Consider the following 114122-nt stretch of genomic DNA (forward strand, 5'->3'; position numbering starts at 1 on the left):
GCGTTGCGGCTTCTTGCCGTGCCGGGCGTTGCGGTCTCTCGCCGTGCCGGGCGTTGCGGTCTCTCGCTATGTCGGGCGTTGCGGTCTCTCGCCGTGTCAGGCGTTGCGGCTTCTTGCCGTGCCGGGCGTTGCGGTCTCTCGCCGTGCCGGGCGTTGCGGTCTCTCGCTATGTCGGGCGTTGCGGTCTCTCGCCGTGCGCGGCCCAGGCCTTCGGCCCGACGCCCTGCGGTCCACCGGGGCCGCAGGGCCGGCGCCGATCAGTCGGTGAGCGTGCTGGGATCGACGGGCGGCTTCGGCAGCCCCAGTGCCGCGAGCGCGGCGACACCAGCGGAGTCGATCGGGAGCGCCCACTTGTGGACGAAGAAGTCGGTGAGGTCGTATCCGGCGGTTCGGCCGGCGTAGCTCGCCAGGGCCAGGTACTGGCGGGCGTTGATGACGGGGTCGTGCGTGTAGTCGTCGACCGGGGCGTCGTGCCGGTGCTCGGCGCGTACGAGCCGGTGCAGTCTCGGCCAGAAGTCCTCACCGAAGGCCAGCTCCAGCTGCCGGAGCGGGACGAGCTTTTCGTACGCGCCGAAGCTCTGCTCGTAGCTGATTCCATCGGCGCCGAGCTTGGGCAGCGCGGTCTGGAAGTGATTCAGTCCGGTCTTCGGGTCGACGGTCAGCAGGTTGGAGGTCTGACCGAGGGTGCGTTGCGCGGCCAGTGAGTAGATGTTGACGGTGACCTCGGTCAACTGGTCTGCCTGGTAGGCGCCTTGCTGGTGGAGGTGGCCGAGCTCGTGGTACAGCCCCCAGCCTCGCGTACCGAGGCCCGCCACCGTGCACAGCCGGTCCATGTAGGCGCGCGGGAAGCCGTTGTACCCGTGCCAGGCGTAGGCCCCCACCCCGCTGGGCACGACGCCGACCTCGTTGAAGTGGTAGCGGCCCGCCTTGGGACGGTTGAGCCGCCCCCTGCCGTCCAGGCCACTGATGCGCGCATGACTGTCGATGACAGTGTCGAACAGCCCCATCAGCTTCGCGTGGTCCTCGTCCCGGTAGAGCAGTGCGCCTTCGCGAGTGAGGGTGAGGATCGCCCGACCGGTGATCAGCTCGACCCAGGGGATGTCGGTCTTCTCGTCGAGCTGCTGCTGGAAGGCGGCTTCATCGGTGCGGCCGAGTTCGAAGACCGCCATGCGCGGGGTGCCGGGGCCGAAGGTGACGGCGGCACGCTCGCCCTCCCCCGCGAAGCTCAGGTGGATCGGGCCGCCGTGGGCGTCCCCGACCGTGTTGCGGCCCGGGCGCAGCGGGACGGCACGCGGCTCCTGGAGCGCGGCGTTCGCGTTGTAGTAGTCGAAGGTGCCGATGTGCAACACCGGTACGCGGCCGCCCGCCGGACGGACCGTCACCGAGATGGACCCGCCCGCCGGGGCGTACCGGCCGGTGGGAATGAAGTCGCTGGACCGGAGGGCCCTGGCCAGCCGCATGCGTTCCTTCTCGGCGTCCGGAAACGCCTCGATCAGGAGCGTGTCCCCCGAGCCGCGCCCGGCCCGCTGTCCGCCCCACTGCTCGGCCTGCCGGGCGGCGGCCGGGCCCGCGCCCAGCAGGGTCGCCGCACCGGCGCCGGCGAGGGAGCCGAGAACGGTCCGGCGGCTCATGGCACGCGGGGCGGAGCCCTCCGGCACACCGGGGGCCGGGGTGGTGAACGGTGATCGGGCAGGACGCATCCGGGAACTCCCTTGAAGATCAATGGAATCGGAGGGTCGTGGGGGCTGCGCGTCAGCATGTAAGCGATTGCCATGAGGCGCAAGGGGCTCTCAAATGTTTCTGTCTTTTACTATGGCCAGAGCATGTGGTGGCGGCAGTAACCGCTCACACTGGTCAGCACTGCGGAAGAGTCGGCGAGTCGGGCGGTTCCGGGTCCGACAGTCATGTTCCGGACACGGGAAGGCAGCCCCGCCGTAGTGGCGATGTCGACTTCCGTTGATCGCGGAGCAACCTCGGACGCGCGACCGCCGTCTTGACCCATAGCAAGCTTGATCCACAGCAACGCGGTCGCCACGAGCGGCCGTCACGAGCACAGCCGCCCAGTCACGCCCGAAAGCCCCGACCGACCCCCACGAGCACCCGGGTTCGCCGACCAGGCAACTATGCACCATATGTATACATTGAGTGCATAGTCGTACCTCGTTCCGATCCGGTCATGCACGAAAGGCTCCCATGCACAGCAAGGCACTGGCGCCCGAGTACCAAGGCGCCCTCACCAAGATGTCGGTGAACTCCTCCCTCACAGACGTACTGGCGGAAGGGGTACGCCACTTGAGGGAGGCCGAACTCTCCGGTTCACAACAGGAGGTGGCCCGGTGCGGGCTCGCCGTCGCCGAGGCGCACCGCCGGCTCGGCAACGTGACGGAAGCCGATCGGGCCTGGAAGGCCAGCTACCGGTCCGCCCGCTCGGCCGGCGACCTCGGGGCGATGGCCTGGGCACTCTGGAGCGGCGGGACTCTGGCCCGGCAGCGTGGTCAACTCAGGCTGGCCTTCCGGCTGTTGGGGCTCGCCGCCGACATGGGCAAGCGCGGTGGGGACATAGTCGCCCGCGGCTACTCCCTCGCCGGCCTCGCGGAGACCGGCCGGATCCAGGGCGACTACCGCACCGTCGCGGCACTGCATGAGCAGCTGCTCGCCGAGGCACGTGCGCGCGGCGAGGCGCGTCACACCGTGTGGGCGCTGGAAGGGATCGCGCAGATCCACCGCAACACGGGCTCCCTCGACACGGCCCTGGCCATGTTCGAGGAGGCTGCCGAGCTGGCCGGCAACGCGGACGACCGGCGCGGCCGGGCGTGGGCCCTGCGTGGCATGGCCGACATCATCTCCCTGCGGAACGATCCGGAGCGTGCCCTGGCGCTGCTCGCGGAGGCCGAACTCACCTGCCGGGACATGAAGTTGTCCAGCGCCCTCGCCTACAACCACAAGATGCGCGCCAACGTCCTCTTCCGAGCCGGGCGGTACGAGGAGGCGCGCGGGATGTACGAGGAGGCGCTCGCGGAGTTCCGTGCCATGACCGAGCCCCGGGGTGAGGCGCTGGCCAGGCTCGGGCTCGTCAAGTCGCTGGCCCGGCTCGGCCGCGACCGCGACGACACCGCGGCGGACCTGCACGAACTGCGCCGCACACTCAGCCGGATCGGTCTGCTCAACGCCCGGGACATGGTGGACAAGGCGTACGCCGAACTGGGTGTGACGCCGGTCGACGGCGGCACGGACGGGGAGAGCGGACGCCGATGACGCCACCGCCCGCAACCCGGCAGGCCGCGCCGCCGGAGGTGCTCGCCCGCTGCCGCGACCAGGTGCGCCCGGCGCTCGCGCAGGCCGTGCGGCAGCTGCATCCGTGGCACGCGGAGATGGCCGCCTTCTCGCTCGGGTGGGCCACGACGGACGGCAGTCCCGCCCCGGGCTCGCAGGGCAAGGGGATCCGCCAGGCGCTCACACTGCTCAGCGCCGAGGCTGCCGGCGCGCCGGCGCGGGAGGCGGTCGTCGGTGCGGTCGCCGTGGAGCTGATCCACGTCTTCTCACTCCTCCACGACGACATCATGGACGGCGACGAGACCCGCCGGCAGCGCGCCACCGTGTGGAAGGCGTACGGGACCGGCCCGGCGATCCTCGCGGGCGACGCGCTCTTCGCGCTGGCCGTGCGGACCCTGGCCGAAGCGCCCGGAAGGCACAGTGCGGCGGCGGTCCGGCAGCTCGCCGGGACGCTGACCGACCTGGTGCGCGGTCAGGCCGACGACCTGCTCTTCGAGTCCAGGCCGTGGAGCGGGCCCGAAGCGGTACAGCCGCACGAGTACCGGTGGATGGCCGAGAACAAGACGGGTGCGCTGCTGGGCTGCGCGGCCGGCCTGGGCGCCGTGCTCGCGGGTGCCCCGGCCGCGACCGTCGAGGCGCTCGCCCGGGCCGGCCGGCACCTCGGGGTGGCGTTCCAGGCGGTGGACGATCTCCTGGGTACGTGGGGAGACCCCGAGGTCACGGGCAAGCCCGTGCACAGCGATCTTCGCCGGCTGAAGAAGACGTACCCCGTCCTCTCGGCGCTGGCCACGGACGGTCCCGCCGCCCGCCGGCTCGCCCTGCTGCTCGGCACCGGAGACCCGCTCGACGACGCGGATGCCCGGCGGGCGGCCGAACTCGTCGAGGAGGCGGGCGGACGCGCGGCCACCCTGGCCGAGGCCCACCGGCAGGCGGACATCGCACGACGCGGCCTGGAGGCCGTACCGCTCGCACCGGCCGCGCTGGGGGAGATCCTGGCACTCTTCCCGTACCTCATCGACCGCACCGGCTGACCCGGCCCGGCCGCCTCCCGCCCCACCTCTCCCCCGCGCAGGTCAGCCGGTGAGCGCGGCGACGAGCGCCCGAGCGACGGCCGACGGGGCCACGGGCCGGAGCACTCCCGGTGCGGTGGACCGGGCGAGGGGCGGAGAGCCGGATCCAGACGGTGCCCGGCAGGGCTGGGGAGGCGGTGCCCGGCAGGGCTGGGGCGAGGGAGGGGGCGGGGCCGCCGCGCCGTCGATCAGGCCCGGGTCCGCGGCGGCGGTGAGCACCGCCTGCGCCACCGTCGCCCGTCCGAGCACCTGGACGCCCACCGCGAGCCCCGCCGTGTCGATGCGCAGGCAGGCCGGGGTCATCGGTCGACGCGGGAGGTGAGGGCGGCGGGGCCGCAGGGCGCGCCACGACCGTGGCAGCCCTCTGACTGCGGGCCTGTACGGTCCCTGGCGCCTGCGCCACCGGCCTCCCTCGCGCGCCGGTGGCGGACACCCGCCCGGCCTCCGGCCGCCCCGCCCCGCCCCGTTCCGGCATCACGGCCTCCGGTCCGGGGACGCGTGGCCGTTCGCTGCGAGGCCGAGTCGCGGGACGCCGCTCACTGCGCGTCGTGGAAGACGAGGCCGAGGGTGCGGCGCCGGCCCGATCGGACGGTACTGACCCCGTGGCGCATGGGCGCCGTCGACCAGCCACGCTTGGAGGCGACCGGCCGGTCACGGGTGGTGAAGACCAGTCCGTGACCCTGGAGAAGGGTGGCGGCCGATCCGCGGGACTGCGCGCGGGGCCGCTGTTCGGTCATGAGGAACTCGCCACCGGTGTAGTCGGCGCCGGGCACGTCGAGGCCGATGACGACCTGGAGCGGGAAGAGCATGTCGCCGAATACGTCGCGGTGCAGGGCGTTCCAGTCTCCGGCACCGTAACGCAGCAGGATCTGGGCGGACTTGGACTGCCCCGCCGCGTGGCACATGCCGATCCATTCGGCCAGCTCGTCGGGCCACGGCGCGGATGTGCCCAGCTTCGCGGACCAGTCACGGGCGATGGGCAGCAGGCGTGGATAGAACGCCTCCCGCAACTCCCTCACCACCGCGGGCAGATCGTGGGTGAAGTAGCGGTACTGGCCGGAGCCGAACCGGTGGCGGGCCATGTCGACGGTGGTGCGGAAGCGTTCGGTCTCGTCGTACAGAGCGGCGATTTCGCGGCACTGGGCGGGGCTGAGCAGCGGCCCGGTCGGTGCGCTGCCATGTGCGGCGATCTCGTCGGTGAGTGCGGACCAGTCGGTGGCATCGACCTGGTCGCGCACGGATCCGGCCGGATGTGTCTTATCGATCATGGGCCTGATTCCTGATTCGGGGCTCTTGATTCCTGGCTGCGGGTTCCCGACCCCGGGTTCTCGATTCCGGGTTCATGCGTCCGGGTTCATGAGTACGCAGGGCCCGGTGCCGTGCCGAACGGGTGACCGGTGGCCCCCGAAGTCGATACTGGCTCGCCCGGGGCATCGGATCCGGCGCTATTCGGACATCACGCTGCGCGATCGGACCCCTCGCGCCGGGCCCGCCGGACGTGGGACGGTGGAAGGACACCGTGCGCTGCGCCGCGGGAGGTGCCGGATGCCTGGACAGCCGCTCGACGACACGATGCTGAAGGATCTCGTTGCCGATGCCACCGCCGCCCCGTCCATGCACAACGCCCAGCCCTGGCGGTTCCGGTACGGGCGGGCCGGCCGGACGTTCACGCTCCGGGCGGAGTTCGACCGTGAGATGCCGGAGGCGGACCCCTCCACACGTGGCCTGCACGTGGGGTGCGGTGCGGCGCTGCTGAACCTGCGGGTGTCGGCGTCGTACCGGGGCCTGGACACACTGACAACGCTGCTTCCGGTTCCCATCGATCCGGCCGTCATGGCGACCGTCCAGCTGGCGGAGCGCCGCGGCGTTCCCGCGCAGCCGCCGGACGCGGCCCTCGTCGCTCTGCATCCCGCGATCCGGGGCCGCCACACGAGCCGCTTTCCGTTCGGCGACCGGGTGATCCCCGACGACGTCCGCGCGCGCCTCGTCGACGCGGCCCTCGCCGAGGACGCCGACCTGTCGTTTCTGCCGCCGGAGCACCTGGAGCGGGTGCTCGTACTGATCCGGGACGCCGAGGGGTTCGACCTGAGCGATCCGGCGAGGGACGCGGAGCAGCGCTACTGGACCCGGGACACCAAGGTGGAGGCGGCGGTCGACGGTGTCCCGGACTACGCCTTCGGCCCCACCGACGCATCGGGCAGGGCGATCAACCGGGATTTCGCCGGTACGGATGTCATTCCGGGCCGGGCGCACGCCCTTTTCGAGGACCGGCCGCAGCTCGCGCTGCTCCGTACCGTGCGCGACCGCCCGGTGAACTGGCTGTGTGCCGGACAGGCCCTGGAGCGCGTCCTGCTCACCGCCGTACGGCACGGGCTCGTCACCTCGTTCGCGACGCAGCCCCTGGAATGGCCGGAGCTGAGGCACCTGCTGCGCGACCCGGTTCTCGGCACGGGGCATCCGCAGATGATCGTGCGTCTCGGATACGGACCCGGGGGGCCGTGCACGCCTCGTCGGCCCGTGTCCGAGGTGCTGAAGATCGATCCCTGAGCCCGGACACCCGGCTCCGATCGATGCGGCGATATCTCTGAACTCGGCTTCTGTCAGCCGAAGTTGTTTGCCCTTCCGGTCTCCGGCGGTCCGGAACCGGCCGCGGCCGACGTCTGCCACCGCGGCCCGGCGTGACGTCCGCCACCACACCGGTCTCCCCCGTGTTCGCATCACCGCCGCACGTCCTCCCGCGAGGCCGAGAGCCATGCCCCGAGACCGGTAGCCGCCTGTGACCACCGACCCCTTCCGGGCAGAGCCCACACCCCCGACGCCACCCAACTGCCTGTACTAATTCGTATTAGCACCTTGACTTCCTCCATCGGCGGGTTCGAAGCTGAGCGCCACCCACAGTGAGCACGCATGAGTGAGGACGCCATGAGTGAGATCACCCGCAGAGGGTTCGGCCGCATGGCCGGGCTGGCAGTACTGGCCGCAGGAATCACCACCGGGACGGCAGGCGTGGGCACGGCCGTCGCCACCACCGCCCCGGAACCGTTCGAGTTGCGCCACCTCAGTACGTTCGACCAGCGGCGCTACTTCACATACCCCACGCACAACGGATTCGTGGATGGCGACCGCATCGTGCTCGGGCAGCGGGAGACCGGGGCCACGAGTCTGTGGGAGGTGAATGTGCGGTCCGGCGAGGAGCGGTTCCTGGCACGGTTCGCCACCCCGGCGGGCGACCGGAATCCGTTCGTCTGGTGGAACATCCACTCCGGGCGCCTCGTCACCTGCGCCGAGAACGCGGTCTGGCTGATCGATCTGGCCGCCCCCTCGCCCGTGAAGCTCTACTCACCGCCGCCTGGCCGGGATCTCAGTGTCGTGGTCAATCTGCATCCGGCGGGCGACCGCGTGCTGTGCAGCCACTACCCGGCACCGATCACCGCCGGCCCCACCACGGCGGTCGAGATCGAGCTCACGAGCGGCCGGGCGCGAGAGGTCTTCACCGGGAGCGTGTTCGCCACCCACTTCCAGTACAGCGCCCACGATCCCGAATGGATCGGCTATTCGCTCGGTGGCAACATCCTCGCCTGGGCGCTGCATCCGGTGCACGCGCCGCACGGCAAGATGATCTGGGACCAGGCCGCCTCGGGCGTACCGGTCGGGACCCACAACGTATGGAATTCCCGTGCCGACACCGGCTGCCTCGCCGTGGCCATCGGCGGCAGCGCCGCAGGACTGTGGATGGTCCACCCGGACGACCGGCCGGACCGGCTGCTGGCGCCGGGTCCCTCGAATGCGAACGGCGCGTACAACCACTGCGCCATCTCCGCCGACGGCCGCTGGGCGGTCACCGACACCAACGGTCGCAACGGTTCGGCACGCGGGCAGGTGGGCGCGGTGGCCCTGGTGGACCTGACCGGGGTACACCCGCCGCGCACACTGGGCCTGGTGGGCTGGGGTTCCGCCCATCCCGGCCACCCCCATCCGGCCTTCTCGCCCGACGGCCGCCTGGTCGCCTACACCGACTCGGAGGCCGCCACCGACCGTACCCGCGTGGTGCTCTGCGACTCGCGCGGCAGTTGGACGCCGCGCCCGCTGGACCAGGTGGCGGAGGCGGAAGAACTCGCGTTCTCCGCATCGGGCGGGCGCGCGGAGGTCTTCACCGACCCCCAGTGCGGCGCCGGCCACGGCGTGTTGTTCACACCTGCCGCAGCCGGTTCCGCGCTGACCTTCACGTTCCAGTCGCCGGAAGCCGGGCTGCGAACCCTGCGGCTGCGGGTGAAACGGCACGACTCCCGGGGCATCTACCGGCTGTCGGTGAACGGCGCCACGGTCGGAGCACCGATCGACCTCTACAGCCCGGTGATGACCTACGCCGAGCCGGAGTTCAGCCAGGTGTCCGTACGGGCGGGGACCAACACGCTCCGGCTGACCCACGTCGGGCAGCACACCGACAGCACCGGAAACCCCGGGACATGCGCCATCGACCGCATCGGTCTGCGGCGCGCCGGCTAAGGGCTGTCCCGGGAAGCACCGCGCCGTTCGGCCTTTGTCGGGGCCGCGCCGGGCGGCGGGGCGGAGTGGGGCGAGGCATCTCCGGATGCTTCGCCCCACATTCCGTCACAGGCCGGCGTCGCGGTGGGTGGTGCGGCCGTCGACCGCGGTGAGCACGACGGGAAGGCCGGCCAGGTCGGTGGCGGGTGTGGCGAGCGGGTTCTCCGCGAACACGGTGAGGTCCGCGCGGTGGCCGATGGCCAGCCGCCCCGACTCGTGTTCCGCTCCTGCCGCGCAGGCCGGGTTGAGGGTCATGCCCTGGAGCGCTTCGAGGGCGGTGAGGGCCTGACCGGGGTTGTGCGGGGGCTGGGTGAGGTCGCGGCTGGGGCGGCGGTGGCGGGCGCCCGCCATCACCGCGAGCGGTGGGTAGGGGGCGACGGGCCAGTCGGAGCCGAGTACGACGGTGGCTCCCGAGTCCCACAGGTCGCGGCAGCGCCAGGCCTGCGCGGCGCGCTCCTCGCCGAGCCGCCGGGACCAGTTGTCGGTGTGGTCGGCGCGGGTGAAGTCGCAGCAGTGGGTGGGCTGCATGGACGCGATGACGCCGAGCTCCGCGAACCGGCGCAGGGTGTCGTCCGGGACGGTCTCGATGTGTTCGATCCGGTGCCGTACGCCCCGGTACTCCTCACTCGTGGCCGCCTCCACCGCGTCGAGGACGTGGCGCACCGCGGCATCGCCGATGGCGTGGGTCGCGGTGGGCACGCCGGCCCGGTGGAGTTGGCCGATGATCCCGGTGAAGGCCGCGGGGTCGGGCCAGAAGGCGTGCGTGGACTCGCCGTGGCAGTCGGGCCGCTCCAGCCAGGCGGTGCCGTTGTCAATGGTGCCGTCCATGAACAGCTTGACGCCCGCGACCTCCCACAGCCGGCCGCCCGTGCCCTGCTGGGCGATGAGGTCGGCCACGGTCCGGCCGTCGGCTCCGGGCTGGAGCCAGGGCGCGACCCGCAGGCGCAGCGGGAGTTCACCCGCCTCGTCGAGCTCGGCGTAGAGCGACAGGCTCTCCCCGTTGGCGTCCATGGCGTGCCCGCCGGTGAGCCCGGAGGCGGCCACTTCACGCAGCGCCGAGGCGAGGCGGGCACGGCGCTCGGCGGGGGCGACCGGCGGAGCGGCCCGCTCGACCAGCTCGCAGGCGGCGTCCTCCAGCAGCAGACCGGTGGGGTGGCCCGCCTCGTCGCACACGATCTCGGCGTACTGCTCGAATCGGCGGGGCCCGTCGACACCGGCGAGTTCCAGCGCGCGGGGGCTGGCGATCATGGAGTGGGCGTCGAAGAGCAGCAGAACGGCCGGGATGCCGTCCAGGACCGGTCCGATGGTGGCGGACGCGACGGGCCGGTCGCCGAAGACGTTCGGGTCCAGACCCCAGCCGCGCAGCCACGCTCCGGGGGCCAGCGTTCCGGACTCCCGCGCCAGGGCCTGACGTACCTCGTCGAGGGTGGCGCATCCGGACAGGTCCAGGCCGTGGGTGAGCTCGGCGCCCATGAGGGGGTGGATGTGGCCGTCGACGAGGCCGGGCGTCACGACTGCGCCCTTGAGGTCGATCACCGTGGTCGCCGGTCCTGCGAGGGCACGGATCCGCCGGTCGTCGTCGAGTGCGGAGATCCGTCCGCCGGAGACGGCCAGGGCGGTCTGCGGCAGCGGTTCGCCGGTGACGACATCGAGGAGACGGGCGGAGAGAAGGACGAGGCCGGGATGCACTGGCGGACTCCTTGAGGGTGGTCAGTGGGTGGCGAGCAGAGCTGCGGTCCGGGGTGCCGGATGGGGCTGATCGGCCTGGTTGGCCTGGTCGGTCTGACCGGCCTCATCGGCCTGGCCGGCGTGACCGGCCTGACCGGCCTGACCGGCCTGACCGGTCTGACCGGTCTGACCGGGTGGCACGAGGGTGTCCAGCTCGGCACCGACGACCTGGCCGAACTCCTCCGCCACCAGTTCGTCCACCACGGGGAAGCAGTGACTCACAAGCCCCGGACGTACGCCGAGGCGCTCGCCGATCCGGCGCAGTGTGATGCCCTCCAGTCCCTCGGTCGGGGCGACCGAGGCGGCCTCGTCGACCATTTCCGCACGTCGATCGGCCGGCCACCTCCGAATTCGTCGCCGATGAACTCCTGCCGTCATGAATCCAATGCTATTGAGTGCTCGACCAATAGACAAGCGCGTGGGTACGCCCATCGTGCAGGGGCACGGGAGACTTCCACGGCCCCCGGCCTCGCGGCGGACACCCTGGTCGGGACGGTGGCAGCCATCGCCGTCCACACCTTCGGAATGCGCCGCCGGAGCGGCCCGGTTCCTCCGGCGGCCGCGCCGACCGGCCGGATCCGGCCCGGCGGCCGGCCGGCCGGACGCGATACGCTCGATCTGTAGGCAGGCGTTCCGACCACGGAGGCTGCCATGAAGGAGAACATCGAGTACCCGACTCCGTCGCAGGCCGAGGGCGAGCGGCTGGACGAGGACAGGGATCCGGCCGAAGAGCGGCACCCCGCCACCATGCGCACCCAGCCGTCCCAGGCGGAGGGCGAGCGCCGCGGGGAGGACGAGGAGACCTGACACGGGCGACGGCCTCCCTGAATCGGCCGCACCGGCGCACAGCGCCCGGCACCGGCTCGCGCCGGACGCCGGTCAGCCGGCCGGGCGGCCGCCGGTCCGGCCTTCGGCGGGCAGGCGCGGCACCTGTCCCGCCAGGGCGAGATCCACCAGCTGCCGCACCGTGTCGTCATGCACGGGAGCGGGCCGGAAGGACCGCCGGTAGACGAAGAACCCGTTCCACAGGTCGAGCAGCGCGTCGGCGTCGATGTCCGCGGGGAGGTCGCCGCGGGCGATCCCGCGCTGCATGACGGCCCGGACCTGGTCCCGGCGCCGCAGCACGACATCGAGGAAGGACCGCAGGACGCCCGATTCGTCGACTGCCGCCTCGGTCAGACACAACCGCGTGAAGGTGTCGCGGGCGCGGGTGAATTCGTCGATGTGGCCGAAGACCACGAGCAGTTCGGCGCGGGTGTCACCGAGGTCGGGAACGACGCGCACGTCGGCACGGGCGACGAGCACCTCGGCGGTCACCGCCGCCTTGTGCGGCCACCACCGGTAGAGGGTCTTCTTCGACACCTTCGCGCGTACCGCGATCTCGTCCATGGTCATGCCGAGATAGCCGGTCTCGGCGAGCAGCTCGTCGGCCGCGCCGATGACCCGGTCCCGGACGTCCTCGCTGCGGGGCCGGCCGACCGGTCGTTGAGTGCTCTTAGCCATGACATCCCATTTCGGGGCATGCGGCGCCGCACGTCAATGGGAAACGGATGGTTTCCCTCAGAAGATGCCAACACGGTCGGCCCCTGGCTATTTTCCAGGCGGACGAGTAGACATGAGATCGATAAGGAAACGGATAGTTTCCATTTTCGCACGCCTACTTCAGTGGAGGGGATCCCCATGCCCGCAGCCGACTCATCGCTCCGCGACCGCGTCGCCGCACGCCTCGACACGTACAAGGGCCGGCTTCTGGAGCTCAGCCACGCCCTGCACGACGATCCCGAGATCTCGTTCACCGAGACCCGGGCCGCCGAACGGCTCGCGGTACTGCTTGAGAACGCCGGCTTCGCCGTCAATCGCGCGGTGTGCGACCTGCCGACCGCGCTGACCGCCGAGTACGGCAGTGGGGACCTCACGATCGGGGTGTGCGCGGAGTACGACGCACTGCCCGGGATCGGCCATGCCTGCGGGCACAACATCATCTGCGCCGCCGGAGCGGGCGCGGCGATCGCGCTCGCCTCGGTCGCCGACGAACTCGGCTTCCGGGTGAAGCTGCTCGGCACCCCGGCCGAGGAGGAGGGAGGCGGCAAGGTGCTGATGCTCGAACGCGGCGCCTTCGACGACGTGACGGTGGCGATGATGGTGCACCCCGTCCCCGTGGACATCACCGACCCACGCGGCTCCAGCAACGCGGTCGGTCGCTTCGAGGTCACCTTCACCGGCCGGGCCTCACACGCCGCGGCGGCCCCCGAGGGCGGGCTCAACGCCGCCGACGCGGCAGTCGTCGCCCAGGTCGCGGTGGGCCAGCTCCGCCAGCAGCTGCGGGACGGGTACCGGGTGTCCGGGATCGTCCGTCTCGGCGGGGAACGTACGAACATCATCCCCGAGCGGTCGGTGCTCGAATACGAGGTGCGCACCCCCACCGGCGAGGAACTCACCGATCTGCGGGAGCGGGTGCTGAACTGCTTCCGCGGCGCCGCGCTGGCCACCGGAACGACCGTGGCCGTACGACAGATCCAGCCCGACTACCTCGATTTGCGCCATGACCCCGCGCTGATGGCCTCCTACGCCGGCAATCTGCGCGCGACCGGGCGGGAGGTGCCCGAGCCCGGTCCGGTACCGCAGGGCACGGGCGGCTCCACGGACATGGGCAACGTCACCCACGCCCTGCCCGCCATCCACCCCGGCCTCGGGGTGCTGGGAGCCGGTGGCATGCCGCACACCCGGCAGTTCGCCGAGGAGACCGCGAGCCCGGCCGCGGACGACGCGGTGCTCGACGGAGCACTCGCGATGGCATGGACCGGCCTGGACCTGGCCTCCGATGCCGAGTGGCGGGCCCGCTGCGTGACCGCTCGGCACGGCTGACGCACGCAGGGCCCGGGGCGGGACCCGGGTCGTGTCGGGGCGTGCGATGCCGGCGTCATGACCGGCCGGCACGGGCAACCCCGGCGGCACGGGCGGCCCGAGTGATCGAGGATCTCCGTCGTCCGCCGATCCGGTCGGGACCCGTCCGACCGGGCCGGGGCAGCCGGCGTTGCCGGGACAGGCTCCAGCTCTGCCGGCCGATGCGCCCCGCCACGCGCATGGCGGAGGCCGCCTGCTCCGCCGCCCCGCCTCACCCCCGCCCCGCCGCCGCCCCGCCGCAGCAATCGCAGCAATCGCAGCACGGGCTTCCAGGTCGCGAAGTCGTGCGGCGACGACGGACTGGAACCCTGATCGACCATGCGCAGGCCCTATGCGCCGCCACTGACACCGGAGTTCGCCACGCCTCGTACCCCGCTGCCGGACGGGACGATGTCCCGGCGCCGGGAAACACACTCACCCTGACCGATGTCGACGCCTTCCGCACGAGGTGACCCGGCCGGGACCGCGCCCCGGACGGCCGGACGGTCCCCGAAGAGCACTGCGCCGCGTCCCGGCAGAACCCCACCGCCGGAATCAGCCAGTACGAACAGTTCAGGCCACAGTCATCCTTGATACCCCACCGGGCCATCCTGAGCAGCGACACTCCCCCTGTCCCATTCGCACGGGGGCGCACAGACGAAGGAAGTTCCGATGGATCGCAGATCGTTCATGGCCACCACAGGCACCGCATCCCTGGTGGGCGGTGCTCTTGCCGCCGGGGCCGGGATCGCGGCACCGGCCGCCGAGGCCGCTCCGCACCGGCCCGGCAAGGGCCGGACGGTCCGGTTCAACATCATCAGTGACATCCAGGGCGACCTGACCGACTTCGGCAAGGCCCTCGACGACCTGCACCGCATCAACCCCGACAGCGCGGGCCTCGGCATAGCCGGCGACATCACCCCGCGCGGCTACGACTTCGAGTACGCGGCGGTCCGCCAGACCCTTCAGCGGCACCCGCACCCCCGGAACGTCGCCTGGGCCATCGGCAACCACGAGTTCTACGTACCGAAGTACAGCGACCCCAACACGCTCGCGCAGGACACCTGGCCCAACGGCACCACGGAGGACTCGCTCTTCCGCAGCTTCTACAACTTCGCGGGCCGCAACAAGGTCTACTCGGAGACCTCGTTCGGCGGGGTGCCGGTGCTCAGTCTCGGGACCGAACGCTACTCGCACTACCACGACGCGAAGCTGTGGGACGAGGTGTGGATCAGCGACGAGCAGTTCGCCTGGCTCGATGACCGTCTCGCGTACTGGGCCCGCCGTCGCAGGCCCGTCATGGTGATGACCCACCACCCGCTGCCCAACACCGTGTCGGGCACCCACAACAAGCTCTACCTCAACGACTACCTCCAGCCCGACCGGCTGCTGTCGATCCTCGGTCGCCACAAGGACGTGTTCCTCTTCTCGGGGCACACCCACTGGGACCTGAACCTGTCCGACTGGGTGGTGCGCCGGGTCGTCCCCGGCACCGGCAACCTCGAAGGTTTCACCGTCGTCAACACCTCGGCCGTCCAGGTGGGTTGGATGGACGACGGCAAGGGCGGCGAGGTCTCCCTCGGCGACGCCTTCAACCAGGGGCTCCAGATCGAGGTCGGGCCCCACTCCGTCGTCATCAAGGCCCGTGACTTCACGACGGGGACCTGGCTCAAGCAGCTGACCGTCCCGCTGCACACCAGCGCCTGATCCCTCGTGGCACGGATGCCGTGCCGTTCTGTACCGAAGCCCGGCACGGTACGGCACGACATCCGCCGGCGGCTCACTTCGGCAGCCACGCACGCCAGGTGGACTCGTTCTTCCTCACCCAGCGCTCCGCGGCCTGCTCGGGCGACAGCTTCCGGTCCGCGATCAGCAGGGCCACTTCGTTCTGGTCCCCGGTCGTCCAGTGGAAGTTCTTCAGGAACTCGGCGGCCGGGCCGCCCGCGTCGGCGAACCGGGCGTTGAGGAACTTGCGCAGCGGAGTGTGCGGATACGCGCACGCCACCTTCTCCGGATCGGCGTCACAGCCCTCCTCGTACGCGGGCAGCTCCACCTCCGTCATGGGAACCTGCGCGAACAGCCACTGCGGCTTGTACCAGTAGGTCAGGAACGGCTTCTTCTCCTTGGCGAACTGCTTGATCTGGGTGATCTGTGCCGCCTCGGAGCCGGAGAAGACCACCTGGTAGTCCAGGTCCAGGTTCTTCACCAGTGCCTTGTCGTTGGTGACGTAGGACGGCGAGCCGTCCAGGAGCTGGCCCTTACCGCCGCTCTCGGCCGTGCGCAGCCGGTCGGCGTACTTGTCGAGGTTCTTCCAGTCCGTCACGTCCGGGTCGGTGTCGGCGAAGTACTTCGGTACGAACCAGCCGATGTGACCGGTCACACCGAGTTCCCCGCCCGGCGCGATGGTCTTCTTGTCCGCGACGTACCGCCGCTCCTGCTCGGGATGGCCCCAGTCCTCCAGGATCGCGTCCACCCGGCCCTGGCTGAGGGCGTCCCAGGCGGGGACCTCGTCGATCTGGACGGTGTCGACCCGGTACCCCAGCTCGTGCTTGAGCAGGTACTGCGCGACGGCGGCGTTGGCCTGCGCGCCCACCCACGACTGGACGGACAGTGTGACGGTCTTCGCGCCGTGTGCGTCGGCGTACGGGGACGACTGCCTCGTCATGTCGGCCGCGCCGCAGCCCGTCAGGGCCAGCAGCCCGAACGCCGCGGCGGCGGCGATGGTACGGCTACGCATCCCGGGTCTCCTTTCCGGCGGGCTGGGTCACCCGGTCCAGCATCAGCCCGAGGCACACGATGGCCGCGCCGGCGACCAGCCCGGTCGCCAGGTCGCCCTGGGCCAGCCCGAACACCACGTCGTAGCCGAGCGCGCCGCCGCCGACCAGGCCGCCGATGACGACGACGGCGAGGACGAGTACCACGCCCTGGTTGACCGCCAGCAGCAACGCGGGCCGGGCGAGGGGGAGCTGGACCTGGCGCAACTGCTGCCGGCCGGTCGCGCCGAGCGAGCGGGCGGACTCCATCACGGCCGGGTCCACGGCCCGCATGCCCTGCGTGGTGATACGCACGACGGCGGGCAGCGCGTACACCACGGCGGCGGCGACCGCGGGTGCCCGGCCGACGCCGAACAGCGCGACCACCGGGATGAGGTAGACGAACTGCGGCATCGTCTGGAAGACGTCGAGCACCGGCCGCAGCAGACGCTCCAGGCGTGGGCTGCGCGCCGCGGCGACGCCGGTGGCGACCCCGGCGAGGAGGGTGACGGCGACCGCGGCCAGCACTTGCGAGAGGGTGTCCAGGGCCGGGGCCCACTTTCCGAGCACGCCGATCGCGGCCATGGCCAGCACGGCGGTCAGCGCGGTGCGCCAGGTGCCGATGAGCTGGGCGAGGACCGCCACCAGGAGCAGTACGGTCCACCAGGGCAGCCACTGCAGACCGTCGCGCACCGGGTCGAGGATCCAGGTGGTGAAGCGGGCCGCCCAGTCGGCGGTGCCGCCGACGACGGGCACCCCGGAATACAGGTGCGCGGTCATCCAGCCGACGACGTGGTTGACGGAGGCGGCGATGTCGATGCTCCAGGCGTCGGGCCACGCCGACCGGCCGGCGTAACGGCCCACCAGAGCGACGGCGACCGTGCCGGCCACGGCGGCGGCCCGGCCGGGGCCCGGCCGCCGGGCGGGCCCGGCGCCGATCCGCTCCCCCGCCGCGGCGGTGACCCGGTCGAGGACGACGGCGAGAAGTACGACCGGTACACCGGCGGCGAGCGCCGCGCCGACATCCACGGAGGCCAGCGCCTGGTACACGCGGTCGCCGAGGCCGCCGGCGCCGATCACGGACGCGATCACCGCCATCGAGAGCGCCATCATGATCGACTGGTTGACGCCGAGCAGCAGTTCCTTGCGGGCCAGCGGGAGCCGGGCGGTCAGCAGTCGTTGCCGGCCGGTCGCGCCGAGCGAGGCCGCGGCCTCCATCACCGCGGCGTCCGCGCCGCGCAGCCCGAGCGCGGTCAGCCGGGCCATCGGCGGGGCCGCGTAGACGACGGTGGCGAGCACGGCCGCCGGGACGCCGATACCGAAGACGAGCACGACCGGGAGCAGATACGCGAACGCGGGCAGCACCTGCATGGTGCCGAGCACGGGGCGCAGGGCCCGGTGCACCCGGCCGGACAGTCCGGCGGCGAGCCCGAGCAACGCGCCGAGCAGTACGGACGCGGTGACGGCGACGACCATCAGCGCGAGGGTCTGCATGGTGGGAACCCACATGCCGAGCAGTCCGCACACGGCGAACGCGGCGACGGCGGTGAGGGCCGGACGGATGCCCGCGACTCGCCAGGCGACAAACCCTGCGGCGGCCGTGACCCCGGCCCAGCCGGCGGCCAGGAGCAGGAGGTAGACGGCGCGCACGGACAGTACGACGGCGTTGCTGATGTGGCCGAAGAAGTACAGGAAGAGCGGGTGGCTGTCCCGGTTGTCGATGATCCAGTCGCTGGCGTGGCCGAGTGGGCCGGACAGGTCGACGGCGAGGCGCGCGGGCCAGGTTCCGCCGCCCAGGAGCAGGGTGCCCAGGAGGAGCGCGAGGAGTGCGGCGCCCGCGATGAGGGCGGTGCGGTGCCGGGCGAGGGTATCGCGCGGCCGGGTGCGTAGCGGGGGTGTGCCGGCCTCGGTGCCTGCGGTGGACCCGGCACCCGTGGTGGCGGTGAGGGTCATCGCGGCCGCCTCCCCGTCGGGTGTGTGCCGCGGGCGGGCCCGGTGTGCGGTGCGGTGCGGGGGCCCGGCGGGCCCCAGGTGGTGTGTGCGGGCATCAGACAGCCTCCTTCCGCGGGGCGGGCCCCGCCACCACGCCCAGCAGGTCCGCGTGGCCGACCACGCCCACGCAGCGGCCGTTCTCGACGACGCGGGCGGTCCCGCCGCTGCGGACCACGGCCTCGATGGCCTCGTGGACCGTCGCGTCGGGGCCCAGCGCCGGACCGGTGTCCGCCTCCGCGGCCTCGGGCGGGCGCATCGCTGTGCGCACCGTCATGACCCGTTGGCGCGGCACATCGCGGACGAAGTCGCGTACATAGTCGTCCGCGGGGGCGCCCACGATCTCCTCGGGCGTGCCGAGCTGCACGATCCGGCCGTCCCGCATCAGCGCGATCCGGTCGCCGAGCTTCAGCGCCTCGGCGAGGTCGTGCGTGATGAAGACCATCGTGCGGCCCTCCTCGCCGTGCAGCCGTACGACCTCTTCCTGCATGTCACGTCTGATCAGTGGGTCCAGTGCGCTGAACGGTTCGTCGAACAGCAGCACTTCGGGGTCGACGGCCAGTGCGCGGGCCAGTCCCACCCGCTGCTGCTGGCCGCCGGAGAGCTGCTCGGGGCGGCGGTGCTCCATGCCTTCGAGGCCGACCTTGGTGACGAACTCCGCCGCCCGCTGCCGCCGTTCGGCGCGCGGGACGCCCTGGATCTCCAGCCCGTACGCGACGTTGTCGACGACCGAGCGGTGCGGCAGCAGTCCGAAGTGCTGGAAGACCATGGCTGCGCGGTGGCGGCGCAGTGCGCGCAGCCGTGCGGAGTCCATCGACAGGACGTCCTCGCCGTCCATGGTGATCGAGCCGGAGGTGGGCTCGATCAGTCTGGTCAGACAGCGCACGAGCGTCGACTTGCCGGAGCCGGAGAGGCCCATGACGACGAAGACCTCACCCTTGCGGACGTCGAAGGACACATCGCGCACGGCGGCGGTGCAGCCGGTGCGCCGACGCAGTTCGGCGGGCCCGAGCGCGGCGAGGGCCGGGTCCTTCGGCACCCGTTCTGCCTTCGGGCCGAACACCTTCCACAGATCGCGTACGGAGAAGACCGGCGGCTCGGTGTCCATCAGGCGTTGCCTCCCAGCAGGTCCGCGCACTTCTCCCCGATCATCAGCACGCCGATCATCGGGTTGACGGTCGTCATCGTCGGGAAGACGGACGCGTCGGCGATCCGGATGCCGTCCAGGCCACGGATCCTCAGATCGGGTGACACCACGGCGAGTTCGTCGCCCGCGGCACCCATCCGGCAGGTCCCCGCCGGGTGGTAGACGGTGTGCGCGACCTTGCGCGCGTACTCTCCGAGCTCCTCGTCCGAGGTGATCCCGGGCCCCGGGCAGACCTCGCGCCTGAGCCAGCCGGCGAGCGGTTCCTGCTCCGCGATGCGGCGTGCGATGCGGATCCCGTCGACGAGGGTGCGGCCGTCGTAGTCGTCCTCGTCCGTGAAGTACCGGAAGTCCAGGGCGGGTTTGACCTCGGGGTCGGCGCTGGTCAGGTAGAGCCGGCCGCGGCTGCGGGGCTTGGGGATGTTGGGCGTCATCGAGACACCGTGCGGGGGCCGTTCGTAGCCCAGCCGCTCGGGGTTGTCGGTGAACGGGATCTGGTAGAAGTGGAACATCAGGTCCGGTCCGTCGGCGTCCTGGTCCCTGCGTACGAACAGGCCCGCGTCGCTGTCCATCGCGGAGTTCTCCGGGATCGGCCCGTCGGTCTCCCAGACGACGACCGACTCGGGGTGGTCGAGGAGGTTCTCGCCGACGCCCGGCAGATCGTGCACGACGGGGATGCCGAGCTTCTCCAGGTCGGCGCGGGGTCCGATGCCCGAGAGCAGCAGCAGCCTGGGGGTGTCCACCGCGCCCGCGCAGACGAGCACCTCGCGCCGGGCCCGTACGACGCGCTCCTCGCCGTCCGCGGTGCGCACGTGCACTCCGGTGGCCCGGGTGCCTTCGAGCTCCAGCCGGAACGCCCGGGTCTCCAGGGCGATATGGAGGTTGGGCCGGTCCAGGAACGGGTGCAGATAGGCCACGGAGGCCGAGGAGCGCTTGTTGTTCTCCGGGTGGTACGCGAGGTCGAAGAAGCCGACGCCCTCCTGGAAAGGCCGCTTGTTGAAGCCCTCGACGCGCGGCACGTCGAGGGCGGTGCGCGCGGCTTCGACGAAGTCCCTGGCGATGGCGTTGCGGTCGGCCTCGTCGACGGGGACGATGTTGTTGCGCAGGCGGGCGAAGTACGGATCCATCGACGCCGCGTCCCAGCCCTCGGCACCCGCGTCGGCCCACTCGTCCCAGTCGGACGGCAGGGGCTTGAACGCGATGAGGGTGTTGTGGGACGAGCAGCCGCCGAGCACACGGGCACGGCTGTGACGGATGTGGGAGTTGCCGCGGGGCTGCTCGGTCGTCGGGTAGTCGTAGTCCAGCTCACCGCCGAGGAGGCCCATCCAGCGGCGCAGGGTGAGGACGTCGTCCCGTCCGACGTCGCTGGGGCCGCCCTCGATGACGGCAACGGTGGTGTCGGGGTTCTCGGTGAGCCGGGAGGCGATCACCGACCCGGCTGTGCCGCCGCCGATGACGACGTAGTCGTAGACCTGGTTGTCGGTCATGTGCTTCTTCCCTCTGCTCCGTTGGGTACCGGCGTGCATCGGTCGCGTGCGTCGGGCGGTCGCGTGCGTGGTGGGCCGTGCGGCGTGCCGCGCCGAGGTCGGGTGCGGCGCGGCGGATGTCTCAGCCGGCGAACCAGCGCACGGGGCGCGGAGCGAGGTTCTGGTAGATGTGTTTGGCCTCGCGGTACTCGGCGAGTCCGGTCGGGCCCAGCTCGCGGCCGATGCCCGACTTTCCGAATCCGCCCCATTCGGCCTGCGGCAGGTAGGGGTGGAAGTCGTTGATCCAGACCGTGCCGTGGCGCAGCCGTCCGGCGACGCGCCGGGCGCGGCCCGCGTCGGCGGTCCACACCGCGCCGGCGAGCCCGTACTCGGTGTCGTTGGCGAGGGTGACGGCCTCCTCCTCCGTGCGGAAGGTCTCGACGGTCAGCACAGGGCCGAAGACCTCCTCGCGGACGACGCGCATCCACCTCTCACACCGGTCCAGGACGGTGGGACGGTAGAAGTAGCCGGGGCCTTCCGGCCGTTCGCCACCGGCCCGGAGCACAGCGCCCTCCTCGATGGCGGACGCGACGAAGTCCTCGGTCCTCGCGAGCTGCTGCCCGGAGACGAGCGGCCCGCATTCGGCGCCCGGGTCGGTGCCCCGGCCGAGGCGGATCCGCTCGGCGCGGCGGGCGAGTTCGGTGACGAACCGGTCGCGCAGCGACTCCTCGACGATGAGGCGGGATCCGGCGGAGCAGACCTGGCCGCTGTGGATGAAGGCGGCGTTGAGCGCCTGGTCGACGGCGGTGTCGAAGCCGTCGTCGGTGGCGCAGGCGTCGGCGAAGACGACGTTGGGGTTCTTGCCGCCGAGTTCGAGGGCGACCCTCTTCACCGTGTCGGCGGCGGCCCGGGCCACCTTCGTACCGCTGGACAGGCCGCCGGTGAACGACACCAGGTCGACGTCCGGGTGCTCGGCGAGACGGGCGCCCACGGTGGCACCGGCACCGGTGACGATGTTGGCGACGCCCTGCGGCAGCCCGGCCTCCATCAGCAGCCCGATCAGGGCGACGCTGGTGAGCGGGGTGATCTCGCTGGGCTTGATCACGAAGGTGTTGCCGGCCGCGAGGGCCGGTGCGATCTTCCAGCTCGCCTGGAGCAGCGGGTAGTTCCAGGGAGTGATCAGTGCGCACACCCCGACGGGCTCGTGCACGACGACGCTGTGTACCTCGTCGGTCCCGGCGTCGACGACGCGTCCGCCGCTCTCGTTCATGACGAGGTCGGCGAAGTAGCGGAAGGCGTCGCGTACGCAGTCGACGTCGACGCGCCCCTCTTCGAGGGTCTTGCCCGCGTCCTGGCTCTCCAGGGCGCCGATCCTCTCCCGGTCCCGCTCCAGCAGGGTCGCGACGCGGCGCAGTACGCCGGCCCGTTCGGCGACGGGCGTGCGGGGCCAGGACCCGTCGTCGAAGGCGGCGCGCGCCGCGGCGACGGCGTCATCGGTGTCGGCGATGCCGCCCTCCGACACGACGGTGAAGACGCTCGCGTCGGCGGGGTCGATGATGTCGCGCGTGGCGCCGGAGACGGCCGGGCGCCATTCTCCGCCCACGTGGATGGTCTGTTGTGCTGCCGACACGTCGTATGTGGCCTTTCGGTTCCGGGTGGCTTGCCGCGCCGGTCACACCCCGGCGATCTGGCCGCCTGCCCCCGGTCCGAAGAACCATGCCCCGCCGTGTACGGGAAGTGACCCTCCTCACGCGGCTGTGCCGGCCGCCGGGCCGTGCAGCCGGGCACGCCGCGCCGGAGAGGGCCTGCTGCCATGATGGAAACCGGTCACCACGCCACACCGACCGCCACTGGGGGTTTCACCGTGGACAGATTCGTCCTGGGCGATACGGACTTCGCCGTCGACCGATCGGAGTCGTCGGTCCGGACGGCACCGGACGGCACGGTGTCGATCGAGGTGTGGGGCACCACCGAGGCCCTCGACGCTCAGCCCGGCACCGGCCGGTACGCGTGGGCGGTCCATCCGCCGCGCCTCTACCTCACGGAGGTTCCCGTCGTCCGGTCCGGCGCTGTGGCGACCGTGCGGCTCGACGACAGCATGGCCGACCGCTACGACATCGGTCTCTACCTCCACGAGCACGGTGACGTCATCGGCGAGCTGATCCTCGACCCGGTGCGCTTTCTGCGCGTCAGCGGATCGGCACAGGTCAACGGGCGGACCGAACCGATCGATGTCGAGGTGCGGCTCCCCCTGCCTCCCGGGTAGGGGGAGCCTTCCGCGGCCCGCCGCCCTACCCTCGCGGCACCGGGGTGGCTCCGGAGCCGACAGCGGCGAGCCAGGCATCGGCGATGATCCGGTGGCCGACGGGACTCGGGTGGACCCCGTCCCGGGCCAGCTCCGCTGCCTCGTACCGCTCCCGGGCACGCCGCATCGCGAGGTCCGCGCGGACCAACCGGGCCCCGTTGGCCTTCGCCGCACGGAGCACGGCGTCCGTACGGGGCGTCAGGTCCTCGAACCAGCCCTCCTGTTCGGTGGTGACCGGGAGCAGGAACGGGGTGATGACGACCAGCCGGGGCGACAGCTCCCGCGCGGTGCCGGCGAGCAGGCCGTCGAGGCAGGCCTCGAACTCGTCGATGGGGCTGGCGAGCCCGCTGTCGTAGCGCCGCCAGGTGTCGTTGATGCCGATCTTCACCGTGACCACGGTGGGCCGGTGAGCGATGACGTCGGTGTTCCAGCGGGCTTCCAGGTCGTACACACGGTTGCCGTTGACGCCCCTGTTGACGACGGCAGGACCGGGTCCGCCGTTCGTCCGCTCGTGCAGGGTCCGTGCGATCTCGTTCACGTACCCGCTGCCGAGCGACGCGGAGTCCGTGCGGTCGCGGCCCGCGTCGGTGATGGAGTCACCGATGAACAGGAGTGTGTCCGTCTCCTTGAAGTACGTGTCTTCTCCGTGCGTGCCTTGCGTGCCTTGTCCGTGGGTGCCTTGCGTGTCTTCTCCGTGCGTGCCTTGTCCGTGCGTGCCTTCGGTGTGCATGTCTGCCGTCCTGACGGTGGGGTGGTCGGTGCTGGGTCAGAAGCTGCTGGTCGAGTGTGCCCCGTACGCCGGGGTGTCCGGCCGAAGCGCGCCCCGGGACAGCGGTTCTTCGCGGTGGGCCGCCACCCGCCGCAGTGTCGCGGCCTCGCGCGCCAGTACGGCGGGGTCGTCGCCGGGCACGAACTCCAGCAGCGCCTCCATCGGGACGTGCCGTGCGTTCAGCAACTCGAATGCCCCGGCCCACAGTTCGTCGCGATCGGCCAGCGGCAGTCGACGGTTGCCCGGCCACCACGAAAAGACATGCACCGCGCTGACCCGGTCGACGAGCTGGGAGAGCCCCGTCAGCGCCTCCTCGTCGGAAGCGTCCAGCGGTGGCTGCCAATAGGTGCGGAGATTGTCCGCGCCGACCTCGTCCAGCAGCCGGAGCGTCGAGGCGACGGTGTCGGTGAGGGTCTTCGAGTGGAACTCCAGCGCGAGTTCCAGCCCGTGGTCCGCGGCGATCCGGGCCGCCTCCCGCAGGCCTGCCACCGTTTCCCCGCGTTCCTGCGGTGTGGCGGCCGCCGATCCGGTTCCACCCGCCCAGACCCGTATCCGGGGCGCCCCCAGCAGGACCGCGGCGCGGGCGATCCAGGGGAACCCGGCCCGCTCGTCCTGCGTGGCGCGGAAGTAGGAACCGTACGAGCAGCAGGTCAGCCCGTACCTGTCGCAGGCCTCGCGGGCCTCGCGGAGCGCGTCGGGGTCCGTCGCAGGGGCGTGTACGTCCGCTCCCCATTCGATCGCCTCCAGGCCCGCGTCCGCGGTCCGGCGTGCCACCTCGGCCGCCGGCAGCTGCCGGAAGGTGACCGAGCACAGCCCCGGGGTGGTCACGGTGGTGCCCGGGGTAAGGTCCCGGCTTTCCCTGCCTGTCACGGCGTTCCTCTCCTTCGGCCGCCTCGCGGCGACTCCTTCCTGCCGGGCGGCGTCCCGCCCTGCCCGGGGAGCCCGGCGGCCTTCGGCCGGCGGGCTCCCCGGACCCTCTCACCGGCGGCGCGTCACCTCACCACCGGTGTCGCCTCACGACGCGTTCGGGCCGACGTCCGCGGCCGTGAGGGGGTGACGGAGCGCGGGCGCGGTCGCGTACTCGTCGGCGCCGATGTCCCGCGCGCTGCCTCGCGCGTCACCGTCGATGTCGTCGGCCACGGTCGTGCCGGTGAACGTGGCCGCGCCGATCGCCGGACTCCCCGCCGAGAGCCGGGCGACGCCGTCGGTGCCGGTCACCAGCTTCGGGTCGACGCGGGTGTAACCGCCGGAAGGGATGTTGCCGTTGGCGGCCGCCCCCCACAACATGTTGCTCTTCCAGGTGAAGCCGGTGGTCGCACCCATCGACACGAGGCTGCCGTTGTCGCCGACGATCAGGTTGTCCGCGACGACCACGTCCTTGGGCTCGTACGTCCGGGTCTCGCCCGAGAGCGAACCGGAGTTGCCGAGCAGGGTGTTGTGCACGATCACCGCGCGGTCGCAGGCGTCGTTGCCGCGCCGCTCCTCCTCGGTCTCCCCCGAGTTGTGGTCGCGGGTGGTTCCGCTGCCGACCACCAGGGCCCGGGCGGACAGTCCGCTGAGGTAGTTGTTGACGATCAGGTGGTCGTTGCCGTAGAGGCGTACGCCCTCGCTGCCGCCGATCAGGTAGTTGCCCTCCACCCTGGAGCGGTTGCCGTGGCGCAGCACGATCCCGCCGCGGCTGTCACGGATGGTGTTGTACCGGATGACGTTGTCGGAAGACTTCACCGAGATCGCCTCGGGGTCTCCGTCCGCGTGCTCGAACAGGTTGTACTCCACCACCGCGTGGGCGCTGGACAGTGCGCGCCCGCTGACGCCGAGCCGGATCGACTCGCCGCCGTTGGCCCCGGCGAAGCTGTGGTCGGAGAAGTGGTTCCGCAGGATCTGGAGGTTCTGGGCCATGCCGGTCGAGCCGGGGCCGTCGACGACCAGGAAGATTCCGGCAGTGGTCTTGTCGTGGAAGTGGTTCCGGTCGACCTTCGAGTCGTCGGACCGCACCAGGAGCCAGTACGGGTCGCCGGTGTCCGCGAACTGGAAGTCGTTGCGGGTCATGCGGATCGACGAGCAGTTCGCCGGGAGCTCCAGCGTGGTGCTCTGGCGGAAGGCGAAACCGCTGATGGTGATGTTGCTCGAATTGGAGAGGACGAAGCTGCGTTCGCCGCGCAGCACCGCGCCGCCGCGGGTCTTGGAGACGATGGTGATCTGCGCGGCGCTGGTGCCGTTCTTGCCGGACACGTTGATCGCGCCCCCGGACGGAACGGTGTACGTGCCGTCGGCCACGATGATCCGGTCGCCGGGGACGGCGGCGTTGATCGCGCTCTGGAGTTCGGCCAGGGAACCGACCGGCTTGTCGGCCGCCGAAGCGTCGATCGACATCGAGGTGCTGAGCGGCACGGCGGCGAGTGCTGCCACCGCGGTACCCCTGAGGAACGTGCGTCGTTGCATGGTGCCTCCTGTGGCGACGAGATCATGACGGGCCCGGTCCGTGCAGCCCCCGCGGCTGGACGTGCCGGCGGCGGGGACAGCCGGCGCGGACCGGGCCGGCTGTCCCGCTCGGGCGGACGTGGTCAGCGGGCGTCGGGGCCGACGTCTGCCGTGGTCAGTGGCCCGCGCCGGGGCGGCCGGTGCGAGTACTCGTCCGCGCCCACGTCGGCGTGCCGGCCGCGCCGCTCTCCGTCGATGTCGTGGCTGACCGGCGGCCGCCGGAGCGTGCCCGCGTCGACCACCGGGCTGTCGGCGGCCGGCCGGGCGATGCCGTCGGCGCCGGTCACCAGCTTCGGGTCGACGCGGGTGTAACCGCCGGCGGGGATGTTGCCGTCGGTCCCGGCGCCCCACAGGATGTTTCCGGACCAGGTGAAGCGGACGGTGCCGGCCATCGCGACCAGCTCGCCCGTGTCCCCGACGAGCAGATTGTCCGCGACGGTCACGTCACGCGGCTCGTGGGGGCGCTGGCTCTCGCCGGAGAGAGTGCCCTTGTTGTTCACCAGGGTGTTGTAGGCGATGAGGACCCGGTCGGGCGCGTCGTTGCCTCGGCGATCGTCGGGCGACTCGCCGGGCAGGTGGTCGCGCTCCGAGCCACTGCCGATGACCATGGCCCGCCCGGACAGACCGGCCAGGTGGTTGTTGACGATCACATGGTCGTTGCCGTAGATCCGGACGCCTTCCGTGCCCGCGACGAGGTAGTTGCCCTCCACCCGGTTGCGGTTGCCGTGCCGCAGGACGATTCCGCCGAAGCTGTTGCGGATCGTGTTGTGCCGGATGATGTTGTCCGAGCTCTTCACGGAGATGGCCTCCGGGTCGCCGTTGGCGCGCTCGAACAGGTTGTACTCCACGACCGCGTGGGCGCTGGACAGTGCCCGGGGGCTGACGCCGAGCCGGATCGGCTCGCCGCCGTTGGACCCGGCGAAGGTGTGGTCGGAGAAGTAGTTGCGGAACACATGGACGCGCTGGGCCATCTCCTCGGTGCCCGCGCCCTCGATCCCGAGGTAGATGCCCAGTGTGGATTTGCCGTGGAAGTGGTTGTGGTCGACCTTGCTGTCGTCGGCTCGCACCATCACCCAGTGCAGGCCCTCGATGTCGGCGAGCTGGAAGTCGTTGCGGGTCAGCCTGATGTGCGAACAGTTCGGGGGGATGTCCAGGGTGCTGCTCTGGCGGAAGGCGAAGCCACTGAGTGTGATGTGGCTGGACGCGTCGAGGACGAAGCCCTGTTCGCCTTCGAGGACGACGCCGCCGCGGGAGGCGGCGACGACGGTGATGGGCGCGCGCCCGGTGCCCTGCTTGTTCCGGATCGTGATGGGCCGGTCCGACGGCACGGTGTACGTACCGTCGGCCACGACGATGCGGGCGCCCGGCCGTGCCCGGTCGATCGCGGACTGGAGCTCTTCGAGCGAACGGACGGCGGCCGGGGCCGTCGTGGCGCTCGCGGTCACGAGACCGCCGGTGGCGGCGACGGCGAGTGTCGCCCCTGCCGCGGAAGCCATGAGGAACGTGCGGCGTTGCATGGTGCCTCCGTGAGTGTGGTGGTGGATCGGTGGGGCGGGGCCCAGGTCCTTTCGTCCGGATCGGGCCGGATCAGGCCCGATCCGGCCCGGTCAGGGAGCGGGGCACGCGGGCCCGGCACGATCCGGACGAGGGGCCCCGGGTCAGTCGTCGGCCCCGTCGGCCGGGGTGTCCAGGAACAGCTCGATGACGGGCACCGGAGTGTCGGGGCGCTGGACGGGGATCTCCAGGGTGAGCGTTCCGGCCGGCTGCCCGCCCATCTCCGTGTTCATCGCGGGCCGGTCCGGGTCGATGTGGACCTGGATGATCTCGGAGGCGTCGTTCAGCAACTGGGCGTAGCGCACCCGTCCTGCGAGTCCCGGCAGGTGCAGATGGCGCAGCGGCCAGGCGAGGAGGTGGACGTAGAGCCGGTCGCCGCGCCGGGTGTACCGGCACTCGGGCGGGGCGGTGTACGGGGCCGGGCCGCAGCCGCGGACCGAGCGCTCGTGCAGGTCCATCCACCGGCCGATCTCACCCAGGACGGCGGCGGCGCGCGGTTCGAGGTCGCCACGTCCGTTCGGGCCGACGTTGAGCAGCAGGTTGCCTCCCTTGGACACTCCGTCGACGAGCATGCGGATCAGCAGGTCGGCGCTCTTGTGGTCCAGGTTGTCGCGGTCGTAGCCCCAGCTGCCGTTGAGCGTCTGGCACGCCTCCCACAGCACGGGCCGGCCGTCCTTGGTCATGGGACCGGAGGGCTGGTACTGCTCGGGGGTGATGAAGTCGCCGGGCAGGCCGGTCCGGTCGTTGACGAGGATGTGCGGCTGGAGTTCGCGGACCGTCTCCAGCAGCTTCGGGGAGTCCCAGTCGTCCGGCCCCTTGCCGCCCCACCAGATGCGGCCCGCGTAGGAGAAGTCGAAGAACAGGTAGTCGATGCGGCCGAAGGAGGTCAGCAGTTCACGGACCTGGCCGTGCAGATAGCTCCGGTACTCACGGATGTCGCGGTCGGCGGCCGCGGCCTTGAACTCCTCGTCGTCGCGCTGCGGATGGGTGCCGTCCACGGGGAAGGAGGGGTGGTGCCAGTCGATCAGGGAGTAGTAGAGCCCGACCTTGAGCCCCTCGGCCCGGCACGCCTCGACGAACGGTCCGACGAGGTCCCGGCCGTACGGGGTGTTGGTGACCTTGTACTCGGTGAGGGCGCTGTCCCAGAGGCAGAAGCCGTCGTGGTGCTTGGTGGTGAGAACGACGTACCGCATGCCCGCCGCTCTGGCGGCCCTGGCCCACTGGACCGGGTCGTAGCGATCGGGGTCGAAGTGGTCGAAGTAGACCTGGTACTGCTCGTCGGTCAGCTTCTCCCGGTTCTTGACCCATTCGTGCCGGGCGGCGAGGGAGTACAGGCCCCAGTGGACGAACATGCCGAACCGGTCGTCGGTGAACCAGGTGGTCTCCGGGGCCGGCGCGGGGGCCGGGTTCGCGGCGGGTGCGGAGGGGGACGCCGACGGGGTCTCAGCGCTCGGGGTCATGGGGCATCGTTCCTTGTCGTCGGCGTCCGGGCTTGCCGGTGCGCTTCCGGAGGCTGGGCTGGTCGTGCGGGAGCTTCGGGTGCGGACGGTGTGCCGGGTCAGCCCTTCAGGGCGCCGGAGGACAGTCCGTGCACGAAGGAGCGCTGGAAGAACAGGAAGACGATTACGGAGGGAAGCAGGGCCAGCAGGGAGGCGGCCATCACTACTCCGGGGGTGACGGCGGGGTCGATCCGCAGGGTACGCAGCGCCAGCGGGAGGGTGTACGAGGAGGAGTCCGTGGAGACCAGGAGGGGCAGCAGGTACTGGTCCCAGATCATGGTGAAGCCGAAGACCCCGATGACCCCGAGCGCGGGCTTGCACATCGGCAGGATGATCTGGGCGAAGATGCGCAGGTCACCGGCGCCGTCGATACGGGCGGCCTCTTCGAGCTCCCGGGGCACGTCCTTCATGAACTCGGTCATCACGAGGATGGAGAAGCCCCAGGCGCCCAGCGGGACGATCATTCCGGCCAGGGTGCCGATGAGGTTGAAGTGGACGACCGGCAGGTCGGAGAGGATTACGGACAGCGGGAGGGCCAGGATCTCCTCGGGCAGCATCAGCGTCGCGAGGATGGCGACGAGCACCAGGGTCATCCCGGGGAAGCGCTTCCTGGCCAGTGCGTACCCGGCCAGGACGGAGACCGCCACCTGGAGCAGCAGCCCGAAGCCGACCACGAAGAACGAGTTCAGCAGGTACGCGAGCACGCCCTGGTCGAAGGCGATCTTGAAGTTGTCCAGGGTGGCGCCCGAGGGGATGACGCTGAGCTGGGTCGGGTCCTTGACGTGGCTGAAGGCGCTGACCAGCAGGGCCAGCAGGGGCCCGGCGAAGACGATGAGGACCAGCAGGTAGGTGACGGCCTTCAGGATCCGCCCGCCGGGACTGCGGCTCTCCGTCAGACCCAGCGCGGTCTCGGTCGGCGCGTTCATTTGCTCTCTCTCCGTCGCAGCAGGTGGACGACGACTGTCAGGATCAGCGTCGCGATGAACAGCAGGACGGCTCCCGCCGCGCCGACGCCGAGCCGGTTCTGCTCAAGACCGAGCTTGTAGATCAGGGTCATCACGACCTCGGTGGAGCCGTCGGGCCCACCGTTGGTGAGCAGGAACACCTCGGTGAAGACACGCAGTCCCCGGATCGCGGCGAGGATGAACAGGATCGAGAACACCGACCGCAGTCCGGGCACCGTCACGTGCCAGACCCGTTGCAGCCGGGAGGCGCCGTCGACCTTCGCGGCCTCGTACAGGCCGCGGTCCACGCTGGTGAGGCCGGCGAGGAAGATCATCATGTCGTAGGGGGCACCGCGCCAGATGCCGGTGACCATGATGGAGGCCATCGACGAGTCCGGGTCGTTGATGAATCCCGAGGGGCCGAATCCCACCAGGCCGAGGATCGAGTTGAGCATGCCGTCGGAGGTGGGGTGGTACATGATCCGCCACAGCTCGGCGACGACCGCGATCGGCACCACCACCGGCAGGAACGCGGCGGAGCGCACGAACCCGAGCCGGCGGCCCTGTCCCTCCATCAGCAGTGCGAGGGCGAGACCGAGGACCATCGAACCGGCCGTCTGCCCGGCGGCGAGGACCACGGTGTGCCAGGCGGCCTCGCGGAAACCGTCGGACTGGAGCACCGTGGCGTAGTTCTCGGTGCCGACCCACCTGTTGCCGAGATAGGGCTGGACGTCCTGGAAGGACATGGTCAGCGCGCTGACCATGGGGATGAACTTGAAGTACAGGAAGAGGAGCAGTGCCGGTGCCAGGAACAGCCAGGGCGTCCACCACCGGCCCGCCCGGCGGTCGTGCCCGCGGCGGCCGGCGGCCCCGCCGGCCGCGCGGCCCGTTTTCCGGGTGGCGGGCCCGGCCGCCGGGAGGGCGGCCGGATCCGCCTGGTCAAGACTCATGACGCGGCGATTCCCTGTTCCTTGAGGATGTCGGCGAGCTGCTTGTCGAGCTCCTTGAGCTTGGTGCCGGTGTCCAGGTCGCAGTCGGCCAGCAGGGCGTTGACCGTCTCCGCGGTCGTCTGCCGGACGGGGGTCCAGTTCGGGATGGACGGCGCGTACCGGCCGGTGCTCCGGTAGATGTCGGCGTAGGTCTTCCACCGGGGGTCGGGGCGGACCTGGGAGATGTCCACCGTCTTGTTGACGGGCAGCTGCACGGTGAAGCCGGTTTCGCCGGCCATCCCGGTCTTCTGGCCCTCGGCGGAGATGGCGAAGTCGGCGAAGGCGTCCTGGCCGGCCATGTTCTCGGAGCCGGCCATCAGGTAGATGGATCCGCCCTCGGCGAGCACGGTGGCGTCCTTCGGGCCCTTGGGCATCGGGACGACCTCGTACTTGTCCTTGCCGAGGGTCTCGTCGAAGCGCGGCAGCAGATACGGGCCGACGACGAACATGCCGGTCCGGCCGGCCTCGAACGTCTCGTTGGTGGGCGGGGTCTCCATGGTCACGGCGCCGGGCTGGATGACCTTGCTCTTGCAGCCGAGGTCGCGGAACCACTCCACGGCCTGAACCGATTCCTTCGTGGTCATCGAGGGCTTGTACTTGCCGTCCCCGGCCCCGGTGATGAAGTCACCGCCCGCGGCCCAGAGGAAGTTGGAGAAGTACCAGGAGGCGTATCCGCGCTTGGTGGACAGCGGCGCGGCGAGGCCGTACGTGTTCTTCTTGCCGTCGCCGTCGGGGTCCTTGGTGGTGAAGGCGTCGGCCATCGCCGCGAACTCGTCCCAGCTCCGCGGGACTTCGAGCTTCAGCTTCTCGCGCCAGTCCTTGCGGATGAGCAGCGCGGACGCCTGCGCCGAGTACGGCAGGCCGAACTGCTTGCCGTCCACGCTCTTTCCGGAGTCCAGCCCCTGGCCGACGATCTGCTCGCTGTTCTTGAGCTTGGCCAGGTCGATCTCCCGGAGCAGGCCCTGGCTGTGCATGGCGCCGAGCTGCGTCACATCGTTCATGACGATGTCGGGCAGCTTCTTCTGCGCGGCCCGCTGCTGGAGCTTGGTCTCGAAGTCGTCGAAGATCGCCGTGACCTTGACCTTGAAGCCCGTGGACTTCTCGAAGGCGGCAGCGAGCTTGAGGGCCCCCTGCTCTCCCGGGCCGCCCGGTGTCGTCCGGGTCCACAGTTCGAGCGGTGCCTTCGAGTTCTGCTTGGCGTCCACTCCCGCAGGCCCTGATGTACAGCTGGTGAGGACAAGTGCGGACGCGAGAACACCCGCACCGATCCACCGCGTTCTCTGCATGACAACTCCTGTTTCGCCGCATCACAGCTGGCCTGGAAGCGCTTGGTCACAACTGGGCTGGAAAGCGCTCGATCACAGCTGGCCTGGAAAGCGCTTGCTGGGACGCTAACGGGGTCCGAATCCTTGGTCAATAGTCCGATGAATACAAAAGCTTCGCGTTGGCTCGCGAGAGCCTTGCCGGACCCGCCCCCACACCCCTCCCCCACCGCCCGCCACCCCGATACGGCGACCGAGCACCTCGCGAAAACACCTGATGAGCCGGTAGTTCCGTCGCCCTGAACGCCGGTCGGCCGATCGCGCACCTGCCACGCATGGGCATGACAGCGATCGGGGCAGCCTGCTTCGGGTGGCCAATCTTCATCCGAGGTCTCCCCAATCATCCGATGTATCGTGCCTGCAAGCACATCAACCAAGGCAACGAACAAGCCACGCCAATCTTCAACATCGGGTCAGACTTTTCCCCACACGCCCGACCAGGGCTCAGGAGTCGACCCGCTGACCGTCCGTCAGTAAAGAGCCGAGGAGCGCAACGCCATGAACGAGCCGGCCCGCAGACCGACAGCCCTGTTGGTCATGGAGGAAGAACGCAGGGCGGACGTCTACCCCCAGGAGGTCCTGGCCGAAGTCGAACGTCTCGTGGACCTGCAGGGTCCACCGCTCACACGTCAGCGGCTCGACGAGGATCCCGGTGTGCTGCGAGAGGTCGATGTCCTGCTCACGGGCTGGGGCGCGCCCGTGCTCGATGCCGCCTTCCTCTCGTACGCCCCCCGGTTGCGGGCGGTCCTCGTCGCCGCGGGCTCCGTGCGTCACCTGACCACACCCGAGTTCTGGGCACGCGGCGTCCCGATCGTCTCCGCCGCCGCGGCCAATGCCGTCCCGGTCGCGGAGTTCACTCTCGCCCAGGTCCTCCTCGGGCTCAAGCAGGTACATCGCATCGCCCGGGAGGTGGCGAGCACTCGCCGCTTCCCCCACAACCCGCAGGTGCCGGGCGCCTACCGGTCACGCGTCGGCCTGCTGGGGCTCGGGCACATCGGCCGTCTCGTCGCGGCCCACCTCGGCCGATTCGACATCGAGGTCCTCGCCACGGATCCCGTCACGTCCCCCGAGGCCGCCCGGCAGGCCGGCGTGCGGCTGGTCGGCGTCGAGGAACTGTTCGCCACCTGCCATGTCGTCAGTCTCCACGCGCCCCTCCTGCCCGAGACCCGCGGCACGATCGGGGCGCGGCTGCTGAACTCCCTGGGACCGGGCGCGACCCTGATCAACACCGCGCGCGGCGCGCTCATCGACGAGGCCGCCGCGGCCCGGGTCCTGCACGCCAGACCCGACCTCACCGCCGTACTCGATGTCACGCACCCGGAGCCTCCCGCCCATGACTCGCCACTCTTCACCCTTCCCAACGTCGTCCTGACACCCCACCTCGGCGGTGCCCTCGGGGCCGAACGTCATCGTCTCGGAGAGCTTGTGCTCGACGAACTCCGACGCTTTATACATGACCAACCTCTCCAGCACGTGATCGACCCCGCTCGCGCCGCGTCACTGGCCTGAGAGCGCGGGGCCGGGCCCGCGACGTCAGCGAAACGTCAGCGAAACGTGCGTGGAACGTCAGCGCGCAGCAGGAGAGTTCGGGGTCCGGCCGGGACGCCGGCCCCCGAATTCTCGGCCCGTTGGGTCTTCGCGCGTCGGGACGTCTCCGTGTCGAGTTTTCGCGTGCCGGGTCTTCGCGTGTTGGGCTTGCGCGTGCTGGTCTCACACGTACGTCCGCGGGTCGGTCGGGAGCGGCCGCCGGCACATCGCGCGGGGAAGTCCGGTCGTCGAGCCGCCGAGGATCAGGGCCGCCGCACGGGCGAGGGTGTACCGGAACGGGTCGGGGCGGCGGGGAGCCGTACCGGGGTCGCGCCGTGGTCGCGGACCCGGGGTCCGGGCACGCACCGCACCGAGCGGCCGGCAACGGCCGGCGGAGTGGGCGACGGGCTCGCGCCGGCCACCCCGCACGGCCACAGCGGAGCGAGCCTCAGTGCGGACGCCAATGGAACTTGCCGCCACCCACCCACCGCACGACACCGGGGTCGTCGAGGTCATGGACCCTGATTCCCGCGGCCGAGGCGGCGGCGAGCACATCCACCATCGACGTTGCCGCGCTGACCACCTCCCCGTCGATCTCCACCAGGCGGAACGGCGGGTCACCGGGCTGGACTCCCAGCACGGTGACCCGGGCCGACGAGATGTAAGGACTGCCACTTTCGGTCATGCGTAGATCGCTTCCACGCCACGGGCGACACTATGCCCGGCGGCAGTACGGGTGACGCCCCATCGCGAAACAGTGCGTCTACCTGGGGCAATGGCTTGCCGCACCGGGCCCCGGCCCGTACCCGGGCCGGGGCTCGCTCACCTGTCGCCGTCCGGTGGCCCGGTGCCGGGCCCCGGGGTCAGTCCTCGCCCTCCAGGTTGCCCTCCGTCTCCAGGTACGCCTGACGCAGGGCGTCGAGGATCTCCGGATCGGGCTTGGCCCACATGCCGCGGGACTCGGCCTCCAGGAGGCGTTCCGCGATGCCGTGCAGGGCCCAGGGATTGGCCTGCTGGAGGAACTCGCGGTTGGTCGGGTCCAGGACGTACGTCTCGGTGAGCTTGTCGTACATCCAGTCGGCGACCACGCCCGTCGTCGCGTCGTAGCCGAAGAGGTAGTCCACGGTGGCGGCCAGCTCGAAGGCGCCCTTGTAACCGTGCCGCCGCATCGCCTCGATCCACTTGGGGTTCACCACCCGGGCGCGGAAGACCCGTGAGGTCTCCTCGACCAGGGTGCGGGTGCGGACCGTCTCGGGGCGGGTGGAGTCGCCGATGTACGCCTCGGGGGCGGTGCCGCGCAGGGCGCGGACGGTGGCCACCATGCCGCCGTGGTACTGGAAGTAGTCGTCCGAGTCGGCGATGTCGTGTTCGCGGGTGTCGGTGTTCTTGGCCGCGACCGCGATCCGCTTGTACGCCGTCTCCATCTCCTCGCGGGCCGGGCGGCCGTCGAGTTCACGTCCGTAGGCGTAGCCGCCCCACACCGTGTAGACCTCGGCGAGGTCCGCGTCGGTGCGCCAGTCGCGGGAGTCGATGAGCTGGAGCAGGCCGGCGCCGTACGTACCGGGGCGGGAGCCGAAGATACGGGTGGTGGCGCGGCGTTCGTCGCCGTGGGCGGCCAGGTCGGCCTGGGTGTGGGCGCGTACGTGGTTCTGCTCGGCCGGTTCGTCCAGGGAGGCGGCGAGGCGGACCGCGTCGTCGAGCAGGCCGATGGTGTGCGGGAAGGCGTCACGGAAGAAGCCGCTGATGCGTAGGGTGACGTCGATGCGCGGGCGGCCGAGCTCGGCCGGCGGGATCGCCTCCAGGCCGGTGACGCGGCGCGAGGCGTCGTCCCAGACGGGGCGGACGCCGAGCAGCGCGAAGGCTTCGGCGACGTCGTCACCGGCGGTGCGCATCGCGCTGGTGCCCCACAGGGACAGGCCGACCGAGGTGGGCCAGTCGCCGTTGTCGGTGCGGTAGCGCTCCAGGAGCGAGTCGGCCAGGGCCTGGCCGGTCTCCCAGGCCAGGCGCGAGGGTACGGCCTTGGGGTCGACGGAGTAGAAGTTACGGCCGGTCGGCAGGACGTTGACCAGGCCGCGCAGCGGGGAGCCGGAGGGTCCGGCGGGGACGAATCCGCCGTCCAGCGCGTGCAGGGCGTGGTCGAGTTCGTCGGTCGTGGCGGCCAGTCGCGGTACGACCTCGCGGGCGGCGAAGTCGAGGATGTCGGCGACCGCCCGCGGGTGCCCGGCCGCCACTTCGGCGACGGCGTCCGGGGACCAGCCGGCGTCCTCCATCGCCTGGACCAGGGTGCGGGCCCGCTCCTCCGCCTCGTCGGCGGTGACGCGGGTCGCGGCGGACTCGTCGAGCCCGAGCGCCTCGCGCAGGCCCGGCAGGGAGGCGGTACCGCCCCAGATCTGGCGGGCCCGCAGGATCGCGAGGACGAGGTTGACCCGGTCGGCACCGGCCGGGGCGCCGCCCAGCACATGCAGGCCGTCACGGATCTGGGCGTCCTTGATCTCGCAGAGCCAGCCGTCGAGATGCATGATGAACTCGTCGAAGCCCTCGTCCTCGGGGCGGTCCTCCAGCCCCAGGTCGTGGTCGAGCCTGGCGGCCTGGATGAGGGTCCAGATCTGTGCGCGGATCGCCGGAAGTTTCGCCGGGTCCATCGCCGCGATCTGGGCGTGCTCGTCCAGGAGTTGTTCGAGGCGGGCGATGTCCCCGTAGCTGTCGGCGCGCGCCATCGGCGGTACGAGGTGGTCCACCAGGGTGGCGTGGACGCGCCGCTTGGCCTGCGTTCCCTCGCCCGGGTCGTTGACCAGGAACGGGTAGATCAGCGGGAGGTCGCCCAGGGCGGCGTCGGGGCCGCAGGCGGCGGACAGGCCGGCGTTCTTGCCGGGCAGCCACTCCAGGTTGCCGTGCTTGCCGAGGTGGATCATCGCGTCGGCGCCGAAGCCGTTGTCGTCGGCGGCAGCGGCGATCCAGCGGTAGGCGGCCAGGTAGTGGTGCGAGGGCGGCAGATCGGGGTCGTGGTAGATCGCGATCGGGTTCTCGCCGAAGCCGCGCGGCGGCTGGATGAGGATGAGGAGATTGCCCCGGCGCAGGGCGGCGAGCACGATGTCGCCGTCCGGGTTGCTCGACCGGTCCACGAACATCTCGCCCGGGGCGGGGCCCCAGTGCTGCTCGACGGCCTCGCGGAGTTCGGCCGGAAGGGTCGCGTACCAGCGCCGGTAGTCGGCGGCGGGGATCCGGACGGGATTGCGGGCCAACTGCTCCTCGGTGAGCCACTCCTGGTCGTGGCCGCCGGCCTCGATCAGTGCGCGGATCAGCTCGTCGCCGTCGCCCGAGACCAGGCCGGGGACCTCCTCCGTACCGAAGTCGTATCCCTGGTCGCGGAGTCGGCGCAGCAGGGCGACGGCGCTGGCCGGGGTGTCGAGGCCGACGGCGTTGCCGATGCGGGAGTGCTTGGTCGGGTACGCGGACAGCACCAGCGCGATCCGCTTCCCGGCGGCCGGGATGTGGCGCAGCCGGGCGTGGCGCACCGCGATGCCGGCGACGCGGGCGGCGCGCTCGGTGTCGGCGACGTACGCGGGCAGGCCGTCCTCGTCGATCTCCTTGAAGGAGAACGGCACGGTGATCAGACGGCCGTCGAACTCGGGGACGGCGATCTGGCTGGCGGCGTCGAGCGGGGAGACGCCCTCGTCGTTGTCCTCCCAGTCGGTGCGCGATCCGGTGAGGCAGAGCGCCTGGAGGATGGGGACGTCGAGGTTGCTGAGGACGCCCGCGTCCCAGGACTCGTCGTCGCCGCCCGCCGATGCCTCGGCCGGCCGGGTGCCGCCCGCGGCGAGGACGGTGGTGACGATCGCGTCGGCGGCGCGCAGCGCGTCGATCAGCTCGGGCTCGGGGGTGCGCAGCGAGGCGACGTACAGCGGCAGCGCGCGGGCACCGGCGTCCTCGACGGCACTGCACAGGGCGTCCACGAACGCGGTGTTGCCGCTCATGTGGTGGGCGCGGTAGTAGAGCACGGCGACGACCGGGCCGTCGGTGCGGCGGGCGGTGCGCTCCAGCGGGCCCCAGGAGGGTGCCGGGGCGGGCGGTGCGAAGCCGTGGCCGGTGAGCAGGACGGTGTCGGAGAGGAAGCGGGCGAGCTGGTCCAGGTTGGCGGGACCACCGTGGGCCAGGTAGGCGTGGGCCTCGGCGGCGATGCCGATGGGGACCGTGGAGGCGGCCATCAGCTGGGCGTCGGGGGCCTGTTCGCCGGTGAGGACGACCACGGGGCGTCCGGTGGCGAGGACTTGGTCGAGGCCGTCCTGCCAGGCGCGTACGCCACCGAGGAGGCGTACGACGACCAGGTCGACGCCGTCGAGGAGCTGCGGGAGGTCCTGGAGCGGGAGCCGGGAGGGGTTGGCGTAGCGGTAGGAGACCGGGCCGTCCGAGGCGCGGGCACTGAGCAGGTCGGTGTCGGACGTCGACAGGAGCAGGATCATGCGGCGTCGGGCCTTCCTCGGGGTGTCCACGCCCCGGGCGGTGTCGGAATGGAGTCTCCCCTGCTCGACGGAGTCGAGGGGCGGGGAAGGGAGTTCCTGACTCGCCCGGCCGGGGCCGGGCTCACAGTGGCGGGACCGTGCCGGAATCGCACCGGACTTCCTCCCCTGTCGCCGTCTGTGGCGACGACGTGCCGGATGGCCCGTCACAGGCATAGTAAGCGCCGGTCAACCGATGGAGGCATACGGATCCGGTCGGATGGTCGGTATGCTCGCCGCCATGCCCCCACCTGCCACTTCGCCTTCGCTGCCCGCAGACGCGTCTGCCCGGGACCGCGGTGACGCCTGCCCCGGCACGCTGCGGCTGCACCGGGCGGACGACGGCGCGCTGGCCCGGGTCCGGGTGCCCGGTGGTCTGCTGACGGCGGTGCAGGCGGACGCCCTGGGTGCGGCGGCGGAGTCACTGGGCGATGGTGAGTTGCATCTCACTTCGCGCGGCAATGTGCAGTTGCGCGGGCTGAGCCCCGACTGCGGTGGCGAACTGGCCGACCGGCTGGGCGGGGCGGGGCTGCTGCCCTCCGCCCGCCACGAGCGGATACGCAACATCGTGGCGTCGCCGCTCTCGGGGCTCGACGGCCGGGGAGCGGGGGACGTCGGACCGTGGCTCCGGGCGCTGGACGCGCTGCTGTGCGCGGGCGGGCGGACGGCCGGGCTTTCGGGCAGGTTCTTGTTCGTGCTCGACGACGGCCGGGGCGATGTGGACGCGCTGGGCGGCGATGTGACGCTGCTGGCGCAGGACGGCGCAGCGGCACTGCTGAGGATCGGCACGGCCCGGACCGTGGTGCGGATACCCGGTGCGCGGGCGGCGGAGGCCGCCCTCGTGGCGGCGGAGATCTTTCTGGAGCGGGCGTCCGGCACGGGTGCCTGGCGGGTGTCGGACCTGCCCGGCGGTGCCGGCCCTCTTCTCGACGAGGTCGTACGGCGGTTGCGGGAGAAGGATCCCGGCACCGCCGTCACCGAGGACCGTGGCTGTCCGCGCGGCTCGGACGGCCCGGCACCCGGGGTGGTGACCGGCCCGCACGACCGGGCCGCGCTGTCCGCCGGCATCCCCCTGGGCCGGATCACCCCGGCGCAGTGGCGGTCGCTGACGGACACGGCCCGGCACCGGGGACGTGGTGAACTGCGGCTGACCCCGTGGCGCGGGGTCGTCGTACCGGGGGTGGAGTGGCGGCGGGCGGCCGGGCTGCTGGACGGGCTGGGGACCACCGGCCTCGTCGTCGGAGCCGGCTCCCCCTGGACCGGGGTGGGTGCCTGCATCGGGCGGCCCGGCTGCGCGAAGTCGCTGGCCGACGTGCGGGCCCGGGCGGCGGCCGTGGTGGGGCCCGCGGGTCTGCTGCCGGTGTACTGGTCCGGGTGCGAACGCCGGTGCGGCCATCCCCGCGGCGAGTGGGTCGATGTGGTCGCCGTCCCCGGCGGACACCGGATCTCCGTCGTACGGGGCGAGGAGAGGGGCACACCGGTGAGCGTCCCCGACAGCCCCGGCGGGCTCGCCGAGGCGGTGGCCTCGGCCCGCGGTACGCGCGGCTGACTCCGTACGCCCGCCCCCCTGTACTCGCAGTACTTGCTGTACCCGACCGTTGCACGCCCGAGGAAGAAAGCGAAAGCACTGTGCACCAGTACGAGAAGGACGGACCGGCGATCTATCGCCAGTCCTTCGCCACGATCCGCGCGGAGGCGGATCTCGCGGGCCTGCCCGCCGATGTGAGCCGGGTCGCGGTCCGCATGATCCACGCCTGCGGGATGGTCGACCTCGTCCGCGATCTCGCTTTCACCCCGGACGCGGTCGCCCGTGCCCGTGCCGCGCTGCGGGGCGGCGCGCCCATCCTGTGCGATGTGGCGATGGTCGCCAGCGGTGTGACGCGCAAGCGGCTGCCCGCGGACAACGAGGTGGTGTGCACCCTGTCCGACCCGTCGGTGCCCGGGCTGGCGAAGGAGCTGGGCACCACGCGCAGCGCCGCGGCCCTGGAGCTGTGGCGCGACCGGCTGGACGGTGCGGTGGTGGCCGTCGGGAACGCGCCGACCGCCCTGTTCCGGCTGCTGGAGATGATCGAGGAGGGCGCGCCGCGCCCCGCCGCCGTCATCGGCGTGCCGGTGGGCTTCATCGGGGCCGCCGAGTCCAAGGACGCCCTGGCCGCGCACCCGTCCGGACTGGAGCATCTGATCGTCCGGGGCCGTCGCGGCGGCAGCGCCATCGCGGCGGCCGCCCTCAACGCGATCGCCAGCGAGGAAGAGTAGACGTGAGCGAGCAGAAGACGGGCCGGCTGTACGGGGTCGGGCTCGGCCCCGGCGATCCGGCCCTGATGACCGTACGCGCGGTGGAGATCATCGCCGAGGCCGATGTCGTCGCCTATCACAGCGCCCGGCACGGGCGGTCCATCGCCCGGTCCATCGCGGCGAAGCACATCCGTGCCGATCATGTCGAGGAGCCGCTGGTCTATCCCGTGACGACGGAGACCACGGATCACCCGGGCGGTTACCGGGGAGCGATGGAGGAGTTCTACGCCGGGGCGGCGGCCCGTCTGGCGGCGCATCTCGACGCCGGGCGGACGGTCGCCGTGCTGGCCGAGGGCGACCCGCTCTTCTACGGCTCGTACATGCACATGCACAAGCGGCTCGCCGACCGGTATCCGACCGAGGTGATCCCGGGTGTGACCTCGGTCAGCGCGGCCGCCGCACGCCTGGGCACCCCGCTCGTCGAGGGCGAGGAGGTGCTGACGATCCTGCCCGGCACGCTGCCCCAGGAGGAGCTGACCGCCCGTCTCGCGGCCACCGACGCCGCCGTGGTGATGAAGCTGGGACGTACGTTCCCCGCCGTGCGCGGCGCCTTCGATGCGTCCGGTCGGCTGCCCGAGGCGCGTTACGTCGAGCGCGCCACGATGGCCGGCGAGCGGGTCGGCGACCTGGCCGACGTCGACCCGGAGTCGGTGCCGTACTTCGCGGTCGCGGTCCTGCCGAGCAGGATCGGGGCGTCGCGGCCCGGAGGCGCCCCGGAGGGTGGCGAGGTGGCCGTGGTCGGCACCGGTCCGGCCGGTCCGCTGTGGCTGACTCCCGAGACGCGCGGGGCACTGGCCGCCGCCGACGACCTGGTCGGCTACACCACGTATCTGGACCGGGTGCCGGTCCGGCCGGGGCAGGTGCGCCACGGCTCGGACAACAAGGTCGAGTCGGAGCGGGCCGAGTTCGCCCTCGATCTGGCGCGGCGCGGACGGCGGGTGGCCGTGGTGTCGGGTGGCGATCCCGGGGTCTTCGCGATGGCGACCGCCGTCCTCGAAGTGGCGTCGCAGGACGAGTACGCGCAGGTGCCGGTGCGGGTGCTGCCGGGGGTGACGGCGGCCAACGCGGCCGCGGCCCGGGCCGGTGCGCCGCTGGGCCACGACTACGCGACGATATCGCTCTCCGACCGGCTCAAGCCGTGGGAGGTGATCGCGGAGCGGCTGCGCGCGGCCGCGACGGCGGATCTGGTGCTCGCGCTGTACAACCCCGGCTCGCGCAGCCGGACCTGGCAGGTCGGCAAGGCTCGTGACCTGCTGCTCGAACACCGCTCGCCGGACACTCCCGTGGTCCTGGGCCGGGATGTGGGCGGGCCCGCCGAGAGCGTGCGGACGGTACGGCTGGCGGACCTGGACCCCGCCGAGGTCGACATGCGCACGATCCTGCTCGTCGGGTCCTCGCAGACGCGCTGGGTGGAGCGCGGTGGGGGACAGCAGATCGTCTGGACTCCCCGCCGCTATCCGGAGGGCTGAGCCGGATCCGCCGTCGCCCACCCGTGGTGGAAGAAGTGTTCGCGCAGCCAGGCGACGGCCCCCTCCGGACCGTCGACGACCGGGATGCCCCGGGGCACCGGCGGCCGCCGCACCACCACGACGGGGATCCGTGCCTCGCGGGCCGCGGCGAGCTTGGGGGCGGTGGCGGCGCCGCCGCTGTCCTTCGTGACGACCACGTCGATGCGGTGACGGCGGAGCAGCTCGCGCTCCCCGTCCAGGGTGAACGGGCCCCGGTCGAGCAGCACCTCCATACGGGCGGGGTACGGCGCCTCGGGGGCGTCGACCGAACGCATCAGGAACCACAGTTCGTCCAGGGCGGCGAAGGCGGCCAGCCCCATGCGTCCGGTCGTGAGGAAGACCCGCCGGCCCAGCGCGGGCAGCGCCGCCGCGGCCTCGGCCAGCGAACCGGCCGGGTGCCAGTCGTCGCCGGCGCCGGGCACCCAGCCGGGCCGACGCAAGGCCAGCAGGGGAACATGGGCCCCGGCGGCGGCCGCGGCCGCGTTGAAACTGATCGTTCCGGCGAAAGGATGGGTGGCGTCGATGAGCGCGTCGACCCGGTGGGTACGCAGCCACGCGGCGAGCCCGTCGGCTCCGCCGAAGCCGCCGATGCGGACCTCGCCGGGCGGAAGCCTCGGACCGGCCACCCGTCCGGCGAGCGAGCTCGTCAGCCTGGCCCCGGCCGGGAACACCTCCACCAGCAACTCGGCGAGGCGGCGGGCCTCCGTCGTGCCGCCGAGTACGAGTACATGCATCGGATCCATCCATGGGTGAGATTGAGGGCGGGCGCAGCGCCCAGCTGAAACACACCGGTCTGCGGCCCGGCTGGACCACCGGCGCCTGTGCCACCGCGGGGGCCACCGCCGCGTACACGGCCCTGCTGACGGGCGACTTCCCCGACCCGGTGTCGATCACCCTACCCAAGGGGCAGACGCCCGCTTTCGCGCTCGCGGTGGAGGAACTGGCCGGGGGGCGGGCGACGGCCGGGGTGGTCAAGGACGCGGGCGACGATCCCGATGTGACGCACGGTGCTCTGGTCCGGGTGACCGTGCGCCTGCTGCCGCCGGGCTCGGGTGTGGTGTTCCGGGCCGGGCCGGGCGTGGGTACGGTCACGCTGCCCGGGCTGCCGCTGGATGTCGGGGAACCGGCCATCAATCCGGTGCCGCGGCAGATGATCCGCGACCACATCGCCCGGGTCGCCGCGGAGCACGGGGGCGCGGGGGACGTGGAGGTCACCGTGTCGGTGGACGACGGCGAGGAGATCGCCCGCTCGACGTGGAACCCGCGTCTCGGCATCCTGGGCGGTCTGTCGATTCTCGGCACGACCGGTGTGGTGGTGCCGTACTCCTGCTCGGCGTGGATCGACTCGATCCGCCGCGGGGTGGACGTGGCCCGTGCCGCCGGACACACGCATGTGGCCGGGTGCACGGGTTCCACCTCGGAGAGGACCGTGGTGTCCGAGTACGGACTGCCGGAGATCGCACTGCTCGACATGGGGGACTTCGCGGGCGCGGTGCTCAAGTACGTCCGTCGTCATCCGGTGGACCGGCTGACGGTCTGCGGGGGCTTCGCGAAGCTGTCGAAGCTCGCCGCCGGGCACCTCGATCTGCACTCCGCCCGGTCCCAGGTCGACAAGCCGTTCCTGGCAGGGCTGGCGCGGCTCGGTGGTGCGGACGAGGCGCTGGCGGCCGAGGTGGCGGCCGCGAACACGGGGCTGGCGGCACTCCGGTCGTGCCTCGCCCGGGGTGTTCCGCTGGGGGATCTGGTGGCCGTGGCGGCGCGGGACGAGGCGCTCTCGGTGCTGCGGGGTGCGCCGGTCGCCGTCGATGTCATCTGCATCGACCGGGCGGGCACGGTCGTCGGGCGCAGCACGGTGCGCTGACCGGCCGCCCGGCCGATGCGGTGGCCGGTCAGCAGACGTGGCGTTCGCGGCCGGGCGAGTAGAGGTGGCTGTCGTGGAACTGCTCGGCGCCCAGGGTGCGGCCGACCATGATGACGGCGGTACGGATCACGCCCGCCGCCTTCACCTGCCCCGCGATGTCGTCGAGGGTTCCGCGCAGGACGACCTCGTCCGGGCGTGAGGCCAGCGCCACGACGGCGGCCGGGCAGTCGGCCCCGTAGTGCGGCAGCAGTTCCTCGACGACGCGGTCCACGTACCTGGCGGCGAGGTGGAGCACGATCAGGGCGCCGCTGCGGCCCAGGGTGGCCAGGTCCTCGCCCTTCGGCATCGCGGTCGCGCGGTGGGCGATCCGGGTGAGGATGACGGTCTGGCCGACGGTCGGTACGGTCAGTTCCCGCTTGAGCGCCGCCGCGGCGGCCGCGAACGCGGGTACGCCGGGCACCACTTCGTAGGGCACCCCGGCCTCGTCGAGCCGGTGCATCTGCTCGTTGACCGCGCTGAACACCGAGGGGTCGCCCGAGTGCAGCCGGGCCACGTCATGACCGGCCTCGTGGGCGGCCAGCAGTTCGGCGGTGATCCGGTCGATGTCGAGTTGCGCGGTGTCCACCAGGCGGGCGTCCGGGGGGCACTCGGCGAGGAGTTCCCGGGGCACCAGGCTGCCCGCGTACAGGCACACCCCGCAGGAGGCGAGGGTGCGGGCGCCGCGCACGGTGATCAGGTCGGCCGCCCCGGGGCCGGCTCCGATGAAATACACGGTCATCTGTTGTCTCCTGGGTGTTGCGCGGGCTCGGGTGCCGAGTGTTCCGCTTCGGGACCGGTCAGGGGTTTGCGTACGGACCACTGGGTGACGGGCATGGCCTGCCGCCAGCCGGTGAAGCCGCCGACCGGCACGGCGTGCGCGACGGCGAGCCGGACCAGTTCGCCGCCGTGTTCGCGGTGTGCCCCGGCGAGCAGTGCCTCGGACTCCAGTGTGACCGTGTTGGCGACCAGGCGTCCGCCGGGCGGCAGCGCCTCCCAGCAGGTGTCGAGCAGGCCGGGCACGGTCAGCCCGCCGCCGATCAACACGGCGTCGGGCGTGGGAAGTCCGGCCAGGTTTCCGGGCGCCGCTCCGGTGACCACGCGCAGGGCCGGTACGCCGAGCCGGTCGGCGTTGTGTGTGATGCGTCGTGCGCGTTCCGGGTCACGTTCCACGGTGATCGCACGACAGGAGGGGTGGGTCCGCATCCATTCGATCGCGATGGATCCCGAGCCTCCGCCGACGTCCCAGAGGAGTTCGCCGGGGGCGGGGGCGAGCACACCGAGGGTCGCGGCCCGGATGTGCCGTTTGGTGAGCTGCCCGTCGTGTTCGTACGCCGCGTCGGGCAGACCGGGTACGGCGCCCAGGCGCAGGGCTTCGGGGGCGCGCCGGCATTCGACCGCGATGACGTTCAGTGGGTCGCCCGGTGGGTGCGGCCAGTGGTCCGCGGTGCCTTCCAGGCATGCTTCGTCCGCTCCGCCGAGCTGTTCGAGCACGCGCAGCCGGCTCGGGCCGAAGCCCTGTTCGCGCAGGAGCGCGGCCACGGCGGCGGGGGTCCGGGCGTCCGGGCTGAGGACGAGGACCCGCCGGCCGTGGTGCAGGGCGGCGGCCAGCCGGGCGGCGGGGCGGCCGACCAGGGTGACGACCTCGGTGTCCTCCACCGGCCAGCCGATCCGGGCGCAGGCGTAGGACACGGAGGACGGGTGGGGCAGGATCCGCAGCACGTCGGTGCCGAGCACTTCGGTGAGGGCCCGGCCGATGCCGTAGAACATCGGGTCGCCGCTGGCCAGGACGGCGACCCTGCTGCCGGCGTGCGTGGCGAGCAGGCCGGGAACGGCGGGCCGCAACGGCGAGGGCCACGGGATCCGTTGTCCCCGGCAGGACGCGGGGAGCAGGCCGAGTTGCCGTTCGCCACCGATGAGGACCTGTGCGCCGATGAGCTCCGTACGCGCCGCGTCGGGCAGTCCCGCCCATCCGTCGGCGCCGATTCCCACGACGGTCACCGCAGGTGGGAGGGGTTGTTCGGGTGGTGCGAGAGTCACGGACGGTACCTCGGTGTTCAGGGGACGACGCAGCCGAACTCTACTGTCCGGCCGTGACCGGGCAGCGGCCAGGTGGCCGCCGTGGGGACCTGCGCCGGGGAGTGGCATTCCTCGGTTGCGTGGCGAGTGACCGGGGACGGCCGGATCGCATCGTCGCGGACACGTGCCACCGGCTCCGCTCGGCCGAGGACGAAGATCCGGTCGTTCTTGACCGCCGGCACGCTCGTCGGCGGCCGCACTCGGTCGCGGTCGCGGTCGCAGTACGGCCGGTCAGTATGCGGACATCCTGGCGAGCCATGACCTGCGGCAGTAGCCGAAGGGCTCGGCGTCCTCGGTCAGCGCCGCTCTCAGCTGCTCGGCCGTTGTTGTCGCCCGGGCGATCACGTCGGGCGGGTAGCCGTACCGGACCCGGTGGTCGGCGAACTCGTCCTCGTCGTCGACGAAAACGGTTCCCCCGTCACGTGTGCGGCAGACGTCGAGGTCCAGGTCGATCATGGTGACCTCGCCGGGGTGCAGCCACCGGGACGGGGTGGTCACATCGCAGTAGGCGTCCAGCCGTGCGGGAGCCGCCTGGAACAACCCCGTCCACCAGGCGTCGCGGGGAATGACCATCACCCTGGCTTCCCGCGTGGCGTAGACAGGGCCCTCGGTTCCCCTGCTGTACACGGTGCCGACCGGCGTCCCGAGCCAGGCCCCGTGCTCGTCCTCGCCCAGCCGGACCGCGGAGTGGTGCCAGTGCAGGCTGCCGTCGTACTTGCGGACGGAGACCAGCACCTCAGCGGCGTTCATGGCCGAGACGGTACAGCGGCGGGTGGTTCACCGTCCGCCGCACAACCGCCGGTTGTGTTTTCCGGACAGGTCGGTTGTTTGATCTCGCTGTCCCTCGCCCGCTTTGATACCGACGTTCAGCGCGCGGTTGTTTCGGAGTCGGCGAGAGGTGCATCGGGCATGGCGGGCAGGCAGGCTCTGGGGCGGCGGTTCGGCTGGTTGTGGGCGGCGTACGCGGCCAGTGCGTACGGCACCGGGCTCGGGTTCGGTGCGTTTCCCCTGATCGCGGTGCTCGTACTGCACTCCGGGCCGACCCAGGTGGCGGTGCTGGCCGCGGCGGGCCGGGCGGTGGGGGCGGCGCTCGCGGTGCCGCTCGGGCCGTGGGTGGAGTTCCGCCGCAAGCGGCCGGTCATGATGGCCATGGACCTGACCCGGTTCGCGGCCCTGATGAGCGTCCCCGTCGCGTTCGCGTTCGGACTGCTCGGCTTCGCCCAGCTCCTCGTCGTCTCCGTGGTCGTCGCCGCGGCCAGCATCGCCTTCAACGCGGCCAGTGGCGCGTATCTCAAGACGCTCCTGCCGGCGGAACACCTGCTCGTCGCGAACGGCCGGTTCGAGTCCACGACGTGGACCGCGACGATGGTCGGACCACCGCTCGGCGGGGCTGCGATCGGGCTGTTCGGCCCGGTGACGACCGTGGTGGTCGACGCGGTCAGCCATCTGCTCTCGGCGCTGGGCATCCGCGCCATCGGCGGGACGGAACCGCGTCCCGCACGGACCGGCGAACCCCGGCTGCGGGCGGGCGATCTGCTCGCGGGCTGGCGCCACATCCTCGGCCACCCCGTGCTGCGTCCGCTGCTCTTCAACTCGATCGTGGTCAACGGCCTGATCATGGCGTCCGAGCCGCTGCTCGCCGTGCTCCTGCTCGGCCCACTCGGGTTCTCCCCCTGGCAGTACGGACTCGCGTTCGCGGCCCCCTGCGTCGGCGGCCTGATCGGCTCACGTCTCGCGCGCCCGCTCGCGGCACGGTTCGGGCAGCACCGGGTGCTCCGCATCGCCGGAGCGCTGCGCGCGTGCTGGCCCCTCGGGCTCGCGTTCGTCCGGCCCGGCCTCCCCGGGCTCGTCCTCATCATCGTCGTCCAGTTCGGCCTGGTGACCTGCTGTGCGCTGTTCAACCCGCTGCTGTCCACCTACCGGCTCGGACACACCGACCCCGGCCGGGTCGCCCGCACCCTGACCGCGTGGTCGATCAGCAGCAGCGCCGCCATCGCCGTCATGACCGCCGGGTGGGGTCTGCTCGCCGCCGTCACCGGCCCTCGCGTCGCGATCGCCGCCGCCGGAGTCCTCCTCCTCGTCACTCCGCTGCTGCTCCCGCGCCGTGAGAACGCTCCGCTGGACACGGCAAAGCAGGCCGCAGGCCTCTTGTGACCGTTCGGTCCCCGTCTCGGTCACATGGCAGTGGGCGTCTCCAAAAACCCGTCCGGAAGCGAGATTTCGGCCTGTGCGGGCGGTCCGGGAGCACCCCCTTCGGCCGAGTCGGACCGGGAGCGGCGCAGCGTCACCGTGGCGGGCCTGCGCGGGGCCATGCCTCCGGAGGTCGCCGCGCCGTGGGCACGGATGGTTCCGGTGGACGGTGAGCCGTTTCGGTTCACCGTCCGGACCGGCAGGGTCCGGACCGGCAGGGTCCGCCGCGGCACGGCCCGGATCGGCACGGCCCGGATCGGCCGGGCCCGGATCGGCCGGCCTCAAGGCGCGGGCGTACGCGCGTACCCGTGGGCGAGAAGGCCCACTGTGCCTTCCGGGCAGCGGAGTCGGGGTGCTCGGGTGCCGCCCTGTTCAGGGTGACGAAGGTGCCGGTGGGGCGCGCAGTCGCGGCGCGTGGGGGAGGTGGCCGGCCGCGCATCGGCCGATCGGGCGACCCCGGTGTCGTCCCGACGTCCGCGCATCTCCCTCCGGTTCGGCGACGGCGTGGGCCGCCGGGCACGCCAGCATGGACGGTGCGGGCCCGCACCGTCCGGGGCCCGCGCCCACGGACTGAGAGGAACCATGTCTCCGACACGACGCGCCGCCCTCCTGATCGTTCCGCTCTTCGGCCTGGTCGCACTGGGGAGCGCGTGCGACGCACAGTCCGACGGTGACGCCGCCGCGCGCAAGCCTTCGGTCACCGGTTCCGGCGCCCCGTCCATGAAGCGGTCGGCCGCCGACCGCGAGCTGCTCGAAGCCGCACGTTCCGGTGACACCGGCAGGGTGCGCGGTGCGATCGAGCGGGGCGCCGACCTGGAGACCCGCGACGAGAACCGCCGTACTCCGCTGCTCCTCGCTGCCACCGGTGATCACGTCAAGTCCGCCGAGATCCTCGTCGGTGCCGGGGCCGACCCGGATGCGCTGGACCAGCAGCACGACACACCGTGGCTGGTGACGGGTGTGACCGGCAGCGCGGCCATGGCCCGGACCCTCGCGGCGGCCGGCCCCGACTACACCGTCGTCAACCGGTACGGCGGCACCTCCCTCATCCCGGCCGGCGAACACGGCCATGTCGCCTACGTGCGGGAAGTGACCACCAACCCGGACATCGACGTCGACGTGAACCACGTCAACGACCTCGGCTGGACCGCGCTGCTGGAGGCCGTCATCCTCGGCGACGGCGGAGAGGACCACCAGGAGACCGTGAAGCTCCTGCTGGCGGCGGGTGCCGATCCGGCCATCGCCGACAAGACCGGTACGACCGCGCTCCAGCACGCTCGGCAGCGCGGGTTCGACGAGATCGCACGGCTGCTGGGCAGGTGAGGCGGACCGGGCACCTGTGGTCCGCCGGAGCCTACGTCCGAGCGCTCGCGGGGCGGCCCGGTGCCGGGCGTCACGCCCGTGCCGGACCGCCGCGCTCAGTTCTGGGACTTGCGTCGCGCGGCGGCCGCGTTGCGGCCCGTCACCAGGTGTTTACCGGCCAGCCGTTCGACGCCGGCGACGTCCCGCTCCGCGATCGCCCGGTACAGCCCTTCGTGCTCCTGCGCGACGCCACCGAGGTCGTCGTGCTGCCCCAGCAGCCAGCGCATCCTGCTGCGCAGCGTGCTCTGGAGCTCGTTGAGGAGTTCGTTGTCGGCCAGCTCGGTGACCGTCTCGTGGAAGTCTGCGGCGGCACGGTGGGCCCGTACGGCGTCCCCCTTGTCCGCCGCCTTCAGCTCGGCGTCGAGATCCGCGCGCAGCTTTTCGAGGCCCGCGCGGGTACGCCGTTGGGCGGCGAGCCGGAAGGTCAGTGTCTCCAGTGCCGCGCGGACCTCGTCCAGGTCCTCGACGTCCGCCGGTGTGAACTCCCGTACGACGGCCCAGGTACGCGGCCTCGGCGTGACCAGACCCTCGGTGACCAGTGCTTTCAGGGCCTCCCGAATGGGCAGCCTGCTCACACCGAGCTCCGCGGCGAGCTCGCGCTCGACGAGTTTGCTGCCCGGTTCACGCACACCGTCGATGATCTCGTCACGCAGCTGGCGTGTGACCCGCTCCGACTCGGGCTCGAACTCCCCAGACCCTGTCATGTCCTCAATTCTCTCATCACTCGACGTCAGTGTTCGGCAGGCCGTCCGCGGGACGGGGTGCTCAGGCAGGTGCGTAGCCGCGTGCGGTGACCAGGTCGCGGGCCAGCCGGGTGAAGGCTCGTGCGGCGGCGCTCTCGTAGGCGCTCTCCCGGTGCAGCAGTGTGGCGACACGGGCGGGCAGCGGAGGGTCGATGGGAATGGGGCTGAGATGCGGGTGGTCGTCCGTTACCGCGTCGGGCAGCACGGTGGCCAGCAGCCCGGTACGCCGGACGATCTCCGTGAGGGCCTGGATGGTGTTGGCCTCCACGGCGATCGGCGGGCTGACGCGATGCGTGGCGAAGTAGCCGTCGATGTGAGTCCGGGTGGCGAAGTCGCTGCTGAGCAACGCGAGTTGCTGGTCCGCCAGATCGCGTACCGGCAGCGGCCGGTCCCCCCGGTCCCGGGCGCGGTCCGTGGTGACGACCAGGCCGAGGGTCTCGGTGAACAGTGCGGTCGCGGTGATGCCGGGCAGATGGGTGCCCGCGAAGGCGATGCCCAGGTCGAGGTCGTCGGCCAGCAGGCTCGCTTCGATGCGGTCCTGGGTCATCTCCCGCAGATCCAGCGTGATGCCGGGATGGTGCGTGTGCAGCGCCTCCACCAGTGGGCCGATGAGGTAGGCGGTGAAGGTCGGCGTCACCGCGAGGCGCAGATGCCCCCGGGAGAGGTCGGCGACATCGAGTACGGCACGGTCGGCGGCGGCCAGCTCCCGCAGCGCCCGCCGAGCGAAGTGCACATAGGCCTCGCCCGCATCGGTGGGCCGGACGCCACGGCCACCGCGATCGAGCAATTGCACACCGACGACGCGCTCCAGTTGCTTGATCTGCTGCGAGAGCGTCGGCTGTGAGATGTGCAGTTCTTCGGCGGCGCGCGTGAAGTTGCCGTGCTCGGCCACCGCGATCAGATAGCGGAGGTGACGTAGTTCCGGACCCATGCCCGAAGTATAGAGAACCTCAATCGACTTCCCGGCATAGGAACCGTGACGCCTATGGCACCCAGTCACAGGGACGCCTTGCCGACCCCTCTCCGCCATTGTCTCCATCTATGAGAATCATGGATAGCAAGACTTGGACACTATGACCGGAGCCCATGCATGGTGGAACTCACCGACCCGTCGCCCCACCGGCCACAACACAACACTTCACAACACCCGCCACCCCACACCGGAGGCCCGCCATGGACTTCGCCCAGCGCACCATCGACATCGCCCGCAAGAACGTGGAGGAGGGCGGACGCCCCTTCGCCACCGTCATCGTCAGGGACGGCGAGATCCTCGCCGAGAGCCCCAACAAGGTGGCCCAGACCAACGACCCCACCGCCCACGCGGAGATCCTCGCCATCCGGGACGCCTGCCGGAAGCTGGGCACCGAGCACCTGGTCGGCGCGACCGTCTATGTGCTCGCCCACCCCTGCCCGATGTGCCTGGGATCGCTGTACTACTGCTCCCCCGACGAGGTCGTCTTCCTCACCACCCGCGACGCCTACGAGCCGCATTACGTGGACGACCGCAAGTACTTCGAACTCGACACCTTCTACGGCGAGTTCGCCAAGGACTACACCGAGCGCCGCCTGCCCATGCGTCACGAGCCGTACGACGCCGCCGTCGATGTGTACCGGCTGTGGCAGCAGCACAACGGCGGCAACCGCCGCGTCCCCGGCGCGCCGACAGCCGCGTAACCCCCTCCCGGCCGGCCCTCCCGACATCCCCGGGCACCGGACACGGCGTTTGTCCGCCACGTGCGGGAGTGCTCTCGCCGCTCCCGCACGTGGCGGTGAGCCGGATCGGGCCGGCAGCGGCCCCCCGGAGTGGGCGAAGGCCAGGAGCAGTGCGGCGCCGCCGACGAGGGCGCCCAGCACGGAGGGGTCGACCAGCCGTGCGCCTCGGCCCGGCCGCAGCCGTACACCGTGGCCGTGAGGCTCGCCGCAGCCCAGTACGGCTCCCGCGATGTCGATGCGGGCGTGGCGGCGCCGCGAGTGATCGGCGGGCATCCAGACGGTGCCGACGAGCGCGGTGAGGGCGATCGGCACATTGGCCAGCATGGACCAGCGCCACCCGGACCATTGGGTGAGCACCCCGCCCAGCACGACACCCAGGGATGCTCCGGCTCCTCCGGCGGCACCGAAGACGATGCTCCGGCTCCTTTCGAGGGCGTCGAAGACGATGCTCCGGCTCCTTCGAGGGCACCGATGACAGCGATGGCACGGCGTCGCTCGCGGAATTCGGCGAAGGTGGTCGCGACGAGCGCGAGGCGGATGCGGCCGGCGGCGCGGCGAAGGCGCCCTGGACGGCGCGGGCAGGAGGAACGGATGTCTGAGCTTGAGGCCCCGCCGACACGGGTGACCGGCCGGGGACGCGGTTGGTACCGAGGCGACTGCCATGTGCATTCGGTGCACTCGGACGGCGAGCTGACACCGGAGCAGCTCGCGGCCGGTGCCCGGGCGGCGGGGCTCGACTTCCTGGCGACCACCGAGCACAACACCGCCGCCGCGCACGGCGTCTGGAACCGGCCGGCGGGCGACGATCTGCTGGTGATCCTCGGCGAGGAGGTCACCACCCGGACCGGGCACTGGCTCGCGCTCGGCCTCCGCCCCGGACAGGTGGTCGACTGGCGGTACGGCCTGCGGGACGGGCGGATCGACGGCCGTCTCGAAGAGGTGCGTCGAGCCGGCGGGCTGTGCGTGGCGGCCCATCCGCACGCACCGTACGCCTCGGGCACTTTCATGTATCCGTATGAGGGGTTCGACGTGGTCGAGGTGTGGAACGGGGCGTGGAGCTCGGACGTGCCCTGGAACGCCGACAACGAGGCGGCCCTGGCCGAGTGGGGACGTGGCCTGGCCGCGGACATCCACCGGGGGCGGTGGCGCCCGGCGATGGGCAACAGCGACACGCATCTGGCGGGCCAGCTCGCCATCCCGCACACCGTCGTACTGGCGGAGGAGCTGAGTGCCCGCGCGATCCTCGCCGGGATCCGGGCCGGCCGGAGCTGGATCGCCGAAACTGCCGCCGTGGAGTTGTCGTGCACGGCCTCGGCCGGTGGACGGAGCGCCGGAATCGGTGAACGGCTGAAGGCGGGTGACGCACCGGTCGTGGTGCGGGTGGACGTACGCGGTGTGCCCTCGGGCACGGTCGGCTTCCACACCGAGCAGGGCAGGGCACACAGCGCGGCGTTGCCCGAATCGGGAGCGGGCACCGTGGAGTGGCGCACCGGTACGGCGGACTCGGCGTTCGTCCGTGTCGAGGTGCGCCGTCCCGACGGGCGCATGGCGGCGCTCGGCAATCCGATCGTCCTGGCCTGACCGGGCCGGGCCGGGCCGCCTGCCCCGGCCCGAACGGGCCAGGACGCCCGCTACGCCTCCGGTGCCAGGTGCTGTCGGAGGAAAGTGTGCATCAGGGCCTCGTTGTGGGCGGACTGTTCGTTGTCGCTGGCGCCCGCGTGTCCGCCGCCGGTGTTCTCGTGGAACAGGACGGGGTGACCGAGTTCGCGCAGCCGTGCGGCCGCCTTGCGGGCGTGGCCGGGGTGGACCCGGTCGTCACGGGTGGAGGTGGTCAGCAGCACCGGCGGGTAGACCCGGTCCGCGGTGATCCGGTGGTACGGGGACAGCTCGCGCAGGTGCGGGCGGTCGGCCTCGTTGTCCGGGTTGCCGTACTCGGCGGTCCAGGAGGCTCCGGCCAGGAGCTTGTGGAAGCGGAGCATGTCCAGCAGCGGAACCTGGGCCACGATCGCACCGAACAGGTGCGGGTAGCGGGTGAGCATCGCGCCCATGAGCAGGCCGCCGTTGCTTCCTCCCGCGGCGCCCAGCATGGCCGGGGTGGTGATGCCTCGCGTCACGAGGTCGCCGGCGACGGCTGCGAAGTCCTCGAAGGCTCGTGGCCGGTCCGCGCCGAGCGCGGCCTGGTGCCAGTCCGGTCCGTACTCGCCGCCGCCCCGGATGTTCGCGATCACGTAGGTGCCGCCGCGCTCCAGCCACGCCCGGCCGGTCACCGCGTCGTAGGAGGGGATGAGGGGGACCTCGAAGCCGCCGTAGCCGTAGAGCAGCGCGGGGCCGGGGCCCGCGCCGGGGGCACGGCCGGGGCCGATCACGAAGTAGGGCACCCGGGTGCCGTCCTGGGAGGCGGCGAAGTGCTGTTCCACGGCCAGTCCCGCCGCGTCGAAGCGGGCCGGGCCCTGTTTGAGGATCTCGGAGTCGGCGCCGATCCGCCCGTGGTGGAGGGCGGGCGGCTGGAGGAACCCGGACACGTCCAGGAAGTACTCGTCGGAGACGTCGGGGTCGGTGTCGACGACCGTGACGCGGGACAGCGCCGGGACGTCCGTCAGCGGCTTGCGGGTCCATCCGCCGCCGGGGGTGGGGGCGGGGGTGAGGACCTCGATGCGGGTGCTGACGTCGCGCATCGTCTCCAGGATCAGATGGTGGCGGGTCCAGGAGTGTCCGGCCAGGGCCGTCCGCTCGTCCGGGGTGAACAGCACCTCTGCGGTGCGGTCGCCCGCCAGGAAGGCGTCGAAGTCGAAAGCGAGCAGGGAGCCCGCCGGCTGTCCGAGCCAGTCGGACTTCAGGCTGACGATCAGATGCCGACGGTGGGCGTAGGCGTTGGCGTCGTCGGGGACGTCGATCCTGACGAGCGAGGCGTCCGGAGCCAGGAGGTACGTCTCGCTGCGGAAGAAGTCCAGCCAGCGGCAGACGAAGTCCCGCTCGAACCCGGGTGTGGCGTCGTGCAGGCCCCAGGCCGCCACATCGCCCTTCCCGGCCTCGAAGACCAGGACGGATTCTTCCAGGGGCGTGCCGCGGCGCCAGCTGCGTACCGTGCGCGGATAGCCGGCGTCGGTCAGCGAGCCGGGACCGAGGTCCGTGCCGACGAAGACGGTGTCGGCGTCGATCCAGCCGATCCGTGTCTTCGCCTCCCCCACCCGGAACCCGTCGTCGACGAAGGTCCCGGTGGCGAGGTCGAACTCGCGGACCACGACGGCGTCCCCGCCGTCGCGCGACAGACACACCAGTGCCCGGTCGTGATCGGGACGGCGTACCTGAGCACCGGCCCACACCCATTTCTCGTCCTCCGCCGCGGCGAGCGCGTCGATGTCGAGGAGGACCTCCCAGTCGGGCGAGTCCTTGCGGTACTGCTCCGGTGTCGTACGCCGCCACACGCCGCGCACCTGCTCGGCGTCCTGCCAGAAGTTGTAGAGGAACGCGCCGCGCCGGACGGTGTACGGGATGCGGTCCGAGGCGTCCAGCACCTCCCGCAGGCGCTCCTTCAGGACGGGGAACGCGGCGTCGGCGGCCAGTGCCGCCGCCGTCTCGGCGTTCCGCTCGGCCACCCAGCGGAGCGCGGCCTCGCCGTCGATGTCTTCCAGCCACAGGTACGGATCTTCATCAGTCACGAGTCGCATTGTGCAGCCACCGCCCGCGTGCGGAGAACACATCCACACGTTCGACGTCCGGGCGTGCGGGCTCAGAGCCAGCCGCGGCGGGCGGCGATCACACCGGCCTGGAAGCGGTTGGCGGCGCCGAGGAGCTCGTGGAGGCGGCTGATGCGGCGGCGCATGGTGCGTACGGACCAGCCGAGCTGACGGGCTATCGCCTCGTCCTTGAGGCCGCTGACCAGGAGGGTGAGTACGCGCCGGTCCTCCTCGCCGAGCGGATCCTCGGCCGGTGCGTCGAGCGGCAGGGCCTGCTTCCAGCACATCTCCCAGTAGTTGGTGAGGGCGTCGAGCAGGGTGGACGGGCGGATCACCGCGGCTCGGACGTCGTCGAGGTCGAGGGAGAGCGGCATCAGGGCGAGTCTGCGGTCGGCGATGGCGAGTTTGATGCGCAGGCCGGGCATGACGCGGGCCTGTTCGCCGTGCCGGACCAGTTCACGGATGTCGTCGAGGACGCCCGGCCATTCCAGGGCCTCGGGGGCGTAGACCGCGCGGTAGCGCACGCCGCGGCCCATCGCCGTCGCCTCCACCGGATTGGAGGTGGTCAGCGCGTACGGCGGCCGGTCCAGGGTCATCACGTCCTCGTGGGCCTCCTGCTGAAGCCGGACGAACCAGCGTCCGAGCGCCTCGCTGCCGGTGGTGATCTCCACCTCGTCCTCGTCCGTGGCACCGGTACGCGCTGCGGCGAACAGCCGGGACAGCTCGTCGGCCGAGGCGCGGACCCGTTCCAGCTCGTTGCTCCTGGCCCGTACCAGTGCCTCGACGGCGGCCCCCGGCTCGATCGCGGCGTACCGGCGGCGGGTGCCGGCGAGCCGGCCGACCAGCCCGTGGTCGCGGAGCCGGTCCAGCGCCCTGGCGACGCGCTCGGCCGAACAGCCGAGGTCCGCGGTGAGTTCGGCGGGGGCGGCCGTCCGCCGGGTCAGGACCGCTCGGTAGACGCTCTCGTCGAACGGATCGATGCCTGCCGCAGTGAGTCGCGGTGTCTCGGTAGTCATGGACGGATGGTGGCCCAGTTGTGCCAGCGGCAGCAATGGGCCACGAAGATCCATTGTGCGGCAAGTGCCCGCACCACTAGGACCTTTACGCATGGCAATGAAGTCACGAAGATCTCGTCATGCCGCTCTCGCCGCCGCCGTTCTCGCCGGCACGTTGGCGGCGACACCCGGTGCCGCCGACGCGTCCACGCCCGACCCCTCGCAACGAGTGATCGTCGAACTGTCCGGGAGGCCCGCGGTCACCGCCGCGCCCGGTGGTTCGCTGCGGTCCGCCGAGGCCGCCGACGATGTCGGCGCCGCCCGCCGCGCGCTCGACGCACGGCAGCAGACGTTCCTCGGCTCGGCGAAGCGCGCCGGGCTGCACCCGTCGGCGACCCGCAGGCTCGGGCTGCTCATCGACGCCGTGGCGATGACGGTGCCCGCGTCCGAGGTGGGGCGGCTGTCCGCGCTGCCCGGCGTCACCTCCGTCCGCCCCGACACCCGGGTACTGACGAAGACGGACGTGAGCGTGCCGCTGATCGGCGCACCCGCCGTCTGGCAGCGCAAGGACCCCGGCAGGAACCAGGTGAACGGGACGGGAACCACCGTCGCGATCCTGGACAGCGGCATCGACTACACCCACCCCGACCTGGGCGGCGGACTCGGCAAGGGCCACAAGGTCGTCGGCGGGCACGACTTCGTCAACGGCGACGACGACCCGATGGACGACAACGGCCACGGCACCCACGTCGCCGGGATCGTGGCGGCCCGGGCCGCCACGAAGGGCGGCATCACGGGCGTGGCGCCGGGCGCGGATCTGCTGGCCTACAAGGTGATGGACGCCGACGGCTCGGGCTACACCTCCGACATCATCGCCGGGATCGAAGCGGCCTCCGATCCGGCCAATCCACACCGGGCCGACGTCATCAACCTGAGCCTGGGCGGCCCCGGCGACGGCACCGACCCGCTGGGCCGCGCCGCCACCGCGGCCGTCCGGGCCGGAGTGGTCGTGGTGGCCGCGGCCGGCAACGACGGACCGGGCGCGGGCACGGTCAGCAGTCCCGCGACGGCCGACGGTGTGATCGCGGTCGGCGCGTCGACGAGCAATGTGCGGCTGCCCAGCGCGTATCTGGCGGGCAAGAAGCCGGAGTTGATCCAGAGCTACCGCGGCATCCTGTCCGCGAACCCGCCCGAGCGCCCCGTCACGGCGCCGCTCGTCGACGTCGGCGAAGGCACCCCCGAGGACTGGGAGCGGGTCGGCGACGTACGCGGAAAGGTCGTACGGGCCCGGATGCTCGTCGCCGCGGACGCCCAGTACCTGACGGCGAGCGCGTTGGAGTGGGCGCAGGAGGCGGAACGGCGCGGCGCGATCGGCGTACTGGCCGGACTGCCCGGCAACGACGGCCCGGTGTTCGCCGCCGGAGCGGCAGGAGAGGCCCGGCCACCGGAGGTGCACCCCGAGCCGGGAGTGGCGCAGGTGCCGTCCTCGCCCGCACGGATCGACGCCTCCGGCGACTCGCTGCGGATGGACCGCCTGGTGGTCATGGGCATCGACTCGACCCAGTACACGGAGTTGACCTCCAGGCTCGCCGCCGGGAAGGTCTCCGTGACGCTGCGCGGCACCGACACCACCGACCGGATCGCCTCGTTCTCCTCACGCGGCCCCTCCCCGGCGTTCGGTCTGAAGCCCGATCTGGTCGCACCGGGGGTGGAGATCCGCTCCACGATGTCCAAGGCGCTGTACGGGCCCGGCCAGTACCGCATGTCGGGTACGTCGATGGCGTCCCCGCACGTGGCGGGCGCCGCGGCCCTGCTGCGCCAGCTGCACCCCGGCCGTACGCCCGCCGGGATCAAGGCCGCGCTGGTCGGCACGGCCGAGCCGCTGAGCGGCAGCGGGCCCACGACGCAGGGCTCGGGCCGGCTCGATGTGGCCGCGGCCGCCTCGGCCACGCTCGCCGCCGCACCCGCTTCGGTGTCCTTCGGGCTCGCCGACCTGTCCGGGCGGAAGGTCGGCGGCACCGAGAAGGTGACACTGCACAACTCCGGCAGGCGGCCGGTGACGGTCTCGCTGCACACCGACGGTCCGGCGACGGTCTCGCCGAGGCGGATCACCGTACCGGCCGGGCGGACCGCGACCGTCACGGTCTCGCTGCGCGTCGCCGGGCCGGACACGGACACCGAGATCGGCGGCCGCATCACGGCGACCCCCGACCGGGGCCCCGCGATCCGGGTGCCGTACCTGCTCGCCGTCCGGCATCTGGCGGTCCAGGCCGCACCCGACCCGAGCGACGGTCACTCGACCGTGCACATCGCCCCGCCGACCCGGCTGGCCGCACCACCGGTCGTCACCGTCACCCCGCCTCGCGGCCGGTCCACCGACATCGCCGCCACGCTGGATCCCGCGACCGGCTACTACCGGGCGAAGGTGACCGGCAGTGCGGCCGGCGCGTACCGGGTCTCGGTGCGCGGCACCGCAGCCACCGGGCAGCGGCTGACCGGCTCCAGTGCCTTCGAGGTCACCCCGGCCGACAGCCGTGGCGACCGCTGGCAGCCGGTGGGCCCCAACGGGGAGGCCGGCAGCCTCACCCTCTCGCCGGGCCGGCCGAAGCAGGCCGTCCTCACCGAGTACCAGAAGGCGGCTCCCTGGCTGACCACCGACAGCGGTGCCTCCTGGCGGCAGTTGGGACGGCTGCCGGTCGCGGACGGCACGGGGCAGCTCGTGGTGGACGCGGAGAACCCCGACCGCTGGTGGTACTCCGTGAACAGCGTCCACGACCTCAGCCGCCGGGGCACCGTGCTGCGCACCGACGACAACGGGCGGACCTGGCGCACGCTCGACTTCCCGGACACCCGCATCACGGCGTTCACCGCCGATGAGCACACCCGCACCCTGGTCGCGGTGACCTCGGACGCGCTGCTGGTCAGCACCGACGCGGGCGACCACTGGACGACGTACCCGACCGGTGTCACCGGTGCCGTCACCGCCGCCGCGATCACCGGTGGCACCCTCTACATGACGACGAACGACGGCGTCTGGGCCCGCTCCGGCATCGGCTCGGGCAACCCCGGTGAGGCGCGCCGGCTGTACGGCTCGTCCGGCGAGCACGTCGGCGGGCTGGCCGCCGACTCCTCGGTCCTGGCGGTGTACGTGACGGGCACCGGAGTCGTCGGGTCCCACGACGGCGGGAAGACCTGGGCCACCCTGCTGCCGTTGGCGGAGGGCGGCCTCGGCCTGACCGTGTCGGGCGGCGACCTGTACCTGCGCACACTGTCCGGCAGCGGCCGGCTCAGCCGCGACCACGGGCGGACGTGGACGACGGTGGCCACCCCGTCGCGTGCGGCGGTGCCGCTGGACTACGACCGCTGGGCCGACGGTTCGGTCACCGTCTCCAGCGAACAGGACGGCATCTACCGGGGCGCCTCGGACGGCACCGGGTACCGGCGGATCGGCGTCCAGGGACAGACGGTCCTCGATCTCGCGGTCAGTGACGGCCATCTGCTCGCCGCCACCGACAGCGCGGTCTACCGCACCGCCCTTCCCGTGGCGGGCCCGGAGTGGGGCCGCTCGGGCGGCGAGGGCATGCGCGGTGTCACCGTCCCGCAGCTCGCCACTTCGGCCAAGGAGCCGAAGGTGGTCTGGAAGGTCCGGCGCACCGGGTTCGGCGCGTTCACCGTGGAGCGGAGCGCCGACGGCGGTGCCACCTGGAAGAAGCGGGGCACTTCGGCCGAGGTGCCGACGGCGCTGCTGGTCCACCCCGCCGACCCGAACCGGGTGATGGTCAGCTTCCAGAGCCTGTTGGGCCAGGGGCTGTTCGCCACCAGCGACGGCGGCGCGACGTGGAAGAACCTGTACCACGAGCGCTCCTTCGACACCGTCGTGGGCGATCCCGCCGATCCGCTGCGCCTGTGGCTCGGCAACAGGTCCGGTCTCTACCGCTCGGACGACGGCGGTGTGACCGTCACCAAGGTCGCCGACGGCCCGGTGGCCGCGATCGATCTCGACGGCCGGCGGCTCGTCATCGGCGGTGACAACGTCCGCGTCAGCACCGACGGCGGCCGGACCTTCCGCACCGCGGACACCGGAGCGCTCGCGATCCATGTCTCCGACCTGCTCCGGGTCGGGAACACGTACTACGCGGCCACCACCAGCTCCAGGGCCAGTGGTCTCCTGCAGGGCGGCCGCGGTGTGCTGCGCAGCACCGACCGCGGCCGGAGCTGGCACAACATCTCCACCGGCCTGCAGAACACCGATACGACGAAACTCGCCGCGAGCCCCGACGGCCGCACGCTCTACGTCGGCACCGTCGACGGCGGCGTACACCGTCTCGGCCTGCGCCGCTGATCAGCGGGGGATCGCGGGCGGCGGTTCACCCGCCGCCTGCGGTCCGGTGCTCCCCATTCGTCACGAGGGAGGAGGAGCGTTCGATCGGGTCCTTCCGGCGCGTGTCCGGGAGATGACCACCGTTCAGAGACCGATGTCGCGGCCGTTGATGTCGGCGAGGGACTCGCGCCGGACCAGCAGCCGTGCCCGGCCGTCCGCGACGGCGACCACCGGCGGGCGGCCGACCGCGTTGTAACTGGACGCCATGGAGAGGTGGTACGCGCCCGCGACCGGCACGGCTACCAGGTCCCCGGGACGGATGTCGCCCGGCATGGGTACATCGGCGGCGAGCACATCACCCGCCTCGCAGTGCCGGCCGACGACGGTCGCGTTGCGGGGCTCTGCCGTCGAGCGCCGGCCGATGAGCCGGGGTGCGTAGCGTACGCCGTACAGAGCGGGCCGTGGATTGTCGCTCATGCCGCCGTCCACGGCCACGAAGGTGCGGTCGCCGGTCTGCTTGACCGCGAGCACCCGGTAGAGCGCCACGCCCGCGGGCCCGACCAGCGCACGGCCGGGCTCGACGGTGAGCCGGGGCACGGGGATGCCCGCCACGGCGCAGTTCGCGGCCAGTTCGCGGTGGATCCGGGCGCCGAGCGACGGAATGTCGAGGGCGGCCTCCCCCGGCCGGTAGGCGACGGCGTGCCCGCCGCCGAGGTCCAGTTCGGGCAGGGCGATCCCGTGCTGCTGCCGGATCTGGGCGAGCAGCCCGACGACCCGTCGCAGCGCGGTCAGATAGGGCTTGGCCGTGGTGATCTGCGAGCCGATGTGGCAGTGCAGGCCCACGAGTTCGAGCCGTGGCTGGTCGAGAATCCGGGCGACCGCGTGCCGAGCGCTGCCGTCGGTGATCGACAGCCCGAACTTCTGGTGCTCCGTGCCGGTGCGGATCGCGGCGTGGCCACCCGCGCTCACCCCCGGAACCACGCGCACCAGCACCTTCTGCCGGGCGCCGTCCGGGATGAGCGCGGACAGCCGGGCGATCTCCCACGCACTGTCGATGACGATCCGTCCGGCACCCAGGCGCAGCGCGGCCTCCAGGTCTTCCGGGCTCTTGGCGTTGCCGTGCAGCACGATGCGTTCGGGCGGGAAGCCGGCCGTCACGGCGAACTCCAGCTCGCCCGCGGAGCAGACGTCCAGGCCGAGGCCCTCGTCGCGTACCCAGTGCAGCAGGGCGCGGCAGAGGAACGCCTTGGCCGCGTAGACGACATCGGTGTCCGGGAAGGACCGCAGATAGGTGCGGCAGCGTTCTCTTACTTCGCCCTCGTCGAGCAGGTAGACCGGTGTGCCGAACCGTTCGGCCGCCTCGACGAGCGAGACTCCGCCCACCGCGACATCGCCGTGGGCGGTGAGCCGGGCCGATACGGGCCAGACGGACAGGCTCGCGGTGCCGCCCGGAGGCGCAGGGGCCGGGTGAGGCGCGGCCGGTACCGAAGGCGGCTGTCCGGGGAGTGTTGTGGCCATGATTATTCCCCTCAGCCGATCAGGAGGTTGCTGCCGGGTACGACGGCCGTCCGCCGGTCGCGTGGTGGCGCGGGTGCCGTGCGCCGGGCGGGATTCACGACGGGGGCGGTGGCATCGGGCCCCGGCACGGCGAGCACTGGGTCGACGACGAGGCCGACGATCCCCAACGGCGCGACGAGGGCGCGTACCGCCGGCTCGGAGAGGCGGATCCAGGGCTGGCGGGGTCCGAGGGTGAGGGTCAGTCGCCGCTCGTGGGTGAAGGCGACGGCGGTACGCACACCGAGGGGCGTACGGAAGAGTCGGGCGCAGTGGCCCGCGGGCCCGGGCCGGACCGGAACGTACAGCGCTCCGGTCCGGCTCGGTCGAAGGGGGTCGGGGTCCTCGGCGGGCCGGCTGTCGTTCATGGCACTCCTCGTGGAGACGGGTACATCGCCCCGGACCGGTCGCGATCCGGGACGGCATGCAACGACGCTATGCCCGCTCTCATGGGGCCGGACGTCCCCATTGGCGGCTCCTTGATCCCGCGGGTCCGACCTTTGACGTGCAATTGACGACGGGGAATCACCTGTTGCTGTGCACGTTCTGGACCAGGTTGCCGCAGGTGTCGTCCAGTACGGCGGTGGTGACCGGGCCCGTCTCTCGTCACCGGCTGAGGGGCAGCCGGGAGCCCTGCCCGGCCGGGCCCACCATCGCGCCGCCGGCTCTACTCGCCGGGGAACGAGAAGTAGAGCGCGTCGCTGTAGAACGAGGCGAAGTGGTCCTGCCAGTCGGCCCGGACGGACGCGAGCCATGCGTCGTCCTTCCCGGCTATCGCCGCCTCGGCGCGGGCCACGGCGTCAGGGATGTCGTGCGCGACCAGGTACCGCACCGCCTCTTCGGGATCCTCGTCGCCGAGCGACACCATCTCCCCCGTCTCCAGCACGAAGTACGTGTCGCGCTGCTTGTCCAGATGGGCCGTGGTCCTCGCGACGCACCCGGCGAATTCACGGTCGTCCGGGAGCCCTTGCCCGACCACGCGCAGGAGATCGCCGAGAAGGGTGGAGCCTCCGGAGAAGTCCGCGGCGATGCCGATGCGTCTGTTCCAGATCATGGACGGGACTATGTTCGTCCCGCGCCCGACGAGCAGCTTGTGCGCCAGCGGAATGCTCCAGTTGTGCTCGGAGACGCACCGGATCCTCTCCGGGTTCTTTTCCGCGGTCGGCGGTGTGCTCGCTGAATAGAGGTATGAACGGTTGGCCATGGTGGTGACCCTAACTTCCCCCACTGACAGCCCGGTCCTGGCGAACAGCGAGCCCCGGCACGGCCGGATCACCCGGTGTGCCGTCAGGAATCTTCGTGGGTCTCGGTGACGGGGACGTCGTGACGAGTGGCAAAGAAGCGAACGGTGTCGGCGAGCGGCGCCGTGCCGGCACCGGGAGCCAGCCGGGTGGTCCGGATGTGGATGGCTCCGTCCTTGCTCCCGCGTACCCACCGCGGCTTCAGGAAGGCCACGGGCAGCCGGTGGCTCTCCGGCATCCGCACCGTGAGCACGGTGTCCCCCGTCTCCCGCACCCTGAGCTCGACCGACTCGGCATCGGACCAGCGCAGCACCGCCAGGTTCACGGCGGATCCGACGCCGATGCCGAGGTCGTTCACCACGAGTCCGTCGTTCTGGCTGAGCAGGCCGAAGAGCCTCAGCAGCATCAGGAAGGCGATGAATCCGGACAGTACCCTCACCACCTCGGCGAGGTGGAGCAGGTCACCGCTCGCCGCGATTCCGGCGAACGCGAGGGTGATCAGCACGTTCCGCAGGATCTGTGTTCCGCGGCTCCGCCGGTTGCGGAGGTAGGAGGCGATCGGCTCGGATCCGGGGCGCGCGGCGGGGCGGCGGCGCAGTGCGGCCTGCCCCGGGACCGCGGGCGGAGTGGCCGGGCGGGGCCGGGGCCCTGCCGGCGGCGTCGGCAGCGGCGGGGTGGACGCGGGTTCGCCGGGTGCCACAACGGTCAGGTCGATCCGGCCGGCGCAGGCGACCAGCAACTCCTCGGGGGTGGGCCGCAGTCCGGGTTCCTTCTGGAGGCAGGCGACGACCAGGGGCCGCAGATCCGCGGGGATCGCGGAGACGTCCGCGTCCTCGTGGACCGCCCGGTACAGCAGTCCGTAGACCTGTCCCTCCCCGAACGCGCTGCCGCCCGCCGCCGCGACCAGCACCGCACCCAGTGCGAACATGTCGCACGCGCCGCTGACGTCGAGCCCCTGGGCCTGCTCGGGCGCGATGAACCCGGGCGTGCCGACGGCAGCCCGGTCGGCAGTCAGCCGGGTGCCCTCCACGGCGCGGGCGATGCCGAAGTCCAGTACCCGGGGCCCGTCCTCGGCCAGGACGATGTTGCCCGGCTTGAGGTCGCGGTGGACCAGGCCGCAGGCGTGAATGGCTTGCAGCGCCTCCGCGAGCGCGGCGGCCAGTGCCCAGAGCCGCCGCTCGTCCAGCGCGCCGTGCCGGGCGATCTCCTCGGCCAGTGTCGGTCCCTCGATGTAGGCACTGGCCATCCACGGCTGCGGGGCGTCCGCGTCGGCGTCGACGACCGCCGCCGTGTGGAAGCCGCCCACCTTGCCGGCGGCCTCGACCTCTCTGCGGAAACGTCTCCTGAACTCCGGGTCCGTCGCGTACTGCGCCCTGATCACCTTGATGGCGACCGCCCGACCCGCACGGGAGCGGCCCAGGTAGACGGAGCCCATGCCCCCGCTGCCCAGCTCGCGCACGATCACGTACGGACCGATGTGTCCCCCGACCACGGCACCCCCTCGGGATCGACGAAAGCCATGGTCCCTCCACCTGTTCCGTTCCGCCGGCCGCGGGCTCGACATCCGATCCGCGCAACCGCAGTATGGCCCGGGCGTGTCACGCCTGTCAGGGAGGGAGCCAGGATGGAATCCGATGATCCGGGCGGACCCGGGAACGGGCGGCACAAGGAGCGCAGCCGGGCCCACGGCAATCCCCGTCCGGCCGGCGGTGACGGCCCGGGGCGGGGGCGGTCCTGGGAGCCGGGAGGTCCCCCCGTCCCCTCCGGTGTCCCCATGCCCGACCCGGTACGGAAGTTACGGGTGCTGATGATGGTCCTCGGTGGCATCCAGGCCGTCCTCGGGCTCGCCCTGGTGAGCAACAGCGTGGAGATCGCCACGTCGATCTGGGGCGAGGGCGAGCCGAATCCGTGGGGCCGGACGGCGGGCGAGGAGCATTCGGGGCAGGTTGTCCTCGCCGGGATCCTGGTGCTGGCCGTCGCGGCCTGGGGCATCGCCACCGCCGTCAAGTTCCCCACCCGCAACCCTGCCCTGCGGACCTCGGCCTTCGTCTACGGCTGGACGGCACTGCCCTTCACCGTGGTGTTCTTCGAGGTGATGCCCCTCCTCGGGATCGCATGGCTGGTGCCCGCGATCCTCGCCCTCGTCCGGCCCAACCAGCCGGAAACCCGGGCGTGGTTCGGCGGGCCCGGAGCCTCGCCACGTTGAGCGTCCGCGGGGGCGACCCGACCGCGCGGGCCACGTCAGCCTCCGGCTGCGGCTGCGGGACCGGGCTCCAGGAGCCCCGGACGGGGAGAGCAACGCCCCAGCCCGGGGCTCCTGCCCGCCCGCCCCGTGATCGATCCACCGAAGCCGGTCGGCGACGCCCTTCGCGGCCGGTCTGCCGTCGGATGAAGGAGCGCCCGGCGATGGGCTTCACCCTCGCCGCCGAGACCTGCTGTCATGCAGTCAGATGCCCAGTTGGAAGGCGTGCCCGCGCTGGGCCGCGCCGGCGTGCACGGGAGGCTGTATCGACGGTATGACCTGTTGCAGGTCTCGTTCTATCCGCTGGGCCGTTCCACGAACATCGTCTGGAACATTGCCCTTTTCCTGCACAAGGAGGTTGAAGATCGGAGTATCTTGGAACATGGGAAAGCTGCTCTCTCGGACTTGTCTGCGGGTGCAGAAGAGATCGTCGTGCCGGCCGAAGATTCCCCATCGCCCTGGCCCTGGCTACGGAATTCGGTTCATCAGGACCCATTCGGTCCGTGGTGTCCATCCGGTGCCCCGGACCGGGGGTGGGGCCGGATATCACTTGCGGGCGACGAACCCCCACTGGTCGACGGGCTCAGCCACTTCCTCCTCCGGGCTCGGACGCCACAGGGAGATGGACCCGAATCCCGGAGCGATCAGTTCCATGCCGTCGGCGCTCGCGCGGATCTCCTCGGGCCGGCGCACGAGATAGGGCGGGGTGTCCCCCGAGGCGTACGCCTCCTGTGCGGCCAGCGTCTGCGGCGTGGCGACCGTGTCGCAGAGAACCAGATGACTGCCGGCCACGGTGCCAGCCATGTAGCGCCGCATGAGGTCGATGCCGGACTGGGGATCGACGTGACCCAGCGTGGACAGCACCAGGACGGCTATCGGCTGTGTCATGTCGAGGGTCTGCGCGGCCTCCTGGAGCACCTGTTCGGCGTCCACCATGTTCGCGTGCACGTAGTTCGTCACGCCTTCCGGTGCGCTCGTGAGGAGAGCGCGGGCGTGGGCCAGGACCAGGGGGTCGTTGTCGACGTAGACGATGCGCGCTTTCGGTTCGATGCTCTGCGCGACCTCGTGGGTGCTGTTCTGTACGGGGAGACCGGTCCCGATGTCGAGGAACTGGGTAATTCCTGCTTCGCCTGCCAAGTACCGCACGGCACGGGCCTGGAAGGCCCGCGAAGCCAGGGCGAGGTCTCGTGTCTGGGGGTAGGTCGCGATGACCTGGTCTCCCAGCTCCTGGTCGACGGGGTAGTGGTCCTTGCCTCCGATCCAGTAGTTCCAGACTCGGGCCGAGTGGGGTACGCCACTGCGGATCTGGACTTCGAGATCAGGGTTCGTATTCATGTGAGACCTTGCTTCTTCCATACATGTCGCGGATCTGTGCCGGCGCAGGTGCGCCGGGTCGTGCGGTGTCGTCGGCCGCGTGACGAAGCGCCGGCGCAGGTTGCCCGCCCGGGGGCTCCGCCGGATCGCGGCGGCTGTGCAGCCTGTTGATACGGAAGTCTCTCAGGCCACGCCCCAAGTTGCCGCAGGCGTCGCCCCATCGGGGGCAGCCTGCGCTCCGAGCGAGTTCGTCGGCTGCCGCTGGGCCTCCCGTCTCGGCTCGACGAACGTACGAACTGAGCATGTAGATATCACGGATGTGCGTGGGTGTGGGCAGGCACGGCCGGTTCCTGATCGGTGCACCCGAGGCCCGGCGGCCGTCTCCTCCCGGCTGCCGGGAAGCGCGTGGCCGCCGTTCCGGAGGCAGTTTCCGGGATATGCGTCTTCGTGGACAAGAGCAGACGGCAGGACGAAGTCGAGATCGTCGAAGGCCGATGTGAGCCGGTGCGCTCGTGCGGCGGGCCGGCTCCTCCGGCTGTCCGGATTCCCCACTTCCCCGCTTTCCGACTTCCCGACTTCCCGCAACGACGCGTGCGGTGTTCAGGCCCCGCGACGCACCGCACTCCGCACGGCAGGGCGTCGGGCCGAGCCGCCCGGCCAGTAGCCCGTTGCGCCCTTTCGGGGAGCGCCCCGCAACCCGTCGATATCCACCACCTGGGGAATGACCACCGCTCTCCCTCCTCGTGCGGATTCCGTTCCGCTACGAGTCCCACCACATCGGGGTCCGCATGCGGCACCAGGAGATATGCGGTACTCCTCGAATGAGGAGAAGCCGCTGTCGGCGCGTCGGCGTGGATGTTCGCACAATCGATTCCCTCCCGCCCTCGTCCGACTTGGTGCAGGCAAAAGCACCGGGGCGCAATGGGCCGGACGTGCGGACCCGCTTGCTGTCATTCCAACGCCTACGAGCCTTACGAGACGGAGGCATTCGCCATGGAGACAGTCGTCACCGTAGGCCTCGACGGCTCACCCGAGAGCCTTGCCGCTGCCCGGTGGGGCGCCGATGAAGCCGAGCGGCGGAAGCTCACGCTGCGCCTGCTGCACGCGTGGCCCCTGCTGGCGCCGGAGCCGACCCGCGTTCCCGCAGAGATGGATCAGAACTACTGGGCGAGGCGGATCGTGCACAAGGCGCGGGCGGAGCTCCAGGCACGCCACCCAGGCCTTCCCATTGTCGGCAGCCTGGTTGCCGACGACGCCCAACACGCGCTGCTGCGGGCGGCGTCGGAGTCCGCGATGATCGTGCTCGGTTCGCGCGGCCTGGTGCCCGTCGAGAGCTATTTCCTCGGAGACATCAGCATGCCTGTGGTGGCACGGGCCGACGTGCCGGTGGTCCTGGTGCGCGCCGAAGCGAGCGAACAAAGGCCCCGCCCCGCTCCGGTGGCGGACGGCGGCGTCGTGGTGGCGCTGAAACTGCACGGCCCCTGCGACGACCTCCTCGAATTCGCCTTCGGTACCGCCTCAGCGCGAGGCGTGGCCCTCAGAGCGGTCCACGGCCAAAGCCTGCCACTGGTCGCATACGCGCCCTGGGGCGTGGATCACGACGTCACGGAAGAAATCACTCGGGACGCGCAGAAGCGCGTCCACCAGATCCTCCTCCCCTGGCGTGACAAGTTCCCGCTCGTCGAGGTGAGCGACAGCATCGCTCTCGAAGGCCCTGCCAAGGCTGTCGTGCGGGCCGCCCATGGAGCCGGTCTGCTCGCAGTCGGCCGACGCAAGCATCGCCCCGCCCTGTCTCACCTGGGCCCGGTCGCACAAGCCGCCGTTCATCACGCGCGCTGCCCTGTCGCCGTCGTCCCTCATGGCTGAGGTGGGGTACTCGGTCCGTCGCCGGCCCGATGGGCCAGGTGTCCGGCGACGGACACCACGCCGTCGACGCTCCTGCACAGCCGCTCGATGACGGGAATCAGGCTCTTGAACTCGACGGATCCTTCGAGTGTCACCTCTCCCTGCCGGACCTCGACCGTCACCGCCGAGGGAGCGAGGCCCATCGTCCGCTGCAGCACGTCACGGGTGATCTCCTCTCGGATGGCGTCATCGTGGCGAAGGAAGACCCGTAGCAGGTCCCTGCGGCTGACGATGCCCAGCAGTTTGTCCGTCTCGTCCACGACAGGCAGCCGTTTCACGTCCTGCACTTCCATGAGGCGGGCGGCCTCGACCACGGTCCAGTCCGGACGCGCGCACACCGCGGGAGCCGACATCAGTTCCTCGGCCCTGGCCCCCTCGGCCTTGGCCCGCTCCCACGCCTCCAGATGCGGAATGGGTGTCCGGCCGGTCGGGTCGGTCAGGTCGGCGGACTTGCGCAGCAGGTCTGCCTCGGACACCACACCCATGGGCCGGTCCAGTTCGTCCACCACGGGCATCGCGGTGACGTCGTTCTCCGCCAACAGTCTGACGATCTCCTTGAACGGCAGGTCACGCCGTGCCCGGACAACGTCTCGGGTCATGAGATCTGCAACGGTTCGGTGGTGCATGTGACTCGCCTTTCAAGGAGTGCTGGTCAGAAGTGGTCATGTGTCGAGCGGACCAGGAACCGGACGCCCACGGTTGAGCCGACCGGGGCTCGCCTCCGGGGCCGGTGGTCCCCGGCGAACGTCCCATTCGGCCCCACGGCATTGTGCTTTCCTCCTCGTACGGCGGCACGCCGTGCGTGGCAGTCCGAGTACAGCGGCACGGTGACGACGATGCGAGCTCGCCCCGGCGATCGCCTTGGCGTCGACAGTCCGGCCACCGGAACCAGCATCCACGTGTGGCCGGAACGCCGTCTCTTCCTTAACGTCGTGCCATGTCTGACGAGAAGAGTCCGGGCGGGCCGGGGAAGCTGCCGCGTTCGCTGTACGAGCGGGAGCTCTACCGGCTCCAGACCGAGCTCGTGAAGCTCCAGGAGTGGGTACGCGCCGAAGGCGCACGGCTCGTCGTGGTGTTCGAGGGACGTGACGCGGCGGGCAAGGGCAGCACGATCAAGCGCGTCACCGAACACCTCAATCCCCGGGTGGCACGGATCGTCGCGCTGCCGCGACCCACCGAGCGCGAGCGCGGCCAGTGGTATTTCCAGCGCTATGTCGAGCATCTTCCGGCCCCGGGGGAAGTGGTCCTGCTCGACCGGAGCTGGTACAACCGCGCCGGCGTCGAGCGCGTGATGGGTTTCTGCACCATGGAGGAGCACCAGCGCTTCCTTCGCCAGTGCCCGATCTTCGAGCGCATGCTGGTGGAGGACGGCATTCTGCTGCGGAAGTACTGGTTCTCGGTCAGTGACGCGATGCAGGAGGAGCGGTTCCGGCGCAGGCTGCGGGATCCCACCCGCCGGTGGAAGCTGTCCCCGATGGATCTGGAGTCGATCACCCGCTGGGAGGCATATTCGCGGGCGAAGGACGAGATGTTCGTCCACACCGACATCTCGGAGGCTCCGTGGTACGTCGTCGGGAGCGACGACAAGCGCCGGGCCCGGCTGAACATGATCGCTCATCTCCTGTCGACCGTGCCGTACGGGACGGTCGATCCACCGGTGATCGAACTGCCCCCGCGGCCTCCGTCCACCGGGTACCAGCGACCTCCCAGGGACCTTCAGACATACGTCCCCGACCACGCGTCAATGCTCGGGAAGCGAGACGGGAAGGGCAGCTGATCAGGGCGCGGGAGGTACGACGGTCACCGGGCGGTCGGCGTGCTGGAGCGGAGCACGCGCAACCCGGCCGGGCCGGAGTCCGGGGTGGCCCGCCCCGACATCGATCAGGGTGGCCGCGCCTTCCTCGTGGTACCGGTGCTCACCGACAGTGTGCCGGGGGCGAGCACGGTCGTGCGGGGCACAGCGCCATGCCCGCAGGGCATCCGGTTCGCAGCCCCTCGCCCCGGCCCCACGGAAGGGATCTGCTCGTCGCCGCCCCGGTGTCCGGTTGGCCCGCGAGGCGCCGGAGGCGATAGTGGAGGGACCGGGCGGCGGTCCGGTCCGGTCCAGTGATCGCGCGCAAGGTGCGCCCCGGCCGACAAGGCGGCCGGGTGCTCCGGGGCGCGGAGCCCACCGAGGTCCGGACGGGCCCGCGGCAGGGGCCGGACGGCCCCTGTCCGTGAACCGGCTGCCCGGCGATGCTGACACCGGAATCTACAGAGGAGGCCACCGATGAGCGGTTCTCCGACTCGCATCACCGCGGCCCTGCCCGCCCCGTACCGTGCCCGCCTGATGGGAGTCGGGCAGGAGGTCAATTTCGCCCAGGGGGTCCGTCTCTTCCAGGAAGGGGACCACGCGGACAGCTTCTGGATCCTGCGCTCGGGCACCGTCACGCTGGACATCCGTGTGCCGGGCAGTGCCCCGGTGGTGATCGACAGTCTCGGCTCCGGCGAACTGGTCGGCTGGGCCTGGCTGTTCGAGCCCCGCATCTGGCACCTCGGAGCGGAGGCGATGACGCCTGTCCGTACCCATGAGTTCGACGCGACGACCGTACGCATGATGATGGACGCGGACCCCGCCTTCGGTTCGGCCATCGGCCACTGGGTCGGTCAGGTACTCGCCCACCGGTTGCAGGCCACCCGGATCCGTCTGCTCGATCTCTACGCCCCGCACGGCAGCGGCGGATTCGTGTGAGTACGCCGTCGCGCCACCACCCATGAGCCACGCGCGAGGAGCACCCGGTGGCCGCATCCCCGTACACCGTCAGTGACGTCATGACCCACATGGCCGTGGCCATCGGCCGCGAGGCCTCGTACAAGGAGATCGTCGAGCTGATGCATCAGTGGAAAGTCAGCGCCGTGCCGGTCCTCGAAGGCGAGGGCCGCGTCGTCGGGGTCGTCTCCGAGGCGGATCTGCTGCCGAAGGAGGAGTTCCGGCAGGACGACCCGGAGCTGCCCGGCCGGCCGGAGGAGGCGGCGTCCAAGGCCAATGCCGTACTGGCCGGGGACCTGATGTCGAGTCCCGCCGTCACCGTCCACCCCGGCGCCACGCTCGCCGAGGCCGCCCGGATCATGGCTCGCAAGCGCGTGAAAAGGCTGCCCGTCGTGAACGATCTCGGCATGCTGGAGGGCGTCGTGAGCCGCAGCGACCTCTTGAAGGTGTTCCTGCGCCCGGACGAGGAGATCGACGAGGAGATCCGGTCCACCGTCGTCGCCGGACTCTCTCCCCCGGAGCAGGTGCAATTCACTGTCCTGGACGGTGTCGTGACCGTTCGGGGGCCGCTCCGGGACCGTTCCCTGGTACCGCTTCTGGCCCGGGCCGTTCGCGCGGTGGAAGGCGTTGTGGACGTACGTATGGAACTTGCCTGAGACTTCCGGGGCGAGGCTCGTCCCGGGACGAGGATGCCGGAACGAGGCTCATCCCGGGACGAGGACGGCGGCGCCGGTGACCCGGTCGGCGGCCAGATCCCGCAGAGCCCGGTCGGCGCCGCTCAGCGGATACGGGCTGACGGTGACCCGCATGCCGATCCGTGCGGCCGTGTCCAGGAAGTCGCGGCCGTCCTGCCGGGTGTTGGAGGTGACACTGCGCAGGTTCCGTTCCTCGAAGAGGTGGCGCCGGTAGTCGAGCACGGGGATGTCGGTGAGATGGATACCCGCGACGGCGAGCGTTCCCGACCGGTCCAGAGCCTCCAGTGCCACGGGCACCAGATCACCGACCGGTGCGAACAGGATCGCCGAATCCAGGGGCTCGGGCGGACGGTCGCAGGCGCCGCCCACCGATGCGGCACCCAGGTCGGCGGCGAGTTCACGGGCACGGGCCGAACGGGTCAGCACGTGCACGGTCGCTCCTTCGGCCAGGGCGACCTGCGCGGCCAGATGGGCCGAGGCCCCGAAGCCGTAGATCCCGAGCCGGCCGCCGGGCGGCAGGGCGCTGCGGCGCAGGGCCCGGTAGCCGATGATCCCGGCGCACAGCAGCGGCGCCAGCAGAGCGGCGTCCTGGTCCTCCGGGAGCCGGTAGGCGTAGTCGGCCGGTACGAGGGCGATGTCGGCGAAACCGCCGTCCGCGTCCCAGCCGGTGTAGAGGGAGGCCGGGCAGAGGTTCTCACGGCCGGCCCGGCAGTAGCGGCAGTGGCCGCAGGTGCTGCGCAGCCACGCCCCACCGGCCCGGTCGCCGACCCGGAAACCCGTGACGGTCTCGCCGACCGCCGCCACCCGGCCGACGATCTCGTGACCGGGAACGGTCGACGCCCGGTGCGGGGACAGGTCGCCCTCGGCAAGGTGCAGGTCGGTGCGGCACACACCGCACGCCTCCACCCGCAGCAGCAGTTCACCCGGCCCCGGCGGGGGGACCGCTCGTCGCACACGCACCAGCGGGCCGTCCGCGATCGGGCCGGGGCTTCCCACGGCCCATCCGGTCAGTGTCTCCGAAGCCGGTTCGCGCACCATGCTCCCAGCGTCGCGCCGGCATGCGGGTCGGGCAAACGCTCACGGCGGTACGGCGGGAGACCCAGCCGCCCGCCGTACCGCGCGGCAACGGCGCCCCGTCCGCCGGGGCAGCCGCCGAAGGCCGCTCCTGTGCTCGGCGCGCCCGTGAACGGTGGCCGTGTTGCCATGGAGAGGGCTTGCTGACGATGGGATCCGTCATGAGCGGCACACCGTCCCTGGCAGATTGCCTGCGTTCGCTGCGGGCCGTGGTCTTCGACACCGACGGCGTGGTCATCGATTCCGCGCGAATCCATGCGGCGGCCTGGCAGGGTGCCTTCGACGCCTGTCTTTCGGCCGCGGGCGGGCAGCGCCCGTTCGATCCGGTGACCGAGTATCTCCGGCATGTCGACGGCCGGTCACGGCTGGACGGGGCCGCCGGGTTCCTGGCCTCCCGGGGATTGGATCTGCCGCTGGGCGATCCCGACGACGCGCCGGGCACCGCCACGGTGTGGGCCGTCGCGGCCCGCAAGGAGGAACTGTTCACCGCGAGCGTGCGTGCGCACGGTGTCGCGGCCTGGCCGGGCACCGTCCGCCTGCTGCACGCACTGAGGCGTGAGCGGGTGCCCTGCGCCGCTGTTTCGGCGTCGCGCCACGCGACCGAGCTGATGACCGCGGCAGGTGTGATCCCCTTCTTCCGGAGTGTGGTGGACGGCAACGAAGCGCGTCGGCTGGGGCTTCCGGGCAAACCGAACCCGGCGCTCTTCCTGGAGGCGGCCCGGCGACTGGGTGTTCCGGCTCGGGACACGGCTGTGCTGGAGGACGCGTCGGCCGGTGTCGAGGCCGGTCGACGCGGCGGATTCGGTCTGGTGGTGGGAGTGGACCGTACGGCCGGAGAAACCAATTCGACCGCACTGCGCCGCCACGGCGCAGATGTGGTCGTGACCGACCCGGGCGAGCTGCTGACCGCCGAAACGGACTGATGTCCGCGGTCCGTGCCCGGTCACACGTGGGCCGACGGACGGTCACGCGTGGGCCGATGGACGGTCGAGCGATCCGGTCTCGCCCAGCGGACCGCGCTGGATCCGTCAGGAGTCGGCGCACGGCAGGCGGAACCAGTGCTGCTCCCCCGCGGCCACGGTCACCCGCCGTCCACCGGGCAGGCAGACGGTCAGGGGGGAAGCGAGCCGCGAGCCGGGCACGCGGATCGCCAGCCGGCCCGGCAGGAGCCGGACACGGATGCCTCTGTGCCCGCGGTAACAGAACGTGAATGTGCAGCGCGGCATCTCCCTGAGCGGAACGGGATCGATACGGAGCCCGTCCGGACCTGCCTCCAGCCCTGCGACGCCCCGTTCGACGAGATCGAGGGTGCCGGCCATGGCACCGAGGTGGATGCCTTCGCCGGTGGTGCCGCCCTGGATGTCCGCCACATCGCTGAGCAGGGCTTCCTCGAAGTACCGCCAGGCGTCCGGGCCTCTCTCCCGCGCGAGTACCCAGCCGTGCACCACGCTGCTGAGGGTCGAGCCGTGACTGGTGCGAGCCAGGTAGTAGCCGACCGTCGCGCGCCACGTCTCGTCGTCGAGCCGGTATCCGAGACGGTCGAACAGGGACCGCAGCTCGGCCGGGCGGAAGAGATAGCCGAGCATGAGTGTGTCGGCCTGCTTGGACGCCTGATAGCGATTGACCGTGTCCCCCTCGGACTCCAGTATCCGGTCGAGCCGGCGGATGTCGTGGTATCGGGAGCGGTAGGCGTCCCAGTCCAGTTCGGCCAGTTCGCCGTAGCCCTCGAACTGGCTGATCACACCGTCGTGGAACGGCACGTACAGCCGACGGGAGATGTCTTCCCAGCGGCTCAGCGTCGCGTCGTCCAGGCCGAGTCGCTCGGCCAGCTCCCGTCGACGGACCTCGGGGAGCCCGCCGAACACCTCTAGCGCGCGTGCGAGCACCCAGGCCGCGGTCACGTTGGTGTACGCGTTGTCGTCGATCCCGGGAGCGGCGGCCCCGGGATAGCGGTCGTGGTACTCGTCCGGGCCCACCACACCGCGGATGCGGTAGCGCTCACGACCGGCGTCGTACGTGGCCGCGGCACCCCAGTAGCCTGCGATGCCGAGCAACAGCTCGGCACCCGGCCCTTGGACGAATCCGGTGTCGCCGGTGCTCTGCCCGTACCGCCACACGTTCCGGGCGATGGCCGATCCGACGTGGCGCTGCAAGTGCGAGTGGTCGGGCAGCCAGCGGCCGGAGTGGGGGTTGAGATGCAGCGTCTGCGTCTCCTCGGCACCCGAACTGCCGCTCTGCCAGGGGAACATCGCTCCTCGCAGGCCCGCCCTGCGGGCCGCTTCGCGGGCCGCGGGAAGGCGACGGTGGCGGTACATGAGCAGGGCCCGCGCCACTTCCGGGAAGTGCAGGGTGAGACAGGGCAGTACGAACAGCTCGTCCCAGAAGACATGCCCCCGGTACGCCTCGCCGTGCAGTCCCCTGGCGGGCACTCCGACGTCCAGCTCGGCCGTATGCGGGGACAGTGTCTGCAGGACGTGGAAGAGATGCAGCCGCAGGATGCGCCCGGCTTCGCCGGGTACCCTCAACTCTCCCTGGCTCCACAGGCGTTCCCAGACCGCACGGTGGGAGGCCAGCAGCGCCTCGAACGACGCCGAGTACGACACGTGCTCGACGGCGAGCGGCAGGGGATCGCCCGAGGGGCGGTCCAGCGACGTGTACAGGGCGGCGCACTTCACCACCGCGGCCGTGTGCCCGCGGGAGACCGGCAGCCTGAAGCTCTGGACCGTTGCGGTCACGGTGCAGCTCGGTCCCACCGCCACGAGGGGCCGCGACGACGTGCGCACGGCGACGGCGATCCGTGTCCGGGACGAACGGGTGAGGCAGGACAACCAGGCCACGCCGTCCGCTCCGGCTCCGGCGTGGTGGCCGGTGAGATGGCGTCCGTCCAGCCCCCGGTATCTCTCGACGCCGCTGTTGGTGACGTCACCGTCGATGACGGACTCGACCTCGACGGCCCCGCTCCAGCCGTACGCGTGGAACGTGGTTCTCTGGGCGGCGAGATACGGGTCGCCCATGTGGACGAGTCTGGTGTGGGTGACACCGAGCCGGCTGCCTCGGCCGTCCTGGAAGAACAGCTGACGGGTGAGGACGCCGCCGCGCAGATCGAGTGACACCTTGTGGTGCCGCAGGCTCGGGTGATCGGTGGTGAGCCAGTCCCCCGCCGGTCCGTCGTCCGGCAGGCACCGGTAGCGCAGGCGCGTCCAGTCGGGCAGGTTGACCATGTCCTCGTTGCCGACCCGTTCTCCCGCGATCTCCGAGATGAGCCGGTCGTAGCACCCGGCCGCGTAGGTGCCGGGGCAGTGCACCGCGTCGGCGGGCGACTCGGGCGCGGCGCCCCTGGTGGCGAACCTGCCGTTGCCGAGGGTGCACAGGGCTTCGATCGTCCGCTCCGCCTCGGGGTCGTATCCGTTGAAGTCCCAGGCGCACGCGGTGCTCATGGCTGAGCCGGGGCGGTGATCGCGGTGTGCCGCGGTCCCTCCGGTGTCACCTGGAGCGCGCCGGTGTCCGCGGCACGGGAGAGCACGTCGTAGGCCTCCTCCGTCTGCCCGAGCCCGAAGCGGTGGGTGATCAGCGAGGACGAAGGCAGCCGACCGGCGGCCGGCATGCCCACGACGCGGATCACCGCGCCGGCCGCGTCCTTGACCGTCGGATCCGGGACGTCCTGCCACGCGATCCGTCCCGGGCGCCGGAGAACGAGTGACATCACGATGCCGCCCCTCTTCCTGTGTCTCCCGTGGGGTTCTCCCCCCAGGCTGGCCCTGCGCGGGTCCGCTCCGCATGGGCCGGTCGGTCCCTGCCGGGGCCTTTCGGACCCCTCCCGCCCCGGTTGCAGGGATGTGATGGTGAAGACGCCGCACCCACCGAAGAGGGGGCGGCGATGTCCGAGGCGGAAGTACACCTGGCCGGGCCCAGCGCTCAGCACGCCGGGCGACCGCCCCGCGGACTGGCTGATCGCCGGTCCGGCCCTGGAGCGCGTTCTGCTCACCGCCACGCTCCACCAGGAGTCCACGTCGTTCGCCACCCAGCCCCTGGAATGGCCGGACCTGCGCTGGATCCCGCGCGACCCGGTTGCCCGGTCGTGGTGATCCCGGCGGCCGCACCGAACGGCCGGCCGGAGCCGGGCCGCGTCGTCGTCGGAATGGGCGACGCCCCAGGAACCTCGGCAGCCGCCCGTTTCGTACTCGCGCCGATCCGGTTCCTCTGCTGCCGGGTTGTCGTCGGGCCGACGCGCGGTACCGCCCCCGAGCGAGCCCTGACCGCACGCACCTTCGACCTCGCGGTGTTACAAAGGGCACTGGTTAGTCGTTTCGGCCGATTCCGGAGCGCAGAGATGCGGTCACTCATGGGCAAGCACCCCCGGAGCCTCGCAGGCCAGGTCTTCGCCCTGCAGGTGGTCGTGGTCGTGCTCCTCGTGGCCGCTTCGGTACTGGCGCTCGTGGTGCAGGCCAAGCACGACAGCACTACGGAGGCGAGAAACCGCTCCGTCGCCGTCGCGCAGACATTCGCTCATTCACCGGGTCTCCTGACCGCGCTGAAGTCTCCCGATCCCTCCAGAGTGCTCCAGCCGCTCACCGAGGCGGGGCGGAAGGCGGCGGGCGTCGACTTCATCGTGGTGATGGACACGAACGGGGTCCGCTACACACACCCCCGGTCGGAGCTGATCGGGAAGAAGGCCGTCGCCACCCTTGCGCCGGCACTGGCCGGACACGTGTACACCGAGAGGGTCAACGGTCCGCTCGGCCGCGAGGTGCAGGTGATCGTCCCCGTCCACGATCACGCGCGAGTCGTCGCCCTGGTGACTGCCGGCATGAAGGCCGAGAGCGTGACCGGCGTGGTGGCACGGCAGATTCCGATCATCCTCGGCACGGGAGCGGTTGCGCTCGGGGTGGCCACGAGCGGGACGGCCCTGGTGACCAGGCGGCTGCGGCGGCAGACCCACCGGCTGGGCCCCGTCGAGATGAATCGCATGTACGAACATCACGACGCGGTGCTGCACGCCGTGCGCGAAGGCGTGCTCATCGTCAGCAAGGACGGTCGGCTGCTGCTGGCCAACGACGAGGCCAGACGGCTGCTGGACCTGCCGCTCGACGCCGAGGGGCGACGCGTCCCGGACCTGTCCAGCCTTGATCCCGGCATGGTGGAGCTGCTGAGCTCGGGGCGGACGGCGACGGACGAAGTGCACCTCGTGGGGAGCCGGCTGCTCGCGGTGAACCAGCGGCCCACCGACCGGCACGGTGGCCCGCAGGGGACGGTCACGACCTTGCGTGACTCCACAGAGCTGCGAGTGCTGTCCGGCAGGGCGGAGAACGCCCGCGAGCGGCTGCGCCTGCTGTACGACGCGGGTCTCGGGATCGGGACCACCCTCGATGTGGTGCGCACGGCCGCGGAACTGACCGAGGTCGCGGTCCCCCGGCTCGCCGACTTCGCCACCGTCGATCTGGCCGAACCGGTCCTCCACGGGGACGAGCCGACCAGCACGGACGCGGACATGCGCCGCACCGCGGTACACGGCATCCGTGACGACCATCCCCTGTACCAACTCGGTCAGCTGATCGACTTTCTCCCCTCCACGCCGCAGGCACGGGCCTTCGCCACCGGCCGGCCGGAGCTGGTGCCGGACCTGTCCGCCGCACCCGGCTGGCTCGCCCAGGACCCGGAACTGACGCGGACGATCATCGACTACGGCATCCATACGCTCATGACGGTGCCTCTCCAGGCCCGGGGCGTCATCCTGGGCATGGCCAACTTCTGGCGCTCCGAGAAGCCCCAGCCGTTCGAGGAGGACGACCTGTCCCTGGCCGAGGAACTGGTCGCACGGGCAGCCGTCAGCATCGACAACGCCCGCCGCTACACCCGTGAGCACGCCATGGCCGTGACTCTGCAACGCAGCCTGCTCCCGCGGGCCCTGCCCGAACAGAGCGCACTCGACGTCGCCCATCGCTACCTGCCCGCGCTCTCCGGCGTGAGCGGCGACTGGTTCGACGTGATCCCGCTCCCGGGCAGCCGGGTGGCGCTGGTCGTCGGGGATGTCGTCGGCCACGGCCTGCACGCGGCCGCGACGATGGGACGGCTGCGTACAGCCGTGCACAACTTCTCCACACTCGACCTGCCGCCCGACGAGATCCTCCGCCACCTCGACGACCTGGTCGGGCGCATCGACCAGGAGGAGGCGGAAACCACCGCCGACGCGGGGATCACAGGAGCCACCTGCCTGTACGCGATCTACGATCCCGTCTCCCACCACTGTGCCATGGCCCGTGCCGGGCATCTCCCGCCCGCACTGGTCCGGCCCGACGGCAGTGTGTCGTTCCCCGACCTGCCGGCCGGCCCACCCCTGGGCCTGGGCTCCGTACCGTTCGAGACGGCCGAACTGGAGGTGGCGGAGGGGACGCAGTTCGTCCTGTACACCGATGGGCTCATCGAGGACCGCACCCGGGACATCGACGTGGGGATCGAGCTGCTGCGTCAGGCCCTGGCGGGCCATCCCGACCGGTCGCCGGAGGAGAGCTGCCAGGCAGTCCTCGACGCGCTCCTGCCAGACCGGCCGAAGGACGATGTGGCCCTGCTCATCGCCCGGACGCGGGCGATCCCGCCCGACCATGTAGCCGGCTGGAACGTGCCGTTCGATCCTGCCGCTGTGGCGGGAATGCGTGCTGCCGCGGCAGAGCAGGCCGACGACTGGGGCCTGTCCGAGCTTGCGTTCGCCACGGAACTGCTGCTCAGCGAGTTGATCACCAACGCCATCCGCTACGGCTCCGCGCCGGTCACCGTTCGACTGCTGTACGACCGCACCCTGACCTGCGAGGTGGCCGACAGCAGCAACACCTCACCCCATCTGCGTGATGCCGCCGCGATGGACGAAGGGGGCCGCGGTCTGTTCCTCGTGGCACAGCTGGCCGAGCGCTGGGGCACCCGTTACACCCCGCAGGGAAAGGTCATCTGGGCGGAGATGTCGCTGCCCCGGCCCGACGGGAGCCCGGAGGGCACAGCGTGGTCGGACATACTCGACGCGGAACTGTGACCGCTGGACCGGAAGGTTCGCCGAAAGGAGCGATTCCCCAACCCGTCCATGTCACGCCTGAGCGGGTGCTGTCCATGGCCTCTCCCCGAAGGGGCGTGCTCCGGTCCGCCGGCGATTTCGGAACTGCTCGGAAGGTTCGGCTTCCACCTCGTCCCCTTCCTCTTCCTCGACCGTCGAGCTCTCGGCGTCGGAGTGGACGACGAGGAGTATTCAGTGGATGACGACCGGTCGCGCCGGTCGGCCGAGCGTCCCTCCATAGGCACGCATATCGTTCGGAACAGAAGCACGCATGTCCCGCGGAACAGCAGCACGCATGTCCCGCGGAACGGGCGGGCGGCGCACGCCGTCGGTCGGAAACGGAGGCCCGATGAGTTGCCGGGCCGGGCGGTGCACGGGTTCGTCTCCGAGACGGTGGCGCGGCGCCTGTACGGAACGCGGAAAGGCTGCCGCGGTTGTACGGCTCCCGGGCTGCCCCCCCCCTGAGGCCCGACCGGACCGGCGAACGGGACCGTTCGCCCCTGGCACGGTCCGCCTGTACGGACGGACGATGACGAGGATGACGAGACGGGACTGCGCACCCCCTGGAGCCGAGGAGGACCACCATGAGCGACAACACGGGGTTCTCGGCGCAGAAGCCGATCCGCGTGTTCCTGCTGGACGACCACGAGGTGGTCAGGCGCGGTGTGCAGGATCTGCTCGACGCGGAACCCGACATCGAAGTCGTCGGCGACGCCGGCACAGCCGATCACGCGTTGGCACGCGGCCCGGCGCTCCGCCCCGACGTCGCGATTCTCGATGTGCGGCTGCCGGACGGCGACGGGATCACGGTCTGCCGTGAGCTGCGCTCGCGGCTGCCGGAGCTGGCCTGCCTGATGCTCACCTCGTTCGACGACGACGAAGCACTGCTCGACGCCATCATGGCCGGCGCGGCCGGCTACGTACTGAAGGAGATCAAGGGCTCGGACCTCGTCACCGCCGTCCGCACACTGGCTTCCGGGCGCTCGACCCTCGACCCGTCCACGACGGCACGGCTGATGAACAGCCTCCGCGAGGAGGAGCCCGGTTCCGGCTCCGAGGAGGACGACGCGCTGGCGGGACTGTCCCCGCGGGAGAAGGACGTCCTCGCACTGATCGGTGAAGGGCTGACCAACAGCCAGATCGGCAAGCGCCTCTATCTGTCGGAGAAGACGGTCAAGAATCACATCTCCCGCCTGCTGGCGAAGCTCGGTGTCGAGCGCCGCATCCAGGCGGCAGTGATCGCCGCACATGCCACAGAGGCCACCCCGCCCAGTGCCGGGCACCATCAGAACTGACCGTACGGCTTGGCGGCGCAGCCGCGCGGCATCACGCGAAGCACCCGCGCGGCATCAGGAGAGCCGCAGCGGCACTCGCCAGCTGAGCCGGGTGCCGCCCTGTGCGGATTCGCCCACGCTCATCTCCCCGCCGAGTTTCTCGGCGCGCCGTACGAGGTTGTCGAGCCCGCTGCGGGAACCGCTGTGTCCGGACATGCCCACACCGTTGTCGGACACCGTCAGGTTCACCTGGTCCTTTCCCACCACCAGCGAGATGTCCGCCGCCGTCGCCCGTGCGTGGCGGGCGACGTTGCTCAGCGCCTCGCCGAGCACCGCGATCACCTGCTCGGCGGTCTCCGCGGGCACATCCGTGTCGATCAGCCCTCCCATGCGCAGCGACGGCTGGAAGCCCAGGGTCCGGGCGGCCTGCTCGACCGTGGCCGCCGTCCGGGCACGGAGCCCCTGGCCGGCCCGGCCCGTGTCACCGGTGCGGAGCGCGAAGATGGTGGAACGGATGATCTTGATGGTCTCGTCCAGATCGTCCACCGCGCGCAACAGCCGTTCGCTCGCCTGTGGCTGTTCCACGAGCCGCACCACGCTCTGCAGGGTCATTCCGGTGGCGAACAGCCGTTGAATGGCCAGGTCGTGCAGGTCTCTGGCGATGCGGTCGCGTTCCTCAAGCAGTGCGATCTGCTCGGCGGACTCACGCCGCGCGGTGAGCTCCATCGCCAGTGCCGCCTGTCCGGCGAACACCAGCAGGGGCTCGGTCTCCGCACCGGTGAAGGCGGGACGGTCCCGTACCCGGGCCAGCAGCAGCACCCCACGGGTCCGCTCCCCCGTGACCATCGGAACCGCGACAGCGGGGCCGAGCCCCGTCCATCGCGGCGGGCCCTCGAAGAACCTCGGCTCATGTACGACATCGAGGCTGGTGATCGCATCGCCCGCGTCCATGGCGGCGCCGAGGAACGATCCCGCCCGCGGCAGGACCAGACCGCGGTGTGTCTCGGCGTCCTGCCCGGACGCCTGTGCCACGCGGAGGCATTTCCCTTTCGCGGGCAGTGCCAGCACTCCGAGATCCGCGGCGAGGATGCGCGAGGAGTGATCCACGATCATCTGCAGGACGTGTGCCTCGTCGGCTCCGCCGAGCAGAGCCGAGACGATCTCGCTGTTGGCTTCCTGCCAGCGCTGGCGGTCGCGCGTCTCCGCGTACAGACGGGCGTTCTCGATGGCTACTCCCGCCGCCACCGCGAGCGTCGACAGCACGGTTTCGTCCTCGGCGTCGAATGCCCGTCCGCCCCGCTTCTCGGTCAGGTACAGGTTGCCGAACACCTCGTCGCGAACCCGGACGGGAGCACCCAGGAAAGAGTGCATCGGGGGGTGGTTCGGCGGAAACCCGTAGGACGACGGATGCTCGGAGAGTTCCACCAGCCGCAACGGCTCGGGGTGACGGATCAGCTCGCCGAGGATGCCGTGCCCCTCGGGCAGGGGGCCGATGGCCTCACGCTGCTCCGCCGTGACGCCCACCGGCAGGAACTGTGTGAGCCGGGTTCCCTCACCGACCACTCCCAGGGCCCCGTACTCGGCATCGACCACGACGACCGCGGCCTCGACGATCCGACGCAGCACCTGGGGCAGATCAAGGCCCCTGCCCACCGACATGACGGCATCCAGCAGCAGGGCCGCCTCGGCCGGACCCCGCATCACGGCGTCCAGCCTCTCCTGGAGATCATCCGGCAGTGTGCCCAGACGGCGATGCGCCTCTCCGCAGTGGCCGGATCCGTTGTCGACATTGCCGACGTCGTCGTTGCCGCCCACCGTGCCTCCCGTCGTGACCCATGTGGCGCGCCAAGTCGCACCTCTCACGGTAATAGCCTCACCGCGAGAAGCATCCGGTGGGCGGCAACCGGCTCGGACAAGCGGCACGGATGTCGCCCCGGACCCCGCCCGGCCGGCCGCGGTCGACGCGCTGCCGGACGGCGCCGCGGCAGCCGTGGACGCCGGCCCTCGCGACGAGGGCGGCACCGGACGCCTGCGTGCCGTGCGTGTGCGCGCAGCCGTGGAGGACGCCGCCGCGGATGTGCTGGTCCGGGTCGGCCGAGCACTCGGCGCCGCCCCACTGGGCCACGATGCCGTTCACGCGCGGGCCGTCGCGCGCTGAGGTGCTGTGGCGAGAGCGTCCTCGCCCTGCGCCCGGGGTATCGCCGGGGCCGGCAGCGCCACCCGGCCCGGCGCCTTCCGGCGAGACCGGTCACAGCGGCGGCCGGTGCCGCCTCGTAGGCTGCAACCATGACTGAGACCCAGACCCCGGCCCCGACGCCCCGCGACGCCTTTGACCTGCTGCTGGCTGGTAACCAGCGCTTCGTCTCCGGCACCTCCGAGCACCCGAACCAGGATGCCACCCGCCGCACCGAGATCGCCCCCTCCCAGCAGCCCTTCGCCGTGCTGTTCGGATGCTCCGACTCCCGGCTGGCCGCCGAGATCATCTTCGACCGCGGTCTGGGCGACCTGTTCGTGGTCCGCACCGCCGGGCACGTCGCCGGTACGGAAGTGCTCGGAAGCATCGAGTTCGGCGTGAGCGTCCTCAACGCGCCCCTGGTCGTCGTCCTCGGCCACGACTCGTGTGGCGCCGTCGCCGCAGCCTGCTCCGCCCTGGAAGACGGACAGACGCCGGGCGGCTTCGTCCGTGATGTCGTCGAACGAGTGACCCCGAGCGTGTTGGCAGCCCGCGCCGCAGGACGCGAAACGGCCGAGGAGATCCTGGCCGAGCACATCGAGAACACGGTGGACCTGCTGCTCGAACGCTCCCGCGCCCTGGCCGAGCGGGTCGCCGCCGGCCGCCTCGGCGTGGTCGGGCTGTCCTACCGGCTGGCCGACGGCAGTGCACAGCTCGTTGCCGCACGCGGCCTCGACACGGCGGTCCCCGCCGCGTCCTGACCGTCCCGGTCGCGGCCCGTTCACCATGGGGACCGTGGCCCGCAGCCCGGCAAGCCGGTTGGCGATCGTCAGCCCGGCCCGTCTTCCAGCGGCAGGGACGCGGTGCGTTGTTCCTCCCGCGGTGGAGTGTCCCCGTCGGGGTCGCGTGCAGGGCCGGCCCGGCGCGGGGGCGGGAGGCCGTGGTCGACGAGTGGGCCGACGGTCAGCCCCTCGGCCCGGAGGCCGCTGATCATGTCCGGCAGCATCGCCAGTGCGGACCGCCATCGGCCGGATCCCGACAGGTCGGCGTCGTGGAGAAGGACCGTGCCGCCGCCCCGGAGTCCGCCGCGCACGGTCGCCAGGACTTCCCCGGGGGTCGCGCCCTCGGTCCAGTCCCGGCCCCAGGCCGACCACAGCACCGGTCTCAGGCCCGCGTGCAGGGCCGCGGTCCAGCGGCCACCGGTCAGGATTCCGTACGGGGGCCGGTACCACAACGGCCGGATGCCAGAGATCCTCTGTACCGCCTCGGCGGCGCGCGAGACCTCGCGCGTGTCGCGCACAACGGTGGGAAGCCATGGGCGGCTGTGGGTCCACCCGTGAACGGCGAGTTCGTGTCCGCGGCCGACGATGTCGCGGCCGAGCTCCGGATGGCGCAGAAGGCTTTCCCCGAGCACGAAGAACGTGGCGCGTGCGGACAACTGGTCCAACATGCGGAGGAAGTGCGGGGTGGAGCGGGGATCCGGGCCGTCGTCGAAGGTCAGGGCGATGTGGCGGGGGTGTCCGAGGCCGGCCAGGGAGGGGAAGCATCTGCGCCGCAGACCAGGCAGCCAGGTGCCGGCGGGGGCGACATGCGCGGTCAGCGCCAGCGCTGAAGCGGTGAGCGGGACACGCAACGCAGGGGGGAGTCTCATGGGCCGGCTGTTCATCGGGATTCCGTGCCTCCGTCGTTGTCGGCCGTCCGTTGCGGTCGTGTCCGGGCCGTCGGGTTGTCGTTCCCTCTCGTCGAGTCCCAGTGGCCCGCCACCGCCGGGGAGAGCGACAGCCCCACCGTTCCGGCGGCCATCAGGCAGGCACCGAGCGTGGCCGGCAGCAGACGAACGCCCAGCGCGATCCGTTCGTCGAACAGTGTCTTCCCGAGCAACACACCCACCAGCGCATCCCCCAGGGTGAGCGCCGGCTGGGAGGCGGCGAGTGTCCCGGCACGCAGCGTGCTCTGGAGCAGCAGCAGACTCAGCAGACCGACACCGCACATCGCGTACAGGTACGCCGTGGCGAAGACCGCGGCCACACCCTCCGGGATCCGGCCCGTGACCTCCTTGATCAGAGCAGCCGTGCATGCGAAGGAGACTGCGGTGGCACAGCCCAGCACCGCGGCGCGGGCGGCGCCGTCGAGGGTCCGCGCGAGCAGGGTCAGCGCGGTCACGGCCGTCGCGGCAAGGATGCCTACAGCCGGCCACGTGCCGGCCTGTCCCGTTGCCTGACCCGCCGAGGGGCCGGCGGCGACCAGGAAGAGTCCCAGCCCCATGGCAAGCATCAGGAACGACGTCCATGTCCTGCCGTCCGGACGGTGATGGAAGACCGCGGTGCCGAGCAACAGTGTGAAGAGGAGTTCGCTCGCCATCAGCGGCTGGACCACCGACAGGCTGCCGACCGCCAGCGCGCCCGTCTGAAAGGCGGCGGACAGCCCGAGCGCCGCCGCACCGGCCAGCCAGACAGGGCGGCGTACCAGTTGTGCCAGTCGGCGTGTCGCCTGCCGCGCGTCCGGTCTGCTGCCCGCTCCTTCGAACTCCACCTGCTCCATGGCGGCCCGCCGTTGCAGCACGGATGCGGCGCCGTTGGCGAGAGCTGCCGACAGCGCCAGCGTCACGGCGAGAACGTTCATGTCGCTGTTCAGCCGAAGCGGGTGGCGAGCCGGTGATAGAGCCCGGGGGCGACGGAGCGCACGCATCCCGGCAGACGCAGCCAGCCGGGGACGAACACCTCGTCGCGGCCCGCCACGACGGCGTCCCAGACCGCGTCCGCGACGCGTTCCGGCAGCATGGGCCGGGGCCACGACCGGGTGTAGGGCACCCCTCGGCGTTCGAAGAACGGAGTGTCCACCACTGCGGGGACCAGATGGGTGATGCGTACTCCGGTTCCCCTCAGTTCGTAGCGCAGGGCATCGGCGAAGGTGGCGATGGCCGCCTTCGCCGCCGAGTACACCGCCTCACCGCGCACCCCTGCGGATCCCGCCACCGATCCGATCAGCACGATGTGCCCGCGCCCCGCCGCCAGCATGTGCGGCAGCAGGAGTCGTACCAAATGGACGACGGAGACCAGATCCACGGTGAGGACCCGGTCGGCGGCGGCAGCCGGCATGGAACGGAAGGAGCCGGCCCATCCGACGCCCGCCGCCGCCACGAGCAGGTCGACCCGGCCGGCGTGGTCGAGGGATTCCTCGACCAGTCGCTCCGTACTGCCGGCCGACATCAGGTCCGCGTAGAGAGCCGTCGAGCACGTCGTCGTCGCCACGTCGTCCAGCCGCTCGCGGTCGCGACCGGCGACCAGGAGCCGCCAGCCGCCTTCGGCCGCGATCCGGCGTGCGACCGCGGCGCCGATACCCGAGGAGGCCCCTGTCACCAGCGCCACACCCGCCCGGACGCCCCTGCCGTCCGACGCATCACCGCCGGGCACGCCGCGATGAGCGATCCCAGGAGCACGTGACATGGCCTCTCCCCTGTCTCAAGCACGGTACGGCTGCCTCAAGCACGGAACGACGCGGTGTCCCGGCCCCTCACCCGTTCAGAAGGGCGGGGCCTCGCGCCGCCGCGTCGGGTTAGGAGTAGCCCGGACGGGCGTCGGTAAACCGCCGGGGCCCATGCCTCACTGCACCGCACCGCTCGCACCCACAGAATGGAAGAGCCGGATTCCGTGTTGCTTCCGGTAACTGCTCCGAATGCTCGGACGAGGTGGTCATGTACCTGCTGGTCACGCGGCTGAGCCTCCGGCCGCGCATCGGATCCCCGGACAGTCGGGGGGTGGTTCCGCTACGACGGGTGAAGGAGCCTTCGGCGCTGCCGGCTCCGGACGGCGACCAGGGACCCAGGCCCGGGGGGCCGGTAGCCGCCCCCTCATGTACGAGGGCCAGGACGAGGGGGCACGCGAGATGAACATGGCGCCCGGACGCTTCCTCATCCTGAGCGCGGGCATGGGTTCCGGCCACCACGCGGTGGCCACCGAACTGGCCCGTCGGCTGGAGGCCGGCGGAGGGCTGACGACGACGGTCGATGTCCTTGACCTGCTGCCCACCGGTGTCGGCAGCGGACTGCGCGCCTTCTACCGGTCGGTCATCTGCCGCGCGCCCCTGGTCTATGCCGGTCTGTACGCGGCGTTCTTCCGCGCCGGGGCCGGCCCCCGCCCCGGGAGCGCCCCCCTGGCCGCCCTCGCGGAGCGAAGACTGCTGATGCTCGTCGCACGACAACGGCCGGACGTGGTTGTCCCCGTCTTCCATCTTGCCGCTCAGCTCACCGGCAGGCTCCGCTCGCGCGGCGCGCTTCAGGTCCCGAGCGCTGTCGTCATCACCGATTTCGCGGTTCACCGCCAATGGATGCATCCGGGCAACGACCTCCATCTGTGTCTCACACCCGACGTTGCGCATCAGGTACGGCGAGCGGTACGGCGACCGGCCGTCGCCTCCGGCGCTCTGGTGGCCACCCGGTTCCACGCCCCGGCTCCGACGGCGGCGGACTGGCAGCGGCGGTTCGACTCGCCGGACCGTCCGCCGGTGCTGATCTCGACGGGGGCCTGGGGCGCCGGTGCCCACCTGGGGCAGACCACACGGTGGGTGGCTTCGGCGGGTTACAGACCAGTCGTGCTCTGCGGTACGAACACGCGCCTGCGCCGGGACCTGTCCGGCATCGCCCATGCCGATGCCAGAGGCTGGGTCGACGACATGCCGGGACTTATGGCGGCCTCCCGCGCACTCATCGACAACGCGGCAGGACAAACGGCACTCGAAGCGATGGCCGTCGGATTGCCGGTTGTCAGCTATCGGCCCATTCCGGGGCACGGCAGGGAGGGCGCCCGACGGATGGCCGAGCACGGCGTCACCGAATACGCACCGGACCCGTGGGCCCTGATCCGGGCCCTGGACCAACTGACCGCCTCGGGCCCGGCGCGCGAGCGCCGCATCACCACGGCCCGCAGCCTGTTCTCCGGCGCCGGCGTGCGTCCTCTCGAAGCCCTGCTCCGACAGGGCTGAACGGCCACCACTGCTACGAACGCCAACCGGGCGGTCGCCTGCGCGGTCTCACCCCGGTGCCGTGCCACGGCCACCTGATCCTCGTCGACGCCCGCTGGACGCCTGGACGGCGACCACTTGATTTCCCCTGGTCCCGCCCTCTCCCCCGCTGCCGATACTCGGCACATACTCAGGCCATTTGACGGGGCGCCGGGTGGGCTCCTCATGGGGCAACCGCGTGTCCTGGACACGCATTCGGTCACCGCGTCACGAGGACTCCCGGTGGATCGAGCAGTTCCCGTTGCGTCTGTGCCCCGGTCCCCCGCTCCAGCACGCGCATGAGCACCGAAATGAATTTCGCCGCTGTCGTCGGAGTTTCTTTGGTAGCACGCCTTCGGCATCACTCCGTGTCCGGTCGCATTTCGTACGCACCGGCCCCCCGGAACCGTGAATGGTCGGCGCATTCCGACTACCATGGGATGGCGTCTTTTGAACAGGGCGCGGGCAGCATGTCGTCTCCGAAAGCCCGGAGAGGGAACATGGCCGTAGGCAAAGAAGGCGAGACAGAGAGTGTCCGGCGTCCGTCCAGCAGGAAGACCGCCGGGAAGGGAAACACGGGTCGGGCCGAAGACCGTACGAGCGCCACGAAGCGCGCGCCCCGCCGGGTTTCGGCACCGAAGGCCATGCGGTACGCGGCTGAGCAGCTCCAGGAGCTTCTCGGACGGGCTCCCGAATCCGTCTCGGCGCTGAAACCGACCGAAGACGGCTGGCAGGCGGACGTAGAAGTCCTGGAGCTGGAACGCGTTCCCGGCACGACAAGCGTGATGGCCAGTTACCGCGTGTTGCTGGAAAAGGGCGGCGAACTGGTGTCGTACGAACGCACACGGCGCTACACCCGGGGGCAGATCGACCGGGGCTGAGGCTCCGTGTCACGCCACCCACGCGCCGCCGCCGCTCGGACGTGAAGGCCGCGCCAAATCGGAGTGAGCCGTTGAAAGGGGGCACCATGACTGTGGTGCCGCAAGCCGGAGGAGCCGTTGCCAGGGGCGGTGGAGGAGGTTCCGCCAATCTCTACGACATCCTCGATCTGATTCTGGACCGTGGCCTGGTCATCGATGTCTTTGTGCGTGTCTCGCTGGTCGGCATCGAGATCCTCAAGATCGATGCCCGCATAGTCGTGGCGAGCGTGGACACTTACCTGCGCTTCGCGGAGGCGTGCAACCGCCTCGACCTGGAAGAGGGCCGCAAGGCCCCGTCCCAGCTGACCGACCTGGTCGGCGAGGTCACCGAAGGCGGAGCACAGGGAAAGACCAAGGGGGCCCTGAGCGGGGCCGCCGAGGTGCTGACCGATGCCCTCAAGGGGGGCGACGACGACGAGGAGACCGAACGTTCCGAAAAGAAGCGCAAGGAGCCCGAGGAGAGGCGGGAGCGGCCGCGGCGTCGGCCCGCCGCCCGGCGCCGCGAGGAGTGAGCCATGGCCGTGTACATCTACTCGATCGTCCTGACCTCCCATCCCCAGCGCTTGGACGGCCTCGACGGGGTGGGGGATCCGCCCGCAGCACTGCGAACGGTGCATACCGGGAAACTGTCCGCTGTCGTCAGCGACGCGCCCGAGGAACTGCGGCCCAAGCGTCGGGATCTCGGCGCGCACCAGGCTGTCCAGGAAAGACTGATGACCGACGGTACGGTTCTGCCGCTGCAGTTCGGCTTCACGGCCCCGGACGACGATGCGGTGCGAGCGGTTCTGGAGGACCGCGCGGATGAGTTCGGCGAACGTCTGCGAGCGTTGGACGACTGCGTCGAGTACCACCTGAAGGCCGCCCAGGACGAGAACGCCCTGCTGCGCCAGATACTTCAGGAGTCCGATGAGGCCCGAGAGCTCAACGAGGCGATCAGGAGTGGTGACAGCAGTCCGGAACTACCCCTTGCCCTCGGTGAATTGGTCTCTCAGGAAGTGCAGGCCCGACAGGACCATCTCGCGGCCGGGGTTCTCGACGCGCTGCGCGGATTCGCGCGGGAGGAACGCTCGTCGCAGGCTACCGGGAACGGTTTCCTGAACGTTTCCTTCCTCGTGGCACGGGACGACGAGCAGGGCTTTCTCAGCGAGGAGCGGGGTCTTGCCAAGGAACTGGGCGAGGACTTCGACCTGCGGCTCCTCGGTCCACTGCCCGCCTACAGCTTCGTCTAGGGAGCCTTCATGGGACTGCTGACTCAGCTCGCGACCCTTCCACTGGCTCCGGTGCGAGGCGTGGCCTGGGTCATGGAGCGCGTGGTCGAGGCCGCGGAGAACGAGTACTACGATCCAGCACCCGTCGAACAGGAACTCGCCCGACTGGAACGGCAGCTCTTGGCCGGGGAGATCGACGAGGAGACATTCGACCGTCGCGAGGACGAGCTGCTGGACCGGCTGGACGAGATCAGGGGGCATTTCCGGGGCACCTCCGCCTGATCGCCCGCGATCCACGGAACGAATGAGAACGGCCGGCGGCGCTGTTGATGCGACGTCATACCAGGGAATCGAGGTGCAGGGTCCGTGTCCGACTCCGTCGCCAGGAGACTGGGCGATCTGCCGTCCAGGTCCGCCCCGTACGGCCAGGGCTCCTCGGCCAATCTCGCCGACATCCTGGAACGGGTCCTGGACAAAGGCATCGTCATCGCCGGCGATATCCAGATCAACCTCCTGGACATCGAACTGCTCACCATCAAGCTGCGCCTTCTCGTCGCTTCGGTGGACAAGGCGAAGGAAATGGGCATCGACTGGTGGGAGCACGACCCGGCACTGTCCTCCGGCGCCAACGACGACTACCGGTCACTGGCCGAGGAGAACAAACGGCTGCATGCCGAGATCGCCGCCCTGCACGAGGACCGGGAGCTGCCACCGGCCGAGGAAGAGAGTCGTCCTGCGGCTCCCCGCCGCACCTCACGCACCGGACGGGCAGATTCCAGAGCGCGCGGTGAAGGGCGGGACGAGACATGACCGGAGCGGTCACCTATGCGTACGCCGTCGCGCGGGACGGCGACGGATCACTGGCGGGGGCCGTCTCCGAGCTCCCTGGGGTATCGGATGCACCAGTGCATCTGGTGCGGGCGCCCGAAGGCCACGATGTGGTGATCGCCGTGAGCCCGGTACCCGAGCGGGAGTTCCAAGAAGCTGCGCTACGGGCCCATCTTGAGGACCTCGAATGGCTGGAGTCCGTCGCCCGTTCCCACCACCACGTGATCGAGGCACTGGCCGCCCGCACCACCGTCCTGCCGCTCCGTCTGGCGACGGTGTACCTGGACGACGAACGCGTACGTGTCATGCTCCGGGCCCACCACGAGTCGTTCGATCGTCGGCTGACGGACCTGGCGGCACAGGTGGAGTGGGGCGTCAAGCTCTACGTCGAAGACGCCGCGGCGAGTGAGGGCCCGGCCGAAGCGGACACACTGACGGACCTGAGCCCTGGACGGGCATATCTCAGTCGGCGCAGGGCACAGCGGCACGCGCGCGAAGAGGCCTATCAGGATGCCGAACGGGCAGCTGAGCGCGTTCGGACCGCCGCCCGCGCCCATGCGGTCGATCGCGTGCAGCACCGACCGCAGCAGGGTGAGCTCGCTCGCGGGCCGGGAGAGAACGTCGTCAACGACGCCTACCTCGTGCCGCTGCACCAGGCCGAAGGGTTTCGCACCGCCGTGATGAGGACCACGGAAGGTCTTCACGGGGTCCGCGTCGAGATCACCGGTCCGTGGCCCCCGTACTCCTTCGCCGCCGAGATCGAACCGTTGAGGGGGGCTGCCCCATGAGGGCGGCGAGCGGCCTTCCTGCCACGTCGCAGCAGCCCCTGCCGGAACGGCAGATCGCGCTGATCGACCTGCTGGACCGGTTGCTCACTGGTGGCGTGGTCCTCACCGGCGACGTCGTGCTTTCCATCGCGGATATCGACCTCGTGCGCATATCGCTGCGTGCTCTGATCGTCTCCATCAGCGAGCAGAACCCCTCTCCGTGGAATGCCGTCTCATCACACACAGGAGAGGACCATGACGTCTTCTGAGGAACGTCCACCTGGTAATCGCCTCGACGAGGTAGCCGACGCCGCCGCCCGCGCATTCCGCCTGCTGCCCGCGATGCCACAGGACGCCCCGCCCCGGGACAGGGCGGAAGCGCGAAGGCCGGCCCGCCGGGTCACCACGGCACCGGACACGGTGGAACGGGACCTGATCAAGCTCGTCCTCACCGTCGTCGAGCTGCTGCGACAACTCATGGAGCGCCAAGCCCTTCATCGGGTCGACGCAGGAGACCTCACCGAGGAACAGGAGGAACAGCTGGGAACAACTCTGATGATTCTGCACAGTCGTATGATTGAACTCTGCGCGCGCTACGACCTTTCCATGGAAGACCTCAATCTGGATCTCGGACCTCTCGGGTCTCTGCTGCCACCGCCCGAATGACTCGCACGGAGCACGAAATGGGCATCGGAAAAAAGACCAAGAACATTGGAAAAATAGCGGAGGGGAAGACCAAGGAAGCGACCGGTAAGGCCGTGGGAAATGAAAGCCTAGAAGGAAAGGGCAGGGCCCAGAAGACGAAGGGGCAGGTGAAGCAGGTGATCGAGAAGGGCAAGGACGCCTTCAGGCATTGACGGTTTCGAGCACTGACGGTGCCGAGAGGGCCAGGCGCAGGCCTGCCGCACTCGGGGCGACGGCGGGACTGCGTCCGGTTGCCAGTCAGGCGGCCCTACGTTGCTGGTGGGCCGAACGAACGAGCAAGGGCTTGATGCGCCGACCACACGCCGGCGAAGGGGCGCCCCGTTTCTTCATCACCGCCTCACCCTTTGCCGCTCCCCTTCGACGTCTCCATCGTCCTCGTCGTACTCGTCCTCGTCGTACTCTTCACCCTCCCCCTCGCGCTCATCGTCGTCGTACTCCTCGTCGTACTCCTCGCCCTCCCCCTCGCCCTCATCCTCGTCGTACTCCTCCCCCTCGCGCTCGCCCTCGTCGTACGCCCCGCGCTCGTCCTCGTCGTACGCCCCGCGCTCGTCCTCGTCGTTCTCGGCTTCTTCTTCAAGAGCGTCCTCGTGGGTCTGCACGACCTCGCCATCGCGGATCTCTCCACGCCAGCCCTCGGGCTCTTCGTCGGTGAGCGTGACGTGGCGCTGGAAGTTCTTGAGGTCCAGCCGAAGGCGCCGTCCCTGAGCACGCCACAGATTTCCGGTCTTCTCGAAGAGACCGGACGCGTAGTATTCAACTACCAGTACAATTCTTGTCAATCCGGGTGCCAGTTCATGAAAACTGACTGCGCCGCGGGTCGACCCTTTGGCCCCCTCGGAGGTCCAGACGATGCGCTCGTCCGCCACCTGCTCCTGAACGGTCGCCTTCCAGCCACGGGTCGATGGACCAACCTTGGCCTTCCAGTCGCTTGATGTCTCATCGGTCCGTGAAACGTCCCGCACACCCTTGGTGAAGCTGCTGAACTTCTCGTACTGCGTCCAGTGGTCGTATGCAGTACGCAACGGCACACCGACGTCGATGACCTCGATGATGTTCGTGACTTTCTTGTCTCCCGACTTGCGCCCCTTCCCTCCGCCCAGGACGCCCTGAGCCTTCTCCACGATGTTGTCCTTGACGTTCTTCGCCGCGCCGGAGAGCACAGCTTTGACGGGCGAGTCACCTCCGAGGAGATTGGCTCCGATCTTGGAGAGCGACCCGCCGTTCTCGACAACGTCGGCCAGCTGGTCCGTCGCATCGATCAGCCTGTCGCCGGCTCTTTCCGCCAAGTCCCCCACCCGGGCCGTCAGGTAGTCCCCGAGTTCCTCGCGCAGTCGATCCAGTCCCGAGTACGCATTACCCTGTTCCGCTTTCGGCATGATCCATTACCTCCGGCGCTCAGTGCGCGACGATGCCTTCTTGGCACTCTTCCTGGCGGCCTTCTTCGCAGCAGGGGCGGTCTTCTTCCCCGCGGTAGCCTTCCTGGCCGGCGCCTTCTTGGCTGTGGCTTTATGCGTCGCAGCTTTCTTTGTCGTGGACTTCTTCGCGGCAGTTTTCTTGGCGACAGTTTTCCTGGCGGGTGCAGATTTTTTCGCAGCAGATTTCTTGGCGGGCGCAGACTTCTTAGCCGTTCTCTTGGCGGGCGCAGACTTCTTGGCTGTTGCTCTCTTGGCTGGCGTAGACTTCTTGGCCGCTGCCCTACCAGGGGCCGTTTTCTTCTTGGTGGCCTCTTCGGACTCCGGCTTGCGCTGATCTCTCCTGGCACGTTTCGACGCTTCGCGTCGGCCCACGGCCGACTTGCGCCTCCGCGGCGCCGGCTCTTCAGCAGCTCGTGAAGTACGACGTCGGGGTTGCTCCTCCCGCTCCTCTCCCTGCTCCGAACCCTCGTCGCCCTCCTCGCTTCCCTCTTCTGATTCTTCTTCCTCCTCCTCGTATTCCTCTTCCGGCTCCTCTTCATCGGTGTATCCGTACTCCGCCTCGCGCTCGTCCCTCCCCTCACCCTCCTCTTCTCCCTCGGCTTCTCGACCACCATTCTCCAGCTGGGCTGTTCGCTCATGAAGCGAATCAGCGAGTGTCGCCATCCGGCGGTTGAAAGCAGTGGTGACAGCATCTCGGCCGGCATCCATTACTTCCCCGCGCAGTTGGTCACCCAGTTCCGCAACCTGGGGAATTTCTCCCAGCTTACGCACCCCTTGGGCCACAAGCTGTCGTGGCTCAATACCGAATTGACGCCCAGCAATATAGGACGCCGCAGTGAGAGCGAATCGTCCTTTTTTCGTTCGGCCCAGAACATATCCGCCGACCAAGGCAGCGGCAAGCAGGATCTTGTTTCCTTCATTCATGGGCACGTCACCTTTTCGCGGAATTTGCAGCTGGTCAGAATCTGTGCAGGAGGCTGCCTCGCCGGCACACCCCTGCTCTGTCTCCAGAGTGGTCGGTCTCGGGGCCTACGCATCCCGAGCAAGCCGGCAAGCTCCTTCGGCAACCGTGCGGCGTTACCGTCCGGACGGCGCTCAGGCCGCAGCTTGCAGCCGAAGGAATGTCTGTCGGGCAGCCCACCATTGGGGTCACAGATGCCGCTCCGCCACGCCTCGTGGAGATGCCCGCGAAGCAGCCACGCGCCGGGCCCGGACCGGTGTGTTGCGGGGCTCTTCGCCCCCGGCTTCCGCAGCACGCCACGCCGCTCGGCGGCCTCGACGACCTGCTGCGCCGCTCGGCATCCTCAACGGCCTGCTGGGCCAACGGGCCCGGCAGTTGCCGTGGTGGCTCACTGGAGCCAGAGTGAAAGAAGAGCACACACGAGATCGGAGCGTGTCGTGATCATTCTTGGAGTCATCCTGCTTGTCGTCGGTTTCGTGACCGGCATTTCCATCCTGTGGACGATAGGGATCATTCTCGCCGTAGTGGGGCTGATCCTGTGGATCCTGGGCGGGATGGGACACGCTGTCGCCGGGCGAAGGCACTACTGGTAGGACCACCGGGCAAGCGCCTGAAGGGGCATGGTGCACCGGCTCTCGAACGGGGCAGCTGGTCGGTCCAGGTAGCGCGGGTCTCGCCTGTTCTTCGGCCGGGTCCCGCACCCGATCTGTGGTTGCGCCGTAGACCTCGCCCGCTTGACCCGCCGGGCGGAACCTCCGCATGACGCCGGACTGGTCCCCCACCGCTCCGGTGGACGTGAGCGCCGGGCGGAGAGGCGTGGCGCATGCCTGTGGACCACCGGAGGCGTCCCCCCTTCCATTCGGCGTCGAGTCGCCCACCAGCGGGCCGGTGCTCGCCGGGTCGGTCGGCTGACCCCTCGTATCCGCCCTTGCCGGATGCCTCGCCCTGCGGACGAATGGGCTGCCCTCCCGAGCCCCGGGACACGAGGGAACACCGCTGCGCACTCGCCCCGAGCGGACCGCTCCTCCCGAAAGGATCCAGGAATGTCTGACAGCGGCGTGAGCAAGCGGAACGTACTGGCGCTCGCCGCAAACACCCGGTGAGGGTCGGGCCGGCAGCGGGGGCGAGGCGACAGCCACGCATGGCCGGTCGTGGAGTCCCTCGGCGGGACGGGGCGGGCCCGTCCCGCCGAAACACGTCTACCACAGTGAGGAGAGACACCATGCGTGCACTCACCTGGCAGGGACGTCGGGACGTACGGGTGGAGGACGTCCCCGATCCACACATCGAGGGCCCCACCGACATCGTCGTACGCATCACGTCCACCGGAATATGCGGCTCCGACCTGCACCTGTACGAAGTACTCGGACCGTACCTGGAGCAGGGCGATGTCCTCGGCCATGAACCGATGGGGGTGGTGGAGGAGGCGGGCCGTGACGTCACGGCGGTGCGGGTGGGTGACCGTGTCGTGGTCCCGTTCAATGTCTCCTGCGGCACCTGCTTCATGTGCGAGAGGGGTCTGCACTCCCAGTGCGAGACCACGCAGGTCCGCGAGCAGGGAACCGGAGCCGCGTTGTTCGGGTATACGAAGCTGTACGGGCAGGTGCCCGGCGGGCAGGCCGAACTGCTGCGCGTGCCGTTCGGGAACACACTGCCGATCCCTGTCCCGGACGGTCCGCCCGACGACCGCTACGTCTACCTGTCCGACGTGCTGCCCACCGCCTGGCAGGCGGTTCGGTACGCGTCCGTTCCTCCGGGTGGCAGTGTCACGGTGCTGGGGCTCGGGCCCATCGGGGACATGGCGACCAGGGTCGCCCGGCACCTCGGCGCCGAACTGGTGATAGGCGTCGACCTGGTGCCCGAACGCCTCGCCAGGGCGGCCGCGCGGGGTGTTCAGGTCTTCGACGCTCACCGCTGCGGCAAGGAGCTGCCGGACGCGATCCGGGAGATCACCCACGGCCGGGGAACCGACGCCGTCATCGACGCGGTCGGGATGGAGGCCCACGGCGCGCCGTTCGCGAAGACCGCGCAGTGGGCCACCGGCCTGCTGCCCGACATGGTCGCCCGCAGGCTCATGGAGCACGCGGGTGTGGACCGTCTGTCCGCCCTGTACACCGCGATCGACGTGGTGCGCCGCGGCGGAACCGTCTCGGTCTCCGGCGTCTACGCAGGCGCGGCGGATCCACTGCCCCTGCTGACCCTGTTCGACAAACAGATCCAGGTGCGTATGGGCCAGGCCAACGTCCGGCGCTGGGTGCCGGAGATCCTTCCGCTGCTCGACGACGAGGACGTGCTCGGAGTGGACGGATTCGCCACCCATCACCTTCCGCTGTCGGACGCCCCCAAGGCGTACGCGATGTTCCAGGACAAGGAGGACGGGATGGTCAAGACCCTCCTGCATCCGTAGCCCCGCAGGCCGGGGACGGGCGATGTCCTGAGGTCCGTACGGGTCTTCGAGGCCGTGCACGCGCAGGTGTACCGGCCCTGGTGCACGTCTCTTCGGTGAGCGCCCGCTCCCCCGGCCCGAAGAACGTGCCGGGGGAGGCCGAGGAGTCGCCGGCCCATGGAACAAGGTCACTTGGCCGACGGCGCCCGGGCCAGAAGCTGGGTGGCGGCGAGTTCGCGGTAGAGCTCGTCGTCATCCATCAGCGCGTGGTGGGTGCCCACGGCCCGGACCTCGCCATGTTCGAGGACGACGATCTGGTCCGCCTCGATCACGGTGGACAGCCGGTGCGCGATGAGCAGCACCGTGCAGTGCTGGGCCAGGCCGGCGACCAGTTCGCTGAGCGCTTGTTCGTTGCGCGCGTCGAGTTGAGCCGTTGCCTCGTCCAGAAGCAGTACCTCCGGTCGGCGCAGCAGGGCGCGCGCGATGGCCAGCCGCTGGCGTTCACCGCCGGAGAGAGTGACACCCCTGGCTCCGACCGGTGTGTCCAGGCCCTTGTCCAACCGGGCCATCAGGTCGTCGAGCCGGGTGACCCGCAGAACCTCGGCGATGTCCTCGTCGGGGGCGTCCGGCGCCGCGTACAGCAGGTTTTCGCGGAAGGTGCCGGCCAGAGCGGGGGCGTCCTGCTCGACGTAGGCGATCCGGCGGCGCACCTCGGCGCGGGGAAGGGACGCGATGTCCTGCCCACCGATACGCAGACACCCGGCGGTGGGTTCGTAGAACCGCTGCAGCAGTGAGAACAGTGTGGTCTTCCCAGCCCCCGACAGGCCGACCAGTGCGGTCTGGGTACCGCCGGGGACGGTGAAGCTCACGCCGTGCAGCACCGGGGACCGTCCTGCGTAGGCGAATTCCAGGCCTGCCACTTCGACCGTCGGAGGCGGGCCGGACGTGGTGACGTCGGCGAGCGCCGAGTCGATGTCGTCCTCCAGGGGCAGGACCGCGACCTGCTCTATGCGGCCGACGGCGCCGAGACCTTGCTGCAGCATCGCCGCCCCGCCGACCAGCGAGGCTATCGGGCTCGCCAGGAAGAACACGTACAGCAGGAAGGCGATGAGCGCGGAGGCGTCCATGGTGCCGTTGGCGACGAGCACCCCGCCGAGTCCGAGCACCACCAGGAACGCCGTCTGGATCGAAGCGCCGCCGAGCATGGTGACGATCGCGCTGTAGCGCGCGCTGATCAGGCCCGCGCGGTAGGCGTCCTCCACGGCGTCCTGGGCCGCCTGCGTCTCGCGGCCTTCGGCGCCGTTGGCCTTGACCGTGCGGGTTGCCCCGAGCGAGCGGTCCAGGAGGGAACCGACGACACCGACCGCGCTCTGCTCGCGTGCGACGGCCCGCCGGATCCGGGGCAGCACGACGGTCATCACGACCCCCACAAGCGCGAGGACCAGTACCGTCGCCGCCAGCAACCCGAGGTGCAGGGTGGCCATCATGACCAGCGCTCCGACGAATGTCAGCAGCCCGTTGACCGACATGATCAGGCCCTGGGTGGCGGCACTCTTGAGCAGGGTGCTGTCCGAGGTGACGCGCGCGATGAGGTCGCCGGGCGGACGGCGGTCGATCTCGGTCACACGCAGCCGGATCAGGCGGTGCACCAGGTCGCGGCGGACGTGCCGGACCACGCGCTCGGACGTGCGCTGTTCGAGCCACGCGTTCGCCCCGGTCAGGAGCGCGCCCGCGACGAGCAGTGCCGCCAGCACGGCGATCGGACGGGCAACGCTCCCACCGGTGGCGAGCCGGTCCAGGATGTGCTGGGCGAACTTCGGCTGGACGAGTCCGGAAACGCCGGCCAGCAGGCTCAGGACGAGGGACAGCGTCAGGGCGCGCCAGTGGGGCCGGGCGTGGCCGAGGAGCGAGCCGAAGGTTCCCGGAGGGCTGTCGGCAGATGGGTTGCCATCCGTCATCGGGTGCCCGTCCTTTCCTGCTCCTGCTCGCACGCGTGGCTGCTGGAGGGCGGCTTGGGACGCGACAGGAGACCTTCGAGACGGTCGGCCGCTGCTTCGCTTCCGCCCGCCGCCCGGAACGAGAGGCCGATCGCATGCGCCGCTTCGCGGTGTCCGGCCGCCTCGTCCAGGACTGTGCCGACGGCGTCGGCGATGCGTCGCGCGTCGGCACGGCCGAAGCGCAGCCGGACGCCCGCGCCCGCGGCGGTGACCTGGCCCGCGACGATGGGCTGGTCGTCCCTGATCGGAGCGACCACCAGAGGGACGCCGTGCCAGAGCGCCTCGCAGACGGTGTTGTGCCCGGCGTGGCAGACGACGGCGTCGACGTGGGCGAGCAGCGGTAGTTGGGGCACGTGCGGGCGCAGCAGAATGTTCTCGCCCGACTCGGTCACGGTGCCTGCGGGGTCGGCGACGACGGCGCGTATTCCGGGCAGGTCCGACAGCGCCCGGACCGCGGCGTTCAGGAACGGCCCGCTCGCATCCCCGTTGGCGGTGCCCAGGCTGACGAGGACGGTGCGCTCCGCTCCTTCCAGCCATTCCCAGGGGAAGTCGGACGATTCCGGACGGTCGGTGACGGACGGGCCCACCAGCCATACGTGTTCGGGCAGTGGGGTCGGGCCGAGCAGGGCTCTGGTGGTGTGGGCGAGGACGCCGTGCGGAGACATCCTCGGGTCGGCCGTGCCCCTTCCGCCCGCGATCCGACCGCGCAGTGCCTCGATGAGGCCGTCCAGCCAGGCCGCCACCTTGGGCATGCCCGCGAGCGGGTCGACAAGTTCGGCCGAGGTGGTCGCCGAGGTGACCCAGGTCAGGCCGAGCGATTCGGCGACGAGGCCGCCCGCTACGGTCTGCTGGTCGGCGATCACGACGTCCGGGCCGAACTCCTCGATGGCCGTGCGTATTCGGGGGGCCATGTGATCGGCGAGCGGGATCAGGAACCGCTCCCACAGGAACTGGAAGGCCGCGGGGCCCTTCAGGTCGGCGCTCCGGCTCGCGAGCTCCCCGGCGTTCTCCAGGGCCGGGTCGGGCAGCACGCAGGGAAACACGCGTGCGTCGGGTCCGGCCAGGCGGTGAACCAGGTCGGCAGGTCCGGCCCAGGCGATGTCGTGCCCCCGCGCGGCGAGCACGGCCGCGGTGCCGACCGCCGGGTTGATGTGACCGACCAGGGGCGGCACGACGAACAGGAACCGGCTCATCTAGCCCGCCTTCAGAGGGGTGTGGATGTCGTCCTCGAACCAGTCCAGAATCAGGCGGGCTGTCTCCGACGTGCGCTCCACGAGCACCGAGTGCCCCTGGTCGGGCAGGACGACGGTGCGGCAGTGCTCAAGTGTGGCGGCCAAGTGGGCGGCCTGGCCGGAGAGTTTGGAGTCGGCGCCGTACAGAGCGAACACGGGGCAGCGGATCTCGGGGAACCCGGCGTCCAGGACACGGCTGCGCGGGATGTCCTCGCCCAGCGTGGTGCTGTCCAGGATCCGTCCGGCGAGCTGGAAGGGGCGCGCGTTGCGCTCGGGATCCTCGGCGAGCCAGGTGCGCACCTCCTTGACCACCAGGCCGCCTTCTTCGCCGGTGAGGCCCTCGGCCATCTTCTCGGCCCAGGACTTCACCGGCGGCTCGGACTCGATCGCGATGACGGACCGGACGCGGTCGGGCCGGGCGGCGGCCAGCCCGTAGGCGATGGCGCCGCCGAAGGAGTTGCCCACGACATGCGCCGGGCGGTTCTCCCCGAGCGTGTCGAGGAGTCCGTCCAGGTCCGATACGAAGTCTTCCAGGCGGTAGCCCGTGGCAGGCCGGCTGGTGCGTCCGTGCCCCCGCAGGTCGTACATGAGGACGTCCATGCCCCGCTCGGCGAAGGCGGGGCCGAGCGAGAAGTAGTAGCTCGCCAGGCTGTCGATGAGCAGACCGTGGACCAGTATCACGAGGGGCGGCGGGTCTTCGGCCGGCGGACCGGCCGCCGGCATGCGCTGTACGTGGACGTCGAGTGCGCCGACGCGGACCTTCGCCATGTTCAGACCTCCTCGGCCGCGGGCGCGGAGAGGGATGCCACGACGTGGTGCACCAGGTCACCCACGGTCAGCGCGATGATCTCCTCAAGTCCGCGGTCCGCGATGAAGGCGGCGAGGTTGACGGAGTCACCGTAGTGTTCGCGCAGCGCCGCGGAGAGCGTGACCAGGTCGATGCTCTCAAGTTCGAGGTCGTCGTGGAATCGGGTGTTCATGGTGATCTCGGCGTCGGTGAACCCGTACTCGCCGAGCACCTCGCGCAGCATGCCGGTCACCTCGTCCAGCACGGTCGGTTCGAGCCGGGCGGACAGTACGGCGCGGTGGCCTTCAGCGGTCATCGTCGCTCTCCTCATCGTGGGCGGTCGTCCAGGCGACGACGTAGTTCCTGGTGGGCAGTCCGGGTGGGTTGCCGACCGTCCGGTGATGGACGTGGTAGGTGTCGCCCCCGGTGCGGACGGTCAGTGCTGTGCCGGTGGCGGCGTTGATCTCGATGTTCTTCGGGGCTCCGGCCAGGCCGGTGCCGCGGGCCTTGCCGACGGCCTCCTTGGCGGTCCAGAAGCGGGTGAACCACAGGGCCTCGGGTTCGCCGGTGTCGCGGACCATCGATGCGAGCAGGTCCCGTTCCTGAGCGCCGAGCGCCACCTCAAGGGTTCCGTCCGGGCGCTCGGTCACCTCCTCGATGTCGATGCCGCAGGGGCCGGTCCTCGCGATCGCGACCGCGGCCTCTGCCCGGTGGGCGAGGGAGACATGGAGGTCGGGGAGAGTACGGCCGTATGCGCCGGTGACGTACGGGCGGCCCGTGGGGTCGTTGGCGACCCGTAGTTCCGAGGGAAAGATCCCGCCGCTGCCGGCGTCCCACAGCCGCCGGCGCACCGCATCCTTGACCGCGATCCGGCCGAGGAGCCACTGACGCCGGCCACGCGGTGCGTGCGCATCGTAGGCGGTACGTTCCTCCCCGGCCAGCATGTTCCGCATGATCAGCTCGCGGGTGGCCAGGTCGGGCCAGCGTTCATGGAGCAGCGCCCAGCCGCCGGGCTGCGGCTCGGAGAGGGTGTGGTGCTCCGGTTCGCGGTCCACCCGGCGAAGGTGCGGATCGCTGTCGAAGCGGCGGTCGCGCCAGCCTTTGAACTCGGCCCAGACGCGGCCCTGTCGGACCAGTTGCATATCGGCTTCGAGCGTGGTGTCGGTGACGGAGACGATGCGGATGAGGCAGTCGAGCCGTTCGCCCGGCGCGGGGTGCGCGCCGTGGAAGCGGATCTCCCGCACTCCGACGGGAAAGACGGTGGTCCGGGTGGGCAGTTGGGACATGATCCAGTAGCCGAGCAGCTGGCCGACGTTGTCCAGCAGGGCTCCCGGGGCGGGCGGGGTGGTGATGACTCCTCGGACGTGTGCGTCGCCGACCGCGGTCAGTCCGGTGACGCCCTGGAAGCGGGGGCCGTGGAACATCCAGCGCCGGGTGTACAGCTCACGGGCCGTCATGCCGCAGGGGCGCTCCTCGTCCTCGGGGAAGGTCCAGGCGGCGGCTGGTCGGGGATCATGGTTCCGCGCGAGTTCGACGGTGGCCCGGGCGTAGGGGCCGAGGGTGGCGGTCACCCGGGTCGCCCCCGAGGGGTGCGGAGGCCGGGGTGCGACGTGTACGGGAATGTCGACCACGGGGACGGCGGTGATCCACTGGGTGAGCCGGACGTCGTGGACGGCCACCGCGCGCAGACCGGGTGCTGACCGCTCGGCGAAGTCCATCAGGTGCCCGATGACGGTGGTGCCGGGCACGACGGGCCAGCGGTCCGACGGATCGGCCTGCGGCGGTTGCTTGAAGAAGCAGTGGTCGAGCAGGTACGGCATGGTGTCGACCGAGACCCGCAGCGATGTCCGCAGTTCGCCCGGGGTGGCCGGTGGCGGGCCGGCGGGAGGTCCGGCCGGCCGGGGTGCGGGCGTGTACGCGCCGGTCCGGGGCGTGGTGGATCGCGGGCCACCGCGGTGGCCCGCGGTGAGCACATCCGCCGCGAGCGCCGCGGTGTCGTCGAGCAGCGCGGAGAGGTCGGCGGCCAGCGGGTTCTCGGCGGCGAGGGCGTCGAGGGCGGTGGTCCGCGCGCCGTGCACCGCCCGGCGCGGCGGGGCCAGGGCGGCGCCGAGCGCCGTGCGTGTGGACTCGTCGAGGGAGATCAGGGCGCCGCCGAGGTCGAGCCTGACCGGGCGGTGCGCGGCCTTGCGCGCAGGAGTGGGGCCAAGCGCGGTCCGGTCCGGTTCGGCTCCGTCGGCCCACAAGGCGGTGGCGACCCGGCTCAGTTGGGGAAGGCCGGAGCGGTGCGGGGAATGGGCGGCCACCACGAGGTGGTCAAGGCCTCGCAGTGTGTCCGCGATCAGCGAGCCGACCTGGCCGGCTCCGAGTTGGACGAAGGCGCGGAAACCGGCCGCGTACATGGCCTCGATCACCTGGCGGAAGCGGACCGGTTCCAGAAGGTGCCGCACGAACAGCTCGCGTATCTCCTCCGGTCGCGAGGGGTACTCCCCCACCGTGGTGGCGGACCAGACCGGCAGCCGCGCGGGGTGCAGCCCGTAGGTGTCCGCCGCCTTCCGTATCGGGTCCAGATAGGGCCGGAGCATGGGGGTGTGGAAGCCTGACCGGAACGGCAGGACCTGCGAGATCGCGCCCTTGGCACGGAAGTGGTCGACGAATTCGTCGACCGCGGCCGACGGGCCGCAGATCATGGACTGGTGGGGTGAGTTGTCGTGCGAGAGGACAACCCGCGTCTGTCCCTCAAGGGCCTTCATGACGCGATCGGCGGGCTCACCGATCACGGCGAAGGCCAGGCCCGGCACGCGCAGCGCGTCCGGATCGAACGAAGCCAGGAAGGCATCGACCTCCTTCTCGGCATGAATCCCGGCGACGGCCATGGCGGTCCACTCGCCCAGGCTGTGTCCGGCGAGCGCGTCGGGCACGACGTCCATCCGCTCCAGTGCGGCGTGCAGAAGGCGGCCGAGCTGGAAGACGCCGGTGCCCTGGCGGCCGATGTCGCCGACCTTGACATCGGTACCGGAAAGCGACGGCGACAGGCCGAAGTGGCGTGCGACATCGTCGCAGTTGGCGTCGAATTCGGCTTCGAGCCCGGGAAACACGAAGGCCAGGCGGCCACCGGTGTCACCCAGCAGCGGCTCGGGGACGAACCACAGGTCGTTCCTGCCGCGCCACGGTGCGCCCCGGCCGACCACCTTGCGGGCCAGGGCGAGACGTTTGGCCGTCGGGTCCACCACCCCGAGCCGGACCGGACCGGCGGGCCGGGGTCCGGTCTCGTCCGACGCGGTGGCGAGGAGGGCCGCGTCGTCGCGGTCCAGCATGCGGGCCAGCTCGGCGGGCGTCGCGGCGGCCAGTCTCAGCACCCGTTCGGGCTCGCACACCACGGTGGCGGGTCCGCCGGGGCCGGAGGAGGGGGTGGCGGTGAACGCGGGCTGTTCCAGGACGACATGGGCGTTGATGCCGCCGAAGCCGAAGGCGTTGACCGCGGCACGGCGTACGGGGCTGTGGGGGTCGGTCACCCACGGCATCGCGGCGTCCGCGGTGGTGAAGCGGGTGCGGGCGAGTGCCGGGTGCGGGTCGTCGCAGTGCAGGGTCGGCGGAAGGACCCCGTGGTGCACGGCGAGAGCGGCCTTGATGAGCCCGGCGATTCCCGCGGCCGGCATCGTGTGACCGATCATGGACTTCACCGAGCCGATCACGCCTCGGGGAGTGTCACCCGGCGGGCCGAAGACCGCGGCGACCGTGTCGAGTTCGGCGGCGTCCCCCGCCGGTGTGGCAGTGCCGTGGGCTTCGAGCAGCCCCACGGCACCGGGCTCGGCGGGATCCCGGCCGGCACAGCGCCATGCCTCGCGGATCGCCTCGGCCTGGCCCTCGGAGTCCGGGCTGAGCAGACTGCCGGTGCGACCGTCGCCCGCGACACCGGTGCCGGTGATCACGGCGTAGATCCGGTCGCCGTCGCGCTCGGCGTCGGCGAGCCGTTTGAGCACCACGACGCCGGTGCCCTCGCCGATGAGCACTCCGTCGGCGTCCCGGTGGAACGGCCGGATGCGCTCGCTCCGGGACAGCGCGCCGAGTTGCGAGAACACACTCCACAGTGTGATGTCGTGGCAGTGGTGGACTCCGCCGGCCAGGACGACGTCGCACCGGCCGCTCTCCAGCTCTCGGGCCGCGTGGTCGACCGCGATGAGCGAGGAGGCGCACGCCGCGTCCACCGTGTAGGCCGGGCCCCGCAGGTCCAGGCGGTTGGCCAGCCGGGAGGCGGCCAGATTGGGCACGAGGCCGATGGCCGACTCCGGTGCTTCCGGACCCAGTCGGTCGGTGAAGGCGCGGCGCACCTCCTCGATGCGCTGTTCCCCGAGGTCCGGCAGGAGTTCCCGCAGCGTGTGCACGAGCTGGCCGGCGGTGCGCACCCGCTGGTCGAGGCGTACCAGGCCGGGGGTGAGATAGCCGCCACGGCCCAGGATCACTCCGGTGCGGCGCCGGTCGGCGAGGAGCCGGTCGGCGCCGCCGGCGTCCTGGACCGCCTGGGACGCCACCCGCAGCACGATCAGCTGGTCGGGCTCGGTGGCCTGTACGGAGGCGGGCATGACGCCGAAGGCGGTGACGTCGACGTCGGCGATGCCGTCGATGAATCCTCCACGCCGGCAGTACACGCGGTCGGCACGGCGTTCGGCGTCCGGGGCGTAGTACGCGGCGTCCCAGCGGGTCGCGGGGGCATCGGTGATCGCGTCGACGCCATGGACGATATTGCGCCAGTACGTGGCGAGGTCGGGCGCTCCCGGGAAGAGCGCGGCCATGCCGACGATGGCGATCGGGCGATTTCCGGGCATCGCCGCGGTCACCACCCCGAGGCGGTGTAGACGACGGCGGTGGTCTCCTGCGGGCCCCAGGCCAGCTCGCGCAGCAGGCTGATGGCGCCCTCGTCGGGATCGATGAGGCGGATGCCCCGTGCCGCGTAGCTGCGCATCAGTTCCGGGGTGACCATGCCGTTGTTGGTCCCGGTGGGCGCCCACGGGCCCCAGTGGACGGTGAGCCCGCGGCGGTCGGCGCCGTCCCCCCAGTCGCGGCCGATGGCTTCGAGGGCGTCGTTGGCGGCGGCGTAGTCGGTCTGGCCGCGGTTGCCCAGGGTGGCCGCGATGCTGCCGAACAGCACCGCGAGACGGGGGCCGTGCGAGAGCCCGCCGACGGCGTCGAGCACGGTCCTGGCGCCTTCGACCTTGGTGCTGAAGACCCGGTGGAAGGATTCCGGGGACTTCTCGGCGAGCAGCTTGTCCTCGATCACACCGGCCGCGTAGACGACTGCGTCGAGTCTGCCGTGTTCGGCGTGCACGTTCTTCACCGCACGGTGCACGGCTTCGGCGTCGAGCACGTCCACGCAGTGGTAGCGCACGCGGCTGCCCAGCCGGCTGAGTCGGCGGACCGTGTCACGGACCTCGCGCTCGGCCTGGATCCTTCCGATCTCCCGCTCGACCTGGGCCGGGGACTTCAGGCCGCTCGCGATGAGGACGGCTCGCAGTTCGGCGTCGGTGCCGGCGGCCGTTGCGGGGGTTTCTTCCTCCAGGGAGGGGAGCGGGGTGCGGCCGAACAGTTCCAGGCGGCAGCGGGAGGCGGTGGCGAGCGCGGTGGCGAACCGGGCGGTGATGCCCCGGGCCCCGCCGACGAGGAGCACCACCGACTCGTGGTCGAGTCCGAGGGCCGCGGCCTCGGCGGCGCCGTCGTCGGAGGGTCCGGCTCCGGCGCCTGCCAGGATGCCGCGGTCGGTCTCGGTCATCCGCAGCCCGCGGCGGGTGTCTCCCGTGCGCAGCACGACCGGCTCGCGGTCGGCGACGGTCAGCTCCGCGACGATCGCGTCGGCCGCGGCGGACGGGTCTGCTCCGGCAGGCTGTTCGACGACGCGTGTGAGGGTCTGAGGGTATTCCCGCGACAGCGAGCGGAAGAGTCCGCGCAGTCCCTCGGAGGCACCGGCGGCCAACACCCAGCGCGCGCCGGTGGCCAGGGCGGACTGGTAGAGGGGAACGGCACCGGGCAGTACCGGTTCGTGGGCGGGACCGCCGTCCGGGGAGGCGAGGTGGATCAGGCCGTCGAAGCGCCCGTCATCAGGTATACCGGTGGCGGTCACCGCCCGGGCACCGTGGGAGTCGAGCCGCTCGGAGACGGCCGCTGCGAGCGGGCCCCCGCCGATGACCAGGAAGGTTCGTCCGGCGACTTCGGTGGGCTCCAGGGCAGCGGGAGCGAGGTCGAACTCGGTCATCACGAGCCGCTTGGGGGCCATGACGACTGCTTCGGCGTCAGCGGGTGGAGCGGCAGGGTCGACCGCGGCGGGCCCGGGGGCGGCGGTCTCGGGCGGCGGGGTGTCGTCCTGCCGTGCGGCGACGATCAGTTCGGCGATGCCCGCGGCGGTGCGCGCCTTGGCCAGTTCCTCCATGTCGACGCCGTCGGTGGTGGGCAGGTGGAGCCGTCGGGCGAGCTGCCCGGCGATCTCGGCGCGCTTGATGGAGTCGACGCTCAGGTCGGCCTCCAGGTCCAGGTCGGGTTCGATCATGTCGGCCGGGTAGCCGGTTCGCTCGCCGATCACCTCCAGGACGGCGGCGAGGACCGCGTCCGCGGTCAGTTCGGCCGGCTCCGGGTCCGGTGCGGGCTGCGCAACGGCGGGCTCGGGGACGGCCGTCCCGGCGGATGCGGCGGGTCCGGGGAGCACGGTCGCGGTCAGCTCACGGGGTGCGTGCTCCACGGGCACCGGGCCGGGGCGGGCACCGGGGTCGACGCCGAGGTAGCCCAGCAGGACGTCGCGCTGAGCGGCCAGCATCTCACGGCTCGTGCGCAGGAACTCGCTGATAAGGGCCTCGCTGCCGGCCCCCGCCCCGGAGTGGGCGACATCGTTGTGGAGCACGTGTCCGTGGTCTCCGTCTCTGCCGGAACGCGTGGTCACAAGGGCCTCCGATATGCGTTGGGCGGGGTGCAGGGCGGTAGCCGGGACGGCACCGTCGGCGGTGCGCACGAGGTGGCCGTCGACGGTCCAGCCCGCGCGCCTGTGGCGCGGGACCTGGGAGGCGTCGACCGCGTCGCGGCCCTGGAACAACCAACCGGTGCGTACGTCGACCCCGGCGACGGCGAGTTCGGCGAGTGCGGCAAGGAAGCCGGACAGGCCCGTACGGCGCCGGGCCTCCAGGGTGACGGTGCGGTGCGGCCGGTCTCCGAGGATTTCGGTGACCTGCCGGGTCAGTACCGCACCGGGGCCCGTCTCGACGAAGATCCGGGCGCCTGCCTCGTACATGGCCTCGATCTGCTCGACGAAGCGGACCGGCGATCCGATCTGAGCGGCCAGTTCGGCGCGTATCGCCGCGGGGGTGCTGGGATAGACGGCTGCGGTGCGGTTGGACCACACCCGGATCGACGGGGTCTCCAGGGGCACCGAGGCCAGTGTCGCTGCGAAGGTATCGCCCGCGGCGGCGACCAAGGGGCTGTGGAAGGCGCAGGCCACAGGGATCCGCGTCGCCTTCGTCCCCTGTGTGCGCAGCCACTCCACGGCGGTCTCCACGTCGTCGGTGGGGCCGGATATCACCGTCTGGCGAGGTGAGTTGTGGTTGGCGACGACGACGGATTCGGCAACACCCGCCTTCACCAGGGCGGCGGTGACCTGCGATGCCGGGGCGGTGACCGCGGCCATGGTGCCGGGGGCGGCGGCACCGGCGGCGGCGAAGACGGATTCGGCGCGTGCCCTGCTGCACCACAGCAGTTCCTCGGGACCGAGGACGCCGGCCGCGGCGAGGGCGGCGAGTTCGCCGTAGCTGTGTCCGGCCGCCATCGCCGGGCGGACGCCGACGCGGCCCAGCAGATGGTGGGCGGCGAGTGCGGTGATGCCGAGCGCGGGCTGGGCGACGCGGGTGTCGGTGACGCGGTCCGCCTGGGCCTGGCGCCCCGCCTCGTCGAAGCCGGCGGGTGGGAAGAGGGCCGCCGCCGCGGACTCGTCGAGGCGCAGAAAGCGCTGGAGTTCGGGGAAGGAGACGAACAGGTCGGCGAGCATGCCGGGGCGCTGGCTGCCCTGCCCGGGGAAGAGGAAGGCCGTCTCGCCCGGTTCGGTGCCGTCCGCGAGATGGATGCCGTCGTCGGGGGCGTGCTCGCCGTCGACGGCCCGGCGCAGCGCTGCCGTCAGCTCCGGTACGGAGGAGGCGAGTACGGCGATGTGGGTGGGCAGGCCGCGCACGGCCGCGAGGTCGGCGCGGCGGGAGGCGGCCAGTGCGAGGTCTCGAAGGCGGTACGGCTGGTGGGCCGTGTGGTCGGCCTCGGCGAGAGCGAGGAGTTCCCGGGCGGCCTTTGCGGCGGCCTCGCGGTCGGCGCCCCGGAAGGTGAACAGTTCGGCGGGCCACTCGTCGCGGGCGTGGATGGGTGGGGCGCCGTCGTCGTGGGCGCGCAGGACGACGTGGAAGTTGGTTCCACCGAAGCCGAACGCGCTGACGCCGGCGACGCGTTCGGTGGGCGGCGCAGGCCAGGGCCTGGCCCGGGTGTGAAAGGCGAAGGGGCTGGTACGTGCGTCCCAGGCGGGGTTCGGCTGCCGCAGGTGCAGTGTGGGGGGCTTGACGCCGTGATGCAGTGCGAGCGTGGTCTTGATCAGCCCGGCGAGGCCGGCCGCGCACTTGGTGTGGCCGATCTGGGATTTCACCGATCCGAGGACGCAGCCGCCGGGGTCTGCTCCTGCCTGGGTGAAGATCTCGGTCAGGGCGCCCAGTTCGGTGCGGTCGCCGACGACGGTGCCGGTGCCGTGGGCCTCGACCACGCCGACCTCGGCCGGTGAGATCCCTGCGTTCCGGTAGGCGCGCGTGAGTGCCCTGCGCTGGCCGTCGGCGCGTGGCGCGGTGAGGCCGAGGGCCCGGCCGTCGCTGGAGCTGCCGACGCCCTTGACGACAGCGTAGATCCGGTCGCCGTCCCGTTCGGCATCGGCGACCCGCTTGAGGACCACGCAGGCCACGCCCTCGCCGAGCGCGATGCCGTCGCCGGAACGGTCGAAGGGCGCGGAACGGCCGGTGGGGGACAGTGCGTGCGCAGAGGCGAAGAGAAGGTAGTCGTTGATGCCGTTGTGCAGGTCGGCGCCGCCGCACAGCACGAGGTCGCTGGTGCCGGCCGTCAGTTCTTTGCAGGCCACGTCGACCGCGGCGAGGGAGGAGGCGCAGGCGGCATCGACCGTGTAGTTGGCGCCGCCGAGGTCGAGGCGGTTCGCGATCCGTCCGGCGATGACATTGGCGAGGATGCCGGGGAAGGAGTCCTCGGTCAGGCGCGGCAACTGGGCGTCCAGCTCGGGCGGAAGCTGTCCGACGTAGGAGGGCAGCACCGTGCGCAGCGTCATGGTGTTCGACAGGTCGCTTCCCGCCTCGGCCCCGAACACCACGGAGGCCCGGTCCCGCCGGAAGGGGCGGTCGGCGTATCCGGCGTCGGCGAGCGCGCGTCGCGCCACGTCGAGGGCCAGCAGCTGGACGGGTTCGATGCTCGGCAAGGAGGCGGGCGGAATGCCGTAGTCCAGGGGCTCGAAGGGGATCTCGGGCAGGAAGCCGCCCCAGCGCGAAGGGGTGTGCTCCCCCGACCCGTCCTCGGCGTAGTAGACGGAGGGGTCCCAGCGTGAGGCGGGCACCTCGGTGACGGCATCGGTGCCGGACAGCACGTGCCCCCAGAACGACTCCACATCGGGCGCCTTGGGGAACACGCAGGCCATCCCCACGATGGCGATGTCCAGTGGCTCGGAGGCGGCGGCCGGCTCGTCGGGTCCGGTGTCGAGGGCGGCTCTGCGTCGGTCGAGGAAGGCCTGCGCGCCCGTGGTGACCGAGGCGTGCAGCGCGGCGACGGTGGTGACCTCCGACCGCAGGACGGCGACCTGACCGGCCATGAACATGCCCTCGGAGAGCTGCCGGTCCTCGTCGACCTCGTACAGTTCCGCACCGACGCGTTCGATGCCCTTGCTCGCCAGCCGTAATCGTCCGACGTTGAGTTGCTCCAGCCGCTCCCATGCCTCGCGGCTGGGCACGTCACCGGTCCGCAGCTGCTCCTTGACGGCCACGAACTCGTCGGTGAAGGGGCTGCGCACACAACGGGTGGCGTGGCCGGGGGCGGTCTCCAGCAGTTCGGTGTGCTGGGCGTCGACCATCTGCTGCTGGAAAGCCGGCTGTACCGCGCCTGCCGCGACGGCCTCCTCGGTGAAGAGGTAGGCGGTACCCATGAGCACTCCACTCGCGACGCCCCGCGCGCCGAGGGTGGCGGTCATGGCGGCGACCATGGCCGCGGACCGCTCGTCGTGCACGCCGCCGGCGAACAACAGCTGGAGTTCGGCGGCGGCGTCCTTCCCGGCAGTTGCGAGGAAGTCGTCCACCACGTCGAGCTGCGCCTGCCACAGCGGGAAGCTGGCGCGGGGCCCTACGTGGCCGCCGCACTCGGAGCCTTCGAAGACGAACTTGCGTGCACCCGCTTCAAGGAACTGGTCCAGCAGTCCGGGCGAGGGCACGTGCAGGAAGGTCGAGATGCCGACCTCTTCGAGTGCCGCGGCCTGCGCGGGACGGCCGCCGGCGATGACGGCGTGCGAGGGGCGGACCTCCCGGATGACCTCCAGCTGGGCGTCCTTGATCTCCTCGTCGGCGAAGCCGAGGACCCCGACACCCCAGGGTGCGTCGCCCAGGGCGCTGCGGGTCGCCTCCAGCACCGCGCGGGTCTGCTCCGCCCCGGACACGGCGAGCGCGATGAAGGGCAGGGCGCCCTCCGCGGCCACGGCGGCGGCGAATGCCGCCTGGTCGCTCACCCGTGTCATCGGCCCCTGGACAACAGGGAGTCGAGTGCCGAGAGCCCGGCTGCCCGTGCTGTCCGGCCCGAGTACGGGCGCGCCGTCGCAGAGCGCGTCGCTCACTGCGGCGCGGATGCCACGGATCGCTGCGCCGAGTGTGCCCCAGCGCCGTTGGAAGCGGACCGGAAGAAACGCGTCCTGGCCGATCTCCAGAGGGGCCACGGCGCTGTCCGAACCGGGGACCCGCCGCTTCAACACGCGTAGACCGTCATCGATCACGGTCTCCGAGCCATCGAGCCCACTGAGCACGCCGGTGATCTCCGCGGGGAGTTCCGCCTCGGCGAGGAGCGCGGTCTGGGTGTCGAGGACCACACCGGCGGCGCCGCCC

General features: G+C 71.2%; 91 protein-coding genes and 1 riboswitch (1 of these 92 only partly in view). Of the genes, 40 read left to right on the forward strand and 51 right to left on the reverse strand.

What is annotated here, in order from left to right; all coding sequences use genetic code 11:
• Positions 1 to 257: 257 nt before the first annotated feature.
• Complete coding sequence (locus tag ACGF8B_RS10490; RefSeq protein ID WP_392736693.1) at positions 258 to 1700, reverse strand: M60 family metallopeptidase; 1443 nt, start codon at positions 1698 to 1700, stop codon at positions 258 to 260.
• A 493-nt stretch (positions 1701 to 2193) separates the two neighbouring features.
• Here ACGF8B_RS10490 and ACGF8B_RS10495 point away from each other — a divergent pair, with 493 nt between their 5' ends.
• Both ACGF8B_RS10495 and ACGF8B_RS10500 read left to right on the forward strand, forming a co-directional pair.
• Positions 2194 to 3255, forward strand: coding sequence for a tetratricopeptide repeat protein (locus tag ACGF8B_RS10495; protein WP_392736694.1), 1062 nt, complete (start codon positions 2194 to 2196; stop codon positions 3253 to 3255).
• Entirely contained in the window at positions 3252 to 4304 is a 1053-nt protein-coding gene (locus tag ACGF8B_RS10500; protein ID WP_392736696.1) for a polyprenyl synthetase family protein, read from the forward strand. The genes ACGF8B_RS10495 and ACGF8B_RS10500 overlap by 4 nt, the downstream gene beginning before the upstream one ends.
• 42 nt (positions 4305 to 4346) lie before the next feature.
• Here ACGF8B_RS10500 and ACGF8B_RS10505 read toward each other — a convergent pair whose 3' ends face one another.
• Positions 4347 to 4646, reverse strand: a complete 300-nt coding sequence (locus ACGF8B_RS10505) for a hypothetical protein (RefSeq protein WP_392736698.1) — start codon at positions 4644 to 4646, stop codon at positions 4347 to 4349.
• Positions 4647 to 4879: 233 nt separating this feature from the next.
• Positions 4880 to 5611, reverse strand: coding sequence for a 2OG-Fe(II) oxygenase (locus ACGF8B_RS10510; protein WP_392736700.1), 732 nt, complete (start codon positions 5609 to 5611; stop codon positions 4880 to 4882).
• A gap of 277 nt (positions 5612 to 5888) precedes the next feature.
• Between ACGF8B_RS10510 and ACGF8B_RS10515 the strand changes: the two genes are divergently transcribed.
• The gene (locus ACGF8B_RS10515; RefSeq protein ID WP_392736702.1) at positions 5889 to 6890 is read left to right on the forward strand and encodes an Acg family FMN-binding oxidoreductase; all 1002 of its coding nucleotides are present in this window, start codon (positions 5889 to 5891) and stop codon (positions 6888 to 6890) included.
• Positions 6891 to 7250: 360 nt separating this feature from the next.
• A complete protein-coding gene (locus ACGF8B_RS10520) occupies positions 7251 to 8849 on the forward strand; it encodes a hypothetical protein (protein WP_392736704.1) in 1599 nt (532 codons plus the stop codon).
• A 105-nt stretch (positions 8850 to 8954) separates the two neighbouring features.
• Here the strand turns inward: ACGF8B_RS10520 and ACGF8B_RS10525 are convergent, their stop codons facing one another.
• A complete protein-coding gene (locus ACGF8B_RS10525; RefSeq protein WP_392736706.1) occupies positions 8955 to 10577 on the reverse strand; it encodes an amidohydrolase in 1623 nt (540 codons plus the stop codon).
• 21 nt (positions 10578 to 10598) lie between these two features.
• On the reverse strand, positions 10599 to 10934 hold the full coding sequence (locus ACGF8B_RS10530) for a hypothetical protein (RefSeq protein ID WP_392736708.1): 336 nt from the start codon (positions 10932 to 10934) through the stop codon (positions 10599 to 10601).
• A gap of 333 nt (positions 10935 to 11267) precedes the next feature.
• Here ACGF8B_RS10530 and ACGF8B_RS10535 point away from each other — a divergent pair, with 333 nt between their 5' ends.
• Positions 11268 to 11423, forward strand: coding sequence for a hypothetical protein (locus tag ACGF8B_RS10535; protein ID WP_259928902.1), 156 nt, complete (start codon positions 11268 to 11270; stop codon positions 11421 to 11423).
• A 72-nt stretch (positions 11424 to 11495) separates the two neighbouring features.
• Here ACGF8B_RS10535 and ACGF8B_RS10540 read toward each other — a convergent pair whose 3' ends face one another.
• A complete protein-coding gene (locus ACGF8B_RS10540) occupies positions 11496 to 12119 on the reverse strand; it encodes a TetR/AcrR family transcriptional regulator (protein WP_392736710.1) in 624 nt (207 codons plus the stop codon).
• A gap of 177 nt (positions 12120 to 12296) precedes the next feature.
• Here ACGF8B_RS10540 and ACGF8B_RS10545 point away from each other — a divergent pair, with 177 nt between their 5' ends.
• Positions 12297 to 13481, forward strand: coding sequence for an amidohydrolase (locus ACGF8B_RS10545; RefSeq protein WP_392736712.1), 1185 nt, complete (start codon positions 12297 to 12299; stop codon positions 13479 to 13481).
• A gap of 690 nt (positions 13482 to 14171) precedes the next feature.
• Complete coding sequence (locus ACGF8B_RS10550; protein WP_392736714.1) at positions 14172 to 15206, forward strand: metallophosphoesterase family protein; 1035 nt, start codon at positions 14172 to 14174, stop codon at positions 15204 to 15206.
• A gap of 73 nt (positions 15207 to 15279) precedes the next feature.
• Here ACGF8B_RS10550 and ACGF8B_RS10555 read toward each other — a convergent pair whose 3' ends face one another.
• The 5 genes from ACGF8B_RS10555 to ACGF8B_RS10575 all read right to left on the reverse strand — a co-directional run bounded on the left by ACGF8B_RS10555 (position 15280) and on the right by ACGF8B_RS10575 (position 22481).
• Positions 15280 to 16236 (reverse strand): ABC transporter substrate-binding protein, encoded by a 957-nt coding sequence (locus ACGF8B_RS10555; protein ID WP_392736715.1) that lies wholly within the window; start codon positions 16234 to 16236, stop codon positions 15280 to 15282.
• Complete coding sequence (locus tag ACGF8B_RS10560; protein WP_392736716.1) at positions 16229 to 18205, reverse strand: ABC transporter permease subunit; 1977 nt, start codon at positions 18203 to 18205, stop codon at positions 16229 to 16231. The genes ACGF8B_RS10555 and ACGF8B_RS10560 overlap by 8 nt, the downstream gene beginning before the upstream one ends.
• Before the next feature lie 94 nt (positions 18206 to 18299).
• The gene (locus tag ACGF8B_RS10565; protein ID WP_392736718.1) at positions 18300 to 19349 is read right to left on the reverse strand and encodes a glycine betaine/L-proline ABC transporter ATP-binding protein; all 1050 of its coding nucleotides are present in this window, start codon (positions 19347 to 19349) and stop codon (positions 18300 to 18302) included.
• Positions 19349 to 20872 (reverse strand): GMC family oxidoreductase, encoded by a 1524-nt coding sequence (locus tag ACGF8B_RS10570; RefSeq protein WP_392736720.1) that lies wholly within the window; start codon positions 20870 to 20872, stop codon positions 19349 to 19351. Before ACGF8B_RS10570 ends, ACGF8B_RS10565 begins: the two co-directional genes overlap by 1 nt.
• Before the next feature lie 121 nt (positions 20873 to 20993).
• A complete protein-coding gene (locus tag ACGF8B_RS10575) occupies positions 20994 to 22481 on the reverse strand; it encodes an aldehyde dehydrogenase family protein (protein ID WP_392736722.1) in 1488 nt (495 codons plus the stop codon).
• A gap of 234 nt (positions 22482 to 22715) precedes the next feature.
• On the opposite strand from ACGF8B_RS10575, the gene ACGF8B_RS10580 reads away from it, so the two are divergent.
• Entirely contained in the window at positions 22716 to 23117 is a 402-nt protein-coding gene (locus ACGF8B_RS10580; RefSeq protein ID WP_392736724.1) for a hypothetical protein, read from the forward strand.
• A gap of 25 nt (positions 23118 to 23142) precedes the next feature.
• Here the strand turns inward: ACGF8B_RS10580 and ACGF8B_RS10585 are convergent, their stop codons facing one another.
• The 8 genes from ACGF8B_RS10585 to ACGF8B_RS10620 all read right to left on the reverse strand — a co-directional run bounded on the left by ACGF8B_RS10585 (position 23143) and on the right by ACGF8B_RS10620 (position 32678).
• Positions 23143 to 23886, reverse strand: a complete 744-nt coding sequence (locus ACGF8B_RS10585; RefSeq protein WP_392736726.1) for an SGNH/GDSL hydrolase family protein — start codon at positions 23884 to 23886, stop codon at positions 23143 to 23145.
• Positions 23887 to 23922: 36 nt separating this feature from the next.
• A complete protein-coding gene (locus ACGF8B_RS10590) occupies positions 23923 to 24795 on the reverse strand; it encodes a sugar phosphate isomerase/epimerase family protein (RefSeq protein ID WP_392736728.1) in 873 nt (290 codons plus the stop codon).
• 144 nt (positions 24796 to 24939) lie between these two features.
• The gene (locus tag ACGF8B_RS10595) at positions 24940 to 26367 is read right to left on the reverse strand and encodes a chondroitinase-B domain-containing protein (protein ID WP_392736730.1); all 1428 of its coding nucleotides are present in this window, start codon (positions 26365 to 26367) and stop codon (positions 24940 to 24942) included.
• 122 nt (positions 26368 to 26489) lie between these two features.
• Positions 26490 to 27923, reverse strand: coding sequence for a polysaccharide lyase 6 family protein (locus tag ACGF8B_RS10600; protein WP_392736732.1), 1434 nt, complete (start codon positions 27921 to 27923; stop codon positions 26490 to 26492).
• Between the two features lie 141 nt (positions 27924 to 28064).
• Positions 28065 to 29420 (reverse strand): alpha-L-fucosidase, encoded by a 1356-nt coding sequence (locus ACGF8B_RS10605; RefSeq protein WP_392736734.1) that lies wholly within the window; start codon positions 29418 to 29420, stop codon positions 28065 to 28067.
• Positions 29421 to 29518: 98 nt separating this feature from the next.
• Positions 29519 to 30385, reverse strand: a complete 867-nt coding sequence (locus ACGF8B_RS10610; RefSeq protein WP_360546597.1) for a carbohydrate ABC transporter permease — start codon at positions 30383 to 30385, stop codon at positions 29519 to 29521.
• Complete coding sequence (locus ACGF8B_RS10615; RefSeq protein ID WP_392736737.1) at positions 30382 to 31353, reverse strand: carbohydrate ABC transporter permease; 972 nt, start codon at positions 31351 to 31353, stop codon at positions 30382 to 30384. Before ACGF8B_RS10615 ends, ACGF8B_RS10610 begins: the two co-directional genes overlap by 4 nt.
• Positions 31350 to 32678: an extracellular solute-binding protein gene (locus tag ACGF8B_RS10620; protein ID WP_392736739.1), complete on the reverse strand. Its 1329-nt coding sequence runs from the start codon at positions 32676 to 32678 to the stop codon at positions 31350 to 31352. Before ACGF8B_RS10620 ends, ACGF8B_RS10615 begins: the two co-directional genes overlap by 4 nt.
• A gap of 534 nt (positions 32679 to 33212) precedes the next feature.
• On the opposite strand from ACGF8B_RS10620, the gene ACGF8B_RS10625 reads away from it, so the two are divergent.
• Positions 33213 to 34223 carry a hydroxyacid dehydrogenase gene (locus ACGF8B_RS10625; RefSeq protein ID WP_392736741.1) on the forward strand — a complete coding sequence of 337 codons (1011 nt, stop codon included), beginning with the start codon at positions 33213 to 33215 and terminating at the stop codon, positions 34221 to 34223.
• A gap of 466 nt (positions 34224 to 34689) precedes the next feature.
• On the opposite strand, the gene ACGF8B_RS10630 is transcribed toward ACGF8B_RS10625, so the two are convergent.
• Positions 34690 to 34926: a hypothetical protein gene (locus tag ACGF8B_RS10630; protein WP_392736743.1), complete on the reverse strand. Its 237-nt coding sequence runs from the start codon at positions 34924 to 34926 to the stop codon at positions 34690 to 34692.
• Positions 34927 to 35104: 178 nt separating this feature from the next.
• Positions 35105 to 38701 carry a cobaltochelatase subunit CobN gene (gene cobN, locus ACGF8B_RS10635; protein WP_392736745.1) on the reverse strand — a complete coding sequence of 1199 codons (3597 nt, stop codon included), beginning with the start codon at positions 38699 to 38701 and terminating at the stop codon, positions 35105 to 35107.
• A gap of 90 nt (positions 38702 to 38791) precedes the next feature.
• Positions 38792 to 38864: riboswitch (cobalamin riboswitch) on the reverse strand.
• Positions 38865 to 38966: 102 nt separating this feature from the next.
• Between cobN and ACGF8B_RS10640 the strand changes: the two genes are divergently transcribed.
• The 3 genes from ACGF8B_RS10640 (at position 38967) to ACGF8B_RS10650 (ending at position 42501) form a co-directional block, all read left to right on the forward strand.
• A complete protein-coding gene (locus ACGF8B_RS10640; RefSeq protein WP_392737410.1) occupies positions 38967 to 40286 on the forward strand; it encodes a precorrin-3B synthase in 1320 nt (439 codons plus the stop codon).
• Positions 40287 to 40366: 80 nt separating this feature from the next.
• Positions 40367 to 40993 carry a precorrin-8X methylmutase gene (locus ACGF8B_RS10645; protein ID WP_342281741.1) on the forward strand — a complete coding sequence of 209 codons (627 nt, stop codon included), beginning with the start codon at positions 40367 to 40369 and terminating at the stop codon, positions 40991 to 40993.
• A 2-nt stretch (positions 40994 to 40995) separates the two neighbouring features.
• On the forward strand, positions 40996 to 42501 hold the full coding sequence (locus ACGF8B_RS10650) for a precorrin-2 C(20)-methyltransferase (protein WP_392736748.1): 1506 nt from the start codon (positions 40996 to 40998) through the stop codon (positions 42499 to 42501).
• Here ACGF8B_RS10650 and ACGF8B_RS10655 read toward each other — a convergent pair.
• Positions 42486 to 43274 carry a cobalt-precorrin-6A reductase gene (locus ACGF8B_RS10655; RefSeq protein ID WP_392736750.1) on the reverse strand — a complete coding sequence of 263 codons (789 nt, stop codon included), beginning with the start codon at positions 43272 to 43274 and terminating at the stop codon, positions 42486 to 42488. The two genes, ACGF8B_RS10650 and ACGF8B_RS10655, sit on opposite strands and share 16 nt — an antisense overlap.
• A gap of 11 nt (positions 43275 to 43285) precedes the next feature.
• Between ACGF8B_RS10655 and ACGF8B_RS10660 the strand changes: the two genes are divergently transcribed.
• A complete protein-coding gene (locus ACGF8B_RS10660) occupies positions 43286 to 44401 on the forward strand; it encodes a cobalt-precorrin-5B (C(1))-methyltransferase (protein ID WP_392736752.1) in 1116 nt (371 codons plus the stop codon).
• 28 nt (positions 44402 to 44429) lie between these two features.
• Here ACGF8B_RS10660 and cobM read toward each other — a convergent pair whose 3' ends face one another.
• The 3 genes from cobM to ACGF8B_RS10675 all read right to left on the reverse strand — a co-directional run bounded on the left by cobM (position 44430) and on the right by ACGF8B_RS10675 (position 47266).
• The gene (gene cobM / locus ACGF8B_RS10665; RefSeq protein ID WP_392736754.1) at positions 44430 to 45179 is read right to left on the reverse strand and encodes a precorrin-4 C(11)-methyltransferase; all 750 of its coding nucleotides are present in this window, start codon (positions 45177 to 45179) and stop codon (positions 44430 to 44432) included.
• Complete coding sequence (gene cbiE, locus ACGF8B_RS10670) at positions 45176 to 46438, reverse strand: precorrin-6y C5,15-methyltransferase (decarboxylating) subunit CbiE (RefSeq protein ID WP_392737412.1); 1263 nt, start codon at positions 46436 to 46438, stop codon at positions 45176 to 45178. Before cbiE ends, cobM begins: the two co-directional genes overlap by 4 nt.
• A 309-nt stretch (positions 46439 to 46747) precedes the next feature.
• Positions 46748 to 47266: a DUF402 domain-containing protein gene (locus tag ACGF8B_RS10675; RefSeq protein WP_392736756.1), complete on the reverse strand. Its 519-nt coding sequence runs from the start codon at positions 47264 to 47266 to the stop codon at positions 46748 to 46750.
• 159 nt (positions 47267 to 47425) lie between these two features.
• On the opposite strand from ACGF8B_RS10675, the gene ACGF8B_RS10680 reads away from it, so the two are divergent.
• Together ACGF8B_RS10680 and ACGF8B_RS10685 are read left to right on the forward strand one after the other, a co-directional pair.
• Positions 47426 to 48670, forward strand: a complete 1245-nt coding sequence (locus ACGF8B_RS10680; RefSeq protein WP_392736758.1) for an MFS transporter — start codon at positions 47426 to 47428, stop codon at positions 48668 to 48670.
• A gap of 756 nt (positions 48671 to 49426) precedes the next feature.
• Positions 49427 to 50029, forward strand: a complete 603-nt coding sequence (locus tag ACGF8B_RS10685; protein WP_392737414.1) for an ankyrin repeat domain-containing protein — start codon at positions 49427 to 49429, stop codon at positions 50027 to 50029.
• 95 nt (positions 50030 to 50124) lie between these two features.
• On the opposite strand, the gene ACGF8B_RS10690 is transcribed toward ACGF8B_RS10685, so the two are convergent.
• Positions 50125 to 50772: a GntR family transcriptional regulator gene (locus ACGF8B_RS10690; RefSeq protein WP_392736760.1), complete on the reverse strand. Its 648-nt coding sequence runs from the start codon at positions 50770 to 50772 to the stop codon at positions 50125 to 50127.
• A 61-nt stretch (positions 50773 to 50833) separates the two neighbouring features.
• A complete protein-coding gene (cynR, locus tag ACGF8B_RS10695; RefSeq protein WP_392736761.1) occupies positions 50834 to 51742 on the reverse strand; it encodes a transcriptional regulator CynR in 909 nt (302 codons plus the stop codon).
• 242 nt (positions 51743 to 51984) lie between these two features.
• On the opposite strand from cynR, the gene ACGF8B_RS10700 reads away from it, so the two are divergent.
• Positions 51985 to 52485 carry a nucleoside deaminase gene (locus ACGF8B_RS10700; RefSeq protein WP_392736763.1) on the forward strand — a complete coding sequence of 167 codons (501 nt, stop codon included), beginning with the start codon at positions 51985 to 51987 and terminating at the stop codon, positions 52483 to 52485.
• 630 nt (positions 52486 to 53115) lie between these two features.
• Positions 53116 to 54105 carry a CehA/McbA family metallohydrolase gene (locus tag ACGF8B_RS10705; RefSeq protein WP_392736765.1) on the forward strand — a complete coding sequence of 330 codons (990 nt, stop codon included), beginning with the start codon at positions 53116 to 53118 and terminating at the stop codon, positions 54103 to 54105.
• 50 nt (positions 54106 to 54155) lie between these two features.
• Here ACGF8B_RS10705 and ACGF8B_RS10710 read toward each other — a convergent pair whose 3' ends face one another.
• Positions 54156 to 56192, reverse strand: coding sequence for a prolyl oligopeptidase family protein (locus ACGF8B_RS10710; protein WP_392736767.1), 2037 nt, complete (start codon positions 56190 to 56192; stop codon positions 54156 to 54158).
• A 62-nt stretch (positions 56193 to 56254) separates the two neighbouring features.
• On the reverse strand, positions 56255 to 57217 hold the full coding sequence (locus ACGF8B_RS10715; RefSeq protein WP_392736769.1) for a helix-turn-helix domain-containing protein: 963 nt from the start codon (positions 57215 to 57217) through the stop codon (positions 56255 to 56257).
• 91 nt (positions 57218 to 57308) lie between these two features.
• Here ACGF8B_RS10715 and ACGF8B_RS10720 point away from each other — a divergent pair, with 91 nt between their 5' ends.
• Positions 57309 to 61538 carry a S8 family serine peptidase gene (locus tag ACGF8B_RS10720; protein ID WP_392736771.1) on the forward strand — a complete coding sequence of 1410 codons (4230 nt, stop codon included), beginning with the start codon at positions 57309 to 57311 and terminating at the stop codon, positions 61536 to 61538.
• Positions 61539 to 61661: 123 nt separating this feature from the next.
• Here the strand turns inward: ACGF8B_RS10720 and lysA are convergent, their stop codons facing one another.
• The 4 genes from lysA to ACGF8B_RS10740 form a co-directional block, all read right to left on the reverse strand.
• Positions 61662 to 63035 carry a diaminopimelate decarboxylase gene (gene lysA / locus ACGF8B_RS10725; protein ID WP_392736772.1) on the reverse strand — a complete coding sequence of 458 codons (1374 nt, stop codon included), beginning with the start codon at positions 63033 to 63035 and terminating at the stop codon, positions 61662 to 61664.
• A gap of 11 nt (positions 63036 to 63046) precedes the next feature.
• The gene (locus ACGF8B_RS10730) at positions 63047 to 63439 is read right to left on the reverse strand and encodes an SAV_915 family protein (protein WP_392736774.1); all 393 of its coding nucleotides are present in this window, start codon (positions 63437 to 63439) and stop codon (positions 63047 to 63049) included.
• Positions 63440 to 63738: 299 nt separating this feature from the next.
• On the reverse strand, positions 63739 to 64275 hold the full coding sequence (locus ACGF8B_RS10735; protein WP_392736776.1) for a hypothetical protein: 537 nt from the start codon (positions 64273 to 64275) through the stop codon (positions 63739 to 63741).
• Between the two features lie 83 nt (positions 64276 to 64358).
• Positions 64359 to 65804, reverse strand: a complete 1446-nt coding sequence (locus tag ACGF8B_RS10740; RefSeq protein WP_392736778.1) for a serine/threonine-protein kinase — start codon at positions 65802 to 65804, stop codon at positions 64359 to 64361.
• Between the two features lie 282 nt (positions 65805 to 66086).
• Here ACGF8B_RS10740 and ACGF8B_RS10745 point away from each other — a divergent pair, with 282 nt between their 5' ends.
• On the forward strand, positions 66087 to 66518 hold the full coding sequence (locus tag ACGF8B_RS10745; protein ID WP_392736780.1) for a hypothetical protein: 432 nt from the start codon (positions 66087 to 66089) through the stop codon (positions 66516 to 66518).
• A 582-nt stretch (positions 66519 to 67100) separates the two neighbouring features.
• On the opposite strand, the gene ACGF8B_RS10750 is transcribed toward ACGF8B_RS10745, so the two are convergent.
• The gene (locus ACGF8B_RS10750) at positions 67101 to 67889 is read right to left on the reverse strand and encodes an SAM-dependent methyltransferase (RefSeq protein ID WP_392736782.1); all 789 of its coding nucleotides are present in this window, start codon (positions 67887 to 67889) and stop codon (positions 67101 to 67103) included.
• A gap of 972 nt (positions 67890 to 68861) precedes the next feature.
• On the opposite strand from ACGF8B_RS10750, the gene ACGF8B_RS10755 reads away from it, so the two are divergent.
• Positions 68862 to 69734, forward strand: coding sequence for a universal stress protein (locus tag ACGF8B_RS10755; protein WP_392736784.1), 873 nt, complete (start codon positions 68862 to 68864; stop codon positions 69732 to 69734).
• On the opposite strand, the gene ACGF8B_RS10760 is transcribed toward ACGF8B_RS10755, so the two are convergent.
• Positions 69725 to 70399, reverse strand: coding sequence for a CBS domain-containing protein (locus ACGF8B_RS10760; RefSeq protein WP_392736786.1), 675 nt, complete (start codon positions 70397 to 70399; stop codon positions 69725 to 69727). The genes ACGF8B_RS10755 and ACGF8B_RS10760 overlap by 10 nt on opposite strands.
• A gap of 311 nt (positions 70400 to 70710) precedes the next feature.
• On the opposite strand from ACGF8B_RS10760, the gene ppk2 reads away from it, so the two are divergent.
• The 3 genes from ppk2 (at position 70711) to ACGF8B_RS10775 (ending at position 73178) form a co-directional block, all read left to right on the forward strand.
• On the forward strand, positions 70711 to 71550 hold the full coding sequence (ppk2, locus tag ACGF8B_RS10765; protein WP_392736788.1) for a polyphosphate kinase 2: 840 nt from the start codon (positions 70711 to 70713) through the stop codon (positions 71548 to 71550).
• 492 nt (positions 71551 to 72042) lie between these two features.
• Positions 72043 to 72504: a cyclic nucleotide-binding domain-containing protein gene (locus tag ACGF8B_RS10770; protein ID WP_342281766.1), complete on the forward strand. Its 462-nt coding sequence runs from the start codon at positions 72043 to 72045 to the stop codon at positions 72502 to 72504.
• 47 nt (positions 72505 to 72551) lie between these two features.
• Positions 72552 to 73178, forward strand: coding sequence for a CBS domain-containing protein (locus ACGF8B_RS10775; protein ID WP_392736790.1), 627 nt, complete (start codon positions 72552 to 72554; stop codon positions 73176 to 73178).
• A 48-nt stretch (positions 73179 to 73226) separates the two neighbouring features.
• Here ACGF8B_RS10775 and ACGF8B_RS10780 read toward each other — a convergent pair whose 3' ends face one another.
• Positions 73227 to 74255 (reverse strand): zinc-binding alcohol dehydrogenase family protein, encoded by a 1029-nt coding sequence (locus tag ACGF8B_RS10780; protein WP_392736792.1) that lies wholly within the window; start codon positions 74253 to 74255, stop codon positions 73227 to 73229.
• A 197-nt stretch (positions 74256 to 74452) separates the two neighbouring features.
• On the opposite strand from ACGF8B_RS10780, the gene ACGF8B_RS10785 reads away from it, so the two are divergent.
• Entirely contained in the window at positions 74453 to 75214 is a 762-nt protein-coding gene (locus ACGF8B_RS10785; protein ID WP_392736794.1) for an HAD family hydrolase, read from the forward strand.
• A gap of 105 nt (positions 75215 to 75319) precedes the next feature.
• Here ACGF8B_RS10785 and ACGF8B_RS10790 read toward each other — a convergent pair whose 3' ends face one another.
• Together ACGF8B_RS10790 and ACGF8B_RS10795 are read right to left on the reverse strand one after the other, a co-directional pair.
• A complete protein-coding gene (locus ACGF8B_RS10790) occupies positions 75320 to 77728 on the reverse strand; it encodes a glycoside hydrolase family 65 protein (RefSeq protein ID WP_392736796.1) in 2409 nt (802 codons plus the stop codon).
• Entirely contained in the window at positions 77725 to 77994 is a 270-nt protein-coding gene (locus tag ACGF8B_RS10795; protein WP_392736798.1) for a hypothetical protein, read from the reverse strand. Before ACGF8B_RS10795 ends, ACGF8B_RS10790 begins: the two co-directional genes overlap by 4 nt.
• A gap of 136 nt (positions 77995 to 78130) precedes the next feature.
• Between ACGF8B_RS10795 and ACGF8B_RS10800 the strand changes: the two genes are divergently transcribed.
• From ACGF8B_RS10800 to ACGF8B_RS10810, 3 genes are all read left to right on the forward strand, one after another.
• Positions 78131 to 78376 carry a hypothetical protein gene (locus tag ACGF8B_RS10800; protein WP_392736800.1) on the forward strand — a complete coding sequence of 82 codons (246 nt, stop codon included), beginning with the start codon at positions 78131 to 78133 and terminating at the stop codon, positions 78374 to 78376.
• Between the two features lie 245 nt (positions 78377 to 78621).
• Entirely contained in the window at positions 78622 to 81312 is a 2691-nt protein-coding gene (locus ACGF8B_RS10805) for a SpoIIE family protein phosphatase (protein WP_392736802.1), read from the forward strand.
• 602 nt (positions 81313 to 81914) lie between these two features.
• Positions 81915 to 82625 (forward strand): response regulator, encoded by a 711-nt coding sequence (locus tag ACGF8B_RS10810; protein ID WP_392736804.1) that lies wholly within the window; start codon positions 81915 to 81917, stop codon positions 82623 to 82625.
• 54 nt (positions 82626 to 82679) lie between these two features.
• On the opposite strand, the gene ACGF8B_RS10815 is transcribed toward ACGF8B_RS10810, so the two are convergent.
• Both ACGF8B_RS10815 and ACGF8B_RS10820 read right to left on the reverse strand, forming a co-directional pair.
• Positions 82680 to 84305 (reverse strand): GAF domain-containing protein, encoded by a 1626-nt coding sequence (locus ACGF8B_RS10815; RefSeq protein ID WP_392737416.1) that lies wholly within the window; start codon positions 84303 to 84305, stop codon positions 82680 to 82682.
• Between the two features lie 172 nt (positions 84306 to 84477).
• Positions 84478 to 84741, reverse strand: a complete 264-nt coding sequence (locus tag ACGF8B_RS10820; protein ID WP_392736806.1) for a hypothetical protein — start codon at positions 84739 to 84741, stop codon at positions 84478 to 84480.
• Positions 84742 to 84890: 149 nt separating this feature from the next.
• Here ACGF8B_RS10820 and ACGF8B_RS10825 point away from each other — a divergent pair, with 149 nt between their 5' ends.
• Positions 84891 to 85538, forward strand: coding sequence for a carbonic anhydrase (locus ACGF8B_RS10825; protein ID WP_392736807.1), 648 nt, complete (start codon positions 84891 to 84893; stop codon positions 85536 to 85538).
• Between the two features lie 68 nt (positions 85539 to 85606).
• Here ACGF8B_RS10825 and ACGF8B_RS10830 read toward each other — a convergent pair whose 3' ends face one another.
• The 3 genes from ACGF8B_RS10830 to ACGF8B_RS10840 are packed head-to-tail and all read right to left on the reverse strand — an operon-like array spanning position 85607 to position 88223.
• On the reverse strand, positions 85607 to 86428 hold the full coding sequence (locus tag ACGF8B_RS10830; RefSeq protein WP_392736809.1) for a polysaccharide deacetylase family protein: 822 nt from the start codon (positions 86426 to 86428) through the stop codon (positions 85607 to 85609).
• An 11-nt stretch (positions 86429 to 86439) separates the two neighbouring features.
• A complete protein-coding gene (locus tag ACGF8B_RS10835) occupies positions 86440 to 87399 on the reverse strand; it encodes a DMT family transporter (RefSeq protein ID WP_392736811.1) in 960 nt (319 codons plus the stop codon).
• Between the two features lie 8 nt (positions 87400 to 87407).
• Positions 87408 to 88223, reverse strand: a complete 816-nt coding sequence (locus ACGF8B_RS10840; protein WP_392736813.1) for an SDR family NAD(P)-dependent oxidoreductase — start codon at positions 88221 to 88223, stop codon at positions 87408 to 87410.
• 406 nt (positions 88224 to 88629) lie between these two features.
• On the opposite strand from ACGF8B_RS10840, the gene ACGF8B_RS10845 reads away from it, so the two are divergent.
• From ACGF8B_RS10845 to ACGF8B_RS10890, 10 genes are all read left to right on the forward strand, one after another.
• The gene (locus tag ACGF8B_RS10845) at positions 88630 to 89757 is read left to right on the forward strand and encodes a galactosyldiacylglycerol synthase (protein ID WP_392736815.1); all 1128 of its coding nucleotides are present in this window, start codon (positions 88630 to 88632) and stop codon (positions 89755 to 89757) included.
• A gap of 518 nt (positions 89758 to 90275) precedes the next feature.
• Complete coding sequence (locus tag ACGF8B_RS10850; protein ID WP_392737418.1) at positions 90276 to 90656, forward strand: gas vesicle protein; 381 nt, start codon at positions 90276 to 90278, stop codon at positions 90654 to 90656.
• 86 nt (positions 90657 to 90742) lie between these two features.
• A complete protein-coding gene (locus ACGF8B_RS10855) occupies positions 90743 to 91207 on the forward strand; it encodes a gas vesicle structural protein GvpA (protein WP_392736817.1) in 465 nt (154 codons plus the stop codon).
• Positions 91208 to 91210: 3 nt separating this feature from the next.
• Positions 91211 to 91924, forward strand: coding sequence for a GvpL/GvpF family gas vesicle protein (locus tag ACGF8B_RS10860; protein WP_392736819.1), 714 nt, complete (start codon positions 91211 to 91213; stop codon positions 91922 to 91924).
• Positions 91925 to 91933: 9 nt separating this feature from the next.
• Entirely contained in the window at positions 91934 to 92185 is a 252-nt protein-coding gene (locus ACGF8B_RS10865; protein WP_392736821.1) for a gas vesicle protein GvpG, read from the forward strand.
• 84 nt (positions 92186 to 92269) lie between these two features.
• Complete coding sequence (locus ACGF8B_RS10870; RefSeq protein ID WP_392736823.1) at positions 92270 to 92713, forward strand: gas vesicle protein; 444 nt, start codon at positions 92270 to 92272, stop codon at positions 92711 to 92713.
• Entirely contained in the window at positions 92710 to 93519 is an 810-nt protein-coding gene (locus ACGF8B_RS10875; RefSeq protein WP_392736825.1) for a GvpL/GvpF family gas vesicle protein, read from the forward strand. The genes ACGF8B_RS10870 and ACGF8B_RS10875 overlap by 4 nt, the downstream gene beginning before the upstream one ends.
• Complete coding sequence (locus ACGF8B_RS10880) at positions 93516 to 93767, forward strand: gas vesicle protein (protein ID WP_392736827.1); 252 nt, start codon at positions 93516 to 93518, stop codon at positions 93765 to 93767. The genes ACGF8B_RS10875 and ACGF8B_RS10880 overlap by 4 nt, the downstream gene beginning before the upstream one ends.
• Complete coding sequence (locus tag ACGF8B_RS10885; protein WP_392736829.1) at positions 93754 to 94164, forward strand: gas vesicle protein K; 411 nt, start codon at positions 93754 to 93756, stop codon at positions 94162 to 94164. The genes ACGF8B_RS10880 and ACGF8B_RS10885 overlap by 14 nt, the downstream gene beginning before the upstream one ends.
• Before the next feature lie 17 nt (positions 94165 to 94181).
• On the forward strand, positions 94182 to 94355 hold the full coding sequence (locus tag ACGF8B_RS10890) for a CsbD family protein (protein WP_392736831.1): 174 nt from the start codon (positions 94182 to 94184) through the stop codon (positions 94353 to 94355).
• A gap of 177 nt (positions 94356 to 94532) precedes the next feature.
• On the opposite strand, the gene ACGF8B_RS10895 is transcribed toward ACGF8B_RS10890, so the two are convergent.
• Entirely contained in the window at positions 94533 to 95579 is a 1047-nt protein-coding gene (locus ACGF8B_RS10895) for an SRPBCC family protein (RefSeq protein ID WP_392736833.1), read from the reverse strand.
• 6 nt (positions 95580 to 95585) lie between these two features.
• Positions 95586 to 96542: a histone protein gene (locus ACGF8B_RS10900; RefSeq protein ID WP_392736835.1), complete on the reverse strand. Its 957-nt coding sequence runs from the start codon at positions 96540 to 96542 to the stop codon at positions 95586 to 95588.
• Between the two features lie 474 nt (positions 96543 to 97016).
• On the opposite strand from ACGF8B_RS10900, the gene ACGF8B_RS10905 reads away from it, so the two are divergent.
• The gene (locus tag ACGF8B_RS10905; protein WP_342286487.1) at positions 97017 to 97172 is read left to right on the forward strand and encodes a DUF6131 family protein; all 156 of its coding nucleotides are present in this window, start codon (positions 97017 to 97019) and stop codon (positions 97170 to 97172) included.
• Positions 97173 to 97801: 629 nt separating this feature from the next.
• Positions 97802 to 98986, forward strand: a complete 1185-nt coding sequence (locus tag ACGF8B_RS10910; protein ID WP_392736837.1) for an alcohol dehydrogenase catalytic domain-containing protein — start codon at positions 97802 to 97804, stop codon at positions 98984 to 98986.
• 167 nt (positions 98987 to 99153) lie between these two features.
• Here ACGF8B_RS10910 and ACGF8B_RS10915 read toward each other — a convergent pair whose 3' ends face one another.
• The 6 genes in view from ACGF8B_RS10915 to ACGF8B_RS10940 are tightly spaced (at most 8 nt apart) and all read right to left on the reverse strand, a layout consistent with a single transcriptional unit that may run on beyond the window.
• Entirely contained in the window at positions 99154 to 100923 is a 1770-nt protein-coding gene (locus ACGF8B_RS10915; RefSeq protein WP_392736839.1) for an ABC transporter ATP-binding protein, read from the reverse strand.
• Positions 100920 to 102155 (reverse strand): glycosyltransferase, encoded by a 1236-nt coding sequence (locus ACGF8B_RS10920; RefSeq protein ID WP_392736841.1) that lies wholly within the window; start codon positions 102153 to 102155, stop codon positions 100920 to 100922. The genes ACGF8B_RS10915 and ACGF8B_RS10920 overlap by 4 nt, the downstream gene beginning before the upstream one ends.
• Positions 102156 to 102962, reverse strand: coding sequence for an alpha/beta fold hydrolase (locus tag ACGF8B_RS10925; RefSeq protein ID WP_392736843.1), 807 nt, complete (start codon positions 102960 to 102962; stop codon positions 102156 to 102158).
• 2 nt (positions 102963 to 102964) lie between these two features.
• Positions 102965 to 103297, reverse strand: a complete 333-nt coding sequence (locus tag ACGF8B_RS10930; RefSeq protein ID WP_392736845.1) for an acyl carrier protein — start codon at positions 103295 to 103297, stop codon at positions 102965 to 102967.
• On the reverse strand, positions 103287 to 107804 hold the full coding sequence (locus ACGF8B_RS10935) for a beta-ketoacyl synthase N-terminal-like domain-containing protein (RefSeq protein ID WP_392736847.1): 4518 nt from the start codon (positions 107802 to 107804) through the stop codon (positions 103287 to 103289). Before ACGF8B_RS10935 ends, ACGF8B_RS10930 begins: the two co-directional genes overlap by 11 nt.
• Positions 107805 to 107812: 8 nt before the next feature.
• Positions 107813 to 114122, reverse strand: partial view of an SDR family NAD(P)-dependent oxidoreductase gene (locus ACGF8B_RS10940; RefSeq protein ID WP_392736849.1) — the 3' portion only. The gene runs 503 nt beyond the window's last position; only the last 6310 of its 6813 coding nucleotides appear in the window; the start codon falls outside the window, past its right edge — the gene reads right to left on this strand; the stop codon is at positions 107813 to 107815.

This window comes from Streptomyces sp. NPDC047917 (assembly GCF_043204345.1).
In the GTDB taxonomy this organism is placed as follows: domain Bacteria; phylum Actinomycetota; class Actinomycetes; order Streptomycetales; family Streptomycetaceae; genus Streptomyces; species Streptomyces sanglieri.

Excerpts from the sequence above, each read along its gene's own strand:
- ACGF8B_RS10490 (WP_392736693.1), bottom strand. The coding sequence starts at position 1,700 with ATGCGTCCTGCCCGATCACCGTTCACCACCCCGGCCCCCGGTGTGCCG.
- ACGF8B_RS10495 (WP_392736694.1), top strand. The coding sequence starts at position 2,194 with ATGCACAGCAAGGCACTGGCGCCCGAGTACCAAGGCGCCCTCACCAAG.
- ACGF8B_RS10500 (WP_392736696.1), top strand. The coding sequence starts at position 3,252 with ATGACGCCACCGCCCGCAACCCGGCAGGCCGCGCCGCCGGAGGTGCTC.
- ACGF8B_RS10505 (WP_392736698.1), bottom strand. The coding sequence starts at position 4,646 with ATGACCCCGGCCTGCCTGCGCATCGACACGGCGGGGCTCGCGGTGGGC.
- ACGF8B_RS10510 (WP_392736700.1), bottom strand. The coding sequence starts at position 5,611 with ATGATCGATAAGACACATCCGGCCGGATCCGTGCGCGACCAGGTCGAT.
- ACGF8B_RS10515 (WP_392736702.1), top strand. The coding sequence starts at position 5,889 with ATGCCTGGACAGCCGCTCGACGACACGATGCTGAAGGATCTCGTTGCC.
- ACGF8B_RS10520 (WP_392736704.1), top strand. The coding sequence starts at position 7,251 with ATGAGTGAGGACGCCATGAGTGAGATCACCCGCAGAGGGTTCGGCCGC.
- ACGF8B_RS10530 (WP_392736708.1), bottom strand. The coding sequence starts at position 10,934 with ATGGTCGACGAGGCCGCCTCGGTCGCCCCGACCGAGGGACTGGAGGGC.
- ACGF8B_RS10535 (WP_259928902.1), top strand. The coding sequence starts at position 11,268 with ATGAAGGAGAACATCGAGTACCCGACTCCGTCGCAGGCCGAGGGCGAG.
- ACGF8B_RS10540 (WP_392736710.1), bottom strand. The coding sequence starts at position 12,119 with ATGGCTAAGAGCACTCAACGACCGGTCGGCCGGCCCCGCAGCGAGGAC.
- ACGF8B_RS10545 (WP_392736712.1), top strand. The coding sequence starts at position 12,297 with ATGCCCGCAGCCGACTCATCGCTCCGCGACCGCGTCGCCGCACGCCTC.
- ACGF8B_RS10550 (WP_392736714.1), top strand. The coding sequence starts at position 14,172 with ATGGATCGCAGATCGTTCATGGCCACCACAGGCACCGCATCCCTGGTG.
- ACGF8B_RS10555 (WP_392736715.1), bottom strand. The coding sequence starts at position 16,236 with ATGCGTAGCCGTACCATCGCCGCCGCCGCGGCGTTCGGGCTGCTGGCC.
- ACGF8B_RS10560 (WP_392736716.1), bottom strand. The coding sequence starts at position 18,205 with ATGACCCTCACCGCCACCACGGGTGCCGGGTCCACCGCAGGCACCGAG.
- ACGF8B_RS10565 (WP_392736718.1), bottom strand. The coding sequence starts at position 19,349 with ATGGACACCGAGCCGCCGGTCTTCTCCGTACGCGATCTGTGGAAGGTG.
- ACGF8B_RS10570 (WP_392736720.1), bottom strand. The coding sequence starts at position 20,872 with ATGACCGACAACCAGGTCTACGACTACGTCGTCATCGGCGGCGGCACA.
- ACGF8B_RS10585 (WP_392736726.1), bottom strand. The coding sequence starts at position 23,886 with ATGCACACCGAAGGCACGCACGGACAAGGCACGCACGGAGAAGACACG.
- ACGF8B_RS10595 (WP_392736730.1), bottom strand. The coding sequence starts at position 26,367 with ATGCAACGACGCACGTTCCTCAGGGGTACCGCGGTGGCAGCACTCGCC.
- ACGF8B_RS10600 (WP_392736732.1), bottom strand. The coding sequence starts at position 27,923 with ATGCAACGCCGCACGTTCCTCATGGCTTCCGCGGCAGGGGCGACACTC.
- ACGF8B_RS10605 (WP_392736734.1), bottom strand. The coding sequence starts at position 29,420 with ATGACCCCGAGCGCTGAGACCCCGTCGGCGTCCCCCTCCGCACCCGCC.
- ACGF8B_RS10610 (WP_360546597.1), bottom strand. The coding sequence starts at position 30,385 with ATGAACGCGCCGACCGAGACCGCGCTGGGTCTGACGGAGAGCCGCAGT.
- ACGF8B_RS10615 (WP_392736737.1), bottom strand. The coding sequence starts at position 31,353 with ATGAGTCTTGACCAGGCGGATCCGGCCGCCCTCCCGGCGGCCGGGCCC.
- ACGF8B_RS10620 (WP_392736739.1), bottom strand. The coding sequence starts at position 32,678 with ATGCAGAGAACGCGGTGGATCGGTGCGGGTGTTCTCGCGTCCGCACTT.
- ACGF8B_RS10625 (WP_392736741.1), top strand. The coding sequence starts at position 33,213 with ATGAACGAGCCGGCCCGCAGACCGACAGCCCTGTTGGTCATGGAGGAA.
- ACGF8B_RS10630 (WP_392736743.1), bottom strand. The coding sequence starts at position 34,926 with ATGACCGAAAGTGGCAGTCCTTACATCTCGTCGGCCCGGGTCACCGTG.
- cobN (WP_392736745.1), bottom strand. The coding sequence starts at position 38,701 with ATGATCCTGCTCCTGTCGACGTCCGACACCGACCTGCTCAGTGCCCGC.
- ACGF8B_RS10640 (WP_392737410.1), top strand. The coding sequence starts at position 38,967 with ATGCTCGCCGCCATGCCCCCACCTGCCACTTCGCCTTCGCTGCCCGCA.
- ACGF8B_RS10655 (WP_392736750.1), bottom strand. The coding sequence starts at position 43,274 with ATGCATGTACTCGTACTCGGCGGCACGACGGAGGCCCGCCGCCTCGCC.
- ACGF8B_RS10660 (WP_392736752.1), top strand. The coding sequence starts at position 43,286 with ATGGGTGAGATTGAGGGCGGGCGCAGCGCCCAGCTGAAACACACCGGT.
- cobM (WP_392736754.1), bottom strand. The coding sequence starts at position 45,179 with ATGACCGTGTATTTCATCGGAGCCGGCCCCGGGGCGGCCGACCTGATC.
- ACGF8B_RS10675 (WP_392736756.1), bottom strand. The coding sequence starts at position 47,266 with ATGAACGCCGCTGAGGTGCTGGTCTCCGTCCGCAAGTACGACGGCAGC.
- ACGF8B_RS10680 (WP_392736758.1), top strand. The coding sequence starts at position 47,426 with ATGGCGGGCAGGCAGGCTCTGGGGCGGCGGTTCGGCTGGTTGTGGGCG.
- ACGF8B_RS10685 (WP_392737414.1), top strand. The coding sequence starts at position 49,427 with ATGAAGCGGTCGGCCGCCGACCGCGAGCTGCTCGAAGCCGCACGTTCC.
- ACGF8B_RS10690 (WP_392736760.1), bottom strand. The coding sequence starts at position 50,772 with ATGACAGGGTCTGGGGAGTTCGAGCCCGAGTCGGAGCGGGTCACACGC.
- cynR (WP_392736761.1), bottom strand. The coding sequence starts at position 51,742 with ATGGGTCCGGAACTACGTCACCTCCGCTATCTGATCGCGGTGGCCGAG.
- ACGF8B_RS10700 (WP_392736763.1), top strand. The coding sequence starts at position 51,985 with ATGGACTTCGCCCAGCGCACCATCGACATCGCCCGCAAGAACGTGGAG.
- ACGF8B_RS10705 (WP_392736765.1), top strand. The coding sequence starts at position 53,116 with ATGTCTGAGCTTGAGGCCCCGCCGACACGGGTGACCGGCCGGGGACGC.
- ACGF8B_RS10710 (WP_392736767.1), bottom strand. The coding sequence starts at position 56,192 with ATGCGACTCGTGACTGATGAAGATCCGTACCTGTGGCTGGAAGACATC.
- ACGF8B_RS10715 (WP_392736769.1), bottom strand. The coding sequence starts at position 57,217 with ATGACTACCGAGACACCGCGACTCACTGCGGCAGGCATCGATCCGTTC.
- ACGF8B_RS10720 (WP_392736771.1), top strand. The coding sequence starts at position 57,309 with ATGGCAATGAAGTCACGAAGATCTCGTCATGCCGCTCTCGCCGCCGCC.
- lysA (WP_392736772.1), bottom strand. The coding sequence starts at position 63,035 with ATGGCCACAACACTCCCCGGACAGCCGCCTTCGGTACCGGCCGCGCCT.
- ACGF8B_RS10730 (WP_392736774.1), bottom strand. The coding sequence starts at position 63,439 with ATGAACGACAGCCGGCCCGCCGAGGACCCCGACCCCCTTCGACCGAGC.
- ACGF8B_RS10735 (WP_392736776.1), bottom strand. The coding sequence starts at position 64,275 with ATGGCCAACCGTTCATACCTCTATTCAGCGAGCACACCGCCGACCGCG.
- ACGF8B_RS10745 (WP_392736780.1), top strand. The coding sequence starts at position 66,087 with ATGCCCGACCCGGTACGGAAGTTACGGGTGCTGATGATGGTCCTCGGT.
- ACGF8B_RS10750 (WP_392736782.1), bottom strand. The coding sequence starts at position 67,889 with ATGAATACGAACCCTGATCTCGAAGTCCAGATCCGCAGTGGCGTACCC.
- ACGF8B_RS10755 (WP_392736784.1), top strand. The coding sequence starts at position 68,862 with ATGGAGACAGTCGTCACCGTAGGCCTCGACGGCTCACCCGAGAGCCTT.
- ACGF8B_RS10760 (WP_392736786.1), bottom strand. The coding sequence starts at position 70,399 with ATGCACCACCGAACCGTTGCAGATCTCATGACCCGAGACGTTGTCCGG.
- ppk2 (WP_392736788.1), top strand. The coding sequence starts at position 70,711 with ATGTCTGACGAGAAGAGTCCGGGCGGGCCGGGGAAGCTGCCGCGTTCG.
- ACGF8B_RS10770 (WP_342281766.1), top strand. The coding sequence starts at position 72,043 with ATGAGCGGTTCTCCGACTCGCATCACCGCGGCCCTGCCCGCCCCGTAC.
- ACGF8B_RS10780 (WP_392736792.1), bottom strand. The coding sequence starts at position 74,255 with ATGGTGCGCGAACCGGCTTCGGAGACACTGACCGGATGGGCCGTGGGA.
- ACGF8B_RS10785 (WP_392736794.1), top strand. The coding sequence starts at position 74,453 with ATGAGCGGCACACCGTCCCTGGCAGATTGCCTGCGTTCGCTGCGGGCC.
- ACGF8B_RS10790 (WP_392736796.1), bottom strand. The coding sequence starts at position 77,728 with ATGAGCACCGCGTGCGCCTGGGACTTCAACGGATACGACCCCGAGGCG.
- ACGF8B_RS10795 (WP_392736798.1), bottom strand. The coding sequence starts at position 77,994 with ATGTCACTCGTTCTCCGGCGCCCGGGACGGATCGCGTGGCAGGACGTC.
- ACGF8B_RS10800 (WP_392736800.1), top strand. The coding sequence starts at position 78,131 with ATGGTGAAGACGCCGCACCCACCGAAGAGGGGGCGGCGATGTCCGAGG.
- ACGF8B_RS10805 (WP_392736802.1), top strand. The coding sequence starts at position 78,622 with ATGCGGTCACTCATGGGCAAGCACCCCCGGAGCCTCGCAGGCCAGGTC.
- ACGF8B_RS10810 (WP_392736804.1), top strand. The coding sequence starts at position 81,915 with ATGAGCGACAACACGGGGTTCTCGGCGCAGAAGCCGATCCGCGTGTTC.
- ACGF8B_RS10815 (WP_392737416.1), bottom strand. The coding sequence starts at position 84,305 with ATGCGGGGTCCGGCCGAGGCGGCCCTGCTGCTGGATGCCGTCATGTCG.
- ACGF8B_RS10825 (WP_392736807.1), top strand. The coding sequence starts at position 84,891 with ATGACTGAGACCCAGACCCCGGCCCCGACGCCCCGCGACGCCTTTGAC.
- ACGF8B_RS10830 (WP_392736809.1), bottom strand. The coding sequence starts at position 86,428 with ATGAGACTCCCCCCTGCGTTGCGTGTCCCGCTCACCGCTTCAGCGCTG.
- ACGF8B_RS10835 (WP_392736811.1), bottom strand. The coding sequence starts at position 87,399 with ATGAACGTTCTCGCCGTGACGCTGGCGCTGTCGGCAGCTCTCGCCAAC.
- ACGF8B_RS10840 (WP_392736813.1), bottom strand. The coding sequence starts at position 88,223 with ATGTCACGTGCTCCTGGGATCGCTCATCGCGGCGTGCCCGGCGGTGAT.
- ACGF8B_RS10845 (WP_392736815.1), top strand. The coding sequence starts at position 88,630 with ATGTACGAGGGCCAGGACGAGGGGGCACGCGAGATGAACATGGCGCCC.
- ACGF8B_RS10850 (WP_392737418.1), top strand. The coding sequence starts at position 90,276 with ATGGCCGTAGGCAAAGAAGGCGAGACAGAGAGTGTCCGGCGTCCGTCC.
- ACGF8B_RS10855 (WP_392736817.1), top strand. The coding sequence starts at position 90,743 with ATGACTGTGGTGCCGCAAGCCGGAGGAGCCGTTGCCAGGGGCGGTGGA.
- ACGF8B_RS10860 (WP_392736819.1), top strand. The coding sequence starts at position 91,211 with ATGGCCGTGTACATCTACTCGATCGTCCTGACCTCCCATCCCCAGCGC.
- ACGF8B_RS10865 (WP_392736821.1), top strand. The coding sequence starts at position 91,934 with ATGGGACTGCTGACTCAGCTCGCGACCCTTCCACTGGCTCCGGTGCGA.
- ACGF8B_RS10875 (WP_392736825.1), top strand. The coding sequence starts at position 92,710 with ATGACCGGAGCGGTCACCTATGCGTACGCCGTCGCGCGGGACGGCGAC.
- ACGF8B_RS10880 (WP_392736827.1), top strand. The coding sequence starts at position 93,516 with ATGAGGGCGGCGAGCGGCCTTCCTGCCACGTCGCAGCAGCCCCTGCCG.
- ACGF8B_RS10885 (WP_392736829.1), top strand. The coding sequence starts at position 93,754 with ATGACGTCTTCTGAGGAACGTCCACCTGGTAATCGCCTCGACGAGGTA.
- ACGF8B_RS10890 (WP_392736831.1), top strand. The coding sequence starts at position 94,182 with ATGGGCATCGGAAAAAAGACCAAGAACATTGGAAAAATAGCGGAGGGG.
- ACGF8B_RS10895 (WP_392736833.1), bottom strand. The coding sequence starts at position 95,579 with ATGCCGAAAGCGGAACAGGGTAATGCGTACTCGGGACTGGATCGACTG.
- ACGF8B_RS10900 (WP_392736835.1), bottom strand. The coding sequence starts at position 96,542 with ATGAATGAAGGAAACAAGATCCTGCTTGCCGCTGCCTTGGTCGGCGGA.
- ACGF8B_RS10910 (WP_392736837.1), top strand. The coding sequence starts at position 97,802 with ATGCGTGCACTCACCTGGCAGGGACGTCGGGACGTACGGGTGGAGGAC.
- ACGF8B_RS10915 (WP_392736839.1), bottom strand. The coding sequence starts at position 100,923 with ATGACGGATGGCAACCCATCTGCCGACAGCCCTCCGGGAACCTTCGGC.
- ACGF8B_RS10920 (WP_392736841.1), bottom strand. The coding sequence starts at position 102,155 with ATGAGCCGGTTCCTGTTCGTCGTGCCGCCCCTGGTCGGTCACATCAAC.
- ACGF8B_RS10925 (WP_392736843.1), bottom strand. The coding sequence starts at position 102,962 with ATGGCGAAGGTCCGCGTCGGCGCACTCGACGTCCACGTACAGCGCATG.
- ACGF8B_RS10930 (WP_392736845.1), bottom strand. The coding sequence starts at position 103,297 with ATGACCGCTGAAGGCCACCGCGCCGTACTGTCCGCCCGGCTCGAACCG.
- ACGF8B_RS10935 (WP_392736847.1), bottom strand. The coding sequence starts at position 107,804 with ATGCCCGGAAATCGCCCGATCGCCATCGTCGGCATGGCCGCGCTCTTC.